This is a genomic window from Streptomyces sp. NPDC096324 (assembly GCF_044763015.1).
Lineage (GTDB): Bacteria > Actinomycetota > Actinomycetes > Streptomycetales > Streptomycetaceae > Streptomyces.
The window spans coordinates 737579-844719 of the sequence record NZ_JBIWFK010000002.1 but is presented as its reverse complement, the minus strand read 5'-3'; the positions used below and the strand labels follow the sequence as shown (position 1 = coordinate 844719).

The 107141-nt window shown below is 69.6% G+C and carries 143 protein-coding genes, 2 pseudogenes and 1 riboswitch (1 of these 146 cut by a window edge); of the genes and pseudogenes, 118 read left to right on the top strand and 27 right to left on the bottom strand.

All coding sequences use genetic code 11. The features are described from left to right. The first annotated feature begins 112 nt into the window (after window positions 1–112). From ACIQ7M_RS07480 to ACIQ7M_RS07435, 10 genes are all read left to right on the top strand, one after another. The gene (locus tag ACIQ7M_RS07480; RefSeq protein WP_403640855.1) at window positions 113–721 is read left to right on the top strand and encodes a CDP-alcohol phosphatidyltransferase family protein; all 609 of its coding nucleotides are present in this window, start codon (window positions 113–115) and stop codon (window positions 719–721) included. A gap of 116 nt (window positions 722–837) precedes the next feature. After that, window positions 838–3333: a mannose-1-phosphate guanyltransferase gene (locus tag ACIQ7M_RS07475; RefSeq protein WP_355774932.1), complete on the top strand. Its 2496-nt coding sequence runs from the start codon at window positions 838–840 to the stop codon at window positions 3331–3333. 119 nt (window positions 3334–3452) lie between these two features. Continuing rightward, a complete protein-coding gene (locus ACIQ7M_RS07470; protein ID WP_355774929.1) occupies window positions 3453–4358 on the top strand; it encodes a DUF881 domain-containing protein in 906 nt (301 codons plus the stop codon). Beyond that, entirely contained in the window at window positions 4355–4687 is a 333-nt protein-coding gene (locus ACIQ7M_RS07465) for a small basic family protein (protein WP_003988855.1), read from the top strand. The genes ACIQ7M_RS07470 and ACIQ7M_RS07465 overlap by 4 nt, the downstream gene beginning before the upstream one ends. A gap of 5 nt (window positions 4688–4692) precedes the next feature. Continuing rightward, a complete protein-coding gene (locus ACIQ7M_RS07460) occupies window positions 4693–5538 on the top strand; it encodes a DUF881 domain-containing protein (protein ID WP_403640851.1) in 846 nt (281 codons plus the stop codon). Between the two features lie 61 nt (window positions 5539–5599). Then, window positions 5600–6556, top strand: a complete 957-nt coding sequence (locus ACIQ7M_RS07455) for an FHA domain-containing protein (protein ID WP_355774923.1) — start codon at window positions 5600–5602, stop codon at window positions 6554–6556. Window positions 6557–6598: 42 nt separating this feature from the next. Continuing rightward, entirely contained in the window at window positions 6599–7354 is a 756-nt protein-coding gene (locus tag ACIQ7M_RS07450; protein WP_403640848.1) for a MerR family transcriptional regulator, read from the top strand. An 86-nt stretch (window positions 7355–7440) separates the two neighbouring features. Beyond that, window positions 7441–7914 (top strand): bifunctional nuclease family protein, encoded by a 474-nt coding sequence (locus ACIQ7M_RS07445; protein ID WP_006123076.1) that lies wholly within the window; start codon window positions 7441–7443, stop codon window positions 7912–7914. Between the two features lie 218 nt (window positions 7915–8132). After that, a complete protein-coding gene (locus tag ACIQ7M_RS07440) occupies window positions 8133–8807 on the top strand; it encodes a MerR family transcriptional regulator (RefSeq protein WP_355769690.1) in 675 nt (224 codons plus the stop codon). Between the two features lie 69 nt (window positions 8808–8876). Then, on the top strand, window positions 8877–10385 hold the full coding sequence (locus ACIQ7M_RS07435) for a DNA polymerase IV (protein ID WP_403640845.1): 1509 nt from the start codon (window positions 8877–8879) through the stop codon (window positions 10383–10385). On the opposite strand, the gene ACIQ7M_RS07430 is transcribed toward ACIQ7M_RS07435, so the two are convergent. Then, the gene (locus ACIQ7M_RS07430) at window positions 10310–10678 is read right to left on the bottom strand and encodes a PRC-barrel domain-containing protein (RefSeq protein WP_351866066.1); all 369 of its coding nucleotides are present in this window, start codon (window positions 10676–10678) and stop codon (window positions 10310–10312) included. The two genes, ACIQ7M_RS07435 and ACIQ7M_RS07430, sit on opposite strands and share 76 nt — an antisense overlap. A gap of 114 nt (window positions 10679–10792) precedes the next feature. Beyond that, window positions 10793–10888, top strand: a riboswitch (glycine riboswitch). Window positions 10889–11066: 178 nt separating this feature from the next. Between ACIQ7M_RS07430 and gcvP the strand changes: the two genes are divergently transcribed. Then, window positions 11067–13952: an aminomethyl-transferring glycine dehydrogenase gene (gene gcvP, locus ACIQ7M_RS07425; RefSeq protein WP_403640842.1), complete on the top strand. Its 2886-nt coding sequence runs from the start codon at window positions 11067–11069 to the stop codon at window positions 13950–13952. A gap of 136 nt (window positions 13953–14088) precedes the next feature. Here gcvP and ACIQ7M_RS07420 read toward each other — a convergent pair whose 3' ends face one another. Both ACIQ7M_RS07420 and ACIQ7M_RS07415 read right to left on the bottom strand, forming a co-directional pair. Continuing rightward, a complete protein-coding gene (locus ACIQ7M_RS07420) occupies window positions 14089–14295 on the bottom strand; it encodes a DUF5999 family protein (protein ID WP_355769682.1) in 207 nt (68 codons plus the stop codon). A 396-nt stretch (window positions 14296–14691) separates the two neighbouring features. Continuing rightward, window positions 14692–15276, bottom strand: coding sequence for a hypothetical protein (locus ACIQ7M_RS07415; RefSeq protein WP_355769680.1), 585 nt, complete (start codon window positions 15274–15276; stop codon window positions 14692–14694). Between the two features lie 539 nt (window positions 15277–15815). On the opposite strand from ACIQ7M_RS07415, the gene ACIQ7M_RS07410 reads away from it, so the two are divergent. Continuing rightward, entirely contained in the window at window positions 15816–17333 is a 1518-nt protein-coding gene (locus ACIQ7M_RS07410; RefSeq protein WP_355769677.1) for a glutamate--cysteine ligase, read from the top strand. Between the two features lie 19 nt (window positions 17334–17352). Here the strand turns inward: ACIQ7M_RS07410 and ACIQ7M_RS07405 are convergent, their stop codons facing one another. Then, window positions 17353–19122, bottom strand: coding sequence for a substrate-binding domain-containing protein (locus tag ACIQ7M_RS07405; protein ID WP_403640838.1), 1770 nt, complete (start codon window positions 19120–19122; stop codon window positions 17353–17355). 184 nt (window positions 19123–19306) lie between these two features. On the opposite strand from ACIQ7M_RS07405, the gene ACIQ7M_RS07400 reads away from it, so the two are divergent. Further along, the gene (locus ACIQ7M_RS07400; RefSeq protein ID WP_403640835.1) at window positions 19307–20107 is read left to right on the top strand and encodes a CPBP family intramembrane glutamic endopeptidase; all 801 of its coding nucleotides are present in this window, start codon (window positions 19307–19309) and stop codon (window positions 20105–20107) included. 20 nt (window positions 20108–20127) lie between these two features. Here the strand turns inward: ACIQ7M_RS07400 and ACIQ7M_RS07395 are convergent, their stop codons facing one another. Further along, window positions 20128–20937, bottom strand: a complete 810-nt coding sequence (locus tag ACIQ7M_RS07395; protein WP_403640832.1) for a PhzF family phenazine biosynthesis protein — start codon at window positions 20935–20937, stop codon at window positions 20128–20130. 162 nt (window positions 20938–21099) lie between these two features. Here ACIQ7M_RS07395 and ACIQ7M_RS07390 point away from each other — a divergent pair, with 162 nt between their 5' ends. Then, the gene (locus ACIQ7M_RS07390; protein WP_403640941.1) at window positions 21100–21762 is read left to right on the top strand and encodes a PadR family transcriptional regulator; all 663 of its coding nucleotides are present in this window, start codon (window positions 21100–21102) and stop codon (window positions 21760–21762) included. Window positions 21763–21870: 108 nt separating this feature from the next. Here the strand turns inward: ACIQ7M_RS07390 and ACIQ7M_RS07385 are convergent, their stop codons facing one another. Next, complete coding sequence (locus ACIQ7M_RS07385) at window positions 21871–22299, bottom strand: SRPBCC family protein (protein ID WP_384795722.1); 429 nt, start codon at window positions 22297–22299, stop codon at window positions 21871–21873. A gap of 280 nt (window positions 22300–22579) precedes the next feature. Here ACIQ7M_RS07385 and ACIQ7M_RS07380 point away from each other — a divergent pair, with 280 nt between their 5' ends. The 3 genes from ACIQ7M_RS07380 to ACIQ7M_RS07370 all read left to right on the top strand — a co-directional run bounded on the left by ACIQ7M_RS07380 (window position 22580) and on the right by ACIQ7M_RS07370 (window position 25626). Next, on the top strand, window positions 22580–23161 hold the full coding sequence (locus ACIQ7M_RS07380) for a Clp protease N-terminal domain-containing protein (RefSeq protein WP_403640829.1): 582 nt from the start codon (window positions 22580–22582) through the stop codon (window positions 23159–23161). 253 nt (window positions 23162–23414) lie between these two features. Next, window positions 23415–24425: a DMT family transporter gene (locus tag ACIQ7M_RS07375; RefSeq protein ID WP_386985210.1), complete on the top strand. Its 1011-nt coding sequence runs from the start codon at window positions 23415–23417 to the stop codon at window positions 24423–24425. Between the two features lie 202 nt (window positions 24426–24627). After that, the gene (locus tag ACIQ7M_RS07370; protein WP_403640824.1) at window positions 24628–25626 is read left to right on the top strand and encodes a DMT family transporter; all 999 of its coding nucleotides are present in this window, start codon (window positions 24628–24630) and stop codon (window positions 25624–25626) included. 132 nt (window positions 25627–25758) lie between these two features. Here ACIQ7M_RS07370 and ACIQ7M_RS07365 read toward each other — a convergent pair whose 3' ends face one another. Next, the gene (locus ACIQ7M_RS07365) at window positions 25759–26451 is read right to left on the bottom strand and encodes a pyridoxamine 5'-phosphate oxidase family protein (RefSeq protein WP_403640821.1); all 693 of its coding nucleotides are present in this window, start codon (window positions 26449–26451) and stop codon (window positions 25759–25761) included. 35 nt (window positions 26452–26486) lie between these two features. On the opposite strand from ACIQ7M_RS07365, the gene ACIQ7M_RS07360 reads away from it, so the two are divergent. Continuing rightward, entirely contained in the window at window positions 26487–27818 is a 1332-nt protein-coding gene (locus ACIQ7M_RS07360) for an aminotransferase class I/II-fold pyridoxal phosphate-dependent enzyme (RefSeq protein WP_403640818.1), read from the top strand. A gap of 49 nt (window positions 27819–27867) precedes the next feature. Here ACIQ7M_RS07360 and ACIQ7M_RS07355 read toward each other — a convergent pair whose 3' ends face one another. After that, window positions 27868–28803 (bottom strand): DMT family transporter, encoded by a 936-nt coding sequence (locus tag ACIQ7M_RS07355; RefSeq protein ID WP_355773762.1) that lies wholly within the window; start codon window positions 28801–28803, stop codon window positions 27868–27870. A gap of 75 nt (window positions 28804–28878) precedes the next feature. On the opposite strand from ACIQ7M_RS07355, the gene ACIQ7M_RS07350 reads away from it, so the two are divergent. After that, window positions 28879–29781: a LysR family transcriptional regulator gene (locus ACIQ7M_RS07350; RefSeq protein WP_355773759.1), complete on the top strand. Its 903-nt coding sequence runs from the start codon at window positions 28879–28881 to the stop codon at window positions 29779–29781. A 131-nt stretch (window positions 29782–29912) separates the two neighbouring features. On the opposite strand, the gene ACIQ7M_RS07345 is transcribed toward ACIQ7M_RS07350, so the two are convergent. Then, a complete protein-coding gene (locus ACIQ7M_RS07345) occupies window positions 29913–30380 on the bottom strand; it encodes a pyridoxamine 5'-phosphate oxidase family protein (protein WP_386985219.1) in 468 nt (155 codons plus the stop codon). Between the two features lie 134 nt (window positions 30381–30514). Between ACIQ7M_RS07345 and ACIQ7M_RS07340 the strand changes: the two genes are divergently transcribed. Continuing rightward, entirely contained in the window at window positions 30515–31153 is a 639-nt protein-coding gene (locus ACIQ7M_RS07340; RefSeq protein WP_403640813.1) for a cysteine hydrolase, read from the top strand. Between the two features lie 73 nt (window positions 31154–31226). Here the strand turns inward: ACIQ7M_RS07340 and ACIQ7M_RS07335 are convergent, their stop codons facing one another. After that, window positions 31227–31664, bottom strand: coding sequence for a Rieske (2Fe-2S) protein (locus tag ACIQ7M_RS07335; protein ID WP_355773751.1), 438 nt, complete (start codon window positions 31662–31664; stop codon window positions 31227–31229). A 221-nt stretch (window positions 31665–31885) separates the two neighbouring features. On the opposite strand from ACIQ7M_RS07335, the gene ACIQ7M_RS07330 reads away from it, so the two are divergent. The 7 genes from ACIQ7M_RS07330 (at window position 31886) to ACIQ7M_RS07300 (ending at window position 38146) form a co-directional block, all read left to right on the top strand. Further along, window positions 31886–32659 carry a HipA family kinase gene (locus ACIQ7M_RS07330; protein ID WP_403640810.1) on the top strand — a complete coding sequence of 258 codons (774 nt, stop codon included), beginning with the start codon at window positions 31886–31888 and terminating at the stop codon, window positions 32657–32659. Then, complete coding sequence (locus ACIQ7M_RS07325; RefSeq protein ID WP_355773745.1) at window positions 32656–33039, top strand: DUF3037 domain-containing protein; 384 nt, start codon at window positions 32656–32658, stop codon at window positions 33037–33039. The genes ACIQ7M_RS07330 and ACIQ7M_RS07325 overlap by 4 nt, the downstream gene beginning before the upstream one ends. Before the next feature lie 203 nt (window positions 33040–33242). Beyond that, window positions 33243–34004 (top strand): 3-oxoacyl-ACP reductase FabG, encoded by a 762-nt coding sequence (fabG, locus tag ACIQ7M_RS07320; RefSeq protein WP_151470604.1) that lies wholly within the window; start codon window positions 33243–33245, stop codon window positions 34002–34004. A 17-nt stretch (window positions 34005–34021) separates the two neighbouring features. Continuing rightward, a complete protein-coding gene (locus ACIQ7M_RS07315; protein ID WP_389837457.1) occupies window positions 34022–34783 on the top strand; it encodes an SDR family oxidoreductase in 762 nt (253 codons plus the stop codon). 252 nt (window positions 34784–35035) lie between these two features. Continuing rightward, window positions 35036–36616, top strand: coding sequence for an ABC transporter substrate-binding protein (locus tag ACIQ7M_RS07310; protein ID WP_403640805.1), 1581 nt, complete (start codon window positions 35036–35038; stop codon window positions 36614–36616). A gap of 167 nt (window positions 36617–36783) precedes the next feature. Next, window positions 36784–37467 (top strand): uracil-DNA glycosylase, encoded by a 684-nt coding sequence (locus ACIQ7M_RS07305; protein ID WP_355768582.1) that lies wholly within the window; start codon window positions 36784–36786, stop codon window positions 37465–37467. A 121-nt stretch (window positions 37468–37588) separates the two neighbouring features. Next, the gene (locus tag ACIQ7M_RS07300) at window positions 37589–38146 is read left to right on the top strand and encodes a hypothetical protein (protein ID WP_355768585.1); all 558 of its coding nucleotides are present in this window, start codon (window positions 37589–37591) and stop codon (window positions 38144–38146) included. A 27-nt stretch (window positions 38147–38173) separates the two neighbouring features. Here ACIQ7M_RS07300 and ACIQ7M_RS07295 read toward each other — a convergent pair whose 3' ends face one another. Further along, window positions 38174–38635, bottom strand: a complete 462-nt coding sequence (locus ACIQ7M_RS07295) for a hypothetical protein (RefSeq protein ID WP_403640802.1) — start codon at window positions 38633–38635, stop codon at window positions 38174–38176. A gap of 243 nt (window positions 38636–38878) precedes the next feature. Here ACIQ7M_RS07295 and ACIQ7M_RS07290 point away from each other — a divergent pair, with 243 nt between their 5' ends. Continuing rightward, window positions 38879–39790 carry a Gfo/Idh/MocA family protein gene (locus tag ACIQ7M_RS07290; RefSeq protein WP_403640799.1) on the top strand — a complete coding sequence of 304 codons (912 nt, stop codon included), beginning with the start codon at window positions 38879–38881 and terminating at the stop codon, window positions 39788–39790. Here the strand turns inward: ACIQ7M_RS07290 and lnt are convergent. Together lnt and ACIQ7M_RS07280 are read right to left on the bottom strand one after the other, a co-directional pair. Then, window positions 39708–41294, bottom strand: a complete 1587-nt coding sequence (lnt, locus tag ACIQ7M_RS07285; RefSeq protein WP_403640796.1) for an apolipoprotein N-acyltransferase — start codon at window positions 41292–41294, stop codon at window positions 39708–39710. The genes ACIQ7M_RS07290 and lnt overlap by 83 nt on opposite strands. Window positions 41295–41494: 200 nt before the next feature. Continuing rightward, window positions 41495–41980, bottom strand: coding sequence for a nuclear transport factor 2 family protein (locus tag ACIQ7M_RS07280; protein ID WP_403640793.1), 486 nt, complete (start codon window positions 41978–41980; stop codon window positions 41495–41497). Between the two features lie 183 nt (window positions 41981–42163). Between ACIQ7M_RS07280 and ACIQ7M_RS07275 the strand changes: the two genes are divergently transcribed. Continuing rightward, window positions 42164–42904 (top strand): SDR family oxidoreductase, encoded by a 741-nt coding sequence (locus ACIQ7M_RS07275; RefSeq protein ID WP_355768596.1) that lies wholly within the window; start codon window positions 42164–42166, stop codon window positions 42902–42904. A 28-nt stretch (window positions 42905–42932) separates the two neighbouring features. On the opposite strand, the gene ACIQ7M_RS07270 is transcribed toward ACIQ7M_RS07275, so the two are convergent. The 5 genes and pseudogenes from ACIQ7M_RS07270 to ACIQ7M_RS07250 form a co-directional block, all read right to left on the bottom strand. Beyond that, window positions 42933–43112 (bottom strand): hypothetical protein, encoded by a 180-nt coding sequence (locus ACIQ7M_RS07270; protein WP_078943018.1) that lies wholly within the window; start codon window positions 43110–43112, stop codon window positions 42933–42935. A gap of 168 nt (window positions 43113–43280) precedes the next feature. Further along, entirely contained in the window at window positions 43281–43454 is a 174-nt protein-coding gene (locus tag ACIQ7M_RS07265) for a hypothetical protein (RefSeq protein WP_355768599.1), read from the bottom strand. Window positions 43455–43580: 126 nt separating this feature from the next. Continuing rightward, window positions 43581–43712 (bottom strand): annotated as a pseudogene (locus ACIQ7M_RS07260) (undecaprenyl-diphosphatase); the annotation flags it as partial. Continuing rightward, complete coding sequence (locus ACIQ7M_RS07255; RefSeq protein WP_403640788.1) at window positions 43703–45112, bottom strand: integrase; 1410 nt, start codon at window positions 45110–45112, stop codon at window positions 43703–43705. The pseudogene ACIQ7M_RS07260 and the gene ACIQ7M_RS07255, both read right to left, overlap by 10 nt. Before the next feature lie 416 nt (window positions 45113–45528). Beyond that, window positions 45529–45972 (bottom strand): hypothetical protein, encoded by a 444-nt coding sequence (locus tag ACIQ7M_RS07250; RefSeq protein WP_403640785.1) that lies wholly within the window; start codon window positions 45970–45972, stop codon window positions 45529–45531. Between the two features lie 176 nt (window positions 45973–46148). Here ACIQ7M_RS07250 and ACIQ7M_RS07245 point away from each other — a divergent pair, with 176 nt between their 5' ends. The 21 genes from ACIQ7M_RS07245 to ACIQ7M_RS07145 all read left to right on the top strand — a co-directional run bounded on the left by ACIQ7M_RS07245 (window position 46149) and on the right by ACIQ7M_RS07145 (window position 55486). Beyond that, window positions 46149–46382, top strand: coding sequence for a helix-turn-helix domain-containing protein (locus ACIQ7M_RS07245; protein WP_403640782.1), 234 nt, complete (start codon window positions 46149–46151; stop codon window positions 46380–46382). A gap of 14 nt (window positions 46383–46396) precedes the next feature. After that, window positions 46397–46684: a hypothetical protein gene (locus ACIQ7M_RS07240; protein WP_403640779.1), complete on the top strand. Its 288-nt coding sequence runs from the start codon at window positions 46397–46399 to the stop codon at window positions 46682–46684. Window positions 46685–46834: 150 nt separating this feature from the next. Continuing rightward, window positions 46835–47131 carry a hypothetical protein gene (locus ACIQ7M_RS07235; RefSeq protein WP_403640776.1) on the top strand — a complete coding sequence of 99 codons (297 nt, stop codon included), beginning with the start codon at window positions 46835–46837 and terminating at the stop codon, window positions 47129–47131. Then, a complete protein-coding gene (locus tag ACIQ7M_RS07230) occupies window positions 47128–47322 on the top strand; it encodes a hypothetical protein (RefSeq protein WP_403640773.1) in 195 nt (64 codons plus the stop codon). Before ACIQ7M_RS07235 ends, ACIQ7M_RS07230 begins: the two co-directional genes overlap by 4 nt. Continuing rightward, window positions 47319–47594: a hypothetical protein gene (locus tag ACIQ7M_RS07225; RefSeq protein WP_403640770.1), complete on the top strand. Its 276-nt coding sequence runs from the start codon at window positions 47319–47321 to the stop codon at window positions 47592–47594. Before ACIQ7M_RS07230 ends, ACIQ7M_RS07225 begins: the two co-directional genes overlap by 4 nt. Beyond that, window positions 47591–47809 carry a hypothetical protein gene (locus tag ACIQ7M_RS07220; RefSeq protein WP_403640767.1) on the top strand — a complete coding sequence of 73 codons (219 nt, stop codon included), beginning with the start codon at window positions 47591–47593 and terminating at the stop codon, window positions 47807–47809. Before ACIQ7M_RS07225 ends, ACIQ7M_RS07220 begins: the two co-directional genes overlap by 4 nt. Next, window positions 47809–48054 (top strand): phiSA1p31-related protein, encoded by a 246-nt coding sequence (locus ACIQ7M_RS07215; RefSeq protein ID WP_403640765.1) that lies wholly within the window; start codon window positions 47809–47811, stop codon window positions 48052–48054. Before ACIQ7M_RS07220 ends, ACIQ7M_RS07215 begins: the two co-directional genes overlap by 1 nt. Next, window positions 48051–48215 carry a hypothetical protein gene (locus ACIQ7M_RS07210; RefSeq protein ID WP_403640763.1) on the top strand — a complete coding sequence of 55 codons (165 nt, stop codon included), beginning with the start codon at window positions 48051–48053 and terminating at the stop codon, window positions 48213–48215. Before ACIQ7M_RS07215 ends, ACIQ7M_RS07210 begins: the two co-directional genes overlap by 4 nt. After that, complete coding sequence (locus ACIQ7M_RS07205; RefSeq protein WP_403640760.1) at window positions 48212–48739, top strand: hypothetical protein; 528 nt, start codon at window positions 48212–48214, stop codon at window positions 48737–48739. Before ACIQ7M_RS07210 ends, ACIQ7M_RS07205 begins: the two co-directional genes overlap by 4 nt. After that, the gene (locus ACIQ7M_RS07200; protein WP_403640757.1) at window positions 48740–49384 is read left to right on the top strand and encodes a hypothetical protein; all 645 of its coding nucleotides are present in this window, start codon (window positions 48740–48742) and stop codon (window positions 49382–49384) included. A gap of 109 nt (window positions 49385–49493) precedes the next feature. Beyond that, window positions 49494–50036, top strand: a complete 543-nt coding sequence (locus ACIQ7M_RS07195; protein ID WP_403640754.1) for a hypothetical protein — start codon at window positions 49494–49496, stop codon at window positions 50034–50036. Next, a complete protein-coding gene (locus tag ACIQ7M_RS07190) occupies window positions 50036–50188 on the top strand; it encodes a hypothetical protein (RefSeq protein WP_403640751.1) in 153 nt (50 codons plus the stop codon). Before ACIQ7M_RS07195 ends, ACIQ7M_RS07190 begins: the two co-directional genes overlap by 1 nt. Window positions 50189–50319: 131 nt before the next feature. Continuing rightward, window positions 50320–50574 (top strand): hypothetical protein, encoded by a 255-nt coding sequence (locus ACIQ7M_RS07185; RefSeq protein WP_403640748.1) that lies wholly within the window; start codon window positions 50320–50322, stop codon window positions 50572–50574. Next, a complete protein-coding gene (locus tag ACIQ7M_RS07180) occupies window positions 50571–51548 on the top strand; it encodes a YqaJ viral recombinase family protein (RefSeq protein ID WP_403640745.1) in 978 nt (325 codons plus the stop codon). Before ACIQ7M_RS07185 ends, ACIQ7M_RS07180 begins: the two co-directional genes overlap by 4 nt. After that, entirely contained in the window at window positions 51545–52348 is an 804-nt protein-coding gene (locus tag ACIQ7M_RS07175) for a recombinase RecT (RefSeq protein WP_403640742.1), read from the top strand. The genes ACIQ7M_RS07180 and ACIQ7M_RS07175 overlap by 4 nt, the downstream gene beginning before the upstream one ends. 64 nt (window positions 52349–52412) lie before the next feature. Continuing rightward, on the top strand, window positions 52413–52661 hold the full coding sequence (locus tag ACIQ7M_RS07170; RefSeq protein WP_403640739.1) for a hypothetical protein: 249 nt from the start codon (window positions 52413–52415) through the stop codon (window positions 52659–52661). Then, window positions 52658–53050, top strand: coding sequence for a hypothetical protein (locus ACIQ7M_RS07165; RefSeq protein WP_403640736.1), 393 nt, complete (start codon window positions 52658–52660; stop codon window positions 53048–53050). The genes ACIQ7M_RS07170 and ACIQ7M_RS07165 overlap by 4 nt, the downstream gene beginning before the upstream one ends. Next, complete coding sequence (locus tag ACIQ7M_RS07160) at window positions 53050–53178, top strand: hypothetical protein (protein WP_403640733.1); 129 nt, start codon at window positions 53050–53052, stop codon at window positions 53176–53178. Before ACIQ7M_RS07165 ends, ACIQ7M_RS07160 begins: the two co-directional genes overlap by 1 nt. Next, complete coding sequence (locus ACIQ7M_RS07155; RefSeq protein WP_403640730.1) at window positions 53175–53351, top strand: hypothetical protein; 177 nt, start codon at window positions 53175–53177, stop codon at window positions 53349–53351. Before ACIQ7M_RS07160 ends, ACIQ7M_RS07155 begins: the two co-directional genes overlap by 4 nt. Beyond that, window positions 53348–54247, top strand: coding sequence for a hypothetical protein (locus ACIQ7M_RS07150; protein ID WP_403640727.1), 900 nt, complete (start codon window positions 53348–53350; stop codon window positions 54245–54247). The genes ACIQ7M_RS07155 and ACIQ7M_RS07150 overlap by 4 nt, the downstream gene beginning before the upstream one ends. A gap of 57 nt (window positions 54248–54304) precedes the next feature. Continuing rightward, window positions 54305–55486 carry a hypothetical protein gene (locus ACIQ7M_RS07145; RefSeq protein ID WP_403640724.1) on the top strand — a complete coding sequence of 394 codons (1182 nt, stop codon included), beginning with the start codon at window positions 54305–54307 and terminating at the stop codon, window positions 55484–55486. A 51-nt stretch (window positions 55487–55537) separates the two neighbouring features. On the opposite strand, the gene ACIQ7M_RS07140 is transcribed toward ACIQ7M_RS07145, so the two are convergent. Then, window positions 55538–55741, bottom strand: coding sequence for a type II toxin-antitoxin system prevent-host-death family antitoxin (locus ACIQ7M_RS07140; RefSeq protein WP_403640721.1), 204 nt, complete (start codon window positions 55739–55741; stop codon window positions 55538–55540). Between the two features lie 141 nt (window positions 55742–55882). On the opposite strand from ACIQ7M_RS07140, the gene ACIQ7M_RS07135 reads away from it, so the two are divergent. From ACIQ7M_RS07135 to ACIQ7M_RS07065, 15 genes and pseudogenes are all read left to right on the top strand, one after another. Then, on the top strand, window positions 55883–56956 hold the full coding sequence (locus ACIQ7M_RS07135) for a hypothetical protein (RefSeq protein ID WP_403640718.1): 1074 nt from the start codon (window positions 55883–55885) through the stop codon (window positions 56954–56956). Continuing rightward, window positions 56953–57399: pseudogene (locus tag ACIQ7M_RS07130) on the top strand (hypothetical protein); the annotation flags it as partial. The gene ACIQ7M_RS07135 and the pseudogene ACIQ7M_RS07130, both read left to right, overlap by 4 nt. Beyond that, the gene (gene dnaB, locus ACIQ7M_RS07125; RefSeq protein WP_403640937.1) at window positions 57342–58892 is read left to right on the top strand and encodes a replicative DNA helicase; all 1551 of its coding nucleotides are present in this window, start codon (window positions 57342–57344) and stop codon (window positions 58890–58892) included. The pseudogene ACIQ7M_RS07130 and the gene dnaB, both read left to right, overlap by 58 nt. After that, the gene (locus ACIQ7M_RS07120; RefSeq protein WP_403640715.1) at window positions 58889–59074 is read left to right on the top strand and encodes a hypothetical protein; all 186 of its coding nucleotides are present in this window, start codon (window positions 58889–58891) and stop codon (window positions 59072–59074) included. Before dnaB ends, ACIQ7M_RS07120 begins: the two co-directional genes overlap by 4 nt. 65 nt (window positions 59075–59139) lie before the next feature. Beyond that, window positions 59140–59535 (top strand): hypothetical protein, encoded by a 396-nt coding sequence (locus tag ACIQ7M_RS07115; protein ID WP_403640713.1) that lies wholly within the window; start codon window positions 59140–59142, stop codon window positions 59533–59535. A gap of 57 nt (window positions 59536–59592) precedes the next feature. After that, a complete protein-coding gene (locus ACIQ7M_RS07110; RefSeq protein WP_403640710.1) occupies window positions 59593–60033 on the top strand; it encodes a hypothetical protein in 441 nt (146 codons plus the stop codon). A gap of 59 nt (window positions 60034–60092) precedes the next feature. Further along, window positions 60093–60365, top strand: coding sequence for a hypothetical protein (locus tag ACIQ7M_RS07105; protein WP_403640706.1), 273 nt, complete (start codon window positions 60093–60095; stop codon window positions 60363–60365). Window positions 60366–60436: 71 nt separating this feature from the next. Next, window positions 60437–61237, top strand: coding sequence for a DNA methyltransferase (locus ACIQ7M_RS07100; protein ID WP_403640703.1), 801 nt, complete (start codon window positions 60437–60439; stop codon window positions 61235–61237). A 61-nt stretch (window positions 61238–61298) separates the two neighbouring features. Beyond that, on the top strand, window positions 61299–62384 hold the full coding sequence (locus ACIQ7M_RS07095; protein WP_403640700.1) for a hypothetical protein: 1086 nt from the start codon (window positions 61299–61301) through the stop codon (window positions 62382–62384). Further along, window positions 62381–62659, top strand: coding sequence for a hypothetical protein (locus tag ACIQ7M_RS07090; protein WP_403640697.1), 279 nt, complete (start codon window positions 62381–62383; stop codon window positions 62657–62659). The genes ACIQ7M_RS07095 and ACIQ7M_RS07090 overlap by 4 nt, the downstream gene beginning before the upstream one ends. A gap of 88 nt (window positions 62660–62747) precedes the next feature. Continuing rightward, window positions 62748–62930: a hypothetical protein gene (locus ACIQ7M_RS07085; RefSeq protein WP_403640694.1), complete on the top strand. Its 183-nt coding sequence runs from the start codon at window positions 62748–62750 to the stop codon at window positions 62928–62930. After that, entirely contained in the window at window positions 62927–63334 is a 408-nt protein-coding gene (locus ACIQ7M_RS07080; protein WP_403640692.1) for an SLOG family protein, read from the top strand. The genes ACIQ7M_RS07085 and ACIQ7M_RS07080 overlap by 4 nt, the downstream gene beginning before the upstream one ends. Before the next feature lie 60 nt (window positions 63335–63394). Beyond that, window positions 63395–63742 carry a response regulator transcription factor gene (locus tag ACIQ7M_RS07075; protein ID WP_403640689.1) on the top strand — a complete coding sequence of 116 codons (348 nt, stop codon included), beginning with the start codon at window positions 63395–63397 and terminating at the stop codon, window positions 63740–63742. Beyond that, a complete protein-coding gene (locus ACIQ7M_RS07070; RefSeq protein ID WP_403640686.1) occupies window positions 63739–64167 on the top strand; it encodes a hypothetical protein in 429 nt (142 codons plus the stop codon). Before ACIQ7M_RS07075 ends, ACIQ7M_RS07070 begins: the two co-directional genes overlap by 4 nt. Before the next feature lie 30 nt (window positions 64168–64197). Further along, window positions 64198–64812: a hypothetical protein gene (locus tag ACIQ7M_RS07065; protein WP_403640683.1), complete on the top strand. Its 615-nt coding sequence runs from the start codon at window positions 64198–64200 to the stop codon at window positions 64810–64812. Window positions 64813–64863: 51 nt separating this feature from the next. Here ACIQ7M_RS07065 and ACIQ7M_RS07060 read toward each other — a convergent pair whose 3' ends face one another. The 4 genes from ACIQ7M_RS07060 to ACIQ7M_RS07045 all read right to left on the bottom strand — a co-directional run bounded on the left by ACIQ7M_RS07060 (window position 64864) and on the right by ACIQ7M_RS07045 (window position 66776). After that, window positions 64864–65166: a hypothetical protein gene (locus ACIQ7M_RS07060; protein WP_403640680.1), complete on the bottom strand. Its 303-nt coding sequence runs from the start codon at window positions 65164–65166 to the stop codon at window positions 64864–64866. 135 nt (window positions 65167–65301) lie between these two features. Continuing rightward, window positions 65302–65736 carry an NUDIX hydrolase gene (locus ACIQ7M_RS07055; protein WP_403640677.1) on the bottom strand — a complete coding sequence of 145 codons (435 nt, stop codon included), beginning with the start codon at window positions 65734–65736 and terminating at the stop codon, window positions 65302–65304. Then, window positions 65733–66317 carry an NUDIX domain-containing protein gene (locus tag ACIQ7M_RS07050; protein WP_403640675.1) on the bottom strand — a complete coding sequence of 195 codons (585 nt, stop codon included), beginning with the start codon at window positions 66315–66317 and terminating at the stop codon, window positions 65733–65735. Before ACIQ7M_RS07050 ends, ACIQ7M_RS07055 begins: the two co-directional genes overlap by 4 nt. 126 nt (window positions 66318–66443) lie before the next feature. Next, window positions 66444–66776 carry a hypothetical protein gene (locus tag ACIQ7M_RS07045; protein WP_403640672.1) on the bottom strand — a complete coding sequence of 111 codons (333 nt, stop codon included), beginning with the start codon at window positions 66774–66776 and terminating at the stop codon, window positions 66444–66446. Window positions 66777–67006: 230 nt separating this feature from the next. On the opposite strand from ACIQ7M_RS07045, the gene ACIQ7M_RS07040 reads away from it, so the two are divergent. The 50 genes from ACIQ7M_RS07040 to ACIQ7M_RS06795 all read left to right on the top strand — a co-directional run bounded on the left by ACIQ7M_RS07040 (window position 67007) and on the right by ACIQ7M_RS06795 (window position 103789). Continuing rightward, on the top strand, window positions 67007–67270 hold the full coding sequence (locus ACIQ7M_RS07040) for a hypothetical protein (RefSeq protein ID WP_403640669.1): 264 nt from the start codon (window positions 67007–67009) through the stop codon (window positions 67268–67270). Then, window positions 67270–67428, top strand: coding sequence for a hypothetical protein (locus ACIQ7M_RS07035; RefSeq protein WP_403640666.1), 159 nt, complete (start codon window positions 67270–67272; stop codon window positions 67426–67428). Before ACIQ7M_RS07040 ends, ACIQ7M_RS07035 begins: the two co-directional genes overlap by 1 nt. Further along, window positions 67425–67556: a hypothetical protein gene (locus tag ACIQ7M_RS07030; protein WP_403640663.1), complete on the top strand. Its 132-nt coding sequence runs from the start codon at window positions 67425–67427 to the stop codon at window positions 67554–67556. The genes ACIQ7M_RS07035 and ACIQ7M_RS07030 overlap by 4 nt, the downstream gene beginning before the upstream one ends. Before the next feature lie 110 nt (window positions 67557–67666). Then, entirely contained in the window at window positions 67667–67864 is a 198-nt protein-coding gene (locus ACIQ7M_RS07025; protein ID WP_403640660.1) for a hypothetical protein, read from the top strand. Window positions 67865–68105: 241 nt separating this feature from the next. Then, on the top strand, window positions 68106–69443 hold the full coding sequence (locus tag ACIQ7M_RS07020) for a hypothetical protein (protein ID WP_403640657.1): 1338 nt from the start codon (window positions 68106–68108) through the stop codon (window positions 69441–69443). Window positions 69444–69470: 27 nt separating this feature from the next. Further along, complete coding sequence (locus ACIQ7M_RS07015) at window positions 69471–70070, top strand: hypothetical protein (RefSeq protein ID WP_403640654.1); 600 nt, start codon at window positions 69471–69473, stop codon at window positions 70068–70070. 62 nt (window positions 70071–70132) lie between these two features. After that, the gene (locus tag ACIQ7M_RS07010; RefSeq protein WP_403640651.1) at window positions 70133–72298 is read left to right on the top strand and encodes a hypothetical protein; all 2166 of its coding nucleotides are present in this window, start codon (window positions 70133–70135) and stop codon (window positions 72296–72298) included. 209 nt (window positions 72299–72507) lie between these two features. Next, a complete protein-coding gene (locus ACIQ7M_RS07005; RefSeq protein ID WP_403640648.1) occupies window positions 72508–72693 on the top strand; it encodes a hypothetical protein in 186 nt (61 codons plus the stop codon). A 20-nt stretch (window positions 72694–72713) separates the two neighbouring features. Further along, window positions 72714–73103 carry a hypothetical protein gene (locus ACIQ7M_RS07000; protein WP_403640645.1) on the top strand — a complete coding sequence of 130 codons (390 nt, stop codon included), beginning with the start codon at window positions 72714–72716 and terminating at the stop codon, window positions 73101–73103. An 88-nt stretch (window positions 73104–73191) separates the two neighbouring features. Continuing rightward, window positions 73192–73704, top strand: coding sequence for a hypothetical protein (locus ACIQ7M_RS06995; RefSeq protein WP_403640643.1), 513 nt, complete (start codon window positions 73192–73194; stop codon window positions 73702–73704). A 112-nt stretch (window positions 73705–73816) separates the two neighbouring features. Continuing rightward, window positions 73817–74149 carry a hypothetical protein gene (locus ACIQ7M_RS06990; RefSeq protein ID WP_403640640.1) on the top strand — a complete coding sequence of 111 codons (333 nt, stop codon included), beginning with the start codon at window positions 73817–73819 and terminating at the stop codon, window positions 74147–74149. Between the two features lie 127 nt (window positions 74150–74276). Continuing rightward, a complete protein-coding gene (locus ACIQ7M_RS06985) occupies window positions 74277–74909 on the top strand; it encodes a GIY-YIG nuclease family protein (protein WP_403640637.1) in 633 nt (210 codons plus the stop codon). Window positions 74910–75012: 103 nt separating this feature from the next. Then, a complete protein-coding gene (locus tag ACIQ7M_RS06980) occupies window positions 75013–75240 on the top strand; it encodes a helix-turn-helix domain-containing protein (protein ID WP_403640634.1) in 228 nt (75 codons plus the stop codon). A gap of 83 nt (window positions 75241–75323) precedes the next feature. After that, the gene (locus tag ACIQ7M_RS06975; RefSeq protein WP_403640631.1) at window positions 75324–75782 is read left to right on the top strand and encodes a helix-turn-helix domain-containing protein; all 459 of its coding nucleotides are present in this window, start codon (window positions 75324–75326) and stop codon (window positions 75780–75782) included. Between the two features lie 192 nt (window positions 75783–75974). Continuing rightward, complete coding sequence (locus tag ACIQ7M_RS06970) at window positions 75975–76382, top strand: hypothetical protein (protein WP_403640628.1); 408 nt, start codon at window positions 75975–75977, stop codon at window positions 76380–76382. A 20-nt stretch (window positions 76383–76402) separates the two neighbouring features. Continuing rightward, window positions 76403–77785: a hypothetical protein gene (locus ACIQ7M_RS06965; RefSeq protein ID WP_403640625.1), complete on the top strand. Its 1383-nt coding sequence runs from the start codon at window positions 76403–76405 to the stop codon at window positions 77783–77785. Continuing rightward, window positions 77779–78066, top strand: a complete 288-nt coding sequence (locus ACIQ7M_RS06960; protein WP_403640622.1) for a hypothetical protein — start codon at window positions 77779–77781, stop codon at window positions 78064–78066. The genes ACIQ7M_RS06965 and ACIQ7M_RS06960 overlap by 7 nt, the downstream gene beginning before the upstream one ends. An 82-nt stretch (window positions 78067–78148) precedes the next feature. Next, complete coding sequence (locus ACIQ7M_RS06955; protein WP_403640619.1) at window positions 78149–78529, top strand: hypothetical protein; 381 nt, start codon at window positions 78149–78151, stop codon at window positions 78527–78529. Between the two features lie 70 nt (window positions 78530–78599). After that, the gene (locus ACIQ7M_RS06950) at window positions 78600–78857 is read left to right on the top strand and encodes a hypothetical protein (protein ID WP_403640616.1); all 258 of its coding nucleotides are present in this window, start codon (window positions 78600–78602) and stop codon (window positions 78855–78857) included. Beyond that, complete coding sequence (locus ACIQ7M_RS06945; protein ID WP_403640613.1) at window positions 78854–79162, top strand: HNH endonuclease; 309 nt, start codon at window positions 78854–78856, stop codon at window positions 79160–79162. Before ACIQ7M_RS06950 ends, ACIQ7M_RS06945 begins: the two co-directional genes overlap by 4 nt. A gap of 306 nt (window positions 79163–79468) precedes the next feature. Continuing rightward, the gene (locus ACIQ7M_RS06940) at window positions 79469–80053 is read left to right on the top strand and encodes a DNA primase (protein WP_403640610.1); all 585 of its coding nucleotides are present in this window, start codon (window positions 79469–79471) and stop codon (window positions 80051–80053) included. Window positions 80054–80106: 53 nt separating this feature from the next. After that, the gene (locus ACIQ7M_RS06935) at window positions 80107–80805 is read left to right on the top strand and encodes a hypothetical protein (protein ID WP_403640607.1); all 699 of its coding nucleotides are present in this window, start codon (window positions 80107–80109) and stop codon (window positions 80803–80805) included. Then, a complete protein-coding gene (locus tag ACIQ7M_RS06930; protein ID WP_403640604.1) occupies window positions 80805–81299 on the top strand; it encodes a hypothetical protein in 495 nt (164 codons plus the stop codon). The genes ACIQ7M_RS06935 and ACIQ7M_RS06930 overlap by 1 nt, the downstream gene beginning before the upstream one ends. Next, the gene (locus tag ACIQ7M_RS06925; protein WP_403640601.1) at window positions 81299–82960 is read left to right on the top strand and encodes a terminase; all 1662 of its coding nucleotides are present in this window, start codon (window positions 81299–81301) and stop codon (window positions 82958–82960) included. Before ACIQ7M_RS06930 ends, ACIQ7M_RS06925 begins: the two co-directional genes overlap by 1 nt. A 16-nt stretch (window positions 82961–82976) precedes the next feature. Next, the gene (locus ACIQ7M_RS06920; RefSeq protein WP_403640598.1) at window positions 82977–84392 is read left to right on the top strand and encodes a phage portal protein; all 1416 of its coding nucleotides are present in this window, start codon (window positions 82977–82979) and stop codon (window positions 84390–84392) included. Then, window positions 84389–85195: a hypothetical protein gene (locus ACIQ7M_RS06915; protein WP_403640596.1), complete on the top strand. Its 807-nt coding sequence runs from the start codon at window positions 84389–84391 to the stop codon at window positions 85193–85195. Before ACIQ7M_RS06920 ends, ACIQ7M_RS06915 begins: the two co-directional genes overlap by 4 nt. Window positions 85196–85255: 60 nt before the next feature. After that, the gene (locus ACIQ7M_RS06910; RefSeq protein WP_403640592.1) at window positions 85256–85972 is read left to right on the top strand and encodes a hypothetical protein; all 717 of its coding nucleotides are present in this window, start codon (window positions 85256–85258) and stop codon (window positions 85970–85972) included. Between the two features lie 16 nt (window positions 85973–85988). Next, a complete protein-coding gene (locus ACIQ7M_RS06905) occupies window positions 85989–86378 on the top strand; it encodes a head decoration protein (RefSeq protein ID WP_403640589.1) in 390 nt (129 codons plus the stop codon). Window positions 86379–86394: 16 nt separating this feature from the next. Continuing rightward, window positions 86395–87441, top strand: coding sequence for a major capsid protein (locus ACIQ7M_RS06900; RefSeq protein WP_403640586.1), 1047 nt, complete (start codon window positions 86395–86397; stop codon window positions 87439–87441). Continuing rightward, window positions 87438–87752: a hypothetical protein gene (locus tag ACIQ7M_RS06895; protein ID WP_403640583.1), complete on the top strand. Its 315-nt coding sequence runs from the start codon at window positions 87438–87440 to the stop codon at window positions 87750–87752. The genes ACIQ7M_RS06900 and ACIQ7M_RS06895 overlap by 4 nt, the downstream gene beginning before the upstream one ends. A gap of 3 nt (window positions 87753–87755) precedes the next feature. After that, window positions 87756–88160, top strand: a complete 405-nt coding sequence (locus ACIQ7M_RS06890) for a hypothetical protein (RefSeq protein ID WP_403640580.1) — start codon at window positions 87756–87758, stop codon at window positions 88158–88160. A gap of 10 nt (window positions 88161–88170) precedes the next feature. Beyond that, a complete protein-coding gene (locus ACIQ7M_RS06885) occupies window positions 88171–88515 on the top strand; it encodes a hypothetical protein (RefSeq protein WP_403640577.1) in 345 nt (114 codons plus the stop codon). A gap of 12 nt (window positions 88516–88527) precedes the next feature. Further along, window positions 88528–88809: a hypothetical protein gene (locus ACIQ7M_RS06880; protein WP_403640574.1), complete on the top strand. Its 282-nt coding sequence runs from the start codon at window positions 88528–88530 to the stop codon at window positions 88807–88809. Next, window positions 88797–89231: a hypothetical protein gene (locus ACIQ7M_RS06875; protein WP_403640571.1), complete on the top strand. Its 435-nt coding sequence runs from the start codon at window positions 88797–88799 to the stop codon at window positions 89229–89231. Before ACIQ7M_RS06880 ends, ACIQ7M_RS06875 begins: the two co-directional genes overlap by 13 nt. Before the next feature lie 52 nt (window positions 89232–89283). After that, the gene (locus tag ACIQ7M_RS06870; protein ID WP_403640568.1) at window positions 89284–90051 is read left to right on the top strand and encodes an Ig-like domain-containing protein; all 768 of its coding nucleotides are present in this window, start codon (window positions 89284–89286) and stop codon (window positions 90049–90051) included. An 82-nt stretch (window positions 90052–90133) separates the two neighbouring features. Then, a complete protein-coding gene (locus ACIQ7M_RS06865) occupies window positions 90134–90478 on the top strand; it encodes a hypothetical protein (protein WP_403640565.1) in 345 nt (114 codons plus the stop codon). After that, window positions 90475–90825 (top strand): hypothetical protein, encoded by a 351-nt coding sequence (locus tag ACIQ7M_RS06860; protein ID WP_403640563.1) that lies wholly within the window; start codon window positions 90475–90477, stop codon window positions 90823–90825. The genes ACIQ7M_RS06865 and ACIQ7M_RS06860 overlap by 4 nt, the downstream gene beginning before the upstream one ends. A gap of 47 nt (window positions 90826–90872) precedes the next feature. Continuing rightward, on the top strand, window positions 90873–91256 hold the full coding sequence (locus ACIQ7M_RS06855; protein WP_403640560.1) for a hypothetical protein: 384 nt from the start codon (window positions 90873–90875) through the stop codon (window positions 91254–91256). Window positions 91257–91275: 19 nt separating this feature from the next. After that, window positions 91276–95601, top strand: a complete 4326-nt coding sequence (locus tag ACIQ7M_RS06850; RefSeq protein WP_403640557.1) for a phage tail tape measure protein — start codon at window positions 91276–91278, stop codon at window positions 95599–95601. A 10-nt stretch (window positions 95602–95611) separates the two neighbouring features. After that, window positions 95612–97834: a hypothetical protein gene (locus ACIQ7M_RS06845; RefSeq protein WP_403640554.1), complete on the top strand. Its 2223-nt coding sequence runs from the start codon at window positions 95612–95614 to the stop codon at window positions 97832–97834. Window positions 97835–97838: 4 nt separating this feature from the next. Then, window positions 97839–98930 (top strand): DUF5047 domain-containing protein, encoded by a 1092-nt coding sequence (locus ACIQ7M_RS06840; RefSeq protein WP_403640551.1) that lies wholly within the window; start codon window positions 97839–97841, stop codon window positions 98928–98930. After that, on the top strand, window positions 98927–99592 hold the full coding sequence (locus tag ACIQ7M_RS06835) for a hypothetical protein (RefSeq protein WP_403640548.1): 666 nt from the start codon (window positions 98927–98929) through the stop codon (window positions 99590–99592). Before ACIQ7M_RS06840 ends, ACIQ7M_RS06835 begins: the two co-directional genes overlap by 4 nt. A gap of 8 nt (window positions 99593–99600) precedes the next feature. Continuing rightward, complete coding sequence (locus tag ACIQ7M_RS06830; RefSeq protein WP_403640545.1) at window positions 99601–100236, top strand: hypothetical protein; 636 nt, start codon at window positions 99601–99603, stop codon at window positions 100234–100236. A gap of 2 nt (window positions 100237–100238) precedes the next feature. Next, the gene (locus ACIQ7M_RS06825; RefSeq protein ID WP_403640542.1) at window positions 100239–100724 is read left to right on the top strand and encodes a hypothetical protein; all 486 of its coding nucleotides are present in this window, start codon (window positions 100239–100241) and stop codon (window positions 100722–100724) included. A gap of 65 nt (window positions 100725–100789) precedes the next feature. Further along, the gene (locus ACIQ7M_RS06820) at window positions 100790–101617 is read left to right on the top strand and encodes a hypothetical protein (protein ID WP_403640539.1); all 828 of its coding nucleotides are present in this window, start codon (window positions 100790–100792) and stop codon (window positions 101615–101617) included. Between the two features lie 2 nt (window positions 101618–101619). Beyond that, entirely contained in the window at window positions 101620–102459 is an 840-nt protein-coding gene (locus ACIQ7M_RS06815) for an N-acetylmuramoyl-L-alanine amidase (RefSeq protein WP_403640536.1), read from the top strand. 19 nt (window positions 102460–102478) lie between these two features. Beyond that, entirely contained in the window at window positions 102479–102850 is a 372-nt protein-coding gene (locus tag ACIQ7M_RS06810; protein WP_403640533.1) for a hypothetical protein, read from the top strand. Then, the gene (locus tag ACIQ7M_RS06805) at window positions 102851–103285 is read left to right on the top strand and encodes a hypothetical protein (protein ID WP_403640530.1); all 435 of its coding nucleotides are present in this window, start codon (window positions 102851–102853) and stop codon (window positions 103283–103285) included. It begins immediately after the preceding gene. 1 nt (window position 103286) lies between these two features. Beyond that, window positions 103287–103613, top strand: coding sequence for a hypothetical protein (locus ACIQ7M_RS06800; RefSeq protein ID WP_403640527.1), 327 nt, complete (start codon window positions 103287–103289; stop codon window positions 103611–103613). A gap of 14 nt (window positions 103614–103627) precedes the next feature. After that, window positions 103628–103789, top strand: coding sequence for a hypothetical protein (locus ACIQ7M_RS06795; RefSeq protein WP_403640524.1), 162 nt, complete (start codon window positions 103628–103630; stop codon window positions 103787–103789). A 53-nt stretch (window positions 103790–103842) separates the two neighbouring features. Here the strand turns inward: ACIQ7M_RS06795 and ACIQ7M_RS06790 are convergent, their stop codons facing one another. Both ACIQ7M_RS06790 and ACIQ7M_RS06785 read right to left on the bottom strand, forming a co-directional pair. Further along, window positions 103843–104205 carry a hypothetical protein gene (locus tag ACIQ7M_RS06790; protein ID WP_403640521.1) on the bottom strand — a complete coding sequence of 121 codons (363 nt, stop codon included), beginning with the start codon at window positions 104203–104205 and terminating at the stop codon, window positions 103843–103845. Window positions 104206–104207: 2 nt separating this feature from the next. After that, a complete protein-coding gene (locus ACIQ7M_RS06785; RefSeq protein WP_403640518.1) occupies window positions 104208–104537 on the bottom strand; it encodes a GNAT family N-acetyltransferase in 330 nt (109 codons plus the stop codon). 328 nt (window positions 104538–104865) lie between these two features. Here ACIQ7M_RS06785 and ACIQ7M_RS06780 point away from each other — a divergent pair, with 328 nt between their 5' ends. Further along, a complete protein-coding gene (locus ACIQ7M_RS06780; RefSeq protein WP_403640515.1) occupies window positions 104866–105441 on the top strand; it encodes a recombinase family protein in 576 nt (191 codons plus the stop codon). Between the two features lie 2 nt (window positions 105442–105443). Continuing rightward, complete coding sequence (locus ACIQ7M_RS06775; RefSeq protein WP_403640512.1) at window positions 105444–105635, top strand: hypothetical protein; 192 nt, start codon at window positions 105444–105446, stop codon at window positions 105633–105635. A 74-nt stretch (window positions 105636–105709) separates the two neighbouring features. Here ACIQ7M_RS06775 and ACIQ7M_RS06770 read toward each other — a convergent pair whose 3' ends face one another. Then, window positions 105710–105916, bottom strand: coding sequence for a hypothetical protein (locus ACIQ7M_RS06770; protein ID WP_403640509.1), 207 nt, complete (start codon window positions 105914–105916; stop codon window positions 105710–105712). A 70-nt stretch (window positions 105917–105986) separates the two neighbouring features. Further along, window positions 105987–106172: a hypothetical protein gene (locus ACIQ7M_RS06765; protein WP_403640506.1), complete on the bottom strand. Its 186-nt coding sequence runs from the start codon at window positions 106170–106172 to the stop codon at window positions 105987–105989. Between the two features lie 98 nt (window positions 106173–106270). Between ACIQ7M_RS06765 and ACIQ7M_RS06760 the strand changes: the two genes are divergently transcribed. Further along, on the top strand, window positions 106271–107141 hold the 5' portion of the coding sequence (locus ACIQ7M_RS06760; RefSeq protein WP_403640503.1) for a Ku protein. The gene runs 50 nt beyond the window's last position; only the first 871 of its 921 coding nucleotides appear in the window; it begins with the start codon at window positions 106271–106273; its stop codon lies beyond the right edge, outside the window.

Below are 107141 nucleotides of genomic sequence, written 5' to 3'. Positions count from 1 at the left end.
CAGAGTCACCGGAAGACGTTCTCGCTTCTGCCTCCCCCTCTGCGCTGGGGCGCCGGGGCTGCGGGTAAGGTCAGGGGGCATCGTTGGCTCGTTTCCCACAGGAGGCCCCCGGGTGGAGGTCCAGGAGACCCGCGTTCAGACGGACCGGGTCCTCACCATCCCGAACATCCTCAGCATGGCGCGCCTCGCCGGCGTGCCCCTCTTCCTGTGGTTGATCCTCAGGCCGGAGTTCGGTGGCCCCAACAGCGACGGTTGGGCTCTGCTCGTTCTCATGCTGAGCGGTATCAGCGACTATCTGGACGGCAAGCTCGCCCGGCGCTGGAACCAGATCAGCAACCTCGGCCGGCTGCTGGATCCCGCGGCCGACCGGCTCTACATTCTGTCGACGCTCGTCGGACTCACCTGGCGCGAGATTCTTCCGATCTGGCTCACGGCCGCTCTCGTCGCACGCGAGCTGGTTCTGCTGGTGATGGTGTGGATCCTTCGGCGCCACGGCTATCCGCCTCCGCAGGTGAACTTCCTCGGGAAGGCGGCCACCTTCAACCTGATGTACGCCTTCCCGTTGTTGCTGCTCAGTGACGCCAGCGGCTGGATCGCGACAATCGGCGCTATTTTCGGATGGGCGTTCGCCGGATGGGGTACAACCCTCTACTGGTGGGCAGGAGTCCTCTACGTGGTGCAGGTCCGCCGGTTGATCCGGGCGGACACGATGACCGATTGAGCTCGGCCCGATTGGGCGGGAGTGGTGCCCCGATGGCCCCCGCCCGAAATCTGCGGGACAATCAGGACGGGTGAAGTCGGCTGTACCGTCGTCTCTTCAAGGAGGACGCTTCCGACATGAAGGCCGTCGTGATGGCCGGAGGCGAAGGCACACGCCTTCGCCCGATGACCTCGAGCATGCCCAAGCCGCTCCTGCCGGTGGTGAACCGCCCGATCATGGAGCATGTGCTCAGGCTGCTGAAAAGGCATGGGCTCAACGAAACAGTCGTCACTGTCCAGTTCCTGGCCTCCATGGTCAAGAACTACTTCGGTGACGGTGAAGAGCTCGGCATGGAGCTCACCTATGCCAATGAGGAGAAGCCACTCGGTACTGCCGGCAGCGTCAAGAATGCCGAGGAGGCGTTGAAGGACGACGCTTTCCTCGTCATCTCCGGTGATGCCCTCACCGACTTCGACCTCACGGAACTCATCAACTTCCACAAGGAGAAGGGCGCGCTCGTCACTGTCTGTCTGACGCGCGTCCCCAATCCGCTGGAATTCGGCATCACCATCGTGGACGAGGAAGGCAAGGTCGAACGCTTCCTGGAGAAGCCGACCTGGGGCCAGGTCTTCTCGGACACCGTGAACACGGGCATCTACGTCATGGAGCCCGAAGTCTTCGACTATGTCGAGGCAGACACTTCCGTTGACTGGTCCGGCGACGTCTTCCCCCAGCTCATGAAGGAAGGCAAGCCCGTCTACGGCTACATCGCCGAGGGCTACTGGGAGGACGTCGGCACGCACGAGAGTTATGTGAAGGCCCAGGCGGACGTCCTGGAGGGCAAGGTCGACGTCGAACTCGACGGGTTCGAGATCTCCCCGGGCGTCTGGGTGGCAGAGGGCGCCGAGGTGCACCCCGACGCCGTGCTGCGCGGGCCGCTCTACATCGGTGACTACGCCAAGGTCGAGGCGAACGCCGAGATCCGCGAGCACACCGTCGTGGGCTCCAACGTCGTCGTCAAGAATGGCGCGTTCCTGCACCGGGCCGTCGTGCACGACAACGTGTACATCGGTCAGCACAGCAATCTGCGCGGCTGCGTGGTGGGAAAGAACACCGACATCATGCGCGCCGCTCGCATCGAGGACGGCGCCGTGATCGGCGACGAATGCCTCGTCGGTGAAGAATCGATCATTCAGGGCAACGTCCGCGTCTATCCCTTCAAGACCATCGAGGCCGGCGCCTTCGTCAACACCTCGGTGATCTGGGAGTCGCGCGGTCAGGCCCATCTCTTCGGCGCCCGCGGCGTCTCCGGGATCCTGAACGTCGAGATCACCCCTGAACTGGTAGTGCGCCTGGCGGGGGCCTACGCGACGACCCTCAAGAAGGGCTCCACCGTCACCACGGCCCGCGACCACTCCCGAGGTGCCCGCGCACTGAAGCGAGCGGTGATCTCTGCGTTGCAGACCAGCGCCATCGACGTACGCGACCTGGAGAACGTACCGCTGCCCGTGGCGCGGCAGCAGACGGCCCGGGGCAGTGCCGGTGGAATCATGATCCGGACGACTCCGGGAGTGCCCGACTCCGTCGACATCATGTTCTTCGACGGGCAGGGCGCCGACCTGTCGCAGGGCGGGCAGCGGAAGCTGGACCGGGTGTTCGCGCGACAGGAGTACCGGCGCGCCTTCCCCGGCGAGATCGGCGATCTGCACTTCCCCGGCAGTGTCTTCGACTCGTACACGGGATCGCTGCTTCGGAATGTCGACACCACCGGTATCGCGGATTCCGGTCTGAAGGTGGTCGTCGACGCCTCCAACGGCAGTGCCGGACTGGTGCTGCCCAGCCTGCTGGGCAAGCTCGGTGTGGACTCCCTGACCATCAATCCCGGCCTCGACGAGTCCAGGCCGACCGAGACGGCCGAGACACGGCGGGCCGGCCTGGTGCGGCTGGGCGAGATCGTCGCGTCCGCGCGGGCCGCGTTCGGAGTGCGCTTCGACCCGGTGGGCGAGCGGCTCTCCCTCGTCGACGAGAAGGGACGGATCGTCGAGGACGACCGGGCCCTGCTCGTGATGCTCGACCTGGTGGCCGCGGAGCGGCGCAGCGGGCGGGTGGCGCTGCCGGTCACGACCACACGGATCGCCGAACAGGTGGCGGCGTACCACGGCACGCAGGTGGAGTGGACGACCACGTCACCGGACGACCTGACCAGGGTCGGCCGCGAGGAGTCGACGATCTTCGGTGGCGACGCGCGCGGCGGCTTCATCATTCCCGAGTTCAGCGGCGTCTTCGACGGCGCCGCGGCCTTCGTACGGCTCATCGGTCTGGTCGCGCGGACACAGCTCACGCTCAGCCAGATCGACGCCCGGATTCCGCGGGCGCACGTCCTCAAGCGGGATCTCGCGACTCCGTGGGCCGTGAAGGGTCTGGTCATGCGCCGGGTCGTGGAGGAGGCGGGTGACCGCTTCGTGGACACGACGGACGGCGTCCGTGTCGTGGAGACGGACGGGCGCTGGGTGATGGTGCTGCCGGACCCCGCCGAGGCCGTCACCCATCTGTGGGCGGAAGGACCGGACGACGCCTCCGCGGAGGCTCTGCTCGACGAGTGGGCGGCCGTCGTGGACAGCGCGGGCCGCTGAACCCTTCTTCACGGCCGCTGAAACCTTCTTCACCCGTACGTGTCGGACAAGTGCCCCCAAGGGGGCCTGTCCGGCACGTTGGTGGGGCCATTCGGAGGTAGCACCCGCGACGTGCGACGATGTGCGGCATGCCGCAGCAGCCCCCCGTTCGGAGCAGCGCTCCGCGCCCCTCGCGCCCGGACGCCTCCATGTCGCTGCTCACCAATGTCATGGACCACAGCCTCGACGAGGGGTACGCCGAAGCGGCCGCCCGCAAGGAAGCCGAGGGCGCCGGCGGTCTGCCGAAGACGCTCAGGGCCAAGGCGGGTCTCGCCGCGGGTCTGGTGCTCGCCGCGCTCGTGGTCACCCTGGGAGCGGCGAACGCCCGGCTCGCCGCCCCCGTCGTGGCCAAGGAGCGCCAGGAGCTCATCGACCGCATCGAGCGCGAGACGACGGCCGCGGACAAGCTGGAGAGCGGTGTCGACACGCTGCGGGCCGATGTCGGCGCCCGCCAGCGAGCGGCGCTGAAGAAGGACGGCGATGAGCAGGCCGACCTGGTGAGCGTCCTGTCCGGTGCCACGGATGTGCACGGACCGGGCGTGAAACTTGTCGTCAACGACGCCAAGGAAGCCAGCACGGGCGGTGACGGCACGAATCCGCGGGAGACCTCGGGCTTCTCCGACACCGGACGGGTGCGGGACCGTGACATGCAGCGCGTGGTCAACGGACTGTGGGAGTCGGGCGCCGAGGCCATCTCCGTCAATGGGCAGCGGCTGACAGCTCTGTCGGCCATCAGGGCCGCGGGTGACGCGATACTGGTCGACAACAAGCCGCTGGTGCCGCCGTACACGGTGCTCGCGGTGGGGGACGGCCAACGGCTCAGCACCAGGTTCCAGAACAGCGCCGACGGGCTGTATCTGCATGCCCTGCAGGAGAACTACGGCATCAGGACCGGCATCTCCGTCGAGGGGGACGTCCGCTTGTCCGCCGCACCGAGTGTGATCGTACGTACAGCAGAGCCGAGAACAGAGAAGGGCACACCGTGATCGCCGTACTGGGCCTCGTCGTGGGAGTCGTGGCTGGACTGTTGGTCCGGCCCGAGGTTCCGGCGGTCGTCGAGCCTTATCTTCCGATCGCCGTCGTGGCGGCGCTCGACGCCGTGTTCGGCGGTCTGCGCGCGATGCTGGACGGCATCTTCGACGACAAGGTCTTCGTGGTCTCGTTCCTGTCGAACGTGGTCGTCGCCGCGCTGATCGTTTTCCTGGGCGACAAGTTGGGTGTGGGTGCCCAGCTCTCCACGGGTGTCGTGGTCGTCCTCGGCATCCGGATCTTCTCCAATGCCGCGGCCATCCGCCGGCACGTGTTCCGGGCGTGAGGCCGATGAGCGACGAGAACGAATCCCGGACCCCCGAGAACCCACTGCGCAGGGAGCTGCCGGAAGAGGTCCCGGCGGCCGCGGAGGAGCCTGAGCCGCAGGCGGCCGAGGAGAGTGGCGTGCCGTCGCTGTCCGGCCGTCAGCGGCTGGTCAAGGGGTTGTGGCCGCCGCGGGTGTCGCGCGCCCAACTCATCGTCGCGGTGCTGCTGTTCGGGCTGGGATTCGGCCTGGCCGTCCAGGTGGCGTCCAACAGCGACGGCGACAGCGCGCTGCGCGGTGCGCGCCAGGAAGATCTCGTGCGCATTCTCGATGAACTCGACAGCCGGACTCAGCGTCTTGAGGACGAGAAGCAGGGTCTCGAGGATCAGCGCACCGAGCTGGAGAACAGCTCGGACCAGGCCGAGGAGGCCCGCAAGCAGACGGTCGAGAAGGAGAAGCAACTCGGCATTCTGGCGGGCACCGTGGCCGCTCAGGGGCCCGGCATCACGTTGACCATCGACGACCCGAAGGGGACGGTCAAGGCGGACATGCTGCTCGACGCGATCCAGGAACTGCGCGCCGCCGGTGCGGAGGCGATCCAGGTGAACGGGGTGCGCGTGGTCGCCGGTACCTATCTGTCCGACTCCGGGAGCGGAGTGAAGGTCGACGGGAACAAGATCACCCAGCCCTATCGTTTCAAGGTCATCGGCAAGCCGCAGGACCTTGAGCCGGCGCTGAACATCCCGGGAGGCGTGGTGCAGACACTGGAGAAGGAGCAGGCCACCGTCACGGTGGACCGCTCGACGAAGATCGTCGTAGATGCCTTGCGAGCGGCGGAGCGGCCTGACTACGCTCGGTCGTCCTCCCGGTGAACGGCGGTCGGATGCCGGCCGTCGGGCGAGGGCAGGAGGTTGCGGGGGGTCGGCGCACCGAATGGGTGGTGCGTGGTGGAAACTGTCTGGTGGATACGGACGTTGTGAGGATGTCCGGGTCGACCGGTGTGTTCAATCAGGGTTCGTCCTGCCCCACGGGCGGGTCTGTTTCGGTCAAGGGGAATCGCCCGTGAAGTTGTTTGCGAAGTTGTTCGGCAAGAGCTCGCGAGAGGACAGCGGCGACAACGCGGCTGCCCGCCATCGCGCACCGCGCCAAGGGGACGCGGAGTCCCAGAGCGGCGACCGTCCGCTGTTCCGGGACCAGGTCGGCGGTCCCGCTGGTCAGGGCGCGTCGTCTGTTGACCCTGGCCAGCCCGGCCGCATAGGTTTCGGAGAACCGTCAGCCTCGAGCGCGGGCGGAGGGTACGCCTCCGACCCGTATGCGTCCCATGCCCCAGGTGGGCAGCCGCGGCAGGAGGATCCGTCCATGTCGGCCCAGGTGTGTACGAGGTGCGGGAACCGCAACGCGGAGAACAGCCGGTTCTGTTCCAACTGCGGTGCGCCGCTGCGGGGCGGACCGGAGCGTCCGTCGGAGACGACGTCCACGATCTCCATCTCCGGCATCGAGGCCTACGACGCCGAGGTGACGGGCCAGACGCCCTCGCCGATGCTCTCCCCGGAGGCACAGGCGGCCGTGGACGCGCTGCCGGTCGGTTCGGCGCTCCTGGTGGTGCGCCGTGGCCCCAACTCGGGCAGCCGCTTCCTGCTGGACGGTGAGCTGACCACGGCGGGGCGTCATCCGCAGAGCGACATCTTCCTCGACGACGTGACGGTGTCGCGCCGCCACGTGGAGTTCCGTCGCGTCGCGGACGGTTCGTTCACGGTCGCCGATGTCGGCAGCCTGAACGGCACGTACGTCAACCGGGAGCGGATCGACCAGGTCCCTCTGTCGAACGGTGACGAGGTGCAGATCGGCAAGTACCGGCTGGTCTTCTACGCGAGCCAGCGGGGCATCTGACCCTCCCCCAACTCCGTCCGGGGGGCCACCGAGGGAATGTCCATGCTTCAAACACCGAGCGGCGGTGCCGGCAGCGGCACCGCCGCCGCGGACAGTGGGCTGATGAGCATCGGCGCGGTGCTGAGTCTGCTGCGCGACGAGTTCCCCGAAGTCACCATCTCCAAGATCAGGTTCCTGGAGTCGGAGGGGCTCGTCGAGCCGCAGCGGACCCCGTCGGGGTATCGCAAGTTCAGCCCGGACGATGTCGAGCGCCTCGGCCATGTGCTGAGGATGCAGCGCGACCACTACCTCCCGCTGAAGGTGATCCGCGAGCATCTGGACGCGATGGCGCGCGGTGAGCAGGTGCGTCTGCCCTCCGTCGGCCGCCAGCGTGACGCGGGGGAGCAGGAACCCGTCAAGGAGCTCTACGGCGAGCCCGAGGGCCCCACAGTGGCCCGGGTGGGCCGTGAGGAGCTGCTGGCCGCCGCGGAGATCGGTGAGCAGCAGCTCCAGGAGTGGGAGTCCTACGGACTGATCGGCCCCCTGCCCGACGGTGTCTACGACGCGGAGGCGGTGACCGTCGCCGCGCTCGTCGTCGAGCTGGGACGCTTCGGGATCGAGCCGCGCCATCTCAGGGCGATGAAGGCCGCGGCGGAACGGGACGCGGGACTGGTGGACCAGGTGGTCGCCCCTCTGCGGCGCCATCGCAATCCGCAGACCCGGGCGCACGCGGAGGCCCGTACGAAGGAACTGGCGGGCCTGACGGTGAAGCTGCACGCGGCGCTCGTGCAGACCGCGCTGGGCGTGCGTCTGCGCTGATGCGCGCCACCGGCGCGGGCTGTGGATCGTCCACCCGTTCTGTGCCCGACTACCCAAACGTCCCGGGCACGGCCTAGGGTTGCTGTGTGAACGAGCTCGATGTCGTAGGTGTCCGGGTCGAAATGCCCTCCAACCAACCGATCGTGCTTCTGCGTGAAGTGGGAGGCGACCGCTACCTCCCCATCTGGATCGGACCGGGGGAGGCGACGGCGATCGCCTTCGCTCAGCAGGGCATGGCCCCCGCCCGACCGCTGACCCACGACCTGTTCAAGGACGTGCTGGAGGCCGTCGGCCAGGAACTCACCGAAGTACGCATCACCGACCTGCGTGAGGGCGTCTTCTACGCCGAGCTCGTCTTCGCCAGCGGGGTCGAGGTGAGTGCCAGACCGTCCGACGCCATAGCGCTGGCGCTGCGTACCGGAACGCCCATCTACGGCAGCGACGGCGTCCTCGACGACGCGGGAATCGCGATCCCGGACGAGCAGGAGGACGAGGTGGAGAAGTTCCGCGAGTTCCTCGACCAGATCTCGCCCGAGGACTTCGGCACCAACAGCCAGTGAGCCGGTCGGGCGGAGACCTGCTTCGGGCGGCATTTGCCCGCGGCGAGTGTGGTGTGCCGCGGCCCGCGCCGAGAGCATTCGGCTAGCCTTTCCCCGCGGTAGGGCACGGGAAACCACTCTTAGGGTGATAATCACTCGGCGTGCCGAGTGTGGCGATCGTTGACGCGCCCCTGGTGACTGCCTACCGTCGAGAAGGCAGGTCAAGGACGGAGGTCGGCGTGAGAAGCAGCGGCGACGGTACGGCTGGGGGTGCTCCCGGACACGGTCCGGGAGAGAGCGGCCCGTACCCTCCCCCAAGCTCTCGGCTCGGCTCGAGCAGGGGGCGCCCCCATCACGGCAGCGCGGCCGAACATGTTCCGCTGCGGTCGGCAGCAGTGCCCGACGAGGGAGGGACGGTTCCCGAGGAGGTCGGTTACCGGGGACCCACGGCGTGTGCAGCCGCGGGCATCACCTACCGGCAGCTCGACTACTGGGCGCGGACCGGACTGGTCGAGCCCAGCGTGCGTCCCGCCTACGGGTCGGGGACGCAGCGTCTCTACAGCTTCCGGGACGTGGTGGTCCTGAAGATCGTCAAGCGGTTCCTCGACACCGGGGTGTCGCTGCAGAACATCCGCACCACGGTCCAGCACCTCAGGGAGCGCGGCTTCCAGGATCTGGAGCGCATGACGCTCATGAGCGACGGCGCGACGGTCTACGAGTGCACCTCCCCGGACGAGGTCCACGCGCTGCTCCAGGGCGGCCAGGGCATCTTCGGCATCGCCGTGGGCGTGGTGTGGCGGGATGTCGAGGGCGCCCTGTCCCAGTTGCACGGAGAACGCGTGGACACCGGTGAGACACTCCTCGCGCACAATCCGGCGGACGAACTGGCGCGCAGGCGCAACCGTGCGGTGTGAGCCCCGTCCGATGACGCGATGCCCCGGTGACCCGGGGCATTGTCAGTGGCGTAGGGCAGCATCGGAGATGTGAGAACCGCGCCCACGATCCTGCATCTCGACATGGACGCCTTCTTCGCCTCCGCGGAGCAGGCGTCCAAGCCGAGCCTGCGCGGGAAGGCCGTCGTCGTGGGCGGACTCGGACCCCGTGGAGTCGTCGCCACGGCGTCCTACGAGGCACGCGTCTTCGGGGTGAACTCCGCGATGCCCATGGCCCAGGCCCGTAGGCGCGCACCGAACGCCGCCTATCTCGTGCCGCGCTTCGGGCTGTACCGCGAGGTCAGCGAGCAGGTGATGGGGCTGCTGCGGGCCCTGTCGCCGCTGGTGGAGCCGCTGAGCCTGGACGAGGCGTTCGTGGACCTGGAGGCGGGCGGGGCGGCGTGGGACGAGGCGTCGGCGCGGCTGGCCGGCGTCAAGCTGCGCGCGGACATCCGGGCCGTCACCGGACTCACGGGATCGGTGGGTCTGGCGGCCTCCAAGATGGTGGCGAAGATCGCCTCGGAGCAGGCCAAGCCCGACGGTCTCGTCCTGATCGAGCCGGGCACCGAGCGGGCGCTGCTGGGGCCGATGTCGGTGCGGACGCTGCCGGGTGTGGGGCCGGCCACCGGCGACCATCTGCGCAGGGCCGGCATCACCAGCGTCGAGGAGCTCGCCGAGGCGGGCGAGGACGAGCTCGTACGGCTCGTGGGGAAGGCTCACGGGCACGCGCTGTTCGCGATGGCGCTGGCCCACGACGAGCGGCCCGTGGTGGCCGAGCGGGAGACCAAGTCCGTGTCGGTCGAGGACACGTACGACGTGGACATCCACGAACGGGTCCGGGTGGAGCTCGAGGTGCAGCGACTCGCGGACCGGTGCGTGCGGCGGCTGCGCCGGGCCGGCCTGTCGGGGCGGACCATCGTGCTGAAGGTCCGCCGCTACGACTTCTCGACGCTGACGCGGTCCGAGACGCTGCGGGGGCCCACGGACGACCCCGGCGTCGTCCGGGAGGCCGCCGCCCGGCTGCTGGAGGGCGTGGACACGACCGGCGGCGTCCGGCTGCTGGGGGTCGGCGTGTCCGGGCTCGCCGACTACACGCAGGAGGACCTGTTCGCGCAGGCGCAGGCCGCGGCCGTGGGGGAGCCGGTGGCCGAGGAGCATGCCGGGGACGAGTCGGCCGAGGTGACCGCCGCGGCCGATGTGGCGGCGCCCGCCGAGCGGAGATGGCCCTCCGGTCACGACGTGTGTCACGCCGAGTACGGGCACGGCTGGGTGCAGGGGAGCGGGCTGGGGCGGGTCACGGTGCGGTTCGAGACGCCGTACTCCGAGCCCGGCCGGGTGCGGACCTTCCGGACGGACGATCCGCGGCTCGAACCGGCCGACCCGTTGCCGCTGGTGGAGCGAAGACCCGAGGGCGCCGACGGGCCGTCGGCCGGCCCCGGGGCTTCCCTGTCAGCGGCCGGGACGCGCGGTCCCGGTGCGGGGGCTCAGGTGTCCTCCGAGCCCGCGAGCCGGCCGAAGTCGCGGTCCGGTGGGGGCGGGGACGCCACGTCGAGGCCGTAGTGGTGGTAGAGCTGGAGCTCCTGTTCGGGGGAGAGATGGCGCCCGACGCCGAAGTCGGGGGCGTCCTTGATCAGGGCCCGGTCGAAGGGGATGCGCAGGGTCCCCTCGACGATCTCGCTGGGCTCCAGGGGCACGAATGCGTCCCTGCTGAACAGCCCGGTGCGTATGGCCGCCCACTCCGGGACGCCGGTCGCGTCGTCGAGGTACACCTCGTCGATCGTGCCGATCTTGGTGCCGTTGCTGTCGAACGCCTTGCGGCCGATCAGGTTGCGCGGATCGATGTCGGTCTGCACGGTCCCTCCAGTGGTCGCAAACTCATCCGTAAGTACTACAAAAGAGCACATTTGTGAAGGCGGCCACTCGAAGGCTGTCGCCTTGTCCTCGCTGGTAGGCTGGCAAGCGGCTGCTGATCCCGTGCGGGAGAGTTCTCCGGGTTTCACCGGAGGCGCCGAAGGAGCAACTCCTCCCCGGAATCTCTCAGGCTCACGTACCGCACGGACGAGGTCACTCTGGAAAGCAGAGCGGGTGTCGATGGCCTCCGCTCTCACCGACGGTGAAAGCCGGATCGTCCACGGGACCATCCGGTGAAACTCTCAGGTTGAGATGACAGAGGGGGAGGCCGTCGGGGTACCCGTGCCGGGGTGCCCCTCGAAGGTCGCGTCAGACCAGGAGGCCTCCGCCATGACCGCCCCTCGCATTCCGCTCTCCGAGCTCGAACAGGGAATTCCCTTCGAGCAGCGCCACATCGGACCCGACTCCGAAGCACGGGCCAAGATGCTCGCGCAGGTCGGATACGGCTCGCTCGACGAGCTGACGGCCGCCGCGGTGCCGGACGTGATCAAGAACGTCGAGGCCCTGAACCTGCCGGCCGCGCGCACCGAGGCCGAGGTACTGGCCGAACTCCGCTCCCTCGCGGACCGCAACCAGGTGCTCGGCTCCATGATCGGCCTCGGTTACTACGGCACGTTCACGCCGCCGGTGATCCTGCGCAACGTCATGGAGAACCCGTCCTGGTACACCGCGTACACGCCGTACCAGCCGGAGATCTCGCAGGGCCGTCTCGAGGCGCTGCTGAACTTCCAGACCGTCGTCGCCGAGCTGTCCGGGCTGCCGACCTCCGGCGCCTCCCTCCTGGACGAGGGCACCGCCGCCGCCGAGGCCATGGCGCTGTCCCGCCGCATGGGCAAGAACAAGAAGGGCCTCTTCCTGGTCGACGCGGACGCGCTGCCGCAGACCATCGCCGTCATAGAGACCCGTGCGGAGCCGACCGGTGTCGAGATCGTCGTCGCCGACCTCGCCGACGGCATCCCGGCCGACCTCGCCGGGCGTGAGATCAACGGCGTGCTGATCCAGTACCCCGGCGCCTCCGGTGCCGTACGCGACATCAAGCCGATCGTCGAGCAGGCGCACGAGCTGGGCGCGGTCGTCACCGTCGCCGCCGACCTGCTCGCCCTGACCCTGCTGACCTCGCCCGGCGAGCTCGGCGCGGACATCGCGGTCGGTACGACGCAGCGCTTCGGCGTGCCGATGGGCTTCGGCGGTCCGCACGCCGGTTACATGGCGGTCCGCGAGCAGTTCGCGCGCAGCCTTCCCGGCCGCCTGGTCGGCGTGTCCGTGGACGCCGACGGGCACAAGGCGTACCGCCTCGCCCTGCAGACGCGTGAGCAGCACATCCGCCGGGAGAAGGCGACCAGCAACATCTGCACCGCTCAGGTGCTGCTCGCCGTGATGGCCGGCATGTACGCCGTCTACCACGGCCCCGAGGGCCTGCGGACCATCGCACGGCGTACCCACCGCTACGCCACGGTGCTGGCCGCCGGGCTCACCGCCGGCGGTGTCGAGGTCGTCCACGCTGGCTACTTCGACACGCTCACCGTGCGGGTCCCGGGCCGTGCCGACGCGATCGTGGCCGCCGCCCGCGCCAACGGCGTCAACCTCCACCCCGTCGACGCCGACCAGGTGTCGATCTCGTGCGACGAGACGACCACGCGCGAGCACCTCGCCGCCGTGTGGAGCGCGTTCGGTGTCGAGGGCGACATCGAGGCGCTGGACGCGAGCACCGAGGACACCCTGCCGGCCGCGCTCCTGCGCACCGACGCGTACCTCACGCACCCCGTGTTCCACGACCACCGCTCCGAGACGGCGATGCTGCGCTACCTGCGCAAACTCTCCGACCGCGACTACGCGCTCGACCGCGGCATGATCCCGCTGGGCTCCTGCACCATGAAGCTCAACGCGACCACCGAGATGGAGTCGGTCACCTGGCCCGAGTTCGGGCAGCTCCACCCCTTCGTGCCCGCGGAGCAGGCGCAGGGCTACCTGACGCTGATCCACGAGCTGGAGGACCAGCTCGCCGAGGTCACCGGCTATGACAAGGTGTCGCTCCAGCCCAACGCCGGTTCGCAGGGCGAGCTGGCCGGTCTGCTGGCCGTCCGCGGCTACCACCGTGCCAACGGCGACGACCAGCGCACCGTCTGCCTCATCCCGTCCTCCGCGCACGGCACCAACGCCGCCAGCGCCGTGATGGCCGGTATGAAGGTCGTCGTCGTGAAGACCGCGGACGACGGCGAGATCGACGTCCAGGACCTGCGCGCCAAGATCGAGCAGTACCGCGACGAACTGTCGGTGCTGATGATCACGTACCCCTCGACGCACGGTGTGTTCGAGGAGCACGTCGCCGACATCTGCGCCCAGGTGCACGAGGCCGGCGGTCAGGTCTACGTCGACGGTGCCAACCTCAACGCCCTGGTGGGTCTCGCCAAGCCGGGTCACTTCGGCGGCGACGTCTCGCACCTGAACCTGCACAAGACCTTCTGCATCCCGCACGGCGGCGGCGGCCCCGGCGTCGGCCCGGTCGGTGTGCGCGCGCACCTGGCGCCGTACCTCCCGAACCACCCGCTCCAGCCCGAGGCCGGTCCCGAGACCGGCGTCGGCCCGATCTCGGCCGCTCCCTGGGGCTCCGCGGGCATCCTGCCCATCTCCTGGTCGTACGTCCGGCTGATGGGCGGCGAGGGCCTCAAGCGCGCCACGCAGGTGGCCGTGCTCTCCGCCAACTACATCGCCAAGCGCCTGGAGCCGCACTACCCGGTGCTGTACACGGGCCCCGGCGGTCTGGTCGCGCACGAGTGCATCATCGACCTGCGTCCGCTCACCAAGGCGACCGGCGTCAGCGTCGACGACATCGCCAAGCGTCTGATCGACTACGGCTTCCACGCGCCGACGATGTCGTTCCCGGTGGCCGGCACGCTGATGATCGAGCCGACCGAGTCCGAGGACCTGGGCGAGGTCGACCGGTTCTGCGACGCGATGATCGCGATCCGCGCGGAGATCGAGAAGGTCGGCGGCGGCGAGTGGCCCGTGGACGACAACCCGCTGCGCGGGGCGCCGCACACGGCCGCCGCACTCGGCGGCGACTGGGAGCACCCGTACAGCCGCGAGGTGGCCGTTTTCCCGGCCGGTGTCTCGGCCGCCGACAAGTACTGGCCGCCGGTGCGCCGCATCGACCAGGCGTACGGCGACCGGAACCTCGTCTGCTCCTGCCCGCCGCTGGACGCCTACGAGGACTGATCAGCGCTCGGCACGTGGACGCCTACGGGGAGTGATCGTCCTCGGACATGCGTCGGGGCCGGTTCGGAGAGTACGTCTCCGGGCCGGCCCCTCGTGTGTCCGGGCGGCCTGTCACGGCCGCCCCGGGTCGTGCGGCTCAGGCGGCCGTCATCACCTGCGCGCCGCCCAGCGGGCGGTGCGGGGCGATGATCTGACCGTCCGGCAGGAGCTCACCGGTGTCCTCGAAGAGCAGAACGCCGTTGCACAGCAGGCTCCATCCCTGCTCCGGGTGATGCGCCACAAGGCGGGCGGACTCCCGGTCGGCTGATTCGGCTGCGGGACACAGTGGCTGGTGCTGGCACATGGATGGGATCTTTCGCTGGGTCGAGCTGTGAGTGATGGCTGTGGTGTCAGTCTTGCGGCTCGAGGTACTCATCGCCGCCCCCCGTTTGATGTGTGGTCTGGAACCCAGTGTTGCCCCACGGGCGCCGATCCGCAGGGATTTGAGGGCACCGCTTCTCACAGGTTGATGACGCATCACCCGTGCGGAGGGTTCACCCCAACTGCGCTGTCCTTTCGGGTGGTTCGAGGTAGCCGGATCGGGCTAGTCCGGTTGGGCGTGGAGCGCGTTTCTCCTCGTACGAGCGGTCTTCAGCGCTAACGAGCGAGCCGCCCTCCGGGTTCGTGACAGCGCCGTGCCCCGCGGCAGGTTTACCCGTGTGGGGCACGGCTGCGGGGCACGGACGCGTGGATCGGAGGTTCAGGCGGGCGAGCTGAGGAGCGGTGCCGGGGTGACCCGGTGGGTGAGGACCGGCAGCAGTTCGGCGACGAGGTGCGGCCGGTGCGCGGCGATGCCGGGCGGGGCGGGTGCGAGCGGGACCAGGAGATCGGTGGCGGCCGGATGGCCGGTGGCACCGTCCGCGGCGCAGTCGCCGTGCAGCCAGAGCGTCAGCATGTACAGCTCCGGCACGGACAGCAGCCGTGCCTGGTAGGGCTGTTGCATGGTCTCGGCCTGCCGCAGGGCGCGTTCGGTCGCCGCGATGTACGGGCCCTCGAAGAAGCGTGAGAAGGCCCAGCCGTCCGGGGTCAGCATGGTGTCGGCGGCGGCCACCGCGCGGTCGCCGCAACGGATCAGGAAACGCCAGCCGGCGAGCCGGGTGGCGGAGGCGCCCTCGGGAGTGATGCGGTCCAGGACGTGGACGGGCAGCGGGAGTTCGGGGGTGACGGGTCCCTGTGCCAGGCGCAGGGACGGGGTACGGGCTTCGCGGACAGCGGTGGGGGAACCGAGTGCCGTGAGTACGGTGCGCAGGGCGGGCGCGGGAGCCGGGGGTAGGTGCAGCGGCATGGTGGGTCGCCTCTCATTCGACAGGCACAGTGGCGCGAGGGCGGGGGCGGACGGCGCTGTCAGCTCTCGGGTCAGAGGGGCGAGGGGTCTGGATCTGCCGACAGGGTGTCGCCTGCCGTCGTCACCGCGACGACAGGACCTAGGACCGCGAGCGCCAACTCTCTGCCTCGGTAGCGGAGTTTATACGACGCGTGTTCAGGCGGTGTTTCGTCTAGTCGCCCCGAATTCGAAGAACAAGTCGATATCCGGTCGGCGAAATGCGGGATTCATCCCGGTTCTGCGCGGTCGAATCGCGGTGACCTCGGAATGCTTCGCCCGAGCGGTCGGCCGATTCTCGTCGGCGTTTTTCACGAGATCGTTCCGGCCGGTAAACGTGCTGAATGCTCCATGCCCGGTGAATGTGCCCGGGGCCGATGTCCAGACTAGCGGTCGAAGAGCTCGCGCGGGACGTTATGGATCGTGTTGCCTGGGCATCATCCCCCGTGACCCGGGACGCCAGGGCCGGAAGCCGGCCTGCCCATCCGAGGAGGGACACTTCGATGGGGGAGAAGGTCGTGGCAGGGACGTTCGGCCTGTCCGATCGGCAGCGCCACCGCGACAAGCTCCGACAGTGTCTGACGGGGCTGGAGCGACTGCTGGAGGAGAAGAGGTTCGACCGCCCGAAGAACCTGATGGGCCTGGAGATCGAATTGAATCTCGCGGGGCCCGACGGCATGCCCAGAATGATGAACGGGCAAGTGCTCGAAAGGATTGCGAGCCGCGATTTCCAAACAGAACTCGCCATGTTCAACCTGGAAGTCAACATAGCCCCACACCGGCTGGGTGGTCGCGTATTCGACCGGCTCGCCGAGGAGATCCGCACCTCGCTCGCCTATGCCCACCGGAAAGCCAGTGAGGTCGACGCCGGAATCGTCATGATCGGTATTCTGCCGACGCTCGGGCAGGACGATCTGGTGTCTTCCAACCTGTCGGAGGCCGACCGCTACACGCTGCTCAACGACCAGATCGTGGCCGCGCGCGGAGAGGATTTCGCGCTCGACATCGACGGAGTGGAGCGGCTGGTCTGCAGGTCGGCGTCCATCGCGCCCGAAGCCGCCTGCACCTCCGTGCAGTTGCACCTCCAGGTCACACCGGGCCGGTTCGCGGACGTGTGGAACGCGGCGCAGGCGGTCGCGGCCGCGCAGGTCGCCATCGGCGCCAACTCGCCCTTCCTGTTCGGGCGCGAGCTGTGGCGGGAGTCGAGGCCCCCGCTCTTCCAGCAGTCCACCGACACCCGGCCGCCGGAGCTCCAGGCGCAGGGGGTCAGGCCGCGCACCTGGTTCGGCGAACGGTGGGTCACCTCGGCGTACGACCTCTTCGAGGAGAACCTGCGGTTCTTCCCGCCCCTGCTGCCCTTCTGCGACGAGGAGGACCCGCTCGGCGTCCTCGATGCCGGGGGCGTGCCCAAGCTGGCCGAACTGGTGCTGCACAACGGCACGGTGTACCGCTGGAACCGGCCCGTGTACGGGATCGCCGACGGCGTCCCGCATCTGCGCGTCGAGAACCGGGTGCTGCCCGCGGGACCGACCGTCACCGACGTCATCGCCAACGCGGCCTTCTACTACGGCCTGGTCCGCGCGCTCGCCGAGGAGCAGCGTCCGGTGTGGACGCGGATGTCCTTCGAGGCGGCCGCGGCCAACTTCGACGCGGCCTGCCGGTACGGCATCGACGCGCGCCTGGAGTGGCCGCGGCGTGGCCGCTACGGCGGGACCACGCAGGTGGACGCGGCGAACCTGGTGCGCGACGAGCTGCTGCCGCTGGCCGCCGCGGGCCTGGACGCGTGGGGCATCGAGCCCGCCGACCGTGACCTCTACCTGGGCGTGATCGAGGACCGGTGCCGGCTGCGCGTCAACGGCGCGACCTGGCAGGCGGCCACCTTCCACCGGGCCCTGGAGAAGGGGCTCGGCCGGGAGGCCGCGCTGGCCGCGACGACGCGGCGCTACGGCGAGCTGATGCATCTCGGTGAGCCCGTGCACACATGGCCGGTCGGACTGCCGGAGCCGGTTCCGCTGGGGTGAGACTCCGGGTGGGCCGTGGTCAGTCCGGACTGCCCGCGCCCGCCGCCGTGATCGCCTTGAGCATCGCCGCGTGGATCTGCGACGGCTCGTTCACCCGCTGGCCGGAGCCGCCGGTCGCCCTGGCGATCTCGTCGACCTCCCGTCGGTCGCTGTCGGGGCCCACCGCGATGGCGATGAGCGGCACCGGGCGCTCCGGGTCGGCCAGCTTCTGCAGTTCGGTGATGAGTTCGGACCGGGAGATGCTGCCGGGATCCCGGTTGACCCCGTCCGTGAGGACGACCAGCGCGTTGAACCGGCCCTTCGTATAGGAGGCGACGGCCGCCTTGTACGCGGCGAGCGTGGTGTCGTACAGACCGGTCTCTCCGTGCGGGACCGGCTTGAGGGACTTGAAGGCGGCGGCCAGTTTCGCGCGCTGGCCGCCCTTCTTCACGCTCTCGCCGAGCCGCTCGGTCGGTACGAGGACGCGGTAGTCCTTGTCGCCGTCGAGCTTGGTGGAGAACGTCCACAGCCCGATCTCGTCCTCGGCGGTGAAGGTGGCGAGGGCCTGGAGCAGGGACTCCTTGGTGACGTCCATACGGGACCGGCCGTCGTCCGGCAGCGTCACGCCCATGGAGGAGGAGGCGTCGACGACCGTGGTGATCCGGGCGCTCTCCACGGTGATCGTCCACATGCCGAGGGCCTCCTGGAGCGCGCCCTTCGACGTGGAGTCGGCCAGAACGCGCGCGTACGGCTGCGGCGGCCTGCCGCCGGCCTGGGCGACGAGTGTGGCCGCGGGGCTCTCCGCGTCGGTGCGGAACCCGAACACCCGCAGGAACTGCCGGGGTGCCGCCTCGCCGAGCAGCGTCATGAACCGCAGCGCCGCACGGCCCTCGTCCGTGCTCAGCGCCGGCTCGTCGACCAGCGTGTAGGGGTAGTCGAGCAGCGGCGAGCCGTCCTTGGGGTAGAACATGTCGAGGTCCTGAGCGCCGTCCTGAGCGCTGTTGTGCGCGAACGCGGCCTGCTCCGAGAGGATCAGGGCCTGATTGCCGTCGGCGCTGCTCCGCCCGTTGTCCGAGCCGTCGTGGGGCAGGGTCTCCAGGAGCTCGGTGTCGCTGTCGGACGTGCGCCGTGAGAGCGTCTTGGCCAGGGTCGCCGCCCGGACGTCGCCGTCCTTGAGGCCCGCGGTGGCCGCGCTGATCCTCGCCAGCGCGAGCAGTCCCGTCGAGCTGCGGGCGGGATCCACCGCGCCCAGCCTGAGCTTCTCGGCCCGCGGCGTGTCCCCGGCCAGCTCGCTCCAGGTGTACGTCTTGTCGGGCCAGCCCAGTGCCTTGGCGGCCGAGGGGACGACGGCGACGCCGACGGGCGAGGAGGCGACGTTGCCCAGGCTGGTGACCTGCGTGGCGGAGCTGGTGCCGGTGACCCGCTCCACCCACGCGTCGGAGTCCGGCACCCACACCTGCACGCCGGACTTCTCGCCCGCGCCGAGGGAGGCGGCGACCTCGGAGGACTCGCGCGCGGTCACGCCGACGTCGAGACAGCGGCCGTCGGAGGTGACGTTCTTCTCGCGGGCGTCCTCGGCGACGGCCCTGAGCGCGGGCGCGATGTCCGGGGAGGCGGCCACCTCGATGTGCACCACGTCGTCCTCGCAGGAGCTCGCGAGGGAGAACAGGCCCCCGTGGATCGCGGCGGCCGTACCTCCGACGACTGTGAGGACGAGTGCCGTCGCGAGGGCCGTGTTGCGGCGGCGTGCGCGGATCCGGGGGTCGGCGGAGCCCGCCCGTCGAACATCGGGCAAGCTGTGTCGTCCCATGACGGTGAGGTCCTCCCGGGTGAGCCTGAGCCGTGAGACAGCCGCGGAACAGGGGAAGGGGGACGTGGGCCCCGTACGGTGCCCGCCCCCCGACGGCCTGTCGCGCACGATCTTCGTAACTTCTTTCGAGACCCTAGCGGGGCGCGGACGGGGATGCGGCGGGAATACCCAACTGGAGGCGGGAGTGCAGGTGGAGGCGGGACCGATGGCCGATTCTTTTCCGGCCGAGAGGCTGACCCGACGGATTCTGCGGGACGAGACGCTGCTCGTCCTGGCGCTGTCGCTCGGCGCGAGCGGAGTGTCCGCGCTGATCAGTTTCGTCGGATCGGTCACGAAACCCGGCGGGCTCAAGGACCAGGCGGCCACCCTCAACGCCTCGGCGGCGCCGGGCCGTCCCTGGCTCGACCTGGCCTGGCAGCTCTTCGGCATCGCGTCCGCCCTGGTGCCGGTCGCGCTCGTCGCGCATCTGCTGATCCGCGAGGGCCAGGGGCTGCGCGTGATCGGCTTCGACCGTACGCGTCCCTGGCCGGACCTCGGACGCGGTGCCATGGTCGCGGCGGTGATCGGCAGCGCGGGCATCGCCTTCTATCTGGCGGCGCGCGCGTTCGGCGCCAACCTCACGGTGGTGCCCGAGGCGTTGCCCGACGTCTGGTGGAAGTTCCCGGTGCTGATCCTCTCGGCCGTGCAGAACGCCGTGCTCGAGGAGGTCATCGTCGTCGGGTATCTGCTGCGCCGGCTGGGGCAGTTGGGCTGGACGCCGGGGACGGCGCTGATGGCGAGTGCGGTGCTGCGCGGTTCGTACCACCTCTACCAGGGCATCGGCGGGTTCGTCGGCAACATGGTGATGGGTGTGGTCTTCGTCCTTCTGTACCGGCGTTGGGGCCGGGTCGGGCCGCTCGTGGTCGCCCACTCGCTGCTCGACATCGGCGCTTTCGTGGGGTACGCGCTGCTCGCGGGCAAGGTGGGATGGCTCCCGACGGCGTGATCGTCGGGCGAGCGGGTCCGTCAGACGAGCAGGTCGCCCTCGATGACCGTGACCGCGTGGCCCGAGAGCAGGGTGCGCTCGCCGCGCACCTCGGTGCGGACCAGGCCGGAGCGCGGGGAGGCCTGCAGGCCGGTGAGGACGGGGCGGCCGAGGCGTTGTGACCAGAACGGGGCCAGGGCCGTGTGGGCGCTGCCGGTGACCGGGTCCTCGTCGATGCCGACGTTCGGGAAGAAGCCGCGGGAGACGAAGTCGTAGCCCCGTGAGGGGTCTTCGGCGCGGGCCGTCGCGATGATGCCGCGCTCGGAGTGGCGGGCGAGCGCCTTGTGGTCCGGGGCGAGGGCGCGGACCGTCTTCTCGTCGGCGACCTCGACCAGCAGGTCACCGGTGTTCGGGCCGGTGTCGAAGGTGCGCAGCGGTTCGGCGCCGAGCGCCCCGGCGACACCGTCGGGAATCTCGACCGGGGTGAGGGGCGCGGTCGGGAAGTCGAGGGTGATCGAGCCGTCGGCTTCGGGGGTGGCGATCAGGACACCGCTGCGCGTGGCGAAGCGCACCGGGCCCCGGTGGGCGCCGGTGGTGACGAGGACGTGCGCCGCGGCGAGGGTCGCGTGTCCGCACAGGGCCACCTCGGTGGCGGGGGTGAACCAGCGCAGCGCCCAGTCGGCCTCGCCGCCCTCCGGGAGACGGTGCGTGAACGCCGTCTCCGCGTGATTGACCTCCATCGCCACGTTCTGGAGCCGGGCGTCGTCGGGGAAGGCGTCGAGGAGGAGGACCCCGGCCGGGTTGCCGGCGAAGGGGCGGTCGGTGAAGGCGTCGACGATACGAATCCGCATGTCCCGAAGCTAGTGGTCCTGGTCGGCCACCGGCCAAGGCCAATCGGGGGTGTCTGGCCCCTGCCGACACGGTGGGGTTTTCGGCAAGGGGTTGTCACGTCCACCCTTCCGATATATCGTTGACGCATCGCGACCGATCAACGATGGAGTGGAGTGATGGCGATGCGTTCCCGTGGAGAAGACTTCGGATACGAGCACGAACACGGACAGGGGCACCATGGCGGACCCGGCCGTCGGGGCCGGGGCGGCTTCGAGGGGCTGCGGGGGGCTTTCGGGCCCTTCGGTCCGGGTGGTCCCGGCGGCGGTCCCGGCTTCGGCTTCGGCGGACCCGGCTTCGGCCCGGGCCCCTGGGGCGGGCGCGGCGGCCGGGGCGGACCGCGGGGGAGGGCACGGCGTGGCGACGTCCGCGCGTCGATCCTCGCCCTGCTCAAGGACCGGCCCATGCACGGTTACGAGATGATCCAGGAGATCGCCGAGCGCAGCGGCGGGGCGTGGAAGCCCAGCCCGGGTTCGGTGTACCCGACCCTTCAGATGCTGGAGGACGAGGGCCTGATCGTCAGTGAGGCCGAGGGCGGCAAGAAGTTGTTCTCGCTCACCGAGCCGGGCCGCAGCGCGGCCGACGAGGGCCCCGAGGCGCCCTGGGAGGACGCCGGGCGCGGGGTCGACTGGGAGACGCTGCACGAGATCCGGCAGGCCGGCTTCGGCCTCATGGAAGCCTTCGGCCAGGTCTGGAAGACCGGCAGCAAGGGCCAGCGCGAGAAGGCGCTGGCGGTCATCAACGAGGCCCGCAAGAAGCTGTACCTGATCCTCGCCGACGAGGACTGACGGCGTGCTGTGGTACCTGCCGGCGCCCCGTGGAAGTGTTTCCGCGGGGCGCCTGTCCGTGTACGGGGAGCCGGGCGCCGCTTCGGGCCGCGCGAGGGCGCGCGAGGCTCAGGCCACCAGTCCGGCCAGTTTGCGCAGCGACTCGTCGAGGGCGGCGGTCGCCGAGTCCTTGAGCTTGCCGGCCATCAACGAGACGGCCGCGCCCGTGAACTCCCCGTCGATCCGCACCGAGGTGGCGTCGCCGTCGGGGGCGAGCGTGTAGCGCGTGGAGACGTTCACCGACATCGGGCCCTTGCCGCGGATGGCCAGGGCGCGGCCGGGCTCCAGTTCCTCGATCGTCCAGGTCACCTCGGCCGGGAAGCCCATGAGCTTCATGTTCTCCGCGAAGGTGCCGCCCACCTCGAACTTCTCCGGGCCGCCCTGCGGAAAGTTCGTGTGCGTCGCGTTCCATTCGCCGTAGGCGGACCAGTCCGTGAGCTGGGCCCAGATCTTCTCGGCGGGCGCCTCGATCCGTGCCTCCGCGCTGACTTCGGCCATGCGACCACCCCTTCGTGTCGGGCGCTGCGCCCGGCGCAGCTACGGTGTCGCGGAACGTAGCTCCAGGCCCCGGAACATTCAATACTGATGAACCGTCAGGAATTGTGGAGGCGGCGGACCGGCACCGCCCGATGGCGGCCAGGCGAGTGCCGGCCGCGGGAAGGTGAGGCAAGGCGGCGCGCGCCGACGGGGGGAAATCGGCGGGAAGTCATCCGCGAGGAGGAGGAACCGTACAGGGATGCCCACCCTGCGTCGGATCCGAAGATGCTGCCCGCCGCCGATGACCCCGGGCCGCGAGGCTGATGAGGTGGAGGTTGTGCCGCCCCGTATTCCCGAGCAGTCCGCCGCCGCGAGCGGACCGAAGCATGCCGGCATCGAGGCCGGACTCGGCGCGGAGCTGGCCCCGGTGGTCTCCGGCGCGCGCAGGAGAGCGCTGCGCGACGGAGACCGGCGGATCGACACGGCTCATCTGCTGCACTCCCTGCTGGAGTGCGATCCCGAGGTGCGGGCCGTCTTCGAGGGCGGTCCGCAGCTCGCCCGGCTGCTCGGCTATCTCGTGCAGCGCAGCATCGGCTACGGACTCCGCTGGCGGAGCGCCGACGAGAACTCCGGCGCGGTACCCGCCCCGGCCAGGGGGAGCTGGTCCCCCGTGGCGGCCGACGCGATGGGGGAGGCGTACGAGCGTGCCGTGCTGCGCGGCGACGAGCGCGCCCGCGGTCTCGATCTGCTCGCGGCCGTCGTCGCCGACCCCCGCTCGCGGGCCGTCGAGGTCCTCGGACGGGCCGGTGTCGACCTCCCGCGGCTGCGGGAGCGCGTCGAGAACGGACACGAGGAGTGCGTCGCCGGGGGCGACGCGGGCTGACGGATCAGGCCGGCGGGCGAGGCGGGTCGACGGGCGGCGCGGGCCGACGGGGCGACGCGGGCCCACAGTGGAGGCGGGCCGTCAGGTGACTCGGGCCGGCGGCGGAGGCGGGCCGGCAGGGGACGCGGGCTGACGAGGGTTCGGAGGGCGCCGGTCTGCCGCCCTGCGTCCCGCCGGGAGCGGGCCGGTCCGCGGTCCAGACGTTGAGACAGGTGTCTTCGGGGGTGACGGTCATGTCGTCGCCTGTCATCATGTGGCCGTGCATACGTCTCAGGGCAGTCAGGACAACCAGGGGAGAGGCGTCGGTCTGGGCCTGGCGCTCGTGTCGGCGGTCGCTTTCGGCGGGTCCGGTGTCGCGGCCAAGCCGCTGATCGAGGCCGGGCTCGACCCGCTCCACGTGGTGTGGCTGCGTGTCGCCGGAGCTGCCCTCGTCATGCTGCCGCTCGCCGTGCGGCACCGGGCGCTGGTCAAGCGACGCCCCGCGCTGCTCGCCGGATTCGGTCTCCTCGGCGTGGCCGGTGTCCAGGCCTGCTACTTCGCCGCGATCTCCCGTGTCCCCGTCGGGGTCGCCCTCCTCGTCGAGTACCTCGCCCCCGCGCTGGTCCTCGGCTGGGTGCGCTTCGTGCAGCGTCGGCCCGTCACACGCGCCGCAGCGCTCGGAGTCGTCCTCGCGGTCGGCGGACTCGCCTGCGTGGTGGAGGTGTGGTCGGGGCTCGGCTTCGATGCCGTCGGACTCCTGCTCGCGCTGGGCGCCGCCTGCTGCCAGGTCGGCTACTTCGTCCTGTCCGACCAGGGCAGCGACGCGGGCGACGAGGCACCCGACCCGCTGGGCGTGATCGCGTACGGACTTCTCGTCGGCACCCTCGTCCTGACCGTGGTCGCGCGCCCCTGGACCATGCACTGGTCCGTTCTCGGGGGCGGCGCGGACATGAACGGGACGTCCGTGCCCGCCTGGCTGCTCCTCGGCTGGATCGTCCTCATCGCCACCGTCGTCGCCTACGCCACCGGAGTCCTCTCCGTGCGCAGGCTCTCCCCGCAGGTCGCGGGCGTGGTGGCGTGTCTCGAAGCGGTGATCGCCACGGTCCTGGCGTGGGTGCTGCTGGGCGAACACCTCTCTGCGCCCCAGATCGCGGGCGGTGCCGTGGTGCTGCTCGGCGCCTTCATCGCGCAGTCGTCGGCCCCGGCGAAACCCTCGCGGGAGCCGGTCGCGAGCGGTCCGGGCGACTCCGAGCGGGAGTTGTCGGCCCACGGAACGGCCGTCTAAGGTGCTGATCATGCCTGCGACGCTCGTTCTTCCGCCTCCGGCCGCCTGAGGCGGGAGCACCGGAACACCGCCCGGCCCCGTGCCGGGCAGAACGGCGCTGCCCGCAGAAGAAGTCCTAGGACCTTCCGTACGCCCCTGCCCCCGCGGCACGGGCTGCGACGCGGTCCCTTCCCGACCTTCTGCGGAACTGCGGAGAGAACACGTGTCGAACACCGCTGTCGGCCTGCCCGTCGGGCGAGGCCTGCTCTATCTGATCGTCGCCGGTGCCGCCTGGGGCACCGCGGGCGCCGCCGCCTCCCTGGTCTACCGGGCCAGTGACATGGGGCCGGTCGCCCTCTCCTTCTGGCGCTGCGCGGGCGGACTCGCCCTGCTGCTCGCCGTACGCCTGCGCGGCGGCCTGCGCCTTCGCCCGCGCCTTCCTTCCGAACGGCAAGGAGAGCGCCGCGCCCTGCGGGAGCCCCTCGGCCGCAAGGCGCTCCGGATCGGTCTGACCGGCCTGGGGCTGGCGCTCTTCCAGACCGCCTACTTCGCCGCCGTCGAGGCGACCGGCCTCGCCGTGGCGACGGTCGTGACCCTGGGCGCGGGGCCCGTCCTCATCGCGCTCGGCGCCCGGCTGACCATGGGGGAGCGGCTCGGCCGGGGCGGCAGTGCCGCCGTCGCCGGGGCGCTGACCGGACTCGGCGTGCTGGTCCTCGGCGGCGGGGACGCCACCGTGCGCCCCTGGGGCGTCCTGCTCGCGGTGCTCTCCGCGGCCGGATACTCCGCGATGACGCTGCTCACCCGGTGGTGGGGGCGCGACGGCCGTGTCGACGGGTCGAGCACGACCGTGTGGGCGTTCGCCGTCACCACCGTGTGCCTGCTGCCGCTCGGGCTCGCCGAGGGGCTGTTCCCGCACGCCACCCGGCCCGCGCATCTGCTGGCCCTGCTGGCGTACATCGCCGCCGTCCCCACCGCGCTGGCCTACGCGCTCTTCTTCGCCGGTGCCGCCGTGGTCCGCTCAGCCACCGTGTCCGTGATCATGCTCCTGGAGCCGGTCTGCGCGTCCGTGCTGGCCGTCGGCCTGCTCGGCGAGCGGCTCACCGCGCCGACCCTCGTCGGCACCCTGCTGATGCTCGGCTCGGTCGCCGGTCTCGCGGTGGCGGAGGCGCGTGCCGCGGGCGCGGAACGGCTCGCCGCGCCCGAGGAGGCGCTTCTCGTGTGACCCCCGCGGGGCGGGCCGCGCCCGGGCGGCCGGGGACCAGCACCGGTTCCGTCGGGGGCGGGTGCTGGTTCCCGGTACAGGGCGGGCCGGGGCCTGGTCGTTCGAGACGGGTGTCGTGACCGGCCGCGGGGTCTACAGGGCCTTCAGGTAGTCGGGCAGTCCGATGCCCGGTGCCAGGGTGTCCGCCGGGACCGGGACGCCGTGGCCCTTGGTCAACGGGACCACGCCGGTCCAGTGGGGGAGGGAGAGGTCCTCGGGGTCGTCGCTCGGGCCGCCGGTGCGCAGCTTGGCGGAGACCTCGTCGAGGTCCAGGCTGATCACGGCCGTGGCGGCGAGTTCCTTGGCGTTGGCGGGGCGGGAGTCGGCCGAGCGGCCCGGGACGGCGTGGTCGACCAGCGCGTCCAGGGCCAGCCGCTTCTCCTCGGGGTCCGTCACCTGATGGGCGACGCCGTGCACGACCACGGAGCGGTAGTTGATCGAGTGGTGGAAGGCCGAGCGGGCCAGCACGAGTCCGTCGACGTGGCTCACGGTGAGACAGACGGCCAGGCCGGGATCGGTCCCGCCCGTCATGCGCAGGGGGCGCGAACCCGTGGATCCGTGCACGTAGAGCCGCTCGCCGACCCGTGCGTACAGCGTGGGCAGGACGACGGGCGCGCCGTCGCGGACGAATCCGAGGTGGCAGATGTATCCCTCGTCGAGTATCGAGTGCACCATCTCCCGGTCGTACGCGGCGCGTTCCTTGGAACGGGTGGGGACAGTGCGGTCGGTCGGGGTGTAGGCAGCGGACGCCGTCGTCCTCGGCTGCTGGGTGCTCGTCTCCGACATTGCCATCTCCATTGCACTAGTGCATAATCTCTTTTGTGCTAGGAGAGTATCGGATCGAAGGGCGTCGCGCAGCCGAGATCGCCGCCGACGTCGAGCGGGCGGTGGGTGCGGGGGAGCTGGAGCCCGGCCGACTCCTGCCGCCCATGCGTGAGCTGGCCGAGGAGCTCGGGGTCAACCCGAACACGGTCGCGGCGGCCTACCGCACGCTGCGCGAGCGCGGGGTCATCGAGACCGCCGGGCGTCGGGGCAGCCGCGTACGCCCCAAGCCGGCCACCACGGGACGGGAACACCTGCGTGTCGAGGTGCCCGAGGGGGTGCGGGACCTGGGCGAGGGCAATCCCGATCCGGCCCTGCTGCCGGCGCTCGCCGAGGCCTTCGCGGTGGCGGCCGCGGAGTCGGACCGGCATCCCGTGCAGTACGGGCAGGACCCCGTCGAGCCGGAGCTGGAGCGGCTGGCCCGCGCCGGGCTCGACGCGGACGGCGTGCCCGAGGGGCCCGTCGTCGTCACCTCGGGATCGCTCGACGCGATCGAGCGCGTCCTGATGGCCCACCTCAGGCCCGGCGACACCGTGGCCGTCGAGGACCCCGGCTGGGGCAGCCTGTTCGACCTGCTTCCGGCGCTCGGGCTGCGTACGGCCGGGGTCGGCGTCGACGACGAGGGCCCGCTTCCCTCCGACGTACGGCGGGCGCTGGCGGCCGGGGCGCGGGCCCTGATCGTCACCGACCGGGCACAGAATCCCACCGGGGCCGCGGTCACCGCCGAGCGCGCGCGTGACCTGCGCTCCGTGCTCCGCGAGTACCCCCGGACCCTGCTCGTCGAGGACGACCACGGCCATCAGATCGTCGACCTGCCCCTGCACCCCCTGGCCGGAGTCACGCAGAGCTGGGCCTTCGTGCGTTCCGTCGCCAAGGCGTACGGGCCCGATCTGCGGCTCGCCGTGCTCACCGGGGACCCCGTCACCGTCGACCGTGTGCACGGGCGGCAGCGGGTCGGCCCCGGCTGGGTGAGCCGCCTGCTCCAGAAGGCCGTGGTCCACCTGTGGACCTCCGGCGCGCTCGACGTGCCGGCCGTGGCGGCGGAGTACGGGGCGCGCCGCGACATGCTGATCGAGGCCCTGCGGGAGCGCGGCGTCGAGGCGCGCGGACGCAGTGGGATGAACGTCTGGATCGCCGTCCCGGACGAGACCGGGGCCGTCTCCCGGCTGTTGCAGCGCGGCTGGGCGGTCGCGCCCGGCGCCCGCTTCAGGATGAGTTCGCCGCCCGGCGTCCGGATCACCGTCTCGACGCTTAAGCCCGAGGACGCCGGGCCGCTCGCGGACGCCGTCGCGTCCGCCGTGGGACCGGCCCCCGCGCGCCGTTACGTCTGAGCCGCGCCGCCCGGGTCGCCGGGCCGCGGCTCCGGGCGGGCCGCGGGTGTCACCGGCGCGGCTTCGCCTGGGTGAGGAACGCGCCCGCGAGGACGATCACCGCGCCCACCGGTGTCGACCAGGCAAGCGACTCGCCGAGGATCGCGACACCGGCGGCGGTGGCGATGACCGGGATGAAGTATGTGACCATCTGGGCCGTCGTCGGGCCGACCTCGGCGACGATGCCGTACTGGAGGAGCATGGCCAGTCCGGTGCCCAGGGCTCCGAGGGCCGCGATCGCGAGCAGCGGGACCCACGCGACATGGCTCGGGAACGTGGTGAACAGCGGTGTGACGAAGGCGAGCTGCGCGGTGGCCAGGAGCAGCTGGGCGCCGGTCATCGACAGATGGGAGTCGCCGGTGCCCGCCAGGGTCCGGCGGACGTATATCCAGCCGACCGGATAGCTCAGCGACGCCAGCAGGGCCATGGCCGTGCCCGTGGCATCCAGGCCGTGGAAGCCCTGCCAGACACCGAGCACCGTCAGGACGCCCAGGAAGCCGATGCCGAGACCGGCCACTCTGCGCCGGGTCGGCCGGTCCTCGGAGAGGGCGACCAGGGACAGGGCCATGCCCCACAGCGGCGATGTCGCGTTGCAGATGCCGGCGAGAGTCGAGGGGATCGTCAGCTCGGAGTAGGCGAAGAGGGAGAACGGCAGCGCGTTCAGCAGGAAGGCCGCGACCGTGAGGTGCCCCCATGTGCGCGCCCCGCGCGGCAGCCGCTCGCGCTTCACCGCCATGGCCGCCACGAGCACCGCGCTTCCGAACAGCAGCCGGCCGAACGTGACCTGGAACGGCGCGTAGCCGTGCGTGCCGACCTTGATGAGCAGAAAGCTGAAGCCCCAGATCAGGGACAGGACGCCGAAGCGGATCCGCCAGTCGAGGGCGGCGCGGCGGCGGGGTGCGACGCCGTTCGGGGTGACGGGGCGGGGAGAGGCGACGGTGCTCATGGGAGCAAGAATGCGGCACGACAATCTCGTAGCACAAGCGAGAATACTCAAGCGATATCTCGTAGTATTGCTTACATGTTGAATCTGGAGCGCCTGCGCACCCTCGACGCCCTCGCCCGGCACGGCTCGGTGAGCGGTGCGGCCGAGGGACTGCACGTGACCACGTCGGCCGTCTCCCAGCAGATGTCGAAGCTGGAGCGCGAGGTGGGACAGCAACTGCTCGCCAAGAACGGCCGGGGCGTGCGGCTGACGGACGCCGGACGGCTCCTCGCCGAGCACGCGGCCCGCATCCTGTCCCAGGTCGAGCTCGCGCAGTCCGACCTGGAGGCCCAGCGCGGGCAGGTGGCGGGCGAGCTCAGGCTGTCCGCGTTCCCGACCGCCGCACGCGGACTGTTCCCGGCGGCGCTCGCGGAGCTGCGTGCCGAGCACCCCGGACTGCGGGTGCGCTCCAGCGAGCTGGAGCCGGAGGCGGGGGTCGCGGGCGTGGTGCGCGGGGACCTGGACCTCGCGGTCGTGCTCGACTGGTACAACAAGCCGATGCCCCTGCCCGAGGGACTGGTGAAGGCGTCGATCCTGGACGACCCCGCCGATGTGGCGATGCCGGCCGGCCATCGGCTCGCGGGCCGCGCCGAGGTCGACCTCGGGGACTTCGCGGACGACGAGTGGATCACCTGGGCCGAGGGCGAGTTCTGCCACGAATGGCTGATGTTCACGCTGCGCTCCCAGGGCGTCGAGCCGCGCATCGGGCACCGCGCCGGGGAGACGCACACCCAGCTCGGACTCGTCGCAGCGGGACTCGGCGTGTGCGTGGCCCCGCTCCTCGGCCGCCGTCCGATGCCCGAGGGGGTCGTCACGGTGCCGGTCCGGCAGCGGGTGCGCCGCCATGTCTACGTCGTGTGGCGGGCCGACGCCGACCGCCGGCCCTCGATCAGGGCGGCGGTGGACGCCTTGCGCAGGGCCGGAGCGGCCGTCGAGTGACGGGCGGCGAAGGGCGGTTCGGCTCCGGCGGCATCGACGGAAGACGCACCTCCGGCCGCACCGATGGAAGGCCCGGCGCCGGCCGCGTCGACGGAAGGATCGGCTCCGGCTGCATCAAGGATCGGCTCCGGCTACATCGGGGGGAGCTTGCGGAAGTCCCACGAGGCGATCGCGGACGGTGTCAACCGCATCCACGCGTGCCGGCCGTCGTGCGGCATCTCCTCCAGGCCGAAGTTCTTGCGGGCGAACAGGATCTCGGGGACGTCGAGTTCGGCGCACAGCTCCCCGGTGCGGGGGAACTCGCCGACGAACTCCACCGTGCCGGACAGCTCGACGCCCCGCAGCTCCCCGTACTCCTCGCCGGAGTCGATCACCACCGCGACCCGGGGGTCGTTCCGCAGTTGCACCCACCGCTTGCTGCGCACCACGGAGTACAACCACAGCGAGGTGCCGTCCCAGGCGAACCACAGGGCGCTCACATGCGGGACTCCGTCCTTCGACACGGAGGCGACGCGGCAGGTGCGCTGGGTGGTGAGGAACTCGTCCAGTTCACCGGGGGTCATCATGATCTTCCGGCCCCTGCGCTGAGTGGCGGTCATACGGTCCCCTCGTGTTCTGCGTATCGGTATGTATCGAGATTCTGACGTTCCGTCAGAAAATAATGAGCCGTCTTCCGTCCTCGCGCAACGGTCGCTACGCTCCGCCGTCCCGACCCGGGACGACAAGGAGAGCCATGCCCTCGTTCGAGCACCTCAGCGAACTCCTCGACCCCGTCGGCACGGTACTGCTCACCGTGGAGTGCCAACAGGGCGTCGTGGGCCCGGACAGCGCGCTGCCCGAACTCGCCCAGGAGGCACGGTCGTCCGGAGCGCTCGACCGGATCGCCCGGCTGGTGGCCGCCGCGCACGAGAGCGGGGTGCAGGTGATCCACGCGGTCGCCGAGCGCCGCCCGGACGGCCGCGGCGCCAACCACAACGCCCGGCTGTTCCGGGCCGCCGAGCGACTGCCCGTACGGCAGACGACCGGCACGGCGGCGGTGCGGATCGCACCGCCCGTCGAGGTCGCCGACGAGGATCTCGTCGTGCGGCGGCTGCACGGTCTGTCGCCGATCTCGGGCACCGACGTCGACCCGCTGCTGCGCAACCTGGGCTGCCGCACCCTCGTCGTGACGGGCGTCTCTGCCAACATCGCCGTTCCCAACGCCGTGTTCGACGCGGTGAACCGCGGTTACACCGTGGTCGTTCCCGCGGACGCCGTCGCGGGGGTGCCCTCCGAGTACACCCCCGCGATGGTCCGGAACACGCTCGCGCTGGTCGCCACCATCACCACCACCGAGGACGTGCTGGCCTGCTTCGCACGCAAGCGGCCCTGACGTCGGCGTCGCGAGGAGACCGGCCACCGCGAGGAGACCGGCGGCGCGAGGGGGCGGCGACCGGTGCCGGCGGTCAGGCGAGCTTGATGGCGTCCCCTTCGACGGTGATGTTCGCGGTGGCGAGGCCGGTCGTCGCGGGCCCTTTCTTCACACTGCCGTCGGTTGCGGAGAACTGGCTGTTGTGACAGGGGCAGGTGATGACGTTGTTCGCGATGCCCTTGACCGCACAACCCTGGTGGGTGCACTTCGAGGAGAAGGCCTTGAACGTGCCCGCCGTCGGCTGGGTCACCACGACCCCCTGATCGGCGAAGACCTTGCCGCCGCCCTCCGGGATGTCGCTCGTCTTGGCGAGCTCCGTGCCGGCCGCGCCGTTGCCCGAGCCCACACTGTCCGAGGCCTTGTCGTCCGCCCCGCACGCGGTCAGCGCGACGGCGAGTCCAGCCGCGCCGACCGCCGCCACGACGGTGCGCCGGGCCGGTGCCTGTGCGGAGTGAAGTGATTCGCTGGTCATGCTGGCTTTCCCTTCAGCGGACATGATCTGCATCTGTCGAGAGGTACGGTCCACCAGCACGCGCTGTTCAGGCAATGGCGACTTCTTGACCTGATCCACAGCGTGCCGACAGCCGGGTGTGCGGCGGCCCGGGTCCCTCCGGCCCCGGACACAGGGCACCGCTTCCGGCGCCGTCACCGGGTCGCGTCCCCTGGGCGGGACCACCCCAGTAACCTGGGGCGATGCTCAAGGAAGTGAACGCCTCCCGCTACATCACGCCGTTGCGCGAGGGCGGCTCGCTGCCGGGACTCGTCGAGGCCGACGACCTCGGGACGTACGTCATGAAGTTCACCGGCGCCGGACAGGGACGCAAGACGCTCGTCGCGGAGGTCGTCTGCGGTGAACTCGCCCGCCGGCTCGGCCTGCGGGTGCCCGGCCTGGTCACGATCGGCCTCGACCCGGTCCTCGGGCTCGGCGAACCGGACCAGGAGGTCCAGGAGCTGCTGAAGTCTAGCGGCGGCCCGAATCTCGGGATGGACTTCCTTCCCCGTGCCATCGGCTTCGACCCGCTCGCCTTCGAGGTGAGCGCGGAGGACGCCGGCCGGATCGTCTGGTTCGACGCGCTCGTCAACAACGTCGACCGCTCCTGGCGCAACCCCAACCTGCTGATGTGGCACGGCGATCTGTGGCTCATCGACCACGGCGCCACGATGATCTGGCACCACCACTGGCCCGGAGCCGAGACCTCCGCCGCCAAGCCTTACGACATCTCCGACCACGCGCTCGCCCCCTTCCGACCCGACATCGCCTCGGCCGCCGCCGAACTGGCCCCGCTGGTCACCGAGGAACTGCTCGCCGAGGTCGCGGCAGAGATCCCCGAGGCCTGGCTGGCCGGCGAACCGGGCTTCGACACGGTCGACGCGCTCCGGCGCGCCTACGCACGGCCGCTGCTGGCACGCGCCGCGGTCATCCACGAGCGGATCAAGGGCCTCGACGGCACCGAGGGGGACAAGTGAACGGGCGGGACGTCTTCGAGTACGCGCTGCTGCGCGTGGTGCCGCGGGTCGAGCGCGGCGAGTGCTTCAACGCGGGCGTGCTGGTGTACTGCCGCGCCCACTCCTTCGTCGCGGCCCGTACCCATCTGGACGAGACCAAGCTGTTCGCGCTCGACCCGGACGCCGACGTGCAGGGCGTACGGGCCGCGCTGCGCGCCGTCGAGGGAGTCTGCGCCGGTGGACAAGCCGCTGGTCAGGCGGCGGGCGACGATGCCGGGCGGCGTTTTCGCTGGCTGATCGCGCCGCGTTCGACGGTGGTCCAGCCGGGGCCCGTGCACACGGGTCTGACGGCCGATCCCGCGGCCGAGACCGAGCGGTTGCTCCAGCTCCTGGTCAGGTAATGGATCACATGCGCGCGGTGCGCCGTTGACACCGGGTGCCAGGGCTTCTAGCGTCACGTCTGCTGAAGGTACTAAGCGGTCGCTCACCTGACGGGCGTACCGTGTGAGCCGCGGGTCCTCGGAGACCCCGAAGACTCCGCAAGGTTGTCGAGACAGCTTGGCCGGGCTTGAGCCGGCTTTTCCAAGGGCGAGGAGAACCAGCAATGTCCACCACTGAGCAGCGCGTCGCCGTAGTCACCGGTGCCGCGCGCGGCATCGGTGCCGCGACCGCCGTACGACTGGCCGCGGAGGGCCGCGCCGTCGCGGTGATCGACCTCGACGAGGCCGCGTGCAAGGACACCGTCGAGAAGATCACGGCCGCCGGCGGCAAGGCTCTCGCGGTCGGCTGCGACGTCTCCGACGAGGCCCAGGTGGAGGCCGCCGTCGCGCGGATCGCCGAGGAGCTCGGCGCGCCTACCATCCTCGTGAACAACGCGGGTGTCCTCCGTGACAACCTGCTGTTCAAGATGAGCGCGTCCGACTGGGACACCGTCATGAACGTGCACCTGCGCGGCGCCTTCCTGATGGCGAAGGCCGTCCAGAAGTACATGGTCGAGGCCAAGTTCGGCCGCATCGTCAACCTGTCGTCCTCGTCGGCGCTGGGCAACCGCGGCCAGGCCAACTACTCCACCGCCAAGGCCGGTCTCCAGGGCCTCACCAAGACCCTGGCCATCGAGCTCGGCAAGTTCGGCGTGACCGCGAACGCCGTGGCGCCCGGCTTCATCGTCACCGACATGACCGCCGCCACCGCCGCCCGCGTCGGGATGGACTTCGACGACTTCCAGGCCGCCGCCGCGACCCAGATCCCCGTGCAGCGCGTCGGCAACCCCGACGACATCGCCAACTCCATCGCCTTCTTCACCGGCGAGGCCGCCGGATTCGTCTCGGGCCAGGTGCTGTACGTGGCCGGCGGACCGCTCAACTAGACGCAGGGGAGACGCACATGACCACGCTTCCCGAACTCTCGGGCAACGTCGCGCTCATCACGGGCGCGAGCCGCGGCATCGGCTACGGCGTCGCGGAGGCCCTGATCGCCCGCGGCGACCGGGTCTGCATCACGGGCCGCAACGAGGACGCCCTCAAGGAGGCCGTCGAGACGCTCGGCGCCGACCGCGTCATCGCCGTGGCCGGCAAGGCCCACGACGAGGCCCACCAGGCCGTCGCCGTCGAGCGCACCATGGAGGCGTTCGGCCGCGTCGACTTCCTGGTCAACAACGCCGGTACGAACCCGGTGTTCGGGCCGATCGCCGAACTGGACCTCAACGTGGCGCGGAAGGTCTTCGAGACCAACGTCGTCTCGGCGCTCGGCTTCGCCCAGCAGACCTGGAAGGCCTGGCAGGGCGAGAACGGCGGCGCGATCGTCAACATCGCCTCGGTCGCCGGCCTCGCGCCCTCGCCGTTCATCGGCGCGTACGGCATCAGCAAGGCCGCGATGATCAACCTGACCGTGCAGCTCGCGCACGAGTTCGCGCCCAAGGTCCGGGTCAACGCCATCGCGCCCGCGGTGGTGAAGACGAAATTTGCGGCCGCACTCTACGAGGGCCGCGAGGCGGAGGCCGCCGCGGCCTACCCGCTCGGCCGGCTCGGCGTGCCCTCCGACATCGGAGGCGCCGCCGCTTTCCTGACCTCGCAGCAGTCGGACTGGGTCACCGGTCAGACGCTCGTGGTCGACGGCGGGATGTTCCTCAACGCCGGAGTCGAGTGACACGAGGACCGGTGGGACGTTCCCCGCGCGCGGGGAACGTCCCACCGGTCTTTTGTTGAAAGTTGACAAACAGTCTGCCCGCCCCGGGTCGCCCGGAGTTCGCTGTACGGAGTGTCGACGCGTTCACAACATGCTGACAACGTAGTCACATACATGCTGATCAAGTGCCCTGCCGGGGAAACACCGTTCCCCCGGCAGGGCACTGCGATATGGTCTGCCGACCCTTGGCACGGCAGATCCAGGAGCGTGTGCGTGTTCAACTGGAACCGATACCTGCGACAGCTCGCGGCGATCACGTCCATATCCCTGGTGGCCGCGTGCGGCGCCGTCTCCAAGGGATCACCGGCCGACGAGGGGCCGATCGTCGTGGGCACCACCAGCGCCCCCAGCACCCTGGACCCGGCGGCCTCCTGGGACGGATCGTGGGAGTTGTTCCGCAACATCTACCAGACGCTGCTGAGCTATCCGACCGGCGCGGTGTCCCCGCAGCCCGACGCCGCCGGGAAGTGCGGGTTCACGGATGGAACCAACACGGTCTACCGCTGCGAACTGCGCCCGGACATGAAGTTCTCCGACGGCGACCCGCTCGACGCCTCGGCCGTCAAGTACTCCATCGACCGGATCAGGAAGATCGGTGTGCGCGGCGGCCCCGCCGGTCTGCTCGGCAGTCTCGACCGGGTGCAGGCCCTGGGCGAGCGTGACGTCGTCTTCCACCTCAACAAGCCGGACGCCATCTTCCCGTTGGTGCTGGCCACGCCGGCGATGTCGATCGTCGACCCCGACCACTACCCGGCCGACGCCCTGCGGAAGGACGGCAAGGTCTTCGGCTCCGGGCCCTACACACTGCGCTCCTACACGGAGGACAGGCAGGCCGAACTCGTCGGGAACGAGCACTACGAGGGCTTCGCCAAGCGCAAGAACAGCGCGGTGACGATCCGCTACTTCCCGGACTCGGCCCAGATGGTCGGAGCTCTGAAGGCCGGGAAGATCGACGTCACCTACCGCGGCCTCGCCTCCTCGGACATCGTCGCCCTCCAGGGGCAGGGCGACCGGAAGGGCATCCAGCTCGTCGACGGAGCGGGCACCGAGATCAGCTATCTGGTCTTCAACCCCGAGGACCCGTGGGCCGGGAAGCCCGCCGTCCGCCACGCGATCGCCCAGATCGTCGACCGCTCGGCCATCGCCCACAAGGTCTACCAGGGCACCGTCGACCCGCTCTACTCGATGGTCCCCGCGGGACTGGCCGGCCACACCACCGGCTACTTCGACGAGTACGGCAGCCCCAGCCCTGCCAAGGCACGCAAGATCCTGCGCGACGCGCGCATCGACCAGCGCGTCCCGCTCACCCTCTGGTACACCACCGACCGCTACGGCTCCGAGACCGCCCCGGAGTTCGCCGAGATCAAGCGCCAGCTCGACGCTTCCGGCCTGTTCAGCGTCACGCTCAGGAGCCGCCCCTGGAAGACGTACGAGGAGGGCTACCGCAACGGCGAGTACCCGGTGTTCGGCCGCGGCTGGTTCCCCGACTTCCCCGACGCCGAGAACTTCATCGCGCCGTTCGTGGGGGAGCGGAACGCCCTCGGGACGCCCTATCCGACTCCGCGGATCACCGACGTCCTGCTGCCCGAGTCGCGCGGCGTGCGCGATCGCGGGGCGGTGGCCAAGCAGTTCGAGGAGGCCCAGAAGATCCTCCTCGACGACGCCCGGCTGCTGCCCCTGTGGCAGGGCAGGCAGTATGTGGCCGCGAACGAGGAGATCTCGGGCGGGGAACGGGCCCTGGACCCCTCGACGATCATGATGATGTGGGAGTTCGACCGCAAGACGAGCTGGTAGCGGGCCCGCCGGACCGGGTGGCGGAGGGGTCGGCCGTGTGCCTCCGCGGTGCGTCGCGGGGGCACACCGTACCCGTCCTTCGGCCGCGACGAGGGCCAGGAACCGATTGTCAGTGGGCGACGGTAGGTTCTTGTTCCGGAAGTCACCGCACATCGAAGGAAGTTGACGTGACCGATATCGCCATGTTGCCCGAGTCCTGGCGCGGCGTCCTGGGCGACGAGCTTCAGCAGCCCTACTTCAAGGAACTCACCGAGTTCGTCGAGGAGGAGCGCGCGAAGGGTCCCGTCTACCCGCCCCGGGAGGAGGTCTTCGCCGCGCTCGACGCCACCCCGTACGAGCGCGTGAAGGTCCTGATCCTCGGCCAGGACCCGTACCACGGCGAGGGCCAGGGGCACGGCCTGTGCTTCTCGGTCCGTCCTGGAGTCAAGACCCCGCCGTCGCTGCGGAACATCTACAAGGAGATGAAGGAGGAGCTGGGCACCCCGATCCCGGACAACGGCTATCTGATGCCGTGGGCCGAGCAGGGTGTGCTGCTGCTCAACGCGGTGCTCACCGTCCGCTCCGGCGAGGCGAACTCGCACAAGGGCAAGGGCTGGGAGAAGTTCACCGACGCGGTCATCCGCGCGGTGGCCGACCGCCCCGACCCGGCCGTCTTCGTCCTGTGGGGCAACTACGCGCAGAAGAAGCTCCCGCTGATCGACGAGGAGCGGCACGTGGTGGTGAAGGGGGCGCACCCGTCCCCGCTGTCCGCCAAGAAGTTCTTCGGCTCGCACCCGTTCACGCAGATCAATGAAGCCGTGGCCGCCCAGGGCCATGAGCCGATCGACTGGAGCGTCCCGGACCTCGGCTGACGGCCGGCCGCCGGCCAGGCCCGTCACCGGCCTGGCCCAGCGGCCCACGGGGGCGCCTGAGCGCGATTGTCACCGGCTCCGGTTAGCTTCGTGAGGGACAGTGACGAGCCTGGAGGACGCGGTGGCGGAGCAACAGGAGCAGGCGGCGCCGGACGCCATGACGACCCGGATCGGACAGGCCGTCATGCTGCACCACGCCGGGGACCGCGAGGAGGCCCGGGGCCGCTTCCTGGATCTGTGGCGAGAGATCGGGGACGGCGGCGACGCGCTGCACCGCTGCACGCTGGCGCACTACATGGCCGACACCCAGGACGACCCCGCCGACGAACTCGCCTGGGACCTGCGGGCTCTCGCGGCGGCCGAGGAACTGAGCGACGGCCGCGTCGCCGAGCCCCACCAGTCGCTCGCCGTCCGCGCGTTCTACCCCTCGCTGCACCTGAACCTCGCCGCCGACTACGCGAAGCTCGGTCGCTCCGAGGCCGCCCGGACCCATCTGCGCCGGGCTCGCGGCGCGGCCGGCGCCCTCGCCGACGACCGGTACGGCGACGGTGTCCGCGCGGCGATCGGCCGCCTGGAACTGAGGCTCCGGGACACCGGCGCCCCGGCGGAGGCCGGTGGATCCGACCGCTTCGAGGGACCCGGGGGCGAGACCCTGGGCCCGCCGAGACAGCGCCCCTGACGCCCGCGCCCCGTGGCGGGGCCGCTGTCAGTTTCCGTACGTCTTCGCGCAGAGGACCGCCTCCGGGCTGTTCGCGTTCCAGCCCCCGTACTTCCGGCCGAGGGCGCACACGTCCGGATGCTTCGGCACGACCGGGGCGGCGGGCGGAACGGCCGTACGGTGCCCCGGGCGCCGTGGCTCGGGACGCGGGGCCGGGGGGAGGTGGCGCGGAGGGGCCGGGGGTGCCACCGCCTGCGGCGGGGGAGTCACGCGGTGTCGGGCCGCCGTGTCGGGTGAGGGCTCCGGCGAGGGGCCGACGCGCTCCAGCGCCTCCCGGGCCGGTGCCTGCGCGATCCGGGACCCCTGCTTGTCGTCCGCATGCGGCGCGGTGCGCCCCGCCGGGGCGGCGGGCGGGGCGGAGGCGGACGGCCGCTGGACGGTCACACAGCCGGAGAGGGCGGTGACTGCCACGGCGACCAGGAGCGTTGCGGTCGTCGTCGTTCGATGCACCCGCGCAACTCTGCTGGTTCCAGAGGACTTCCGGGAAGCGGAGAAGCCCGGGATGCCCCACACGGGTGATCCTTCCGCTCCTCTGGTGGGCACGGGCATCGGCGAGCTGACAGGCTGCCGGGGCGTACGCCGCTCGGAAACCGGCACCACCCGCCGACCGTCGCCCCCGGGGGCCGACCGCCCAGGGACGGCGCGGCCGTATGCTTCCGACGGAACCCGCGTCGGCGAGTGAAGGAGACCCCTGTGAAGGTCGGCTGCATCGGACTCGGCGACATCGCGCAGAAGGCGTATCTGCCGGTGCTCGGCGTGCAGCCAGGGATCGAACTGCATCTGCAGACGCGGACACCCGCCACGCTCGACCGGGTCGCGGACAGTCTTCACCTGCCGCCGGGCCGGCGGCACGGCGATCTGGACGCCCTGCTTTCCCAGGACCTCGACGCGGCGTTCGTGCACGCGCCCACCGGGGCCCACCCGGAGATCGTCACCCGGCTCCTGGAGGCGGGCGTACCGACGTACGTCGACAAGCCGCTCGCGTACGAGCTGGGGGAGTCGGAGCGGCTGGTGCGGCTCGCGGAGGAGCGGAACGTCAGCCTCGCGGTCGGTTTCAACCGGCGCCACGCACCCGCGTACGCGCAGTGCGTCGAACACCCCCGCGAGCTGATCCTGATGCAGAAGAACCGCACGGGGCTGCCCGAGGAGCCGCGCACCATGGTTCTCGACGACTTCATCCACGTCGTCGACACCCTGCGCTTCCTGGTGCCGGGTCCGGTCGACGACGTGACGGTGCGGGCCCGGGCCGAGGACGGGCTGCTGCACCATGTCGTCCTCCAGCTCGCCGGGCACGGGTTCACGGCACTCGGGGTGATGAACCGGCTGAGCGGTTCGAGCGAGGAGATCCTCGAGGTCTCGGGCCAGGACACCAAGCGCCAGGTGGTCAATCTCGCCGAGGTGATCGACCACAAGGGCCAGCCGACCGTGCGCCGGCGCGGCGACTGGGTCCCCGTGGCCCGGCAGCGCGGCATCGAGCAGGCCGTCCTCGCGTTCCTCGACGCCGTGCGCACCGGAAAGGTGCTCAGCGCCCGGGACGCGCTGGCGACTCACGAGTTGTGCGAGCGGGTGGTACGAGCGGTTCAGGAGCGGTCCGCCGCAGTCTGAACGTGCGCGCGCCCTCCGCCACGCACAGCGCCGCCATCACCAGCAGCGCGCCGTGCACCGGCCAGTCGCCGAACCGGACGTACGGGGTGACGCCCCGGGCCAGCGGCACGTCGTACATCATCGCGTCGCTCGTGTCCGTGCCGAGCCAGGAGCCGATGCGCGCGCCGTCCGGGCCGTAGACGGCGGAGACTCCCGTGAGCGTCGCGTGCACCATGGGCCGGCCGGTCTCGGCGGCGCGCAGCGCGGCGAGCGAGGCATGCTGCTCGGGGGCCCAGCTCCGCTGGAACGACGACGTCGAGGACTGGGCCACCAGCACCTCGGCGCCGTCCTTGACGAGGTGGCGGCTCATGTCGGGGAACGCCGTCTCGAAGCAGATCATGGGGCCCACGCGCAGCCCGTGCCCGACGTTCATCACCACCTGTTCGGTGCCCCGCATACGGTCCTCGCCCGCGGCCTTGCCGACGGAGGTGGCCCAGCCGAGCAGGGAGCGCGCGGGCACGTACTCGCCGAACGGGACCAGCCGCATCTTGTCGTAGCGGTCGCCGGTCGGACCGTGCGGTCCCACCAGGACGGAACTCTTGTAGATGCCCGGCCGGTCCGAGCGGCGCGCGTCGACGTTCACCAGGATGTCGGCGCCGACCTCGCGGGACAACGCCGCGACGCGCAGCGCCAGATCGGGCCGGTCGGCCAGGTCGAAGCCGACGCTGCTCTCGCCCCAGACGACCAGGTCGGCGCCCTGGCCCACGAGTTGACGGGTCAGCGCCTCCTCGCGCGCGAAGCGCCGGTCACCGCTCGTGCTCCCGTCCACGACACCGGGCTGCACGACCGCGATCCGCACCCGGCCGTCGACGTCCGGGCGCGGCGACCACACCCAGGCCGCCGAGGTCGCGGCGGCCGTGGCGACCAGTCCGGCCACCGCGGGCATACGGGACTCCCGCACCGAGACCAGCACGGCGACCGCGATGTTGACCGCGACGACCAGGAAGCTGAGCAGCCACACCCCGCCGACCGAGGCCAGCCTCAGCGCTGGCTCCACCTGCCACTGACTCGACCCGAGCAGACCCCAGGGACCGCCCAGGCCCTGCCAGGACCGGGCGAGTTCGACCATCAGCCACCCGGACGGAAGGACGAGGAGGGCGGCACCGACCCGGCCCGGTGACGGCAGCCCGGCCAGGAACCGCCGGACGAGCCAGCCCCACGGAGCCCACAGCGCGCCGAGCAGCGCCGCTATGACCACCGTGAACACGTGCAGGCTCGGCAGCAGCCAGTGGTGCACGGCGAGCATGAACCCGAACCCGCCGAACCAGCCGTCGTACGCGGCACGCCTGGCCGTGGGGGCCGAGCGCGCGAGGAGGATCCAGGGCACCAGGGCCACGTACGCGAACCACCACCACGACAGGGCGGGGAACGCGAGCATCGGCAGCGCGCCCGCCAGCGCGGCGACGACATCGCGCCGCCAGGGGGAGACCAGCCATGGGCCGAACGCTCGGTCGGGCCTGTTCATCCTTCGCCTCCCTGCCCCGGGGTGTCTCCAGTGTGCGCGTCGGCGGCGATCTACGACAGGGGGCGTGGTGATCAGAAGGGGGCGCGTCGGCGGGTGGGCGCTCCCGGGCCGCCGGGGCCGATGGACCCCGGGGCGCGAGAGCTGGGCGGAAGGGCGGAGGGGGCGGAAGGGGGGGGCAGGCCGGCGCGGGTGCCGGTGGCTCAGGTCCGGGCGGGTGTCTGGCGGGGCTGCGGCATGCGGCGCCATTTCTCCTGGACGGTCACCTGGCGCAGCCGCCAGCCGTCCCCGGTGCGCAGCAGGCCGAACGCGTACCGGCCGCCGCACACGAGGTCGGGCGCGGTCGAGTCGCCGTCCTGCCCCGCGAACCGCATCGGATTGATGTAGTCCGCCCGCACCTCGGCCGTGTCGCCGGTGTCCTGGTCCAGGACGCCGAACCGCACGCGCCGGTTGACGATCAGATGCTGGCGCATCGCGAACAGGTCGAGGCTCCGCGCGAGCCACTCGGCGACCTCGGCGGCGTCGCCCTCGATGCCCCCGGCCGAGCGGTAGTCGGCGCGGCCCTTCGGTGCGTACAGCCCCCGGTATCCCTCCCAGTCGCCGTCGTCCACGGCCACCGCGTACGCGGTGACGATCTCGTCCACGGAGAACCGGTCCAGCACGGTCGCGAGCTCCACACGCTGCGTCATCGGCTCAGTGTTGGCCACTCCGCCTGCCACGCCAAGGGGCCAGGCGGGGATATTCGGTGTCCGGAAGGGGCGGGGACCCCGTACCGGGGTCCGTGCGGGTCTGCGATCGTGGGTGATTCATGATCGATCCGTGTTCCCCGACCCCGGGGATCGCAGTGGGCTCGTCTCGTCCAGGAGGCTCGTATGGTACGTCCGGTCACGATCGTCACGGGGGGCAGCCGAGGCATCGGCGCCGCGACCTGTACACGGCTTGCCGCGGACGGGCACGACGTGGTCGTCGGCTACGTGAGCGACGGCGCGGCCGCCGAGCGCACCGCGGCCGCCGTCCGTGAGGCCGGGGCGAACTGTGTCACCGTACGCGTGGACACCTCCGACGAGGCCGCCGTCGAGCGGCTCTTCGACACGGCCGAGGACCGGCTGGGTCCGGTGACGGGGCTGGTGAACAGTGCCGGGGTGACCGGACCGCTCGGGCGGCTCGTGGACGCGGACGCCGCGGATCTGCGCCGCGTGGTCGAGGTCAACCTGCTCGGCACGCTGCTCTGTTCGCGCCGTGCCGCCCGGTCCATGACCGTACGGGGAGGGGGCGCCATCGTGAACGTGTCCTCGGCGGCCGCCACACTGGGCAGTCCGGGCGAGTTCGTGCACTACGCGGCGAGCAAGGCGGGCGTGGACGCGCTGACCGTGGGGCTCGCCAAGGAACTCGGTCCCGACGGCATCCGTGTCAACGCGGTCGCGCCCGGCATGATCGACACCGAGATGCACGCGACCATGGGTGATCCGGGCCGCGCCGAACGGGCCGCCTCGGCGATTCCCCTGCGTCGCGTCGGTGCCGCGGCGGAGATCGCCGCGGCCGTCGCGTGGTTGCTGTCGCCCGAGGCGTCGTACACGACGGGGGCGGTGCTTCGGGTGTCGGGCGGGCGGTGAGTCCGTGTGCGGCGGAGTGTGAACGCTGCTACGCCGCCTCGATGATCTCGCCGCGGATCGCCTCGGCCCACTTCACGATCAACAGCTCGTACTCCGCCCGCTCCTGTGCGGACAGGGAGCCGCCCGTCCGCGTCCACAGGGCGCGGATCTGTTCGTTCAACGCGGCGGCAGACCGCACGGAACCAGGCGGAGTGACTTCGGGGGACATGCGGACCAGCCTAGGCGCAAGGACTGACACTGCGCTACCGGGCGGCTACTCAGGTCGTATGTGCTGCGTCACGGTACTCACGAGAAAGGCCCCTCTGGTGGCCGAACTCCGCTTTCAGTGGCTGGAGTTGGTCCTGTGGTGGTCGGAACGGCGGCGGCGCGCGAGCGGTCAGCCGTTGGGCACGCCCGTCTCCGCCCGTTCCGCCCAGACCCGCGCCGCGAGCGTCTCCGCCTCCTCCTGAGGGATACCCGCCCGCACGAGGATGACCCCGCGGCTGCCATCCGGGAACTTCACACTGCGCGCTTCGGTACCCAACCTGCCCTGCGCGGGATCGTTCGGCATGCTCCACCTCCAGTCGGAGAGACCACGCTAAGGCTCCGCAACCCGGTCCGCAGAACGGTTCGGCCAGACGGCCCACAGCGCCCACCTGCGAGAACGTCAGCCGTCGGGGTGGGCGTCGCCCATGGCTCAGCCGGAGGACTCGGCCGCGTGCGGGCTGAGGACGTCGGTGCCGACCAGGCCGATGATGACGAATCCGAGGGCGATCCGGTACCAGACGAACGGCATGAAGCTCTTGTGGGAGATGAACTTCATGAACCAGAGACTCGGTCGACCCCTTCGGCCGCTTTGACCTGCCGGTTCCACCACTCGGCCAGGCCATCTGGGAGAGAACTGGGAGAAGTTGTCGCCCTCTCCCACCCCGTCTGCCGCGCGAAGCCCACGAAGCGCTCCTGTAGCGAATCCATCATCCGCTTCTCCATCACCGTTGTCACGTTCGAGTAGAGGCCCTCAACGCCCGCGACCTCGTGCCCCATCCGCGTCTCCACGGCGATCCGCGAGTGCACTCCGCCCGCCTCGTCGATCCACTCCTTGTGGCCATGCCGCAGCAGGTACAACCGCTTGCCCGAGTAGACCGTCTCCGGCAGCTCGGCAACCGGCCGGTGCGGCGCCACCGTCTGCCGCTGCCCGAGCCGCACCCGCTCGAACGCCTCGGAGGCCTTCCGGCCGTCGGCGATCGGCCGCCAGTAGTGGTAGGTGAAGTTCGCGTTCGCCAGCAGCCCGCCCCGGATCGACCGGAACACGAACTCACCGTCGTGACTGGCCAGCAGAAGCTCCAGCAGCTCGGCGAGGAACGGCGGCACGACGAGCGTCCGGCGGGACTCGTACTTCGGCGGGAACAGCTTCAGCTCCCCGCCCTCGCGCTGATGCTGCCACTGCACCCGCACCGCGGGCATCAGGTGGGGGCCGTAGCGCTCGACGTCTTCCACGTGCCGCTCGACGCGATCCTCGTCGTCGGGATCGTCGAGAGGGTCGGACGCCGGCCAGGCCGGGTGGGAGTAGACGCGGCGGAGCGCGTACAGCTCGGCGGGCCGCATGCCCGTCGTGGTCATCGTCCACACGAAGACGAAGCCGTCGAGGCCCCAGAAGCCGAGCGCGTTGCACGCCAGCTGGTGGACGTCCTCGATGTGCATCTCCCGCTTCCGCTCGCGCGGCTTCTTCTTGTACCGGCCGCGGCGCCCCTTGCCTCCCTTGGGGACGGGGGAGGACTTGCGGAGCTCGTCGTCGACGACGTCGTCCATCAGCATGGAGAACACGGTGAGGATCTCCTCGCCGTACTTCTCGCCGATGTTGGGCAGTGCCTTGAGCTGCTTCTTCCAGGCCCGGTAGAGGGTGGGCGTCACGTCCGCGACAGCGGTGTCTTCCCATCGGGGCAGGATGTACAGCCGCAGCATGGAGCGGATCGCCTTGTCCCGCAGGTGTCCGACGTCGAGAGTGTCCACCCAGGTCTTGGCGTACTCGCCAACGGTGACGGCGCCGTCGCGGCGGGAGTAGTAGGCGTCGTTGCGGATCTCGGCTTCGCGGTCCAGGCCGTACCTCTTGGCCGTCGCCTCGTCGGCGAACCCGCCCTGCTGATCGTAGATCCACTTGCCGCGTTCGTCCTTCTTCCGGGTGTTCCAGACGACCCGGCAGGTCTTCCCGCGCCACTCGACATAGGCCATGATCCGCCCCCTGCGGTGGTGGTTGCGGGTGGCCGGCTGGCACCCCTACCTGCCGGCCCCTCCGCTGCGGCTACTCGTGCGTGCCGATGATGCAGTTCCGGCAGGCCGAGCAGTCGCCTCCTTGACGCTTGATCAGGTCTCGCACGGCGCGGCGTGCTTGTGCGTCGTACTCGACCCGAGGCGTCGCGACACACACGATTCTCCCAGCTACCAGGCCGTGGAATCCGGAGAAGGCAGGGCCAAGGTCGACAGTGAGCAGTTCGTGCATGGGCTCCCCCTTTCGGGTGAGAGGGAACCTCCCAAGTACTCGTAGATGCTGCCACGATCACGAACTGTTGTGACCATGCTTGCCCCAAGTGACCACGGTTGAACATGTAACAAAAAGGTAACCGCAAAAGGTTGTGCTCAAGAAGCGATCAATCTCGATCAGTCGGTGGAATTTTGCCCCGTTTGATGAGCTCTTCGACTACAAGACGCTTCATCTCGCGGATCTCGCCGGAGGTGAGGGAGTCGCTGACAACGATGGCAGCGTTCTGCACGGCCGCAGCGACGTCTGCTGCGAGGTCCCCGCTCTGTACGGGTGAGATGACGGCGCCAGGGGCGGCGCCCTCGATCAGGGTTGCGGCGACTGCTCCGCCGAGGACGTCCAGGCAGCTGCCGGGGGCCCAGCCAAGGACTTCCTCAATCTTCCCGTAGGTCACGGATCGCACGGGCTTGCCGTCTTCGACCTTGCTGTACGTGTTGATCTGGATTTCCGCAGCACGCGCCACGTCGATCTTGTGCATCTTGAGGTCGACGCGCCGTTGCGCGACCTGAGTGGCGAGCCTCTGAAGTGCGGATTCGTCATGTGGGGGTGCCATGCGGCACATCATCGCAGGAGCTCTCAGGAACAGCTAGGAACAGCCAGGTTTCTGGCCGGATCCGTGACCTTAACTCAGCCTTAAACGGCTTTCGCCCCGACGCGATCTTGCGAGTATGTGCATGTTACTGCGTGGTATTGGTAGCGCAGGCTCGTAGAAACGCGTAGATTCTCTGCATGGCAAGAACCCCAGCCACCTACACGGTGCATGGGCCATCGCTCCGCGAAGAGCGCATGCGCCAAGGCCTCTCCATACAGGGCGTAGCCGCAGCCGCACGCATCAGCCGCAGCTACCTCCAGCGCCTGGAGACCGGCACCAGGGAGCGCATGGGAGCACCCCGCTACATACGGCTCCGCACAGCCCTGAAGTCCACAAACACCAAACTCCTCGCCCCATCCGAGGACCCCTGAGAAGAGAGGTGGTCATGTCCACCCCCAGCACCCCCACCCCCGCCGAAGACGCCGAGACGATGATGCGGCGCGACGGCTACCTGCCCCCCAGGGAAGCGGCCGTGGACCTCGGTTGCGGCCACCGATGGCTCCTCGACGGACTGAACCAGCACGGCTTCCCCCACACCCGAATGGGCCGGGCGAAGTGGCTCAGCCCCGAAGACCGCGCCGAGATCCGCAAGCTCTGCCGCGTGCCGGCCGAACCGGCCAAGATCTCGCGCCTCCGCCGCTCGACGCGCAAGCCGGCCCGCGCCGCCGCCTGACGGCGAAAGGCCCCTTCGCCGGATCGCACTCCAGCAGCCGGGGCCCCGCGACCCACGGGTCGCCACGTTCCACCCCTCACGAACCTCACGAAACGAAAGGGGCTTCACGTGCCTCAATCCTCTCAGACCACCGGGACTTTGACAGTCCGCGTGTGTGACCGGGGCGCCGGCCGCGAGTACGTGGGCGTCCGGATCCAGAAGGTCACGATCTCGGACCGCTGCCCGACGTGCGGCGGCCCCCGCGGCGTGACGGACGACGGCGAGAGCACCGTCCGCAACCACAACTTCCACGAGGACGGCGACTGGCTGTCCGTGGACACCTGGAAGAACCCCTGCGGCCACGTCGACATGTACTCCGCCGTGCTTCGCGAGGACCGCGACAGGGCTGCCGCCGAGCGCGACGCCGCCGACATCCGCGACATGGTCGAGGGTGGCGAACACCCGTGACCGACTACCCCGGGACCGTTGCCCGGTTCGCCCGCGAGACCGCCTGCGGCTGGAACCCGGCCGAGGCCACAACGGACTGCGACTGGGACCGCGACTGCCCGATCCACGGCGCAGAGCCGGACCTGGACGCCACGGTCGCAGCAGTCGGGGCCCTGCCCATGCCGGTCGGTGACGAGGAGCCGGTCCGGTGACCCGCCGAATCGCCGACCTGGACGTAACGCTGCCGACCCTCCGCGAGCGGATGGCAGCCCTGGTCGAGAAGCAGCGGCAGGCCGCGGCAGACGAGCGGCGCCGGCAGAAGCGGGATGAGTCGGTCGCCCGCCTGCGACTCATCCTCGCCGAGCAGCCCCACGTGAAGGCCACGCCCGGCGAGGCGGCCGAACTGCGGCACCTGCTGCACGACGCCGACCCCGACGCCACCGTCCCTGCCTTCCCCTACCCGACCTCGCTGGAGGCGTCGTGAGCAACACCCGCGTATCGCAGGCGATCGTGTTCGTGGGCGACAACACCGACGACATCGTCCTCGACGCCACGAACGGTGCACTCACCGTCGGCCTCGGTCTCGCGGTCGCCCTCAACCTCGATGGTGCCGACCAGAACACCCTGGACAAGCTGGCCGTCGTCTTCGCCCATGCCGCAGCCGTCAGCCGCAACCGCAGCCTCCGGCAGGTGGCGTAATGACCATCCTCCTCGACGGCACGGAGATCGACCTCGACCGGGTTCAGATCGCCTTGGACGGCACGCGCTGGCTGTGGACGTGCGAGCACACCGAGTCCGGCGACCCGCTGATGCTCCGCACCGGCAAAGCCAGCGCCGGGATCCTGCCGCTGCCCGACGTGTACGCCGCCCACGGCCCGCTCGTACCCGTACCGCAGCCGACGACCGCCGCCCTGTACCGGCAAGCCCTGGAAGCCGCGCCGTGACCGCCCCGCTGCCGTCGTCGCGCCTGTCGCCGACCGCTGGCTTCACCAACGCGCTCTACCGCCTCTACATCCGCCGGGCAGCCGCCCGCATCACCGCACAGCGGGCCGAACTCGCCGCCCTCACCGCCCAGCAGGAACGCCTGAAAGGAGCCCGGTCGTGACCGCCGTCGACACCGTCCGCAGCGTCGTCTCCCACCGCGGCCTGTCCTGCCTCGACCTGCACCGCCTCCTTGGCGAGGCCGAGCGGCAGGTGCAGGAGCTGGCCCCGCGCGCCGAGCAGGCGACCGCTCTGGCGGCCCGCTTCGACGGGCAGGCCCGCACGATCCGCAGCCTCCGCGAGCAGCTGGCGAAGGCGAGGGAGATCCGTGCCGAGGTGAATGCCAAGGCCGGACGCTGCGACGAAGCCGAAGCGCGGGCCGAAGGCTTGGAGCGGCAGCTCGCCCGGCAGGCGGCCGAGCTGGTGGCGTTGCGCGCCTTCAAGGCGAACGTCAACTCCGTCATCCCGCTGGCCTACCAGGCGCCCGCCGCCCCGCCGGCTGGCCGCTTCGAGAGCGGCAGCCCGGTCCGGCTCGGCGCCTCTCCGCTGGCCGTCACCGACCCGGGCCACGTACCGGACGGCTCCAACGCCGACACCCAGCAGATCCCCACCCTAACCGCCGATGAGCCCGCTAAGGAGGTGGCATAGATGCTCGACCTCGCAACCGTCACAGACCCGGACGCCGCCGCGTTCTTCGCAGACGCCAAAGCCGCCCTGACGAGCAACCAGCCCGACACCACGACCGCACCCAAGCCTGTAGCCCTCATCCTTGCCGACCTGCAGGGCATGCCCAACGGTCCCCTGCCGGACCGGGACTCGATCAATGACTGGTCCATGAAGTCGTTCGACGACTACTTCACCGCCACCGCCCGGCACAGCGCCCGCACGTTCGCCCAGCGGGCAGCCGAATGCGAAGCGACCGGGCGCTGGGCGAAGGACTGGCACAGGCACCGGGGAGCCTCGGTGCTCTCCCTGCTGGCCGCGGCCGAGACCTCGGCGCCGGTCGAGGATCGGTCATGGCATGCGGCCCGCCTCGACGCCTACGTCGAACTCCACGGACTGCGCGGCTGGCACCGCTACACCGATCGGCACGGCAAGCACTGCATCCAGATCAACCTGATTCGCAAGCGTGAGGACGGCGAACACGGCCGGCACTACGTGCACGCCGCTGACCACATGCACGGGCCGTGCCGCTTCTGGGTCGTCGACCGGGACACCCATCGCACCGTCTACCGGTCCTTTGCGAGCCGCATCGCACAGCAGTGGATCGACGAGCGGGAGGCCGCCACCTGATCGTCCGGCTGGCCGGTGCCGCGTCTCCCGGCCAGCCGGCGCCCAAGAAGAACCCCCGAGCGCTAGAGACGCCCGGGGATCCGACACCAGCATCGCATGGAGGAATCCCATGATCGGTGAGACCACCGACTACACGATGATCGTGCACGGTCAGCAGAAGCACACCGTTCCCGGAGCCGTTCAGGCTGCGCCCGGACTGGTCGTCTTCCGAATGCCCGCCAACCAGACCCTGAACGACCCGGCCCGCTGGCGGATCGGCCACCACGAAGGCCTCGCCATCGCCGAAGCCATGCGCCGCGAAGACGCGTTCAAAGGCGTCGCCATCCTCGTCGACTCCGGCATCGACTGGACACAGGACACGGCCGCCATCAAGGAAGCAGTCAGCGACCAGGCCGCCCGCGACCTCTACGCCAAGCTCAGCTTCGCCTGGTGCGACGAGCCCGGCAGCAACTACATGCCTGGCGACGTCAGCAGCAACGGCACCTACAGCGACGCCGACATCGAAGCCGCAGCAGCCGAGGCCAAGGCGGAGGGCTTCAACGCCCTCGACGTCCTCGTCGCCATGACGGACGCCGTGCCGTGGATGGGCCTCGACACCGAGGACTTCAACGAAGCCCACAACCGGATCGCCGAAGCGGCGGGTGCCAACTGATGGCCCGCTTCCTCCTCGGCCTGATCGTCGGCGTCGCCTCATCCGGCATCGCATGGGCTCTCACGCACAGCCTGCACTGGACCGCGATCGTCGGCCTGGTCGTCCTGGCCCTGGCCTGGTTCGGCGAGTTCATCCTCGACGACCTCCTCTGATCCACAACTCCACCAGCCGGCGCGTCGAGTCTTCCCCCTAGCTCCGCGCCTCCCAGGGCGTCTCGCCCCGCACCACCCCCCCCCGGTCGGGGCGAGACGCCCGCCCAACCGCACGCCCGAAAGGGAATCCCATGAGCACCCCAAACAGCATCGTTCCCTCCGAAACCGCGCGTCACGTCCTGTGGATGTTCGGACGCGAAGGCGGCTACAGGCCCGGAAGCTTCACGCAGCGCCTGCTCGAGCTGCTCGCCCACGCCGACAACGTCAACATGGCCAAGCTCGCCCTGAGCTACCCGGCCGAAGCCGAAGCCGTCCGCATGGCGCAGTACGACGAGGACGGCGTCGCCAGGCTGTACGCGATCGCCAGCGGCGAGGTGGCCGCGTGAGCACCCTCACCTATCCCTCCGGGGCCACCGTCGTCCTCGGCCCGGACCCCGACCCTTCGGAGTGGCACGCCGTCCGCGCCACCGGCATCGGCGGATCCGACATCGCCGCGATCTGCGGCCTCAACCCGTACACCAGCCCGCTGGAAATCTGGTTCAAGAAGATCGGCCAGGCCATCCCCCGCCGCAACGACGAAGTCCTCTCGGAGGCCGCCGAGATGGGGCACGAACTCGAGCCCGTCGTCGCCCGCCGCTTCACCAAGGCGACCGGACTGCCAGCCCTCAGCAACCCGGGCACCCTGCGCCTGCCGGACATCCCCTGGGCTCTGGTCAACCTCGACAGGGCGACCGTCGAGGACAGCCAGATGGGCGCCCTCGAGCTCAAGACCCGCAGCTCCTACGCCCTCAACGAGTGGCTGGAGGAGACCCCGGTCGACGTGCAAGTGCAAGTCCAGTGGCAGCTGATGGTCACCGGCTGGAGCTTCGGCTACACCGCGGCCCTGATCGGCGGACAACGCACCATCGTCCACCGCATCGAGCGCGACGAGAAGCTCATCGACGACCTCCTCGCCATCGCCGCCGAGTTCTGGGGCCAGGTCGAGACCGGCACCCAGCCAGCCCTCGACGGCAGCGTCGCCACCGGCCAGCTCCTCGACCGCCTGCACGCCAACCCGACCCGCAAGGACGTCATCGCAGACGCCGCCGAGGTCGAGAAGTGGCTGAACATCCGGCGCACCGCCAAAGAGCAGCTCGAGGCCGCCGAGATCGCTGCGACCGAGGCAGACAACCACCTCAAGGCGATAGCAGGCGACGGCACCGACGTCTACATCCGCGGCGAACTCGCCTACACCTGGCGTCCCCGTAAGGGCCAGATCAGCTGGAAGACCGCCGCCCTCGACCTCGAGCCCGACCTGGATCCCGAGCCGTACCGCGGCGAAGACACGCGCGCTCTCAACATCGTGATGGAGAACCTGTGACCGACAACGCCCGCAACGCTGTGGCCCGCCGCGCCGAGAACGTCGGCCAGCTCGAGCAGAACGGTCAGCAGCAGAAGCCGACCATGGCGCAGCAGATCGAGCGAATGAAGCCGGAGCTCGCCCGCGCTCTCCCGAAGCACATGGACGCGGACCGCATGGCCCGTATCGCCCTGACGCTGATCCGTAAGAACCCCGACCTGGCCGACTGCACCACGGAGTCCTTCCTCGGCGCGCTGATGACCTGCAGCCAGCTCGGCTTCGAGCCGGGCTCTCCGACCGGGGAGGCGTACATCATTCCCCGCAAGGGAGAGGCCGAGTTCCAGCTCGGCTACCAGGGCATGGTGACGCTCTTCTACCAGCACCCGATGGCGTCCTCGGTGAAGGTCGAGACCGTCCGGGAGAACGACTACTTCGAGCACGAGGAAGGCCTCGAGGAGAAGCTCGTTCACCGGCCCTGCAAGACCGGACCGCGCGGCAAGGCAGTGGCCTACTACTCCGTCGCCCGCCTGATCAACGGCGGACGGACGTTCAAGGTCATGTACCCGGCGGAGATCGAAGAGCGGCGCCAGAAGATGCAGTCCGGCAACAGCCCGGCCTGGCGCAACCACTACGACGAGCAGGCCAAGAAGACCGTCCTGCGGAACCACTTCAAGGCCCTGCCGAAGAGCGCGTCACTCGCCCGCGCCATGGCCCACGACGGCACCGTGCGCACCGATCTTGCGCCGGACGCCATCGACGTACCTCCCGAGTACCTCAGCGAGCCGCAGCGCCCCGAACTCGGCGCCAGCAGCGGCAACTAGCCCGCACACGCCAAGGACCGGCCGCGGGCAATGCGGCCGGTCCCTGAACCCAGGAGACCACGACGTGACTGACAACTCGACCACCACCCCCGCCGACGACTTGATCGGCACCGCCCGCCGCTCCCCGAACGGGACCCGCCTCGCCATCCTCTGGCCGTCCCCGCCGCACCCCGCCCGCTGGATGGTCACCGACCGCTGGGGCTCCACCGGCTACGAGACCGACGACGTCGTCGCCGACTGGCCCGTCGTCGGCTCCGTCCCCTACAGCCCGGCCGCAGGCATGGAACTCACCGAGATCGAGGTGGCCCGATGACCCGCCGCCTGTCTCTCGCCGAGCGCCTCGCCGCCGACGGCAAGGACCTGCTCCTCGACGAGATCGTGAAGCAGTCCGAGTGGTCCCTGTTCCTGGTCGAGCAGGCTGTCCTTCACTTCGGCAGCCAGCAGGACGAGTTCTCCTGCAACGACCTCCGCGACCTTCTGCCGGACCTCGGGCACGGCTTCCTCGGCGCCGCTATCAACGCGATGCGTGCCGGCGGACTCATCGCCCACACCGGCCGGATGGTGCCGTCCACGCAGGCCAACACCCACGCCCACCGCATCGCCGTCTGGCAGCTCACCGCCAAGGGCCGCGGTATCGCCGCCGCCCGCAAGACCGCCGCCCGCATCAAGGCCGGCATCGAGCAGCGGACGGAGGCTGCCTGATGGACCGTCTCCAGCACCTCAACCTCGGCTGGCTGTACGTCGCCCTCATCGCCGCCGGAGCCATCGGCGGCGCACTGGGTGCCGCCCTGTCCCTCCTCGCCGACCGCAAGCCCGGGAGGCGGACGTGAGCCCCATCGCCGACTGGCTCCTCAACGAGGCGATCGTCTTCGTCCCCGGCGTCCTGCTCGTCCTCGTCTGCCGGCAGGTGTGGCGGGCCCTCGCAGCCGCCGGGCGGCTGATCGACAACATCCTCGCCGAACAGGCAGCCCGCGACACCAGCACCGGAGAGGAGACGCCGTGACCACCGCCGCCATCCCCGCCGAAGCCCTCGAACACGGAGACCCGCGCCGCTACCGCCGCGGCTGCAAGTGCGCGAAGTGCAAGGCCGGCGCCAACGCGCAGAACATCCGCAACCGCTACCTGCGCCAGACCGGCCGCGGCATCCAGCGCCGACCCGAACGGGCCGCCAACCACGTCCTGCTCCTGCGGGCTGCAGGCCTCGACGACAAGACCATCCGCAAGCAGTCAGGCGTCTGCCCCGACGTCCTCTACCGGATCATGCGGCGCGAAGGCACCGTCCACGTCGCCACCGAGAAGCGCATCCTCTCCGTGCCGATCCCGCGAGGGAAGACCGGCCCGACCGAATCCCGCGCCTACATCCCCGGCCTCGGCACCCAGCGCCGCCTGCGCGCCCTCGTCGCGGCCGGCTGGTACTCCGCCGAACTCGCCCGCCGCCTGGGCAAAGACCGCGAGAACATCAACCAACTGATCAAGGGCCGATCGGGCGGCCGGGTCGCCATGTTCCAGGCCGACCAGATCCGCGACCTCTACGCGGAACTCTGCGACCAGAAGCCCGAAGAGCACGGCCTGCCCAGTTACTACGCCGAACGCGCCCGGAAGATGGCCGCCGACCGCGGCTGGGCGCCGCCGCCCTACTGGGACGAAGACGACTTCGACAACCCGGACTTCACGCCGGCCCTCCGCGACGACCAGCTCGGCATGCACCAGCTGGGCGCCCTCCGCCGCGCCGAGATCGCCCACCTCATCACGTTCAACCTCTCCCACGCCGACATCGCCGCGCGCCTCGGCATGGCCGAGGGCTACGTCCGCGACATCGCCCGCGAGATCAACACCGGCCAGCGGCGCATCCGGCCCGCCGAAGGCCCCGCGGCCAGCCCGTACCTCAAGGCCGCCTAGCCCGCACACGACAAAGCCCCGCCGAAAGGCGGGGCCCGGAGGAAGGGACCGGAGAGCGTGCTGAACAACCAGATCGTCATCACAGACGGTGCCGTCTGTCCCCGCGCCGTGCGGAATGACAAGGGCGTTGTCGACGCGAACGAGCTGACCGCTGATGAGTGGACGCAGCTGCGCGCCCGGAACGTGAACTCGCCGAAGGCCAAGCTCGTGCAGTGCGCGAAGTGCTGGGAGCTGTACCGCGAGGTGCAGTGGATGAGGACGTACAGCACAGGCCGTGGCACCCGAGTCGTCAGCCACCAGCCGGGCGAGTCACGGCCCGACCACGACTACGAGCCGGTCGAGTCGGAAGAACACCGCGCATTCAACGATCGCGCATTCATGATCGGTGACGCCGAGGGCTACAACCCGAGGCGAGAAGCGTGGGCGCCGAACATGAAGACCCGCGCCGACGTTCTCCTGACCGGCACGCTCACGATCGCCTACGAGCACCAGCACTCCCCGTTCAGCGCCACCGGCCGCTACAGCGCACCCGAGCGGACACGCCTCGCCGCGACCGTCGGCCGCACCGCTATGTGGCACTCGACCAGCGACAAGGTGCGGGGCCAGGTTCCCATCCTGCGTACCGATGGCGGTCTCCCAGCAAAGGTGATCGCGAATCCGAACTATCGGCACGAGTTCCGCGGCGGTATCTACCGCATAGAGGTCTACACCTGCACCGTCCGTAACGGCTACGAGTGCCCGAACGGCAAGTTCAGCGGCTGCGGCAAGCCGCACGCCCGCGGGCAGGTCACGGCCGGCCAGCTGGATGACGTGCTCCGCGGCGCGCCCGTCGGCGCGTACATGCCGGTTATGGATGCCCAGGTGCTTCGGGCGCCGCGGTTCTTCTGGACCGACATGGCGTCCTACGGCCAGTACCTCGCTTACATAGCCAGCCCGGCTGTTTCACAGTCCGGCGGTTCACCGGCGCCGGGGGAGCGGACTCGGAAGGGCGGGCGCGCGGGGCACTCCCGCGCCAAGGAAGCCCAGCTCGAAGCGATGCGCCTCCAGGCCGTCGACCTGTCGACGTCGCCGCGGGAAGCCGGCCCGGCTTCGCATCTGGTCGCGCCTGCCATTCCGAGCCCGGTGCCCGGGGTGTGCGACACCGGCCGGCCGAAGTGCGGCGGCCCGGCGCGCTTCTACCCGGCCGGATGGCGCTGCGACGACCACCGGCCCACGACGCCCTGGCGCTCGGCCAGCTGACACGACGAAGGCCCCGTCGTCGCGGGGCCATGGAGAGGAGGAGGGATGCGATCAGTCGGATTCGGCAGCGTCAGATGCTGCTTCCCTCTGCGCCTCGATGGCTTCGGCGTCGGGCACCGGAACGATCGCAGCAACGCGCCGTCCGCGGCTGGTCACGTAGGTGATCCGGCTGTACACGGCGGTCTCGTTGACGACATCGGACAGCGACGCCCGCAGTTCGCGGATGCCGATCTCGGCGCTTGTGTTCGCAGGCATGCACCCATGGTAGCTGATGTACGCTCGCGTACCCAAGTGTACACTTATGGCTGCAAGGTGATCGCAAGAAAGCCGCCCTAGAGGGCCTGGTTCCGCGCGCCCAAAGCCCCCAACCAGCACTCTCCGAAAGAAGACCTACTCATGGCCCGTGGCCACGGCCGGATCCTCACCAGCGTCTGGGAGGACACCGACTTCCTGGATCTCGATGAGCGAGAGCAGCGCCTCTACCTGTTCCTGATCTCCCAGCCGAACCTGAACCACGCCGGCCTGCTCGACCTCACCCTGCGACGGTGGTCCCGCAAGGCCCGCGGCCTCACCTCGGCGGACCTGGAGAAACTCCTCCAGAGCCTGGAGACCTCCCACTTCATCGTCATGGACGACGACACCGAGGAGCTCCTCATCCGCTCCTTCGTCCGCAACGACGGCGTGTGGCGCATGCCCAAGGTCATGGGCGCCATGGTGTCCGGCGCCATGGAGATCTCCTCGCCCCGTCTTCAGGCAGCGCTGCTCGCCGAGATGGACCGCATCCCGCTCGACGAACTCAGCGACGAACCGACCAAGTTGAAGGGGCAGGACGGCCCCTCCATCCGCCAGCAGATCGCCAATCACATCGAGACCCTTCGGAAGGCGTTCGGCACCCCCGACCCCGACCCCTCCCGAATGGGTTCACGAACCCCCTCCACACCCCCTTCGGGAACCCCCTCCGATACCCCTGCCGAAGGGGATAGCGAGGGGGGTCCGAAAGGCTCTACGCGCGGGCGCGCGGGCGCATCACGCGCGCATTCCCCTGCCCCTGCCCCTGCCCCTACCCCTGCCCCTGCCCCAAACCCCGTGGTGGTTGAGGTGGGGGAGAAGACCTCAGGTAGTAGCGCGCCGGGCGCTGAACGGCCTGACGGCCTCCCCCTCGCCCCGATCGATGTTGACGGCTTCGTCGTCACCGACGTGATGCGCGCCTGGGCTCTGCGCACCTACGGCACGGCCGTCGACATCGAGTACTCCACCGCCCAATTCGTCAGCCACTACCGCTCCACTGGCGCCCGCCGATCCTCGTGGCCCGACGCCTGGCAGAAGTGGATCCGGGACGACGCCAAGCGGGCCGCCGAGCGTCGCAGCAACCGGCCCCTGCACTCCGTCGGGGGCACCGGGTCCCGCGCCGACACGCACACCGCCGACGACTACACGAACTCGAAAGTCGAGGACCTGTTCGCATCATGACTCTCACCGACCACGAAGCCTGGCTGGCCGAGGCCCAGGCCGAAGCCGTTGCCAACCGCCTCCAAGCCTTCCTCGACCGTCGCCCCGCCGCCTTCAACGAGCCGGGCGACCTCAGGGCTGACGTTCGCTCCTGGGTGGACGGCTACCTCGCCGGCCGCCACGGATCGCTGATCCTCACCGGCGAGATCGGCACCACCAAGACGTGGCACCTGTGGAAGCTCAACGAAACTCTCATCCGCCGCGGCTGGCAGGGCCTGTTCCGTATCGCCACCACCTACGACGTCAAGGTCGCCACCGACCGGCCCGTCGACCACGAGGCCCTCACCCGATGGCGCGAGGCCGACCTGTACGCCATCGACGACCTCGGCGCCCGCGCCGTCAACGACTGGACCGCCGACGCCATCAGCGAGCTCATCGACAGCCGCTGGCAGAACCGTCGCCCGACAGTCATCGCCACGAACCTGACCACCGGCGAACTCCGCAACGTCCTCGGCGACCGTGCCGCCTCCCGCATCGGAGACGGCGCCACCGTCGCCCGCTTCACCGGCGACGACCTCAGGAAAGGCAACACCCAGTGAGCCGCGACGACTACGAGCCCGAGCCGCAGCGCGAGACCCTGCCCCCGCACGACTTGGCCGCCGAAATGGCCACCCTCTCCTCGATGCTCCTGTCGCGCGACGCGATCGCTGACGTCACCGAGATCATCAAGAACCCGGCCGACTTCTACCGGCCCGCCCACCAGACGATCTTCGCTGCGATCGTTGCGCGCTACCTCGACGGCGCACCCGTCGACCCGATCGTCCTCGCCGACGACCTGGCCAAGACCGGCGACATCAGCCGCATCGGCGGCGCCAACTACCTCCACCACTTGGTCCAGCAGGCGCCAAGCGCCACTAGCGGCGAGTACTACGCCGGCATCGTCCGCGAGAAGGCCGTACTGCGGAACCTTCAATCCGCCTGCACCCGCACCCTGCACGTCATCGCCGACGGCACGGGCGAGACCGGCGAACTCCTCGACGACCTGCGAGCCGAAGTCGACAGCATCGTGGACGACACCAGCCGCGGCGACGAAGACACCCTCATCGGCTCCGACGGCGAAGACTTCCTGGAGCAACTGGAAGAACTGCAGAAGAACGGCCCGGCCCGCGGCGTGAAGACCGGGTTCACCGACTTCGACTCGCTGACCAACGGCCTCCAGCCCGGACAGCTGATCGTCATCGCAGCCCGGCCCGCCATCGGCAAGTCCACCCTCGGCACCGACATCGTCCGCCACGCCACGATCGTCGAAGGCCTCCCTGCCGTGTTCTTCAGCCTGGAGATGTCCCGGACCGAGCTGAAGATGAAGATCGCGTCCGCTCAGGCGCGGGTCGCTCTGCATCACCTGCAGAGCCAGAACGGCATGACGGACGACGACTGGACCCGCCTTGCCAGGGCCTGGCCGGTGATCAACGCTGCCCCGCTCGACATCGTCGACGACGCCGGGCTGACGCTGATGAAAATTCGCTCTCACTGCCGGCGCATCAAGCGCAAGCGGGACCTGCGGCTCGTCGTCATCGACTACCTCCAGCTGATGGAGGGGGAGATGTCAGGGCGCAGCGAGAACCGGCAGCAGGAAGTGGCGAAGATCAGCCGCGGTCTGAAGAAGCTTGCCGCTGAACTCCATGTCCCTGTGATCGCGATGTCGCAGCTCAATCGGGGTGCGGAACAGCGCACCGACAAGAAGCCCCTGCTGTCCGACCTCCGCGAGTCCGGGGCCATCGAGCAGGACGCCAACATGGTGATCCTCCTCCACCGCGAGGACGCCTACGACCGCGAGAGCCCCCGGGCCGGTGAAGCCGACTTCATCGTCGCGAAGAACCGAGGCGGGCCGACCGCGACGATCACGACAGCGTTCCAGGGGCACTACAGCCGCTTCGTCGACATGGCGCAGACATGACGGACTCCTGCCCCAACTGCTGCAAGCGCGGCATAACCCCGGCCGCAGAGAAGCGCCGCGGCGACTCGATCGTCCACGGCTACCAGTGCCCCGAGTGCGGCCACCGCTGGGCGACCAGCCGGATGCTCTCCGCCTACTCCGAGATCCATCGCCGCAAGCAGCATCACCGGCGCGCCGCCTGACCCCGCCGCCGCCACGCAGACGCCACCCACCACCCCACCAGCAGCGATACCGAAGGACGGACCACATGACCAGCCCGGCCGCCATCCCCGAACCGACCATCCAGCCCACCCGCTACGTCATCAGCTGCCTCCCCGAAGACCACGACGAACGCTTCCTGTTCACCGTCCAAGTCGACTACCGGGGCGACGGCAAGTGGGCGGTCGCCAGCCGCAGTCGTCTCCTCGGCTACGACGGCCAGTGGTCCTTCGGCTTCGACTGGCGCGACGGCGCCGAACCCTCCACCGAAGCCGAGTGCGACGAGTTCGAGAAGCAGCACGGCGAATGGATCGCCGCCCACCGCTTCGACGAAGCCACCGCACTGGAGCTGGCGAAGCAGGCCGCGAAGTCCCTGTCGTACCGCGGCCACACCGTCGCCGACGCCCTCGCGTGGCCTGACGCGACGACCGCCGCCTCTGCCTGATTCCGCCGCGAACAACACCCACACCACACCAACTACCTGACCCGGGAGTAAGCAACCATGACCAGCCGCCGCCACCTCAACCTCATGGCCCTCATGCGCGAGATCGAGGAGCCCTCCAAGGTCTACAACCGCAGCGTCCGCCAGGCCTCCGCAGCCTTCACCGACAGCCCCGAGTGGGACCGCGCCGTCGGCCGGGGCAACGCCGCCCTCGACGAGGTCGAGAAGGCCGTCCGCGCCTGGGTCGCCAAACACCCCGAGTCCAGCACCATGCCCGACGGGTTCGAGCAGAAGGCGTGCGTCACCGTCGGCTGCGCCGTCTGCGGCTACCGGTACGACGAGGCCGAGTTCGTCATGCACTTCCCGTCCATCGCCGAAGCCAGCGGCCACACGGTCGGAGACGGCTGGGACGAGCTGAAGGACAGCCGGGTCCTGTGCATGCGCGGCGACGAGAAGCACGACGAACTGCGCGCCTCGATCGGCGTCGTCGACCCCGTCTGACCCCGCGCCCCGCAGCCCAGCACACCACCCGACCCGAACACCGAACGACAGGAACCCCGATGACCCACCTCGACCCGACGCTCGCCGAGTCCGTGCACTACGCCACCGACCCCCGCATCCGGCACTTGGCTGAGGCCGCCTGGCGGATGCGCACCGGAGGCAGCCGCAGCGACTGGCTGTGGCTCGGCAAGAACAACCCCGACGCGCTGATCGCCGAGGCCCGCGAGTGGGTGCGCGCTGCCGTCGCCGCGGGACTGCTCCCGGCACCCAGCGACGACCCGCAGTGGAAGACGGCCGCCCATCGTGCTGCCGAAGCCGACGACTCCGTCTGACCGCAGGCCGCCCCGCTGCGGATATCAGCGGGGCGGCCGTGTCACCGATCCTCTCAAACCCAGGAGCCACCATGACCGACCGCCTCGCCCTCGACCTCGCCCCACCCCCCGGCGGGCAGATCCTCCACCACACCGACCGCGCCACGATCATCTGGGGCGACTGCCGCGACCCGCAGATCATCGCCTCCGTGCCCGACGGATACGGCCTCCTGTGCACCGACCCGCCTTACGGGGTGCGCTACAACTCCGGGCGCAGCGACCGCTTCCAGGAGATCCCCGGCGACGACGGGTCGGTGGACTGGCCGGGCGTGCTCGCCCAATGGGTCGGTACCACCGGCACCACCCGCGGCCTCGCCCCGTCCCGGCACGTGTACGTGTTCGGCTACATGCCTGACCAGCTCACCGGACCGCTGCGGCTCGGCAGTGCTGCGGAACTGGTGTGGGACAAGCTCGACATCGGCAGCGGCGATCTCACCCTGCCATGGGGGCCGGGACATGAGCTGTTCACGTTCGGCGTTCACGTGAAGCGGGCCAGCGACCGGGCCAAGAGCGCCGGGGCCCTGTCGGCCCGGCTGCGCCGCGGATCGGTACTCCGCTACCCGAGGCCGGGCCGGGGTCGCGCCCGGCATTCCAACGAAAAACCGATCCCTCTGATGCGGGACTTGATCGAGTCGTCGACGTCCCGTGCTCACCGGATCGAGGACTCGGACCTGGTTGTCGACCCATGTGCCGGGTCCGGCAGCACCGGTGTTGCCGCGGTCCTGTCCGGCCGGCGTTGCTTCCTCGTCGAAATCACCCGCACGGACGCCGAGCTCGCCGTGCAGCGCGTGCAAGCCGCGGAGCGCATCGCCGACCTGATGACCGCCGCCTGACCGCCCGTCTGTTGGGGCCGTCTGCCGGGCGGCCCCACCCCAACCCCCAGGAGCAGCAACCGTGACCGAGACCACCGAGACCGCAGCCGAGGCCGACGCAGACACCGTTGTCAACCGAGCCGCCCAAGTGATCAGCAGCATGGGCGCTGAGATCCGAGCCCTGACCCACCAGCGCGACCGGTACCGCTCGGCGTGGTGCAGCGCTCGGGAACGGGCTCAGGCCTACGGCGAGGGGATCCTCCGCGTCGTCAAGGACCGCGAGGCCTACCAGGAGTGGCTGCGACAGGCGGAGGCGCGCACCGCCGTCGTGTCCCCGCCTGCCGCCGACCAGGCCGACCTCCGCGCCGCCGTTGTGGCCGCGATCAAGCGCGCCCCGTTCAGGGAGCTGAGCAACGACGGCGTCCCGAACGGGCCGCTGCTGATCACCGCGTTCGTTGACGACCTCGCCCGCTGGATCCTGCCGGTGTTGCCCGACCCGGCCACCACCCGCGCCGCCGCACTCCGCAGCGCAGCCGACGCCTACGACGCCCTCATCGACAAAGCCACCGGCAAGGAGGCCGACCCCCGCTACTGGCAAGGCGTCCACGACGTCGCTGTCGGACTACGCGCCATGGCCGACGAGGCGCAGCAGCCCGAGACCCGACGCTGCGTCTGCCCGCACCCGGCCGACGAGCACAGCATCTACGGCTGCGCGGACGGCTGCCCCTGCGAGTGGATGCCGAAGCGGCGTGCCACCCGCCCCCGCTGCCCGCACTGCCGGATGCCGCACGACCTCGACCCGGCCAGCGGCATCCCCGCCATCTGCGCATCGATCAGGGCCAGCCTCCAGGCCGACGAGCCAGCCGCCGAAGCGGAGGACGTTGAGCGCTGCGTCCGATGCGGGCACACGCCGGCCGCGCACAACATCAGCGGCTGCCTCGAATGCCCTGGCGGCTGGCCTGCGGATCACCAGTACGCGCCCGCCGCCGTGTCTGGTGCTGCTGCCACACCCGACACGGAGGCCGAGCCGGTCGTCACAGTGCACGCCATCCCGCTGCCGGGCTCCAACGGCATCAGCTCCTGCTGTGGTCGCCCGCCCTGCGAGTTCGTCGGCGAGCGCCTGACCCGCGACCCGAGCGACGTCACGTGCCCCGGACTCGCCTCGTGACTGCGGTGCTCCTCGTCGACGTGATCGACACCGCCGCAGTGCTGGCCGACGCGATCCTCGCCTGGATCGTGGCCGCCGCCGTGGTCGTCACGATCGTGCTGGTTGCGCTCGCGGTCGCCGGGGTGGGGGCGTGGCGGGCCATCAGGCGGGGCCTCAGCGCCCGCCTCCCGGCCCCTGACGCCCCGGAGGCCCCTCGCTCACTCCCGACCCCGGAGAGGCGTCCTACGCCCCGCTGGGCGCAGCCGCCCGACGAGAAGCCACAGAAAGCCGCCTGACGCGACGGCAGGGGATCCGACCGACAGATCCCCGCCGACGCCACCACAACCCGCCAGACGACCGCACAGACCCCAAGGAGGCACCGTCATGACCAACCGCCCCGAGCGCCCGCACCAGCACGACAGCACCGAAACCCTCAAGTCCGCACTCGCCCGCGCAAGCACCGACGCCCAGAGCTACGCCCAAACCGGCCCGAAGCAGCATGAAGACATCTGCCACACCCTCGCCGATGAATACCTCGACGAACTCCGGATCCGAGGCGAACTGTGACCGCCCACCCCTACCGAATCCTCGTCACCGGCAGCCGCGACTGGCAGGCCATCGGCATCGTGCGCCACGCCCTCACCGAAGTCCTCGCCGTCCGCCCACACGATCAACCGATCGTCGTCGTCCACGGCGACTGCCCCACCGGCGCCGACATCATGGCCAAAGCCTGGGCCCTGACCACGTTCACCCCCGCGTGCACCGACGACTACGAGCGGATCACCGAGGAAGCCCACCCCGCGAACTGGCGCCTCAACGGCAAGGCTGCCGGGCCGATCCGCAACAAGGCCATGGTCGACAAGGGCGCGGACGTCTGCCTCGCCTTCATCCGCAACGGCAGCCGGGGCGCCTCCCACACCGCAGCCCTCGCCGAGCAGGCCGGGATCCCGGTCCGCCGTTTCACCGCCTGACCCCGCCCCGTTGCCGTCCGGTTCCCGGCCGGACGGCACCCAACCACCAGGAGCAACACCGTGAGGCCCAGCCGCAGAGGCGAGCCGCTCACCGCCCGCGAACTCCAGATCCTCAAAGCCATCGCCGACGGCAGCCGCTACGCCCAGATCGCCGCCCAACTCCAACTCGCCTTCTCCTCCGTCAAGAACTACGCCCAAAGCGCGATCACAAAGCTGGGCGCCAAGAGCCTGCCCCACGCCGTGAACCTGGCCTGGGAGCAAGGACTGATCCGCCGCGAACGCCACGGCGACCACGCCGGCTACGCCGCCCACCTCTACCGAGACGAACCCGCCTGCGACCTGTGCAAAGCCGGGGAACGCGCCTACCGCAACGCACGCCGCAACCAGCAGCAGGAGAACGCCGCATGACCGACCTCCCCGCATCCACCGCCCCCGCCGCCGCAGCGCACCCCATCGTCCGAGGCCGCTGCCCCGCCTGCGGATGGGCCTCACTGTTCCTCGGCTCCGGCGGCCACGTCACCTGCGCCCGACTCGACTGCCCCGACCCCTGCCTCGCCGACAAGCAGCTCCACGGCGAGCAGACCGCGCCGATCTGCGAACCGCCGCACCGGACGATCGCCGAGGAGGACGAGTGCGAGCGGCAGCGCCTCACCACCGTGCCCACCGCCAGCCCGTGTCCCGCGTGCCGGCGCGCCGACCAAGCCGGACTCGCACCCGGCGAGATGCACGACGACTGCGTGCCGGCCGAGCCCGCCCACGACAGCGGCCCCGACGTCGCCGAATGCGCCGCAGCCGATCGCGCCCACTGGAACGACAAGTACGACCGCATCTGACCCGCCCGCACCGCCGCAAGGAGCACCGCCGTGACCTGCACCGTCTGCCACCGCGACCTCTACGCCGACGAACTCGGCCACCAGGCCTGCCGCCCCTGCACCGACCGCGTCGACCTCAACCTCCGCGCCCTCGCCGGAGCCGACGGCCTGTACGCCCGCCTCAGCGACTCCCTGCACCCCGGCAGCAGCAGCGGCGGCCCCGCCGTGTCAGGAAGCCGCACCGCCCCGCTCCCGCTCCGCCTTGCTCCACTTTCCCTCGCGGCCCGCGGAGGCATCGTCACCATCCTGCAGACCTGGCTAGTCGATTGGCACGACCTGCTCGGCTACCGGCACCCCCGCTGGGACGGCGACCTCCAGCAGCAGTGCGACCAGGCGGTGAAGCGGCTGCGGGTCCTGCTGCCCTGGGCGGCCGAACGGCACGGAGCGTTCGACGAATTCGCGGGCGAAGTCTCCAGCTTGAGGCGCCAAGCCGAATCGGCGACAGGCGGGGAGCGAGGACCGCGCTGGTTCGGAGTGACCTGCACATGCAGTGCCACCCTGAAAATCACCATTGAGAGTCCCGGCAAACACTGCGACGCCTGCGGGGCGCAGTACGACCGGCAGGCACTCTTCGACCTGCACCTCGCTGAACGACGAGCCGCATGACGAACGCCCCCGCCCGGATCAACTCCGGTGCGGGGGCGTCATGCTGTTCGCCTACGCGCCAGCCAGGGGAGTCAACTGATACGGCGCCGGCAACTCCGGCAACGGCACACCGAGTACATCACCAAGCAGAGCGCGGGCCACACAGTCCCGCTCGAAGGCGGGCTGTCCGCGCCGCATCGCCAGCAGTAGCCGGCCACCCTCCTGGTGTGCGTAGCCGGTGAAGCCGTGCTCTGTGATCGACGACTCGACCAGGGTCGCGCCGGCGTCGGCGAGCAGCTGAGGGAGTGGTGCAGTCAACAGGCGCTCGGTCGTGATTGCGCTTCGTGCGGGCACGCGTGTGGCGGTACTCTGCATGGCAGGTCCCCTTTGACGAGACGGACTGATGATCGGCGAGTTAGCGCTCGCCGGTTCGAAGCGGCCCGGTGTTAGCGCACCGGGCCGTTCGCTGTTTCTTCCCTCAGGTGTCCAACGGTGACCACCTGAAAAATGTCACGCGAGCTGGTGCGGCAGCGCGCCGTCGAGGTACTCCTGTACCGGCCCGAACAGCCCGTAGGGCACGTAGTCGGCGATCTCCGCGTGCGTGATCCATGCGACCGCGTCGAGCTCCTCGTCGTCAGCGACCCGAGCCTCACCGCCGACTAGCTGGACGGCGACGTAGTGCATCGGCACGCCGGACTTCGGGTGCACGCGGTCGCCGAGCACCTTGACCGCCTCCACCTTCAGACCGGTCTCCTCATCGACTTCGCGGACCGCGGCCTGCTCCGGGGATTCGCCGGCCTCGATCGCGCCGCCTGGGAACACCCAGGAGATCTCGCCCTCGCTCGCCCTGCGGCGCGCCATCAGGACGCGGCCCTGGTCGACGATGATGGCGACCGACACCGGCGGCTTCTCGGTCTTCTGCTCGGTAGTCGTCTCGGTCGTCATGCAGCTACCTCCAGGGCGTCCAGGATGGGCGGGTAGATCTGGTCCTGCGGGATGAAGCGAGTGAGCGCCGCGCGCGGCACCCAGGTGACGTCGACGTTTTCCAGCGGGTCGAGGTTCGCGGCCTCGCCCGCCAGGTGATCGGCCAGGTAGTAGGAGGCCACCACGCCGGTCACCGGGTGGATGCGCTCGCCGAGCGGTTCCCGGATCGTGCAGTGAACGCCGGTCTCGCCGTGCGTCTCCTGCACCGCCACCGACTCCGGGGCGGCACCCGGTTTGACCATGCCGGCCGGGAACTGCCAGCGCAGTGCACCGTCCCCGCGCCGGCACACGAGCAGAATGTCGTCACCCCGCAGCACGACGGCTATCGCCACCCGCAGCGCCTGCGCTTCCAAGCGCGGCTCGGGCGGGCGCATCAGGAGCGCGAACCGCCGCTGCACCGCATCACCCGCCCTCTCGTATGCCAGATCGAGGATCTGCTGAACCTCGGTGCGATGCGTCATCTCCGGACTGGCGTGCCATCGCGAGATGGTCCGCGCGGAGATGCCGAGGCGTTCCGCGAACGCCTCGTTGGTCATCCGCATGGCCTCCTGGAGGAGGCAGGCCGTGCGGCCGGTCCACGTACCGACGAGGTCCACTGTGAGGCTCCCGTGCTCGCTGCGCTCGGGTCTGGCGGGGCGACGGCTAGGTGATGTCGCCGCCGTGTCTACCTACGGCTGTTCTGGCGTGCTCGTGTCCGGGGCGTGTCCTTCTGCCGCGCCTGCGCGAGGCGTTGACTCGGCGGCATGACGAAGTGGCCCTCGCCCCTTGGCGATCTGCTCGGCGCGAGAGCCGGAGACTCCCAGGAGCTCCCCGACCTCGCGCCATGGTCGACCTTCCTTGAGCTCACTGACGACGGCCTGCTCCAACTCCTTGCCGCTGCGGTCGCCGCGCGCCAGTTTCTGCCGGAACTCGCGGACCGCGTGGAAGCGCTCGACGGGGTCGGTGATTCCTGCGAGCCGACCCGCCTCGGACTCGATGGCGGAGGTGAGCGCTTCTGTCATGGACGTAGCGTATGGGCCATTTGCCGACACTTCAAGAGACCCCTTGACAGTCGTCGTCGCGTCACTGCAAGCTATCTCTCAGCGGCTCCAAGGACCCCCTTGAAGGCGCTAGTCGTCCACTCCTACCGGACCCAGTCCGCGGACGGCACACAAAAGAAGACGGGCCGGACACCGCGACTCCTACATCGCAGGCCGGCCCTCACCACGAGGAATCTCTGAAGGGTCCCCTCATGGCTACGCAGATCGTACCGGCGCTCACGAGCGCCGATCGCCAGGCCCCGATGTCGGTGGCCGACCGCGCCGCTCACGACGCCGCGTCCTACGTTCGCGCTCCGGCCGACGCCACGACCCGCTACGACTCCGTCGCCGCCCACTACCAGGAGCTCGCCGCGGCCGGCGACTACGAAGGCTGCCTGGACGCCGCGGACGAGATGGCGATGCGACTCCGTCAGCAGGCCATGGCCGACCGCGCCGACCTGATCCGAGTCGCGTGATGGCCCGCGACATCCTCGCCGCCACCCCGGCCGGCCACCCGCGCGGCTCCTGGCCCGCGGAGGAGCAGGCGCAGGAGTTCCGCGACCAGGGCATCCCGGTCACCGTCGTACAGGACATCGACTCCGACCGCTTCCTCGTCGTCCGGGGCGAGCGGTGAGCCCCGCCGAGCAGGGCGCGCAGGCGAAGGCGCTTGCGGAGCAGACCCGGCAGCACATGGAAGCCGCGAAGGCCGCAGCCGCTGCCGCCGAAGCCGCTCGACTGGCCGCCGCGCAGCAGCAGCGCTAACCCCCTGACCGACCGTGGCGCGGTCCGACACCCCCGTCCCGCGCCACGGTCTCCCACCCCGCACGACCACTGTCCATTCCGTTGATCCACGTGAAAGGCACGGCACCCCCATGTCTCTGCGCCTCATTTCGTCCGCCCCTTCCTCGGACGCGGCCTATCGGACCGGCCTCATCGCGAGCTACCTGAACGCCCGTAGCAGCCAGGAGCGACTGGCGATCCGTAACGAGGCCCTGATCTACGACAAGACCAACCCGGGCGCGTCCCTGATGGACGAGCTGCTCGATGCCCGCCTCGGTGACGTCGCCTGATGGCCGCTGTCGACTACGAGCGGTCCTTCGCTCGCTGCTCGCAGCGCTGGGCCACCGGAACCAGCTGGCGCCGCTACGCCAACGGCTGGGATCCCCGGCCCGCCTTCCGGCCGCGATTCGTAGATCGCCTCCGCCGCACCCGCTGACCCCGTGGGTGGCGGGCGTCGCGGCTCCCCTCCGTGCCGCCACCCACGGCCCTCTGTCCCTGTACCGCCCCAACCGAGTCCTGGAAGGACACCTGATGAGCAGCGGATACCGTTCCTGGGAGGAGCGTGAAGCTGACGTAGCGAAGACGAAGGCCGAGACGGCCCGGGCCGCCGCCGAGGCACAGGTCGCCGCACAAGCCGTGGAGTCCGGCGCTGCAGTCACGCAGACAGCGAAGCTTGCCGAGCAGGTCAAGCAGGCCAAGCTCCTCAAGCAGCTCGGCGACGTCAAGGACACCGCCAAGGACGATCAGGCGGCCCGTAAGGCGAAGCGGCGCGAGCAGCGAGATGAGAACGGCGCCACGTTCAAGGCGCTCGTCAACGTCGTTATGGCGCTCGGCCTGCTCGCCGCCCTCCCTGCACAGATCAGCTACTTCCTCGGCCTGCACCGCAAGGACGACAAGGACCCCGGCCCGGCGTGGACGCTGGCCCCGATCCCGTTCTTCCTCGAACTTCTCGCCTGGGTTGGGGTCATGGGCACGCGGTGGGCGCACCGCAAGGGCCTGCCCCGCTGGCCGTTCTGGCTGATGACCGCGGCGCTCGCCTCGGTCGCCGGCTACATCAACCTGGCACACGGCATGACCGAGTACGGCACGGTCGCCGGTATCGCCCTGGCCGCGACGTCAGTGATCGGCCCGCTGCTTGCCGAAGTCCGTCAGTTCCTGGAGACGAAGGCTGCCGAGGACGGGCGCGATCTGAAGCAGCGCGCCCAGGACCGCCGCGCCGCCCGCGAGGCGGCCAAGGTGGAGCAGGCTCGGCAGCTGGTCGAGAAGGCCGAGGACGAGCGTCGCCGGAAGCTGTTCAAGGACGAGTTCGCCGAGTTCGAGCGGATCATCGCCGCGCACCCGACGGGCGCCATCGACCGCGAGACGGCGTGGGCTCAGGCGTGGGACACGATGCACGGCCTCCCGCTGTCCGTGACGGCCGAATCGCTCGCCTCCAAGGAGGCGGCCCGCGAGGCCATCGAGTCCGTGATGAACGACTACGGGCGCACTCCCGAGAGCGTTGCCGTCGACCTCTGGCTGGCCGAGGTATTCGGTTCGAACCGCGGCGACGACGGACCCGCCGGAACGCCCACAGGGGGGCCCTCCGACGGCCCCGTGGGGGGAGGGTCACGGGCCCGCTCCGAGAGGCGCACCGAGACCCGTACACCCCTTGGGGGTAAAGGGAAGCAGCCCTCTCGGCGCCCCGTCGATTCGGACACGGAACGGCCCCTCGAAGAAGCCGACTTGACCGCCGTCCGCAAGCTCGCCGAAGCCCTCGGCGGCAAGGACCGACTCTCCGCGCGCAACGTCCGCGAAGCCGTCGGCTGCCGCACCAAATACGCCATCCGCCTCCGCGACGCGGTAACGGCGGAACCCGAGAACACCGACTGATCCACAACCCGAATCAGGAGCATCGAAATGAACGCCACCATCCGCCGGATCGCCGTCTCGGGCAGCGCGGCCGTCGCCCTCCTCGGAGGCGCCGCCGCCATCACCGCCGCAACAGCGAACACCGCATCCGCGGCCGAGATTCAGGTCCACGTCGACCGTGCCACCGGAGCCCCGGTGAAGCTGCCCGACGGCCGCGTCGTCCACATCCGCGGCCTCGACACCGCCGGCTACAAGGCCACCCCCGAGCACACGTCCACGATCGTGCTCGCCGCCGCCAAGACCGACGGCACCGACCCGGCCGGCATCAGCAACGGGCTCACCGCCGACGGCGGCCAGGGCGCCGCTCTCACCAACCCCAACAGCCCGGCCACCGTGCAGACCGGCTACAACCAGCAGGTCACCACCCAGGCCGGTGGCGGCACCATCGCCGTTGGGATCGTCGCCATCCTCGTCCTCGGCCTCATCGTCTTCTTCCGGGTTAAGCACAACCACTTGAAGGTCGGGGACGCGGTCGTCGTCACCCTCCTTGGCGTCGCCCTGTCCGGCACCGTCATCGGCGCCATGGCCACTCAGATGACCAACTCGGGTGTCGGTTCCCTCGGTGGCATCCTCGGCGGCCTCGGCTAGTCGCTCGCCCACGGGGCCCGCATGCCGCGGGCCCCGCCCCTACCCGCGAAAGGAACCCGGCAGTGGCCACCGAAGTACAGCCCGACGTCGAGCAGCAGCCCACCGACATCGTCACCCCGCCTAGCCGCACCGATCGAGCGAAGGCCGCCTTCGCCGTACAGCGGAGCCACGCCGGCGCCCGCATCAAGGACTGGCTGGCCACCGCCGACCTCGACGACGCCGAGACCTTCCAGCTGGCCGACAGGCGCAAGCAGGCCAAGCACGACGAGAAGGTCACCCAGCAGCAGCGCAGCGTCGCCGAAGCCTACGGCCGGTTCACCCATGCCAAAGTCAGCGGAGCCAGCGGCGGCGGCCTGGCCGCACTCGGTGGCCGCGTCGCCGCCGAAGAGTCCAAGCTCGCCGCCCTGCAGAACACAGTCATTCCGCCGGCGACCGAGCGGGAAGCGAACAGCGTCCGCCACGGAAAGAAGGCAGGCCGGGCCGCGATCCTCGCAGCGGGCGGCCTCGCCACGCTGCCCGCGACCGGCGCTGCTATCGAGCAGGCCGCGAACGGACAGCCCATCCTCCTTGCCGTCCTCGGTACCGCCGCGGGCTACGGCTGGTACCTCGTGTCGCGCCCTTTCGTCGCCGGCCAGCCTGCGCCTGCCCCGCTCATCCCGGAGCAGCTGGCCACCCGCGTCGACATGACCAAGCCGGAACTCCAGCCTGGACAGCGTGAGTTCAACGCCCCACCCCCGCCCGCGCTGACCGTCGAGGAGCTCGACCAGGCGCTGCGCAACATCGGCGAGGTCAAGAAGGGCGAGCAGATCCAGATCCTGGCCGTTCCGCAGCGCGACAAGGACGGCAACACGACCGTCGTGTTCGACCTGCCGCCGCGCACCACGGTCGCCAACCTGAAGAAGAAGATCGCCGAACTCGCAGGGGCGCTCGGCCGCGATGCCGCGATGGTCGACATCGAGAAGGTCGGCAGCGAGGTCCGCACCTCGCTGTGGCTCACCGACACCGATGCCTTCGAAACGACCAGGCCCTCCCCGCTGATCAAGAACCCGAGCCAGATCGACGCCTGGAAAGACGGAGTGCCCGTCGCCTGGAACAAGCGGGGCATCGCCATCCGGCTCGCGATTAACAACCAGTCGTTCCTGATCGCAGGCATGACCCGCTCCGGCAAGGGTGTTGGAGCCTCCAACTTGGTCGTCGGTGCGGCCTTCGATCCCCGGATCAACCTGCGGATCGTCGCCGGGAAGAACAACGGCGAGTGGGATCCCTACGCCAAGACCGGGGTCGCCAGCACCTACTTCAAGCCCAGCCCGGAACGCCTCCTCGCCCTGCTCAAGGGCCTGCTGGCGGACAAGGACCGGCGTGAAGCCGACCTCGGGAAGCTCGGGAAGAGCAAGATGGTCGGGCCCGTCATCGAGCAGGTCGGCGGCCTGGAGGTTGTCGTCATTGACGAGCTCGCCACTTACACCCGGCCTGGCAAGCGGCTGCGCGAAGAGATCCTTGAGGCGCTGATCGAGCTGTCCGCCGTGGCCGCAGGCGCGGGCATCCTCCTCGTCCTGATCACCCAGTACCCGGAGGCGGACGTCATCCCCGGCGCGCTCGCTTTGAACTGTGGCGCTCGCTGGGCGATGCGCGTCGAGAACGGCCAGCAGTCGAACGCCATTCTCGGCGGCGGTCAGGCGGGCGCAGGCCGCGACGCGAGCAAGTTCGATCCGCCGCGGCCCGGCTTCGGCTGGCTCGTGAACCCGTTCGCCGGGGTCACCGACCTGGCCCGATCCTTCGACCTGGACGAGGACGAGCGCGGCGAGATCACCACGCTGCTGGAGAAGGCGGCGAAGATCCGCAAAGGCGCAGGCCGGCTGGCCGGGCAGTGGGACGACCCGATCGAGAAGCACCTCCTCAACGCCACTGGTCTGTCCTCCGCTGCAGGCGGCCCCAAGCGTGACGGCATCCCGGGCCGGAACGTGCTGAACCACACGGCGGAGCAGAAGCATCAACTCGCCTGCTGCGGTGAGGCCCTGGCGGCCATGGAACAGCTCGGCCGGGACGTGGCGCAGCTGGAGGAGATGGCGCAGATCATCGGCGGCATCACAGGAGACGAGCTCGGCAAGGCGCTGCGCGCGGCCGGTGCGGGCGGTGTCGTGAAGATCGTCATCGAGGGCCGCGGGCGCGTGAACGGCTACCAGAAGGCCGACATCGCGGAGGCTCTGGCCCTCCTCGAAGGCAACTGAACGGCTAGCAATATGCGGCGTTTGCCCCGGACTGGCACCCGGACATCACCCAATATGCCCCGGACTGTCCTCCTGGGCAGCGTGGACGGCACCCGGACACCGTCCGGACGGTGTCCGGGTGCCGTCCAGCCTCACGAGGGGTGCAGTCCAGGGCAAAACGTGCCATGTCCACCCGAACAAACCGCTATAAACCGGATCGGAACCCGCCTGTGCCTCAGAACCTGAACGACCAGATCATCAGCGAGTACCAGACCCTCGTCGAGCCCTACGCCGCCCGCGGTCGACGCGACATCGCCAACAACGGCCTCGCCCACCTGATCGCCACCTACGGCGCCCAGAACGTCCGCAACGCCCTCGCCGGCCACGTCGCCAGCTACGAAGCCCTCGGCCACTGACCCCCGAAAGGATCCCGACCATGCCCAGGACCTGGAAGAACAACCGCCGCGACATCGCCGACCTGAAGCGCCGCCTCCGCAAGGGTGACGTCGTCTACACCGTCCGCAAGATCTCCCCGCACGTCGCCCCTTACGATGATTCGCGGCTCTACGCCGCCCACGAGTTCACGTGGAGCAGCCCCGTCACCGGCAACTTGATGACCGGCCACCTCTCGATCGAGGGCCTCCTCGCCCAGGAGGGCGAGATCCACGAACAGCCGCCCCGCGGCATGCGCAACATCGCCGACCCCTCACCCCAGGTCGGCGCCCCGCTCGGCCGCGACTACTCCGCCGAACTGGACGACGCCGAACTCCGCGGCCTGCGCAAGCGCATCCGCGACGCCAGCCACCCCAACACCCGCCGCCGCTAACTACGCCGGGGCGCCCCTCCCAGCCTGGCAGCAGTCAGGGGCGCCCCATCCACCCACCACGCGTGAACGCGCAGACAGGTACCAGGAGATGACCACGCCCACCCTCACCCCCGCAAGTTCGCCCACCGCAGCGCCCGAACTCGACCTGGAAGCCCGCCTGGCGATCACACTCGCCGAGATGGACGGCCGCTGCCGTACCGCGGTCCTCGCCGTCGACGTCAACAGCGCCCACATCGCCGTCGACGTCCCCGAGTTCACGGCGCCGCTCCCGCTCACCCCCACCCTGGCGCCCGCCCCGGCCGCTACCCCGATCGCCGACCTCCTCGGCCGGGCCCGGCAGCGGATCATCACCGACGGCTGGTGCCGCGACGCGATCTTCGACGACCAGGGCGCCGTCTGCCCGATCCGTGCCATCCGCCTCGAAGCCCCGGGTAACCGGCGCCTCGCCGACGATGCCTGCGTGCTACTCCTCGAATCCATCCTGCAGGCCTTCCCTCAGGCGGAGACGATCCCGTCATGGAATGCGGGACAGTCCAGTGCCCTGCCCGTCCTGCTCCAGTTCGACCGGGCTGCCGAACTCGCCCACGCCCGCGGCATCTGAGGCCCGTCTAGATCCGGTGAACCTGGAGCAGACCCGCCCGTAACCAGCGCACCCGCCGATAGCATCCCGACTCCGTACCGTCCTTGGGGGGACCATGACCAACCTGCCGCCAATGCCCACAGCGCCGCCCACCGTGAAGCCGGCCAGCAGACGCACCGGCTGGATCATCGTTGCCGGAATCGCCGCAGTGCTCCTCATCGTCACCGCCGTCGTGTGGATGAACGGAGACTCGTACCAAGACACCGTCGCCGCCTGCAAGAAGGCGCTCAACTCGACGTCGACGAAGACCAACCGGCCCGACGCCTGCGAAGACGTGAAAGCGGACGACTACGACGCGCTCCTCATCTCCTACTCACTGCAGCACGCCTTCGACGACATGCCACAGTCCGACCAAGACCTGCTCGACTACTACGACGACGGGTCGATCAACGGCAGCCTCGGCTGAGGGCTGGCGTGCAGCGGCCCCGCTCCAGCTTCGGCTGAGGCGGGGTTTTCGCACGTCAACTGCCATGCACAGTGAGATAATTGAAGTCATGCCAGACCCCGGCGAGTGCGGCGAACACTCCCGGGGCGTGGCCGATCCCAAGGAGATCGACATGGCGCAGCCTCGCAGAATCCGTTCGAGCAAGCGAGATCCGTACTCCACCAAGCACTCGGCGAACATCGGGGACCGCATTCCCCACGCGGACAAGGTGGCCTCGGACGATCCCGACCGAAGCGGGATCCTCATCACCCTCCACCGGTTCGAGCTCGCCGGGGTCGAGATAGACGACCGCGCGGTCGAGATCGCAACCAAGCTCACGCGCTGGCACGTCGCCAACGCTGATGAACGTGAACGGGTCAGTGCCGAGGAAAGGGATCTCCGGCTCGCGGAGGCGCAGGCTCGTGACTGCTGGGTCTACTACATCCGGTGCGGACACCTGATCAAGATCGGCATGACGACCAACCTGCCGGGTCGGTTCGCGTCACTCCGCCCCAACGAGGTTCTCGCGATCGAACCGGGCGGCCTGGAACGCGAAGGCCAACTGCACCGACAGTTCGAGGAACTGCGGGCAGGGGGCGAATACTTCCATCCCGGGCCGCTGCTTCAGCAGCACATCGTCCAACTGCGCGAGCTGGCAGGCTCGCCGAAGTGGACCGCCTCCGTGGTCCCCGACGGGCAGGACTGGTTCCCGGCAGACACAGAACCCTCAGGCGCACCTTGACAAGCTGACCAGGACCGAAGGAAACTGCGATCAATGTAGTACACCTGTCTTCAGGGCCATCGCGCGCGCGATGGCCCTTTGTCGTTCCCGGGGGAGGTGCACGATGCCCCCAGGGCTCGTAACAGCCGCCGACGCCGCCTACTACGCCGGAGTCCCCGTCGGAACGATCTGGCGCTGGGCATCCGAAGGACGGATCGGCCGGCACGGACACGGCAAAGCCACCCGCTACAGCGTGTTCGACCTCAACAAAGCCCATCGTGACGAGTGGACACGCGAACTCATCGAGCCCGGAAGCGCGCCTGCGCTGCCCGAGGGCGCCAAGGCCGCGTAACCCATCAACGCCCGCAGTTGATCCCTGCGGGAAGGAAGCCCCGAGTCTCCTGGCTCGGGGCTTCCGCACATCCAGGAGACGAAATGACTGAATCGACTGAGCAGAGGCACGGACGTCGCGCTGTGGAGTTCGGCCCGACTGGCGGGACTGTGGCTATGAACATCGCCCGGCTCCGGAAAACCCGCGGGTTTACTACGCGCGGACTGTCGGCTGAACTCCGCAAGTACGGCCGCGTCATCCCGCCGTCCGCAATCTCCCGGATGGAGTCCGAGCGGCGACACGTCACGGTCGACGACCTGACTGCCCTCGCTTCGATCTTCGACGTGTCACCCTCTGCGCTTCTGCTTCCTCCCACGGACGATCCGGCTAACGCAGTGGAGATCACCGGAGTCGGCCCCGTCGCCGCCAACGAAGCATGGGACTGGATGGACGGACGTCGCCGACTCGACCAGCCGTGCGCAGATCCCGCTACGGCCGCACTGGAGTACGCGCTGTACTCCCGGCCGCCGATCCGCCGCAGCCGCGAACTCGGCGCCGCCTGAACTCGGGACCTGCCGCTCATCAGGCCCCGACCCCGCCGCCCGGCCGCCCCTGGACGGGCGGCGGGACCCCGATCAACCCGCGGAGGCATCCATGCCCGACGAGTACGTGCTGCGGCTGGAGGCCTCCGGCGAGGTCACCCCGGCCCCGACCGCCGACGACACCACCCAGCCCGAGGCCGAGGAGGCTGAGCAGTGACCGCAGGACTCGCACCCAGCCTCGTCTCCGGCTGGCTCAACACCCTCAGGACCACAGGCAACGGCGGCGCCGCCTACAGCGCGGTCGCTGGCACCTTCGTGCAACTGCACACCGGAGACCCGGGCGCGGCTGGCACCAGCAACGTGTCCGTCGGCTCCACCACGCGGAATTCCTTCATCTTCTCCAGCTCGTCGTCGGGGTCGGCGCTGTCGCTGGGCACCCCGCCATCGGCGTGGACGAACGGCGGCACGTCGGAGACGCTGACGCACATCTCCGTTTGGACAGCGTCAACATCCGGGACGTTCCTGGGTTCGGTGGCACTGACGGTGTCGCGCGCCTGGGCGTCGACTGACACCTTCACGCTCGCCACGCTGACGGCCGCCCTTACTCCGCAAGCGGCGTGACGCCCTGACGGGGAGGGCTCATGACGACCTTCACCGACGACTTCAACAGGTCGGACAACACGAGCCTCGGCGCGTCGTGGGTCGAGGTAAGCGGCGACTGGTCGATCATTTCCAACCGGCTCTCATCGGGCAACGCGGGCGGGACCGTCATCCTGCGCGCAGCGGGCGCCATGGCCAGCAACGATCACAGCGTTCAGGTCACGATCGCCGCCACCGCAGCCGTCAGCCACGGCATCTGGGCCAGAGGCAACTCGAACATTTCGCAGGGCTACCTTTTCAGAAATGACGGGTCGTCCTGGAACGTCTTCTCTGTCGTGGGCGGCAGCTTCACCTCGATCGGAAGCTATGCCGCGGCAGCTGTCGCGGGTGACGTCGCGAAACTCGAAGTCGTCGGGTCGGCGATCAAGGGCTACGTCAACGGCACCCTCCGCGTATCCGTCACCGACACCGCCGTCACCACCGGCCTCAACGTCGGCCTCCGAGCGGAATCCACTTCGTCGCTCCGCTTCGACGATTTCAGCGCGGCGGACGTCACCAGCGGTGTCACGGGTGATGCGGCGCTCTCAGGCGCTGCCACACTGTCCGCTACTGGCCTGCGGGCGACGGCGGGATCCTCCACCCTGGCAGCGACGGCCGCCCTGTCTGCGTCCGGTCTCCGCGGTGCGGCAGGCAATGCGGCGGTGGCCGCCACAGCCAGTCTCACCGCCGGCGGACTACGGGCCACCAGCAGCAGCGCAAGCCTGGCCGTGACGGCCGGACTCACTGCCGATGGCACCCGCACCACAGCCGGATCCGCCAGCCTCGCCGCATCGGCTGCACTCACCGCCGACGGCGTCGTATCCGGTGCACGAGACGCCACGATCACGGCAACCGCGACCCTGACCGCAGACGGCCAGCGGGCAACAACAGGGAACGCAGCGCTCGCCGCTGCCGCAGCCCTTACGGCCGACGGCCAACGGTCCACCACCGCCAGCTCGGACCTCGCCGCCACCGCAGACCTGACCGCGCAAGGCCAGATCGCCCACAGCGCCGACGCAGCCCTGGCAGTCACCGCCGCGCTGACAGCCGACGGAGTCACGGGCACGCCACCCGTACTCGGCAACGCCAACCTGAGTGCGGCCATCAGTCTGACCGCAGCCGGCCAGCGCTCGACGACCGCAGCATCCGATCTCGCTGTCACGGCGGCCCTCTCGGCTGCAGGGGCGAAGGCAACCGCCAGCGCAGGCATGCTCACCGTCGCTGCTGTGCTCACAGCCAGCGGAACCGTGCTCGGCACCCACGACGACGTCGACGTCACCGTCGGCGTCCCGTACACGCCATGGTCCGTAGGCCCGCCCCACGCTCCCGCTTGGACCGTACAGACGCCCCAGGCCGTCGACTGGGAGGTGGGAGCGCCTTGCTGATCCCGTCCACCAGCACGGAATACCTGCACATCCCCGCTACCGCCCCGACCGGAGTCGACCTCACCGGAGCACCGGTCAGGATCGCCGTTGTCGCGCACCGCGACAACCCGGACGACACCGAATGGCGCACCGCGGACTGGAACGACGGCAACGCGCGAATCCTCATTGGGCCAGACGGAGACCTCGAACTTGCCGCGGGCGACTACAACGTGTGGATCAACATCGACCCGCCCGGCAGCGAGAACATCGTCCGCAGAGCGGGAACGCTCGGTATCTCCTAGCCAGGCAACGAAATCGTCACAGCCCTGACAGTCGCAACCAAGTTGGACACGATGATCCGATCCGCGACGACAGGGAGCCGCCATGTTCGGAAGCAAGAAGAGCGACGAGGAAAAGGCCGCGGCGAAGCGGCAGCGGCAGATCACAGCAGCTGCCGCATCGGCCGGACTCACCGTCATGGGCGGCAAGTTCCGGGCGCCCAACCAAGAACCGATCCCGTTTGACGGCGCACGCGTCACCATCGAGCGTGGCGAGGACGCAGGCAAGCGAGTCACGGCAACGCGCGTGCTGCTGGCCGGCCCCTTCGCCCTGCTGATGAAGAAGGATCAGAACCAGCTCTTCATCACCATCGAGAACGACAGCCAGGTCATGCTCTGCCCGGTGCCGGTCAAGAAGGAAGGCGCCGCACGGATCCTCGCCACCATGGTCAACGGTGCGGCCACAGGCGTCGACAAGGCCGAGTAGCGTGCCAGCCCCGTCCTGACCGACCCCACCCCCGGGTCAGGGCGGCCCACTCCGGCGGATGGAGGCGCCCATGCGCATCCGTATCACCGACGGAACAAACCAAGTAGAGATCAAAGCCAAGGGCTACAGCAGACGCCGACTCGACGACGCCGAGCATGCGGCACTGCGCATGCTCGACGCACTGCGCGACAACGCGACGCCAGCCGATACGACAACCCGCTTCGGGTTCAATCCCGATCACACACTCGACGGCGTCGGCCTCGACAGCGTTACCGAACGGGCCGAACCGTTCGACGACCGTCGAGACGACGAGGGCGACGACGCATGAGCGGCGGATGGGTCGGCAGCAACAGGCGGTCTGAGCTGCCGGCCGACTGGTACACGCGAGTGCGCCCGTTCGTCCTCGCGCGCGACGAGTACCGCTGCCGGAACCGGATCAACGGAGCTCTCTGCGGGCGTCCCGCGAACCAGGTTGACCACGTCGGCGACAAGGGCGACCATCGGCCCGAAATGCTGCAGGCGCTGTGCGAGTGGTGCCATGGCCGCAAGAGCAGCGCGCAGGGAAACCAGTCGCCGAACCGGGCGAAGAGCACGGAAGCCCGGCCGGGCGAGCAGCATCCCGGATTGATCTGATCAGGGAACTTCTGAACCGCCCAGATCTTTTGATCTTGAATCCCTGGCCATCCCTCCCTCCCCCCCACCCCCTGGGAGCCCGGGGAGGTGCTGCGGCTGAGGCTGGCTACGGGTCTGGCCGATCCGGGGCCGGCATGCCGCCTGGGCTGGCCCGTGAGGCTCCGGGCGGGGCGGCCTGGGGTGAATCGATGACTGGCGCCGACGCCGCTCTGACGGCCGTCTGAGCTCTCCGGCCTATGGTCGCTGTTTGGTATCAGTGCAGGTCAGAGCATAGATTGCCGTTACATCGCCCTCTATGATGGGGGTATGAACACTCGGCGATGCGAGAACGGGCGGTGCAGGCAGCACCTCGGTGCGCGGCATGCGCACAACGCCCGCTTCTGCTCGACGCGTTGCCGGGTTGCTGCTCACCGGGCCCGTCGCATCACCCCGGCAGAGCTGACGAGCCGGCCGCGGTGGATCCGCCGTACTGGGTCGAAGGTGCCGGTCACTGTCGGCGGTGGGGCTGCGAGCAGCACCGACCCGATGACGTGGTCTCGGCATCGTGACGCCGTAGCGAGCAGGGCGGGCGCCGGTCTCGGCTTCGTCCTGAACGGGGATGGCGTCGCCTGCGTCGACCTGGACCACTGCCTGGTTGGCGGGGAGCTGGCGCCGTGGGCGCGCCGGATTGTGGATTTGGCGCCGGGCTGCTGGATTGAGCGCTCGGTGTCGGGGGACGGCCTGCACGTCTGGGGCTTTGGCCGTCTGGAGCGGGGCCGCCGGCTGTCCGTGGAGGGCGGCTCGGTGGAGTTGTACGCGGATGGCCGTTACATCGCGGTCACTGGGGACACGTGGGGCGACACGCCTCGGCGCCTGGGTGACCTTTCCGTTTTGATCGACACCTTGCTGTAGCTGCTGCCCGACACGGGTGCGCTGCGGCGTACCCGACACGGGAGGTACAGCACATGGCACGCTTGCAGATTCTCGAACTGCCCGACGGTCCGGACGACACCCGGCCACCGTTCGCCCTCGTCGTCGACGAGTGCGAGCCCGAGCGCGTCATCCTCGGCATGGATCACACCGCCGTCTACAGCGACCGATGGACCATGCTCGGCGCACAGATCGGCGCGCGCGGCGTAGTGGTCACGCCCGAGACGGTCGCGATCCCGGCGAACGAGCTGCTGCTGCCCGAGGCGATTGAGATGCGCGCCGACGGCGACGGCGAGACCGAGTGGCAGGTGCGGCAGGCCGAGGGCAAGTTGAAGGAGTTCGCCGCGGCGCAGCGCGAGCGCGACTTGCACCTCATGGACCAGATGACAGAGGCGCTCGGCCTTGACCGGCTGCGTGACTGGGACGAGATCGTCCGGGCCGCCAGGACGGTGCGGGGCGCGGCCGATGAGGGAGGCCACCGGTTCGGCGGCCCCGGCGCCAACGACCCTGTCGTCTGCTCGGTCTGCAGGCTTGACAAGACGGCGTGGCTCAACGGCGACGTCCGAACCTGCGAGACCGTGCGGATCGACACGGCGGCTGGCCACAGGTTCAACAGGACGGGGCTCGGCGGTCAACTCCGGTGCTACCTGTGCGGTGCCGACCGGATTGCTTGGGCGGCCAGCAGGGATGCGCAACCGTGTGAGGCTGTTCGGTCACAGAAGGGGGAGGGCTGATGGCTGGCGTTGGTCCCCCGCCGAAGGACCCGAAGCGCAGGGCGCGGGCGAACAAGGACCCGGTGGCGCAGACGATTCTGCGGTTCGAGCAGGCTGAGGCGCCGGAGCTGCCGGACTTCCGGATCGATTCCGGTGGCGAGGACGGCATCGTCGAGTTCGTCTGGCCGGAGCGCACCCGCGAGTGGTGGGCGACCTGGGTGGCTTCACCGCAGGCTGAGCACTTCTCGTCCACGGACTGGGAGTTCCTCCTGGACACAGCGCTGATCCACGCGAAGGTGTGGGCCGGAGATCTGTCGGCGGCGCCGGAACTCCGTCTGCGGGTCGCGAAGTTCGGGGCCACGATGGAGGACAGGGCCAGGCTTCGCATGCAGTTCGCTGCGGCTGACGAGGCGGACGCGAAGAGGCCCGAGCCCGGGTCGAGCGCGCGGGCACGATATGGCACGCTGCACGCCCTGCCGACACCTGAGGACAAGAAGGCGTCCGGGGATTCCTGATGCCGTGGCGCGGTCCGCAGTTCGAGAATGAGCTGCCGACGCTGGGCTACGCGGTCCTGGACTGGATCCTGGAGATGCTCGCCGCGCCGGACCGCCCGGACTATGAGCCGTTCGTCCCTACCCGCGAGCAGGGTGAGTTCATCCTCCGCTTCTACGAGCTGCACCCCGGTACGGGAAAGCGGCGGATCCGTCGCGGCGTACTGTCTCGCCCGCGCGGCTGGGGCAAGTCGCCGCTGCTGGCGGCGCTGGCGTGCGCGGAGGCGCTGGGGCCGGTGGTCCCGGCAGGCTGGGATGCGAACGGTGAGCCGGTCGGCATGCCGTGGTCGGAGATCCGCACTCCGCTGGTGCAGGTGGCCGCGGTCAGCGAGGACCAGACGAAGAACACCTGGGACCCGCTGCTGGAGATGCTCCGCCTCGGTCCGGTGATCGACGAGTATCCGGGCCTGGAGCCGCTGGACACTTTCGTCAACCTGCCGCGAGGGAAGATCGACCAGGTGACGAGCTCGGCCACGTCCCGCAAGGGAAACAAGGCCGTGTTCGCAGTGCTGGACCAGACCGAGGAGTGGACGGCCAGCAACGGCGGGAAGCGTCTGGCGCAGGTCATGCGCTCGAACGCCGCGAAGATCAACGGCACGACGCTGGAGTCCCCGAACGCCTACATCCCCGGCATGGGGTCGGTAGCGGAGGACACCGCCGCTTTCGCCAAGGCCATCTCTGAGGGCCGCACGCGCGAGGACGGCCTGCTGTGGGATCACCGTGAAGCGCCGCCGGAGACTGATCCGACCGAGCGTGAGTCGCTGGTGGCCGGACTGCGGTACGCCTACGGCGACAGCTCGGACCACGAGGACGGGTGCCTGCTGCACACGCCGCCGTGCCCGCCCGGCTGGTCGCCGATCGACCGGCTGGTGGGGGACTTCTGGGATACGTCGAACGATCCGCAGGTGATGCGGTCGGACTTCCTGAACCAGATCACCCACGCGACCGACTCGTGGCTGTCGCAGCCGGAATGGGCGGGGTGTGCGGACGCGGCCCGGGTGGTCGCGGACGGCGACACGGTCGTCCTCGGATTCGACGGCTCCCGAGCCAGGGCCCGTGGCGTCACGGACGCCACGGCTCTGGTGGGCTGCCGCGTCTCGGACGGTCACGTGTTCCTGCTGGGCTGCTGGGAGCAGCCGGAGGGCCCGGCGGGAGAGGGCTGGCGGGTGCCGGTCCTGGAAGTGTTGGCCACGGTCGACGAGGCGTTCTCTCGCTACCGGGTGGTCGGCATGTATGCCGACCCGGCGAAGTGGGAGGGGCACGTCGCCGACTGGGAGGCCCGGTGGGGTGCCGGCCTGGCGGTGAAGGCGACCCGTGATCATCCGATCGAATGGTGGATGACGGGTGGCCGATCGAATCTGATCGTCCGCGCGCTGGAGAAATTCCACTCCGCGGTGCTCGACAAGGAGCTGTCGCACGACGGGGCGAGCGCACTGGCCCGGCACGTTCTCAATGCCCGCCGCCGCAAGGGACGTTCCGGCATCCAGATCATGAAGGAGCATCCGGACTCCGCCCGAAAGATCGACGCAGCGGTGGCGAGCGTGCTGGCCTGGCAGGCCCGCCTCGATGCGGTCGCCAAGGGGCTGGCTGAAGAGGAAGAGCCGATGGCCGGCTTCACATTCTGAGAGACGGGGTGATGCCGTGCTGGACGACACCCCTCGGACGCCGGACTGGTGGCTGCTGCGCCTGGGACGGCGCAAGCGGGACCGGCGCAAGGAGCTTGACCGCTGGTGGGACTACTACCGCGGCCACCACCCGCTGCCGTCGCTCCCGAAGAACGCAGCCGCGGCGTTCGCGGATTTCCAGCGAAAGTCCCGGACGAACTTCTGCCGGCCGGTGGCGGACGCTCCGGTGCACCGGTTGCAGGTGCTGGGTGTCACGGACGCGGACGGCCGGGCGGACGATGACGCTTTGCGGTGGTGGCAGGCGAACCGGCTGGATTCCCGGCAGAAGCAGCTGTACCGCACGGTGATGGCGCAGGCGCAGGGCTATGTGATCGTGGGCCCGCATCCGGTTCGAGTGGAGCCGGACGGTGGTGCGCCTTCCCCTCTGATCACGGCGGAGCATCCGCGGCAGGTGATTGTCGAGCACGATCCGGCGACCGGGGAGCGGGCTGCCGCGCTGAAGGCGTGGTGGGACGACACCGAGCGGGTCGGCCGGGCCACGGTCTACCTTCCGGACGGGCTGCAGCGCTACGTCACGCCGCGCCGGGCGGGCGGGGTGCTGCCGTGGGGGCGTGAGTCTTGGGAGCCGGACGGGGAGTTCGAGGAGCATGACCTGGGCGCTGTCCCGGTGGTGCCCTTCGAGTGCCGGCCGGATCTGATGGAGGATCCGCAGCCCGAGTTCGCGGGCGTGCTGGACATCCAGGACCGCATCAATCTGGGCGTTCTGAACCGGATGACAGCGGCCCGCTACTCGGCGTTCCGGCAGAAGTTCATCACCGGGCACAAGTTCCGTAAGCGCACCGATCCGGCAACGGGCCTTGAGGTGGTGGAGCAGCCGTTCGTTCCGTCGCCGTCGGCGATCTGGGCGTCGGAAGGCGAGAACGCCCGCTTCGGCCAGCTGGACGCCACCGATCTTTCGGGTTTCCTCAAGGAGCACGAGTCGGATGTGCGGGACATGCTCGTACTCAGCCATACCCCGGCCTACTACTTCGCCTCCGACCTGGTGAACATCAGTGCGGACACGGTGAACGCCCTGGACGTCAACCACCTGGCCAAGGTGGGAGAGCACCAGGCGACGTTCGGCGAATCATGGGAGGACGTCCTCTCTCTGTGTGCTGCGCAGGCGGGGATCGACCGGGACTACTCGCAGTCCGAGGTCCGGTGGGCCGACCCGCGGCGCCTCAACCCAAGCGTCATCGCGGACGCGGCGACGAAGAAGTCTTCGATCGGATATCCGCTCGCGATCCTCGCCGAGGACATGGGCGAGTCCCCGCAGCGGGTGCGCCGCATCACCTCCGAGGCGGCCGGGGCGGCGCTGCTCGCCAGCACCGGCCTCACGCCGGCAGCCGGCACGGCACCGGCCGCGGCTGCACCTGACCGGACCGGGCTGTGAGCGAAGCAACCCAGGCGGCACTGGATGCCCGCTACACGTCGGTGTCTGTCGCCCTACGGCAGCGCCTCATCGAGGTGGTGCTGCAGGCGTTCGGCAGCCGGGGCGCGTACCGGGGCGCGGATGCGGACGCTTTCGTCGAGCAGGTTCTGCCCATTGTGCTCGGAGCGCAGCAGCAGATGGGCGCGCTGACGGACGCCTACCTGTCGGGCATGGTCGGTGACATGTTCGGCGGAACGGCTGCTGCTCGCGGGGTGCAGATCCCGCAGAGTATCCGGGGCGTGCCGCCGGAAGAGGTCTACCGCCGCCCTTTCGTCACGGTCTGGACGTCCCTGTCGCAGGGCAAGTCGCTGACCGAGGCGGTACGGCAGGGCGAGAGCAGACTGGTGTCCGTCACCGGCACCGACCTGCAGCTGGTCAGGACCGAGGCGACACGCCAAGTCCTGGGCGGAGACAGCCGGGTGCAGTTCTACCGGCGGGTCCTGCGCGGCTCCTACAACTGCGCGATGTGCGTGATCGCGTCGACGCAGCGGTACCGCAAAGAGAAGCTGATGCCCATCCACCCGGGCTGCGACTGCGGCACCCGCCCCCTTCCTGCCGGGCAGGACCCCGGGCAGGTCATCGAACCGGATCTGCTGGAGGCCGCGCACGAGGCGGTCGCCAAAGGCACCGGACAGACAGACCGCGGCGGCCGGCTGCCCGACTACCGGGACATCATCATCGACCGCCAGCACGGCGAACTCGGGCCGCTCATGGCCCTGCGCCGCGACAACTTCACCGGACCGTCGGACATTCCGGGCCGGTGACCAGCGGAGCCGACACGGCTGCGCCCTTTCACACATCACCCCGACACGGGAGCACTACTCATGCGCGCACGCACCTTCGCACCTCTTCCGGCGATCCATTCCGCGACTGCCTGGGCCCACCCCTACGGGCATGCCCCGTTCTCCCCGTTCCTGTACGCGGACGGCGGAGACGGAGATGCCGCCGGGGGCGCCAGCACGGCAGCCGACAGCGCCAAGCCCGACACGGGCGACACCGCGGCGGACAAGGACACGGCCGCCCAGGAGGACACGACCGACTGGAAGGCCGAGGCCGAGAAGTACAAGGCCCTCAGCCGCAAGCACGAGGCCCGCGCGAAGGACAACGCCACCGCGGCCAAGGAACGCGACGACCTCAAGCGGCAGTCCATGTCCGACCAGGAACGGGCTGTCGAGGAGGCATCCGCGAAGGCTCGCGCCGAAGAGCGCGTCCGCCTGGCCGGCAAGCTCGCCCGCCAGGGCTTCCTCGCCGCGGCAGCCGGCCGCCTGGCCAACGCCGCCTCTGTCGCCGACGACCTGAACCTCTCCAAGTACGTGGGCGAGGACGGCGACATCGACGAGAAGGGCCTCGGAGAGCTCGTCGACCGCCTCGCCCCGGCCAAGCCGCAGGCGAAGGCCGATGCGGAGCCCGATCCGGGACCGAAGAAGACCGGCCGCGGCTTCGACCAGGGGCCGCGCGGAACCGGCGGCGGAGACAAGGCCACCACGGTCTCGGCAGGCCGCGATCTGTACGCGTCGCGCAAGAAGACCACCACCATCTGACTCCCAAGGACGGGATATGAACCTCAATCCTGTAACCGAGTCGTTCGGGCAGGACGACCAGTCATGGCTGGCGTCCGCGCAGGGAACTGACACGGCACGCAGCATCACGCTCGACACGTCCGCGTTCACCAGCGGAACCCACTACCCCAACGGCTACTTCCCCTCCGGCCTGCCGCTCGGCGTCATCACCGCCACCGGCAAGTACGGGCCGTACAACAACTCCGCATCCGACGGCACCGAGGTTCTCGCCGGCCTGCTCTTCACGGCCATCGATGCCCCCTCGGTGAACACCATCGACCCGCAGGGCGCCCTGTTCTGGAACGGTGCCGTCCTCGCCGCCAAGCTCCCGATCGCCGTCGACTCGGCCGGCAAGACCGACGTCGCCGGCTACATCAAGTTCTTCTAGGAAGGGGTGACCCATCATGCTGATCAACACCGACTACGTCGCCCCGGCCGAACTGACCGGCTACGTCCGCGCAGCCCTGGCGGACATGCAGCAGAACCGGTTCCGGCTCGCCGCGTGGCTGCCGAACAGCACCATCGACGACCTGCAGTACCGGTTCGACCGCGGCGGAGCCGAGGGCCTGACCGAGGCGGCCACGTTCCGCAGCTACGACACCGAGTCCCCGATCGGCTCGCGGCCCGGTATCACCAGGGTGACCGGTGAACTGCCGCCGGTCTCGCGGAAGATCCGGCTCGGCGAGTACGACCGGCTGCGCCAGCGCCGTCTGAACAACCGGGTTCGCAGCCAGATCCTGACCGACGCCGAGCGCATGGCGCGCGCGGTCGCGGCCCGGATCGAGATGGCCCGGGGCGAGGCCCTGTACAAGGGCAAGATCGACCTCGCCGAGAACGGCGTCATCGCGTCCGTCGACTTCGGCCGCTCTGCCGGTCACACCGTCAACGCGGCCGTGGCCTGGACGGACATCGCCAACGCGGTGCCGCTCACGGACCTGATCGCCTGGAGCGAGACCTACCGGGCGTCCAACGGCGTGGCCCCTGGCGTCGTGCTGATGTCCTCGGCCGCGCTGGGCCTGCTGATCCGCAACGCGGAGATCCGGGCCCTGGCCGCCACCGTCGTCGGTACCCCGAACGTGGTGCCGCAGGCGACGCTGCAGGGCATCTTCCAGGCGCACGGTCTGCCCCCGTTCGAGGTGTACGACGCGCAGGTCCGCGTTTCTGGGGCCAGCCAGTACGTCATCCCGCGGGACAAGGTGCTGCTCCTGCCTGCGGCCGGAGACCCGAACGATCCCGGATCCTCGGAGATGGGCGCCACGCTGTGGGGCACCACCGCCGAGAGCCTGGAGCCGGAGTTTGGTATGGAGGACGGTGAGGAGCCCGGGATCGTGGCGGGCGCCTACTCGACGAAGGACCCGGTCGCGGTGTGGACGAAGGCGGCGGCCGTCTCGCTGCCGATCCTCGCCAACCCCGACATGTCGTTCGCCGCCGACATCGGGACGATCGCGTGACGGCCCGATCCGCCGTACACGCCTACGTCAGCAGCAAGGACGGCACGCAGCGGAAGTGGCTGCAGCCGGGCGACGAGGTCCCCTCCTGGGCCCGCCTGGACGACCGGAACCTGCTGGCATCCGGCGGCACGTCGGACCAGACCGGATCGGACGGCGACGTGGCAGAGCCGGCCCGGTCCGGGAAGGGCTCCGGCGCCGAGGCCTGGAGGTCCTTCGCCGAGGCCAAGGGTGTCGGTGTCGACTCGGGCATGACCCGGGACGACATCATCGCCGCCTGCGAACAGGCCGGCGTTCTCGCCGCGGAGGGCTGATCGATGGCGGCCTACGCGACGGTCGCCGACTACGAGGCCCGCGCCGCCGTCACGCTGACAGAACCCCAGCTGAGCCAGGTCAAGGCACTGCTGGAGGACATTGCCGCCCTGATCCGCACCAGCATTCCGGCCGGAACGGTGCCGGATGGCGATGTGGCCAGAGCGGTCAGCGTGGCGGTCGCCCGCCGCACCATGGCCAACCCGGGCGGCTACCGGCAGCGCACGGTTGGCGCGTACTCGGAAACCCTCGGTGAGACCGGCGGCATGTACCTCACCGACGCCGAACTGGAAGCCCTCACCGCCAACAGTGACGCCAGCAGCGGTGACGCCGCCTACTCGGTGGGGCTGCGCGACGAGGGGCCGGTGTGGGTTGCGGACTGCGGCCCGTGGCCGATGCGTCCCTGGTGAAGGGCGGCCCATGTTCCATCAGACCATCGTCCGTGTCAGGGCGGGAACGAAGCTGGACCGGGGCGGCAACAGCGTCCCCGACTGGTCACCCGACCAGGTGCTTCGCCTTTCTGTGAGCAGTGTCAGCGTGCAGCCCGCCACGCAGACCGAACAGACCGACGACACCAGGTCGGCGGTCGTCACCGGCTGGCAGGTCATCTCGGCCCCCGGCGTCGATGCGGACATCCTGTCGGGAGACCGCATCGAGTGGGGCGGGATGACGCTGGACGTCATCGGCGAGGTGGGCCGCTATCTGGAGTTCGGTGACGGCTCGACGCATCACATCGAGTTCGTGATGCGACGGGCCACCGGATAGGAGGAGGCGCCGATGCCACAGGTCAGTTTCCGGCTCGACCGTGCCGGAGTGCGGGAGATTCTCAAAAGCCAGGACGTTCGCGAGGTCATCGACCAGTACGCGGGCGTAATCGCCGCCAGCGTCGGCTCGCTCGTCCCGGGGACGTCGATCCAGGTGTACAGCTACACCACCGACCGGGCTTCGGCGTCGGTCGTGGTCGAGGATGTCCGCGCCATGGGCTGGCAGGCCCGCGACGGCATCCTCACCCGGGCCGCAGCGTCCGCCGGCCTCGAAGTGAAGGCGTGGCAGCGGTGAAGCCGCTGATCGTGTTCGGGGATGTCCAGTCGGCGGGCGCGGAGGTTCTGCGAACGGCGCTGTCCGGGCGACCGGAGCCGTTCGCGACGGGTGCCACGGTGGGAACGCGCGTGCCTGTGATCCGCTCGCCGGAGGACGACCGGCTGCCGTTCGTCCTGGTCCGCAAGGACTCCGACAGCCCCCACTCCTCGATGGCCAACTCCCGCTGCACGCTGCGCTGCACGGTGTGGCACCAGGACGCCGACCAGGCCCACGATCTGGCAATGCTGTGCCAGGGCCTGTGGATCGTGCACTCGGGTGCGGTCATCCGCGGCTTCCGTCCCGGCACGGGGCCGCTGCCGGCAACCGATCCCGACTCCGGTGTCGACCTGTGCACCTTCACCTCGATCGCCAACGTCAAGCCGCAGCCCATCACGGCGTGACCTCTCTGCCGAACCGCGACACCACCCCCTGAACTGATATGAGGAGGACGCCGTGGCCGGCGACCCGCTGAAGGCAAATCTGTGGACGGACGCGGACGTCTACGTCTCCACCAATCTCTCCGCGACCCTGCCCGCCAACGCCGACACGCCGTTCGGCGTGGACTGGGACCTGGTCGGGCTCCTGGACGGCGACGAGGGCTTCCCCGAGTCCCGCGACGAGGACACCGACGACAAGTTCGCGTGGGGCGGCATCCTCGTCCGCACCTCGCGCAACCACTTCAAGCTGACCAAGGGGTTCACAGCCCTGGAGGACAACGAGACGACCTACGGCCTGCTGTGGCCAGGCTCGTCCGCCTCGCAGATCGTCGTTCCCCGGCCCGCGAAGGTACTCGTCGCCTTCGAGACCCGCGAGGGCGACAAGGTGCGCCGCCTGATCTCCGCGAACTACGCGGAGATCAGCCTGGACGGGGACCACGGCGAGAACGAGACCGACCTGGAGTCGATGACGTTCGTCGCCACGATCTACCCGACCGGCGGCGGCGTTCTGTTCAACCGGCAGACCACCCCGATCCTGGCGTCCCTGGACGTCTCTCCGGCGACCAAGAGCCTGACGGTCGGGCAGATCGGCGCGCTCACCGCGACCGCCACCTACGACGACGCCTCCACGGCGGATGTGACCGCTTCGGCGGCATGGTCGTCCAGTGCCACTTCCAAGGCCACCGTCGCGTCCGGCTACGTGACCGGTGTCGCCGCCGGATCGGCAACGGTGACGGCGTCCTACCAGGGCCAGACCGACACCTGCGCGGTCACCGTCTCGTAACCCCTGACCGCCGGGGTGCGGCAGTTCGTCGCGGTTCGGCCGCGCCCCGGTGCATCTCCTGACCCGCGAAGGGAACCGCGACATGGCCATCCAATGCACGGATGAAGAGATCACCGCGAAGGCGGCACAGCTCGGCCTGATCACCGAAGGCGAGGATCTGCCGCGCCACCTGCGTAGCCGGGTTGTCGCAGCCCTGATGGGCGAGCAGGCGGGCCAGCAGGCGTCCAAGCAGCCCCAGTTGGCGCGCGAGGTGGTCGTCCAGCCGGGCGGCACCATCCTCGTCGACGGGGAGCCGTTCCCCTGGCTGGTCGCTCAGCAGCCAATGGAGATCAGCCTCAACCCCGACGGCATTAGCGCAGTCCGCCTGACCTTGCTCGCCAAAGCCGTCCAGATCATCAAGTCCGAACCGAAAGAGGAACCGCGATGACCACCCGAACCGCGACCAGCAAGGCGCCCGACGACAAGCCGTTCGACTTCAACCTCGACGCCGTCCAGGCGGAGGTCGACCTGACCCCGTGGCGCGTTCACTGGGACGGGCGCCGCTGGGAGTTCGCCCACCTGCAGGACCTCGACGTGTGGGGACTGATGGAGGCCGCCGAGGGCGGCGAGGTCAAGGCAATGACCGGGGTGTTCCGGGCGGCGCTGGGCGACAAGGACTGGGACGCGTTCCGCAAGGTCCGCCTTCCGCAATACAAGCTCGAAGCTCTCTTCAAGGCCTACCAGAAGCACTGCGGCGTGGGTCAGGGGGAATCGGAGGCCTCGTCCGACTCCTGAGGGAGCACGGCGAGGCCGTCCAAGCCGACCTGCAGGAGCACTACGGAGTGCGGCTCTCCGACCTGTTCGCCCGTGACGCCACAGGCCGCCCACTCCTGACGTGGCGCGAGCTGGGCGGCTACATCCGCCAGCTCCCCCCGCACGCCCGCACCCGGATCGTCATGGGCGACGAGGACAGCATCTGGGGTCTACAGGAGCACTTGACGGCGATCCTCATCGACGAGACCCGGGCGGCGAACTGGCAGCGCGCCAACGAGGGCGCCGCCAAGGGTAAGCAGTCCCCCCGCCCCAAGCCGTTCCCCCGACCCGGTGCGGGTGGGAAACGCAATGCGCAGGACAAGACCAGCCCGCAGCGGCAAGAGGCCCGCCAACGGGCACTGAAGCGCGCCGCGGACCGCAGGCAGGCCATGGCGGCAGGCAACATCACGTAGACCCGACAGGGGGTGTTCGGTGCCCTCTGTCGGATACGCAACTCTGCAGGTCATTCCCAGCGTCCGCGGCATCTCTGACGAGATCCGCCGCCAGCTCGTGGGACCTGCCGGTGACGCGGGCGGTCAGGCCGGGCAGGCGGCAGGCAGCGGCCTGCTGGACAAGCTGAAGGTCGGAGCTGCCGCAGCCGGTGTTGCCGCAGGCGCCCTGCTCGTCAAGGGCCTCACCGACGCGGTCGACCAGGCCAACGTGACCTCCAGGCTGCAGGCCCAGCTGGGAACGTCGAACAAGGTCGCCGCGCAGCAGGGCAAGCTCGCCGGCAAGCTGTACAGCTCCGGCGTCACCGACTCCTTCGAGTCGGCAGCCGACGCCATCAAGTCCGTGATGCAGTCCGGTCTCGCCCCTCCCGGCGCGACCACGAAACAGCTGCAGTCGCTGGCCACCAAGGCCTCCGACGTGGCGAATGTCTTCGACCAGGACCTGGGCGGCGTCACCAGCGCGATCGCCCAGATGATGCGGACCGGACTGGCGAAGAACTCGACGGAGGCGTTCGACCTCATCACGAAGGGGTTCCAGTCCGGCGCCGACAAGGCGGGGGACCTCCTCGACACCGTCAACGAGTACGGCACCCAGTTCCGCAAGGCCGGACTCGACGGCGCCACCTCGATCGGCCTGATCAACCAGGGGTTGAAGGCAGGTGCCCGCGACGGCGACCTGGTCGCCGACTCCATCAAGGAATTCTCGATCCGGGCGATCGACGGCTCCAAGTCGACGTCTGCCGGATTCAAAACGCTCGGCCTCAACGCGGAGAGCATGGCCGCCAAGTTCGGCAAGGGCGGGCAGAGCGCGTCGGCTGCCCTGGACACGACGCTGGACAGGCTCCGGAACATCAAAGACCCGGTGAAGCAGTCGCAGACTGCCGTCGCCCTGTTCGGAACCCAGGCCGAAGACCTCGGCAAAGCCCTGTTCGCACTGGACCCGTCCAAGGCGGCTCAGGGGCTAGGGCAGGTCGGGGGAGCGGCACAGAAGGTCGGCGACACGATCCGCTCCGGCCCCAGCCACGAGATCCAGGTCTTCACCCGCACCTTGCAGCAGGGATTCGTCGAGTTCCTGGGCGGCAAAGTCCTTCCGATCGTCTCGCAGGTCGCGCACGGCTTCAACGCCACGCTGCTGCCCCCGCTCCGCACCGCGGGGACGGTGGTCGCGGCGACGCTCATCCCTGCCCTGAAGGCGCTGTGGGAGGGCGGCGCCGCAGTCATCAAATGGCTGCAGGACATGGGCACTTGGCTGATCCCGATCGGCATCGCCGTTGTCGGTTTCACTGCCGCGATCCTCGCCCAGCAGATCGCCACCGCGGCGACTACGGCGGTGTTCTCCATCTACCGTGGGGCGATTCTCGCCTGGACTGCCGTCCAGCGCGTCGCGACGATCGCACAGGCCGCGTTCAACGCGGTCATGGAAGCGAACCCCGTGATCCTAGTGATCACGGCGATCCTCGCCCTGGCGGCGGCCTTCTACGTGGCCTACCAGCGCAGCGAGACCTTCCGGTCGATCGTGCAGGCGGCCTGGGCGGGCATCCAGACCGCGGCCATGTTCGTCTGGACCTCGGTCCTCAAGCCCATGTTCGCCGCCCTGATGGCCGGCCTGTCGGCCGTAGGCGCCGCATTCACGTGGCTCTGGTCGGCGGTCAAGGCGGCGTTCAACTTCATCATGGTGGCCGGCAAGGTGCTGGCCGTCGCCCTGGCGCTCACGGTGTTCCTGCCGATCACGCTCGGCGTGATCGCCCTGTCCTACATCTTCCCCTGGCTGTGGACGCACGCGATCAAGCCCGCGTTCTCGGCGATCGCGGCCGGCGCGATGTCGCTCTGGTCCGGCGTGCAGGTGGCCTTCGGGTACATCATGGCCGGGCTGCGTGCTGTCGGCCGGGGAGCGACCTGGCTGTGGACGAACGCGATCTCGCCCGCGATCCATCTGATCGTTGCTGGACTGGGCGTGCTCTGGTCCGGGGCGAAGGTGATCTTCGGGTTCTTCATCTCCGGCCTGAAGGCCGTGGGTGGGGCGGCCAAGCTGCTGTGGACCGGAGCCGTCTCTCCGGCGCTGCACGGCATCCAGTCGGTGATCTCCACTGTCTACAACTCGGGGATCAAGCCCGTCCTCAGCACACTGAAGACAGCGATCGGCCAGGTCGCCAAGGCGTTCGGTACAGCGAAGGACGCCATCAAGATCGCCTGGGACAAGGTCTCCGGCATCGCTCGAAAGCCCGTCGCCTTCATCGTGAACACGGTGTACGGCAAGGGAATTCGCCCCGTCTGGAACAAGGTGGCTTCGGCCTTCGGCGCCCCGGAACTCCCTGCGTTCAAGTTCGCCGCAGGCGGCATCATGCCTGGCTACACGCCCGGCCGCGACGTTCACTTGGCGGCGCTGTCCGGCGGTGAGGCCATCATGCGCCCGGAGTGGACCCGCGCTATGGGCCCCGGCTACGTCAGCGCCATGAACGGGCTCGCCCGGCGCGGCGGCATCGGTGCCATCCGAAGCGCCATGGGCGGGGGACTACCCGCGTACAAGGATGGCGGCATCTTCGGCTGGATCGGCTCCGGCGCGTCCAAAGTGGCCGGCTGGGGATCGGCCGCCTGGGACAAGGCCAAGGCCGGCGCCGCGTGGCTCAAGGACACGCTGGCCGCGTCCGCCCGGGCGGGCGTGAACCACGTCGTCGAGCCGCTGCTGAAGCTGATCCCGGGCCTGGACACAGGCTTCGGGAAGATGATCGCGGAGATCCCCCGTCACGCCGTGGACGCCCTGTTCGGGTACGCCGACAAGGCCGACAAGAAGGGAGCCAGCGACAGCTTCGGCGGCGGGAAGATTCCGTCCGGGCAGCACGCCGCGATCATCAAGCGTGCCCTGTCGGCCGCAGGCGTGCCGCCACCTGGCACACTTGCTCAGTGGCTCTCTGGCCTCAACACCCTGATCACGCGCGAGTCCGGCTGGAACTCCAAGGCCATCAACAGGACGGACTCCAACGCGAAGGCGGGCACGCCGTCGCAGGGGCTGGCGCAGACGATCCCCGGCACGTTCAACGCCTACGTCCCGTCGTCGCTCAAGGGCCGCGGCATCCTGGACCCGGTCGCGAACGTCGCTGCGGCAATCCGCTACATCGTCTCCCGGTACGGCAGCATCACGAAGGTCCAGCAGGCCAACGCCTCGAAGTCGCCCAAGGGCTACGCGAACGGCGGTAGCCCGCGTGCGGGCGAGATCTTCTGGGTCGGCGAGAACGGCCCCGAGCTGATGCGGCTCGGGCCGGGCGGGGCCACGGTGTGGGATTCGGCGACGTCGATGGGCATGGCCTCGGGCCTGGGCACGCTGCGCGGGTTCGCGAAGGGCACCAGCAGCGCCAAATCCCGTGCGGCAGCCCGCAAGCAAGTACCGGGCGATCTGACGTCGGCTCACAAGGCGTTGACCGGGAGCGCGTCGGACATCAAGAAGGCGTTCGACGAGCTCACCAAGGACCTGAAAGCGGCGGGAGGTTCAGCGAAGGGGCTGGCGGACTCCAGCAAGAAGGCGTCCTCGAAACTGCAGACCCTGGCCAAGCAGCGGGACTCCACCGCCTCCCGCCTTGCCTCAGCCAGGCAAGCGGCGACTGACCAGAAGGGAACCGCCTCCGACTACCTGAGCCTGTCGAACGTGTCCGACTCGGCCTCGGTGAAGGACGTCATTGCCGGGCTGACTCAACGCCAGTCGGGCTTGAAGTCGTTCCAGGCCACGATCAAGACGCTGTCTCAGCGGGGATTGTCCCAGTCCATGATTCAGCAGCTTGTCGCCATGGGCCCGGACAGTCAGCTCGCCGGACTCATCGCGCAGGGCGGATCGGGTTCGATCAAGCAGCTGAACGCGCTGGCCAAGTCGGGCGCCACTCTGTCGACCAGCTACGGCCGGACGATGGCAGACGCCATGTACGACGCGGGCGCGAATGCGTCGAAGGGGTTCCTGGCCGGCCTGCAGTCGCAGGACAAGCAGCTCCAGGCGGCGATGAACCGGCTGGGCTCCGGACTGGTCAACACGATCAAGAAGAAGCTCAAGATTCACTCGCCCTCGCGGGTGACACAGCCACTCGGCGCGTACACGGGCGAGGGATTCGCCATCGGACTGGACTCCGCCGCATCCCAGGTCGCTGCCGCAGCGTCCCGGGTCTCCGCAGCGGCAATACCCCAGCCGACAGCCCGCGCCCGCCCGCAAGGCTTCGCCGGCATGAGTGTTGCCGTGTACGTCGGCAACGAGAAGATCACGGACATCGCCCGCGCCGAGGTACGCAACGCGCACGGCGAACTGATCCAGGTACTGAACGCCAGCTGAGGAGGTCATTTTGCCGATCCCCGGGAACTTTCTCAGCTCGACCACCGAGACCGTCGACCCCAACACCTCCGGGTGGACCGTCAAGCTGAATTGCACGATCAGCAAGGGGACGGGCGGCCGAAGCGGGGACGGCTGCCTGGCCGTCAAGTCGGTGGCAGCAGGCGACATGCAGGCCCGCACCGTCTCCTCGTACCCGATCACCGCAGGCACCGTCTACTACGCGTTCTCGGATACGTCAGGCGTCTCGTCGGAGCGGATCGGCATCCGCTGGCTGAACAGCAGCTCGGCGGAACTCTCCATCACCTGGTCCGTCACCACCACCGGCAACTCGGCGTCCTGGCACCGGGTCAGCGTGGCGGGTGCGGCGCCGGCCGGAGCCACGCAGGCGCAGGTGCTGCTGTCGTCGACGGAAGCCGGGGCGAACGTCACCCACTACTGGGAGAACGTCTACCTCGGCCTGCCGCTCCGCACGACCGGCAACTTGCTGCCGTTCAGCACTGAGTCCTCCGAGATCGACGTCGCCGCCTGGACGACGCTCACCAACGCCACGGTCTCCCGTCTGGTGCCAGTGGTGGCGTGGGCTGTCGACAACTACACGGCCGGCGGCCACACCGCGGCGATGACTGTCACCGCAAACGGCAATGCCTCGATGCTGGCCGCGGACCGTGCGACGGTGACGCCGGGCACCGAATATCTGGCCTACGCCTACTTGCAGCCGCCCACCAGCGGTTCAACCGCATGGATTGAACTGCGGTTCTACAACGGCGCCGGCACTCAGGTCGGCGCCCAGAAGTCCACGCTCGCGGCTCCGGGCACGGGCATGTACCGGCAGCGCGCCTCCATGGTCGCTCCGGCGACGGCAGCGACGTGTTCGGTGGCGGTCGGTCTGGACTCGGCTACGGCCGCTCAGGTGCTGCGCGTGGAGACGATCGTCGTCACCGTGGCGCCCGAGCTGCAGGCGGGCAGCATCCTGCCGTATGCGGACTCCAGCATCGAGCAGGGGATCGCCGGGTGGACGGTACCGACCGGTGTGGCCACGCTGGCGCGCACGACACCGTGGGGAACCTCGTCCTTCGACGGCTCCTATGCGCTATCGATCACCTCGTCCACGGCCACCGCATCCACGGTCCGATCCGCGCGCTTCGCCGGGGTGGTGGCCGGCCAGAATCACCGGGCGCAGATCATCGCGCATCCGGCGGCCGGATCGTGGAGCAGCATCAACGTCAAGATCCGCTGGTACGACGCCTCCAACGTCGACCTCGGGGCTTCGACTGGGACGTCGTACAGCCTTCCCGGATCATCGTGGTACGCGATGCCGACCGATGCCGTGGCCCCGGCCGGGGCCACACAGGCCGCGGTCGAGTACGTGGCCACAGCCTCGGCAACAAGCAGCGTGGTGCATGTCGACGCCATGGTGCTGTGGCAGGTTCTTCCCCAGACCGCGGTGGAGGCAGTTGACGACGACGGGTACATCAGGCTGACGCTGCGGGATCTGTACGTAGGCTACGAGCTGACGGTGTACCGAGAGGACGAATCAGGTGCGCGCAGCCTGGTGCGCGGAGCATCAGGCCTGATCGACCACCAGGTCATCATCTCCGACCTGATGATCATCGAGGATCATGAGGCGCCATTCGCGACACCGATCCGCTACCACATCGAACAGAACATCGTCGGCGACCTCACCGCGGGCACCCGAGACAGCGAATACGTCACCCTCACCCTCGCCGATATCAACGAGGCTTGGCTGAAGGATCCCGGCAATCCACAGAGGAACGTCCGGGTGCTGATGGAGACCGCACCGGACTGGCAGCGACCCATCGAACAGGCCATCTCAGTGGTCCGAGGCCGGCGCAACAAGGTCATACTCTCCGATGTGCGGCAGGGCCTCGAAGGCGAACTGTCCATCTGGACGCGCACCGACGCCGAACGTCAAGCACTGCACCTCCTCCTGGACGACGGCAACACTTTGCTCTGGCAGGCCACGCCGGGACTCGGCGTCGACGACATGTACATCAGCGTCGGCCAGATCACCGAGGGCAGGATCGGCGGACCCGCCGACGAGCCATGGCGGGCATGGACGCTGCCGCTCGTCCAGACGGACATGCCGGTCACAACCGGCGTGAACGGAGCCTCCGGCCGCACCTGGCAGGACATCCTTTCGGAGTTCGACACCTGGGCAGAGGTCCGCAACACCTTCGCCACCTGGGAAGACGTGTTCCTGGATCGGAGGTGATGGGGTGTATCCCGTCTCCGACCGGCTCCTCTCGCGGCTCGCCGAGTCGCATCAGGTAGCCACCCGTGTGCAGCTGTTCCTCACGACGGGCGAGGTCGTCGACCTGCCGCACACGGGAGGGTCGGTGACGGTAGACCGCGCGCAGGCAATCCGCCGCACCTGCACTGTCACGTGCCCCGACCCGTCGCTGATCCCGAGGACGGCGACAGACCAGCTCGCCACCTACGGGGCAAAGCTACGCATCAGCCGGGGCGTCTACTACGGCGACGGCAGCAGCGAGCTGGTGCCGCTCGGCCTCTTCCGGCTCGACGAGGTGAGCGGCGACGTCAACGACGGCCCCGTCACCCTCAACGGCAAAGACCTCTCGGCGGTCATCGCCGACGACAAGTTCACCGCCCCCTACACAGCGACCGGCACCGTCGTGACCGCGCTGACCGCACTGATCGTCCGATCCATCCCCGACGCTCAGATCATCTCCACCATCAGCGACATGGCTGTCGGCACACGATCCTGGGACATCGAGGGTGACGCGTGGGCTGCCTGCCAGGAGATCGCCGCAGCGGCCGGAGCCGAGGTGTATCCCACCGCAGACGGCACGTTCGCCGTCTCCACCCTGCCTGACCTGCTCACCGCCACCCCCGTGTGGGAAATCGCCTCGGGCGAGGGCGGCGTCTACATCCGGGCGAGCCGGGGCATGACCAGCGACCGCGTCTACAACGGAGTCCTGGCAAGGGGCGAGAACACCACAGACAACGTGGCCCCCATATCGGCACTGGTCGTCGACAGCGACCCGAACTCGCCGACGTACTGGAGCGGACCGTTCGGAAGGCGCCCCACCTTCTACACGTCGCCGACGCTGACCACGGTCGGCGCATGCCAGGCCGCGGCCACACTCCAGCTGGCGAACACGCGAACCCCGAACGCCTCCGGCGACATCGCCAGCCTGCCCAACCCGGCACTGGAACCGGGCGACGTACTGCGTATCGCGCACCCGGACGGCACCCGCGAACTCCAGCAGGTCGCCAGCTTCTCCGTCCCGCTCGACCTCGGCGGCGACTTCCCGATCAGCACGATCGCGGCGAAGGAGGACGCGTGACCGTCCACCGCGACCTCGCCTGGGCACTCAAGCGGCAGGCGCAACGGGCCGGCGAGCAGGCACCCTCCGTGCGCGGCGCGGACTGGCGGCTCGCCACCGTCACCGCCGTCAACAGCAACGGCACAGTCGATGCCGATGGTATTCCCGGGATTCGCCGCGCCGAGTTCTACCGCAACGCCCTGGTCGGCGACGTCATCGCACTCACGCAGGCATCCTCAGGGAACCTGCTAGCCCTGGGCAGGATGCTGTCCGTCGCCGACCCTCCCTGGGTGCCGTACAACGTGGCATGGACGGCAGCCACCACCAACCCGAGCGTCGTCAACGGCACGATCACGGGCCGCTATTCGCTGTTCGGGAAGACCTGTCACGTATCGATTCGCCTCGTCACCGGCTCGTCGACGACCTACGGCACCGGAAACTACCTGTTTAGCGTGCCCTTCACCTCGGCCAACGACATCGTCGAGTACCAGGGCAGCGCCCGCCTCACCGCGGGCAGCACCTACATCGGTCAGGTTCTGCTTTCCGCCAACTCGTCGTCGATGAATGCGACGTTCCCCACCTCCGCCACCCCGGCGACCGCGGCAAACATGAGCCCGACGGCGCCGGCGACGCTGGCTTCCGGGCACATCCTGCGGCTCGGCCTCACCTACCAGATCGCCTAGGAGCCCGTATGGCCACCACGGACGACTACGGGCAAGGCGTCAGCATCTCTGCCCTGACGGACGCACCCGACGCAGCCACCCTCGCAAAGAACATCGCCAACGGCATCGCCCCACGATCGGTGATGCGGTTCGCTTCCTCGTCGGCTCGCGCCGGAGCCCTCACCGGGGCGACCGCCCCCGTCGAAGGCATGGTGTCCTACCTGCAGGACGTCGACCGCCTGTACGTATACACCGGAACAGCCTGGGTGGAGATCGGCACCAAAGCTGAGGCATCCGCAGTTCTCCTGACCAACACGGCCCAGACCAGCAGCGAAATCCTGACCGGCCTGTCCGTGACTCTCGCCACCAAGGCGTCCACCACCTACCGACTCCAGGCCACAGGCCTGGTCCGGTCGTCCGCGTCCAGCGACCGCGTCGACCTGCTGATCCGCCGCGGCACCACCACGTCCGGAACCCAAGTGGGTGGCGGCGTGCTCTTCTCCACCGTGGGAGCCACAGGCGAGTCGTGTACGGCGGCTGGCTGGGACACCCCTGGAGCCGGCTCAACCACCTGGGTGGTGACCGTCAAGAGCGTCGGCACCGGGCTCGCCGACCTCACCGCCAGCTCCACCTACCCGGCCACACTCCACGTCAAGGAGACCTGATCGTGTCTACCGCCGCGCTCATCCTCGCCGGCCTGCACGCCACCACGGAGGTGCCGGCCAAGACCCTGCCGATCGGCCTGGGCCCCGGCCTCGGGTACCGGACGCTGCTGCGGGTCGTAGTTCCGGTGTCCGCGGGCGACGTCCTGGACGTGTCTGCCAGGGCCCGCGTCACGAACGACACGGCCCCCAGCTACACGGTCGGGGTCGGCTACCACCTGTGGCAGTACGACGTGGATGACCCGCCGGTGACAGCCGACGACTGGACGCAGATCTCCAGCCTGTGCGGCGACAACGTCTCCCACGACCGCCATCACATGCCGCTACTCACCGACACCGTGTACACGGTCCCCGCGGACTGGCCGACCGGGCATCGGATGACGATCGCGCTCCGCGGCGACGCTATGTCCACGGCCGCCGACGGCCAGTCCATCACCGTCGACCAGGCCTACGGGCAGCTCACCGTCCGCCGGTACACAGCGGCCACCTGACCGTCCACGCATCCAGCCAGCGCTCCGGACTTCCTGAGCGCCCATTGGCATGCCCGGGAGGGCTCTTGAGTACGCACGTTTACGAGCCGACAGACCCCCGGCTCGGTCGCCACGTCCAGCACGACCGGCGATCCCTCGACTACGCCCACGGCGTCCTGCCGAAGAGCGCGATCAAATCCGTCGACTGGACCCGCCGCACCCCGATCTTCGACCAAGGCCAGCTCGGCTCCTGCACCGGAAACGCAGCCGCCGGGCTCGTCGGAACCGACTTCCTCGGCCGCACTGGTCTTACCTCGGTCGTGATCGACGGCCATGTCCTGCCGGTCGACGAGGACTTCGCTGTCGAGGTCTACTCACTGGCCACCCAGCTCGACGAGTTCACCGGCCAGTACCTGCCCACCGACACCGGAAGCAGCGGACTCGGCGCCGCGAAAGCCCTGAAGAAGCTGGGCCTGGCGAGCAGCTACACCCACACCTTCTCGCTGGCAGCCCTCAAGTCGGCGCTACAGAGCGGCCCGGTCATGGTCGGCACCGTGTGGCTGAACTCAATGTTCACTCCCACCACGGTCGGCACCCTCACCGTCGACCGGGACTCCGACGTCGCCGGCGGCCACGAGTACGTCATCTCCGCCTACGACGCGGGCTCGGGCCAGTTCCGCATCGACAACTCGTGGGGCGAGAGCTGGGGTGTACGCGGCTCCGCGTGGATCGATGCCGCCGACTTGCAGTGGCTGCTCTCCCAGCACGGCGACGTCACCGTTCCCGCCTGGGCCACGGCGCCCACCCCTCCTCCCGCGCCCACTCCTGCTCCGGATCCTCGCCTGGTTGAGGCGCTGGATCTGATGCAGGCGTGGGGACGCGACAACAACGTCATTGCCGCGAACGGAGCCTGACCATGAAGCTCGTTACCCGCGCTCAGCTCGGTTGGCCAGCCTCGGCCGCACCGACGCAGACGTCCACGAAGGGCGTGAAGGTCCACTACGAGGGGACCGCGGTGAGCACGAAGCTGCTCGCGGATCACGCCGCATGCCTCGCCGAGTGGCAGGCCATCCGCAAGAGCCACCTGGCGAACAAGGTCGAGAACTACTCCGACATCGCCTACAACTACGGCGGCTGCCCGCACGGCTATCTCCTCGAAGGCCGCGGTATCGACAAGCGGACCGGCGCCAACGGCAACCAGCCGCTGAACATCGCGCACTACGCGATCGTCGGCCTCGTCGGCAGCGAGGGCCTGACCGAGCCGAACGACCTGATGCTCGGCGCGATCCGCGACGGCATCGAGCTGCTCCGCCAACACGGCGCCGGAAGCGAGATCAAGGGGCACAAGGACGGCTACGCCACCGCCTGCCCCGGCGGGCCGCTGTACGCCTGGGTACAGAAGGGCGCACCCCGGCCGGCCGGAACGGCAACTGATCCCGGCACGCCCGCGCCGGCCAAGCCGAAGGTGTCCCTCGCCCACGTCATCTACGCGGCGAAGCACGACCCGGCCGCAGCCCAGGGCCACACCACGCACAAGGCGGACGTCCTCATCGTCGAGAAGGCGCTGAAGGCGGAAGGTTTCCTCTCCGCCCAGTACGTCGACGGCTCCTTCGGATCCCTGACCGTCGGCGCCTACGCCCGCTGGCAGCGCTCGGCGGCCGGCGGCAACTACATCGGCGACGCGGCCGACGGCATCCCGGGCGCCGCATCCCTCAAGCGCCTCGGCGCCAAGCACGGCTTCACCGTCACCGACTGACCAGAAGAATCGAGTCCCAATGAAGATCATCGGACGCGAACCGGCCGCCTGGGCGGCCCTCGCTAGCATCCTCCTCCAGGTGATCGGCGCGTTCGTCGCCGACTTCGACGCCACCAAGCAGGCCTGGGTGAACGCCGTCGTCATCGCAGCGCTCGGCCTCATCGTCGCCGTCATGGTCCACGACGGCGTCATCGCCGCCATCACCGGCTTCGCGCAGGCGGTCATCGTTCTCGCCGCAGGCCTCGGCCTGGACTGGTCCGCGGAGAAGCAGGCGCTCGTCCTGTCGCTGATCACCGCCGTCGCCCAGTTCGCGGTCCGGCAGGTCGTGACAGCGCCGGTGCCCCCGCTGCCTGCACCCGCCGCGGCGAAGTCCAGCCCGCAGGCGGTCTGAATGCGCTGCCGTGCGGCCCGGCGGGTCATGCGGCTGCTCGGCCGCCGCGGCGCGTTCCTCCTGGCGTTCGGCGCAGTGTGGGGCCTGATCGGCTACGGGCAGATCACCTCCCCTCCGCCGGATCAGCGCGGCTTGCATCTGCTGCTGGACCGGGTGCCGCTGGAGGTGTGGGGCTGGCTGTGGATCACAGCCGGGCTGGTCGCGATCGTGTCCGCGTTCCTGCCGCAAGGCAGCGACCGGTTCGCGTTCCTGGCCCTTCCGCTGATCGTCCTGCCGTGGGTCATCTCGTACTTCGTGGCCTGGTGGCAGGGGCAGTACCCCAGAGGGTGGATCGCGAGCGCGCTGTACGGCGGCCTGGCGATCGGAATCATGGTCGTGGCCGGCTGGGGGGAGCCGCCACGTCCCAAGAGAGAAGAGCCGCGGTATGACGCCTGACGTGAACGGGATTGCGTCGGTCCTGGGGACGATCGCGACAGGAGGCCTCGCCGCGTGGGCCGCACGGTCGGCAAAGCGCACCAAGTCGCAGGAGCGGCGCGACGACTTCACCACGGTCACGACCCGCATGGACAAAGAGATCAAGCGGCTCGAACTCCGGCAGGTCGAGCAGCAGGAGCAGATCACCGGCCAGGGCGCGGCCATCGCGTGGCTCGTCACCGACCGCGGGCGTCTCGTCGGATACATCCGTAGGGCGGGTGGGGAGCCTCCGGCGCCGCGGCCGATACCGCCGAGGGCCCGCCCTTACCTGGATTCCATCGACGTGTGAGACCTGGAGTACGAATGCCTGAACCGCCCCAGGAGCGGCGACCGCGCCTCGACGATTCCGCCGCGGATGTGGCAAGCCTCGTCCAGCTCGGCCGAGGAGACCCGCCGCCCATCCCTGCGCCGGCCACCAAGCCGTTCCTCGAACCCGACTGGCCACCCGACGACGAGATCGAGTAGCAGCGCCCTCGCTCCTCTGCCAACCGGCAGGGGAGCGAGGGCGCTTCGTCGTGTCAGCGCTTTCCAGTCCACTTCCGCACAGACATGCGGTCGACTCCAGCTACCCGGGCGAACCCGGCCTCGCTCAGCTTGTCGTGGGCGATGACGGTGCGTGCGGCCTGCTGGAGTGCGGCGGAGGTGGCGGACAAGGCGGCGCGGGCGGCGGCGCGCTGCTGGCCGTAGTCGGCGAGGACGTCCTCGGTGGGCTCGGTCATGAGCCGGTAGGCGACGGTGAGGGCGGCGTCGCGCTCGGGCTGGTCGTCGGCGTCCGGGTAGCGGGCTTCGATGTCTTCTGCCTGGTTGAGGAGTTCGGCGAGCTCGTCAGCGTCGAGGCCGTGTCCGTCGCCGAGCCACGCTTCGAGTTCGTGCTGCTGCATGGTCAGTTCTCCTCGTTGTCGCAGGCGTGGCAGTCGCAGGGGTAGGAGATCGTGTCGCCGCCGACGGCCTCGGCGAAGGCGTCGCCCTCGGGGGTGCAGTGGGCGGCGGGGGCGTGGAAGATCTCGGCCTGCTCGGTGGCGGTCTCGTAGAGGCGGCGGGCGTGGCCTTCGCCGCGGTGGTCTTCGTCGACCCAGATGTTCATGATCTCGTGGCGGTCGGTGGAGACGTAGAGCTCGGCGATGAGGATGTCGGCGCTGTCGCGGGTTTCCCAGATGAGGTTGCTGCTGCCGTCGCCGTAGTAGTCGCCGGTGCGGTGGGTGATCGTCAGCATGATGGTCCCCTCTGGAGCGCCCCTCGCTCCATCTGTAGACCACTCTACATGTCGTCTGTAGCCCTGTCTGCAGGTTCGCACCGCTCGCCAAACGGTCCTCCGGTGAACAGAGTTGCGCTGTAGAGCTCTCGATAACATGCGATACCCGGGCCCCGCTCCTTCGTTGGAGCGGGGCCCGTCGTCGTCTTCGGGAGCGTCGAGCCTGTGTCGAGAAACGAACGAATGTTGGGCAGTGCGGCTTCAACTTCGTTGCCGCAGCACGAGAATGACGAAAACTCGTGTCCTGAGCTATGTCGCACAAACGGTTCGCAAGCGCTACGCTCGGTCCATGAGAATCGGATACGGCCGGGTCTCGACCCGCGACCAGAACCCAGACGCACAGGAGGACGCCCTCAAGGCCGCCGACTGCGACCGCGTCTTCGTCGACAAGGCCTCCGGCAAGCTCGCCTCACGGCCGGAGCTCGACAAAGCACTCATCGCCGCCCGAGAGGGCGACCAGTTCGTCATCACCAAGCTCGACAGGCTTGGCCGCTCCTTGAAGAACCTCATCGACCTGTCGGACCGCCTGCGTGACCAGCACGTCGACCTCGTCGTCATCGACCAGGGCATCAATACGAGCACGCACACGGGCCGGATGTTCTTCCAGATCCTCGGCGCCATTGCCGAGTTCGAGCACGCCATGATGGTCGAGCGCACCCATGACGGTCTCTCCGCGGCACGCGCCCGCGGTCGGGTCGGCGGCAGGAAGCAGGCCCTCAAGCCGCGCCAGGTCCAACTCGCCCAGGAGATGTACGACGAGCTCGGCGACGACGGCAAGCGCAAGCACACCGTGCAGGGCATCGCCGACGAACTCGGCGTCGCCCGCACCACCATCTACCGGTACCTCGACAGGAAGGAAGCCTGATCATGGACCTGCACAGTCAGATGCAGCTCACCGTCTTGGCCTCAGTAGCGGCGGGCCTGGCCACGCTCGCTGCCATCGTCCTCCCGGGGAACGACCTCGGGTGGCCGCGCTTGGTGCTCGGCCTCGTGGTCTGCATCCTCGCGAGCGTAGGTTCGGCTTGGGTCCTGACTCGCCACTTCAAAAAAGAGAACTGACGCCGCTCGAAGGGAAGCCGCTCCAAATGCGACGCCCCCGCCAGGGAAAGTGGCGGGGGCGTCGCCGCGCCAGCCTACTGGTCCTCGATCGAGAAACCGTCGTGCCCGTTGCAGAGCACGTCAGGGCAGTACCAGAGGACGGAGACGTCGGGGTCAGGCTCGCCAGACTCGTCGCGTTGGAGCTGACGGTCGATTCGGCTCATCGTGCCGCAGTCGATGCAGGGCTGGTCGCGGAGACGGTGAGCCTCGGATCGTGAGTAGATCGTCTTCGGTTTGCTCATGGCAGCAAGGTAAGGCCGATCTGCCCGAGCGTTCCCTCCGCTCCATCCCGTCGCGCTTGCCCACCGGCTGTCAGCCCTTCGGCTGGAGCCGCTCCCCAGGCTCCGTCTCGACGATCTCCACGTCCGTGGCCCCGCCGGCTTCCAGCCGCGCCTTCCGGTCGTCGGCGCTGGCCTGGTCGTAGCTGACGACGGAGGCGCGGGGCGTGCCGTCGGGGTCGGTCCAGGTGAGGCCATAGTTCGTGATCGTGATCGCCATGGGCTCATCATCGCTGGTGGGACTGACAGCGGCCCGTGTGCGGTCGCCGGGCCGCCGTCGTAGCGTGGCGGGGTGGGGGCTCGTCGCGGAGGTCTGCCATGCCCCGAACCATCTGGTCAGGCGCTATCTCGTTCGGTCTCGTCACCGTCCCCATCCACGTCGTTTCGGCGACGGAGGATCACAGCATCCACTTCCACCGGGTGCACCTCTCGGACATGGGCCGGGTACGGAACCGGAAGTACTGCGAGATCGAGGACCGCGAGGTCTCCACGGCCGAGATCGGCAAGGGCTACGAGTACGCCAAGGACACCATCGTCCCGGTCCTCGACGAGGAGCTGCGGGAGATGCCGCTGCCCACGGCGAAGGCGATCGAGCTGGTGGCGTTCATGCCGGCCGAGAGCATCGACCCGATCCGGGTGGGTGACGGCTACTACCTGGAGCCGGACGGGCAGGTGGCGGCGAAGCCGTACATGCTGCTGGTGAAAGCCTTGCAGCGGTCGTCGAAGGTGGCCGTGGCGAAGTACGCCTGGTCTGGCCGTGAGCGGCTGGGGCTGCTGCGGGTCCGCGACGACGTGATCGTCCTGCATGCGATGCGCTGGGAGGACGAGGTTCGCAGCCCGGCCGAGCTGGCGCCCGAGGCGGTGGAGCTGACCGAGCAGGAGCTCGTCGAGGCGGAGCACCTGATCGACCGGCTGACCCGCGACGACCTCGAAGGCGAGGAGTTCACGGACCGGTACACGAAGGCCGTGGAGGAGCTCATCGACGCCAAGCGCGAGCACCGGGACCCGCCGACGGCAGGGGAAGAGCCAAAGGAGCCGGGGCAGATCGTCGACCTGATGGCCGCGCTGAAGGAGTCCGTCGCGAAGGCCCGTGAGTCCCGCGGCGAGGATGCCACCGTCCACGACATGCCGAAGAAGAAGACCGCGAAGAAGGCGTCGGCGAAGAAGCAGCCGGCCAAGAAGACCGCGG

Excerpts from the sequence above, each read along its gene's own strand:
- ACIQ7M_RS07475 (WP_355774932.1), top strand. The coding sequence starts at position 838 with ATGAAGGCCGTCGTGATGGCCGGAGGCGAAGGCACACGCCTTCGCCCG.
- ACIQ7M_RS07470 (WP_355774929.1), top strand. The coding sequence starts at position 3,453 with ATGTGCGGCATGCCGCAGCAGCCCCCCGTTCGGAGCAGCGCTCCGCGC.
- ACIQ7M_RS07460 (WP_403640851.1), top strand. The coding sequence starts at position 4,693 with ATGAGCGACGAGAACGAATCCCGGACCCCCGAGAACCCACTGCGCAGG.
- ACIQ7M_RS07455 (WP_355774923.1), top strand. The coding sequence starts at position 5,600 with ATGGGTGGTGCGTGGTGGAAACTGTCTGGTGGATACGGACGTTGTGAG.
- ACIQ7M_RS07450 (WP_403640848.1), top strand. The coding sequence starts at position 6,599 with ATGCTTCAAACACCGAGCGGCGGTGCCGGCAGCGGCACCGCCGCCGCG.
- gcvP (WP_403640842.1), top strand. The coding sequence starts at position 11,067 with ATGACCGCCCCTCGCATTCCGCTCTCCGAGCTCGAACAGGGAATTCCC.
- ACIQ7M_RS07420 (WP_355769682.1), bottom strand. The coding sequence starts at position 14,295 with ATGTGCCAGCACCAGCCACTGTGTCCCGCAGCCGAATCAGCCGACCGG.
- ACIQ7M_RS07415 (WP_355769680.1), bottom strand. The coding sequence starts at position 15,276 with ATGCCGCTGCACCTACCCCCGGCTCCCGCGCCCGCCCTGCGCACCGTA.
- ACIQ7M_RS07410 (WP_355769677.1), top strand. The coding sequence starts at position 15,816 with ATGGGGGAGAAGGTCGTGGCAGGGACGTTCGGCCTGTCCGATCGGCAG.
- ACIQ7M_RS07405 (WP_403640838.1), bottom strand. The coding sequence starts at position 19,122 with ATGGGACGACACAGCTTGCCCGATGTTCGACGGGCGGGCTCCGCCGAC.
- ACIQ7M_RS07395 (WP_403640832.1), bottom strand. The coding sequence starts at position 20,937 with ATGCGGATTCGTATCGTCGACGCCTTCACCGACCGCCCCTTCGCCGGC.
- ACIQ7M_RS07390 (WP_403640941.1), top strand. The coding sequence starts at position 21,100 with ATGCGTTCCCGTGGAGAAGACTTCGGATACGAGCACGAACACGGACAG.
- ACIQ7M_RS07385 (WP_384795722.1), bottom strand. The coding sequence starts at position 22,299 with ATGGCCGAAGTCAGCGCGGAGGCACGGATCGAGGCGCCCGCCGAGAAG.
- ACIQ7M_RS07380 (WP_403640829.1), top strand. The coding sequence starts at position 22,580 with ATGACCCCGGGCCGCGAGGCTGATGAGGTGGAGGTTGTGCCGCCCCGT.
- ACIQ7M_RS07365 (WP_403640821.1), bottom strand. The coding sequence starts at position 26,451 with ATGTCGGAGACGAGCACCCAGCAGCCGAGGACGACGGCGTCCGCTGCC.
- ACIQ7M_RS07355 (WP_355773762.1), bottom strand. The coding sequence starts at position 28,803 with ATGAGCACCGTCGCCTCTCCCCGCCCCGTCACCCCGAACGGCGTCGCA.
- ACIQ7M_RS07350 (WP_355773759.1), top strand. The coding sequence starts at position 28,879 with ATGTTGAATCTGGAGCGCCTGCGCACCCTCGACGCCCTCGCCCGGCAC.
- ACIQ7M_RS07345 (WP_386985219.1), bottom strand. The coding sequence starts at position 30,380 with ATGACCGCCACTCAGCGCAGGGGCCGGAAGATCATGATGACCCCCGGT.
- ACIQ7M_RS07340 (WP_403640813.1), top strand. The coding sequence starts at position 30,515 with ATGCCCTCGTTCGAGCACCTCAGCGAACTCCTCGACCCCGTCGGCACG.
- ACIQ7M_RS07335 (WP_355773751.1), bottom strand. The coding sequence starts at position 31,664 with ATGACCAGCGAATCACTTCACTCCGCACAGGCACCGGCCCGGCGCACC.
- ACIQ7M_RS07330 (WP_403640810.1), top strand. The coding sequence starts at position 31,886 with ATGCTCAAGGAAGTGAACGCCTCCCGCTACATCACGCCGTTGCGCGAG.
- fabG (WP_151470604.1), top strand. The coding sequence starts at position 33,243 with ATGTCCACCACTGAGCAGCGCGTCGCCGTAGTCACCGGTGCCGCGCGC.
- ACIQ7M_RS07315 (WP_389837457.1), top strand. The coding sequence starts at position 34,022 with ATGACCACGCTTCCCGAACTCTCGGGCAACGTCGCGCTCATCACGGGC.
- lnt (WP_403640796.1), bottom strand. The coding sequence starts at position 41,294 with ATGAACAGGCCCGACCGAGCGTTCGGCCCATGGCTGGTCTCCCCCTGG.
- ACIQ7M_RS07280 (WP_403640793.1), bottom strand. The coding sequence starts at position 41,980 with ATGACGCAGCGTGTGGAGCTCGCGACCGTGCTGGACCGGTTCTCCGTG.
- ACIQ7M_RS07275 (WP_355768596.1), top strand. The coding sequence starts at position 42,164 with ATGGTACGTCCGGTCACGATCGTCACGGGGGGCAGCCGAGGCATCGGC.
- ACIQ7M_RS07270 (WP_078943018.1), bottom strand. The coding sequence starts at position 43,112 with ATGTCCCCCGAAGTCACTCCGCCTGGTTCCGTGCGGTCTGCCGCCGCG.
- ACIQ7M_RS07265 (WP_355768599.1), bottom strand. The coding sequence starts at position 43,454 with ATGCCGAACGATCCCGCGCAGGGCAGGTTGGGTACCGAAGCGCGCAGT.
- ACIQ7M_RS07255 (WP_403640788.1), bottom strand. The coding sequence starts at position 45,112 with ATGGCCTATGTCGAGTGGCGCGGGAAGACCTGCCGGGTCGTCTGGAAC.
- ACIQ7M_RS07250 (WP_403640785.1), bottom strand. The coding sequence starts at position 45,972 with ATGGCACCCCCACATGACGAATCCGCACTTCAGAGGCTCGCCACTCAG.
- ACIQ7M_RS07245 (WP_403640782.1), top strand. The coding sequence starts at position 46,149 with ATGGCAAGAACCCCAGCCACCTACACGGTGCATGGGCCATCGCTCCGC.
- ACIQ7M_RS07240 (WP_403640779.1), top strand. The coding sequence starts at position 46,397 with ATGTCCACCCCCAGCACCCCCACCCCCGCCGAAGACGCCGAGACGATG.
- ACIQ7M_RS07215 (WP_403640765.1), top strand. The coding sequence starts at position 47,809 with ATGACCATCCTCCTCGACGGCACGGAGATCGACCTCGACCGGGTTCAG.
- ACIQ7M_RS07200 (WP_403640757.1), top strand. The coding sequence starts at position 48,740 with ATGCTCGACCTCGCAACCGTCACAGACCCGGACGCCGCCGCGTTCTTC.
- ACIQ7M_RS07195 (WP_403640754.1), top strand. The coding sequence starts at position 49,494 with ATGATCGGTGAGACCACCGACTACACGATGATCGTGCACGGTCAGCAG.
- ACIQ7M_RS07190 (WP_403640751.1), top strand. The coding sequence starts at position 50,036 with ATGGCCCGCTTCCTCCTCGGCCTGATCGTCGGCGTCGCCTCATCCGGC.
- ACIQ7M_RS07185 (WP_403640748.1), top strand. The coding sequence starts at position 50,320 with ATGAGCACCCCAAACAGCATCGTTCCCTCCGAAACCGCGCGTCACGTC.
- ACIQ7M_RS07165 (WP_403640736.1), top strand. The coding sequence starts at position 52,658 with ATGACCCGCCGCCTGTCTCTCGCCGAGCGCCTCGCCGCCGACGGCAAG.
- ACIQ7M_RS07160 (WP_403640733.1), top strand. The coding sequence starts at position 53,050 with ATGGACCGTCTCCAGCACCTCAACCTCGGCTGGCTGTACGTCGCCCTC.
- ACIQ7M_RS07140 (WP_403640721.1), bottom strand. The coding sequence starts at position 55,741 with ATGCCTGCGAACACAAGCGCCGAGATCGGCATCCGCGAACTGCGGGCG.
- ACIQ7M_RS07135 (WP_403640718.1), top strand. The coding sequence starts at position 55,883 with ATGGCCCGTGGCCACGGCCGGATCCTCACCAGCGTCTGGGAGGACACC.
- ACIQ7M_RS07120 (WP_403640715.1), top strand. The coding sequence starts at position 58,889 with ATGACGGACTCCTGCCCCAACTGCTGCAAGCGCGGCATAACCCCGGCC.
- ACIQ7M_RS07115 (WP_403640713.1), top strand. The coding sequence starts at position 59,140 with ATGACCAGCCCGGCCGCCATCCCCGAACCGACCATCCAGCCCACCCGC.
- ACIQ7M_RS07110 (WP_403640710.1), top strand. The coding sequence starts at position 59,593 with ATGACCAGCCGCCGCCACCTCAACCTCATGGCCCTCATGCGCGAGATC.
- ACIQ7M_RS07105 (WP_403640706.1), top strand. The coding sequence starts at position 60,093 with ATGACCCACCTCGACCCGACGCTCGCCGAGTCCGTGCACTACGCCACC.
- ACIQ7M_RS07100 (WP_403640703.1), top strand. The coding sequence starts at position 60,437 with ATGACCGACCGCCTCGCCCTCGACCTCGCCCCACCCCCCGGCGGGCAG.
- ACIQ7M_RS07085 (WP_403640694.1), top strand. The coding sequence starts at position 62,748 with ATGACCAACCGCCCCGAGCGCCCGCACCAGCACGACAGCACCGAAACC.
- ACIQ7M_RS07070 (WP_403640686.1), top strand. The coding sequence starts at position 63,739 with ATGACCGACCTCCCCGCATCCACCGCCCCCGCCGCCGCAGCGCACCCC.
- ACIQ7M_RS07060 (WP_403640680.1), bottom strand. The coding sequence starts at position 65,166 with ATGCAGAGTACCGCCACACGCGTGCCCGCACGAAGCGCAATCACGACC.
- ACIQ7M_RS07055 (WP_403640677.1), bottom strand. The coding sequence starts at position 65,736 with ATGACGACCGAGACGACTACCGAGCAGAAGACCGAGAAGCCGCCGGTG.
- ACIQ7M_RS07050 (WP_403640675.1), bottom strand. The coding sequence starts at position 66,317 with ATGCGGATGACCAACGAGGCGTTCGCGGAACGCCTCGGCATCTCCGCG.
- ACIQ7M_RS07045 (WP_403640672.1), bottom strand. The coding sequence starts at position 66,776 with ATGACAGAAGCGCTCACCTCCGCCATCGAGTCCGAGGCGGGTCGGCTC.
- ACIQ7M_RS07040 (WP_403640669.1), top strand. The coding sequence starts at position 67,007 with ATGGCTACGCAGATCGTACCGGCGCTCACGAGCGCCGATCGCCAGGCC.
- ACIQ7M_RS07035 (WP_403640666.1), top strand. The coding sequence starts at position 67,270 with ATGGCCCGCGACATCCTCGCCGCCACCCCGGCCGGCCACCCGCGCGGC.
- ACIQ7M_RS07025 (WP_403640660.1), top strand. The coding sequence starts at position 67,667 with ATGTCTCTGCGCCTCATTTCGTCCGCCCCTTCCTCGGACGCGGCCTAT.
- ACIQ7M_RS07020 (WP_403640657.1), top strand. The coding sequence starts at position 68,106 with ATGAGCAGCGGATACCGTTCCTGGGAGGAGCGTGAAGCTGACGTAGCG.
- ACIQ7M_RS07015 (WP_403640654.1), top strand. The coding sequence starts at position 69,471 with ATGAACGCCACCATCCGCCGGATCGCCGTCTCGGGCAGCGCGGCCGTC.
- ACIQ7M_RS07000 (WP_403640645.1), top strand. The coding sequence starts at position 72,714 with ATGCCCAGGACCTGGAAGAACAACCGCCGCGACATCGCCGACCTGAAG.
- ACIQ7M_RS06995 (WP_403640643.1), top strand. The coding sequence starts at position 73,192 with ATGACCACGCCCACCCTCACCCCCGCAAGTTCGCCCACCGCAGCGCCC.
- ACIQ7M_RS06990 (WP_403640640.1), top strand. The coding sequence starts at position 73,817 with ATGCCCACAGCGCCGCCCACCGTGAAGCCGGCCAGCAGACGCACCGGC.
- ACIQ7M_RS06980 (WP_403640634.1), top strand. The coding sequence starts at position 75,013 with ATGCCCCCAGGGCTCGTAACAGCCGCCGACGCCGCCTACTACGCCGGA.
- ACIQ7M_RS06975 (WP_403640631.1), top strand. The coding sequence starts at position 75,324 with ATGACTGAATCGACTGAGCAGAGGCACGGACGTCGCGCTGTGGAGTTC.
- ACIQ7M_RS06965 (WP_403640625.1), top strand. The coding sequence starts at position 76,403 with ATGACGACCTTCACCGACGACTTCAACAGGTCGGACAACACGAGCCTC.
- ACIQ7M_RS06955 (WP_403640619.1), top strand. The coding sequence starts at position 78,149 with ATGTTCGGAAGCAAGAAGAGCGACGAGGAAAAGGCCGCGGCGAAGCGG.
- ACIQ7M_RS06950 (WP_403640616.1), top strand. The coding sequence starts at position 78,600 with ATGCGCATCCGTATCACCGACGGAACAAACCAAGTAGAGATCAAAGCC.
- ACIQ7M_RS06945 (WP_403640613.1), top strand. The coding sequence starts at position 78,854 with ATGAGCGGCGGATGGGTCGGCAGCAACAGGCGGTCTGAGCTGCCGGCC.
- ACIQ7M_RS06940 (WP_403640610.1), top strand. The coding sequence starts at position 79,469 with ATGAACACTCGGCGATGCGAGAACGGGCGGTGCAGGCAGCACCTCGGT.
- ACIQ7M_RS06935 (WP_403640607.1), top strand. The coding sequence starts at position 80,107 with ATGGCACGCTTGCAGATTCTCGAACTGCCCGACGGTCCGGACGACACC.
- ACIQ7M_RS06930 (WP_403640604.1), top strand. The coding sequence starts at position 80,805 with ATGGCTGGCGTTGGTCCCCCGCCGAAGGACCCGAAGCGCAGGGCGCGG.
- ACIQ7M_RS06925 (WP_403640601.1), top strand. The coding sequence starts at position 81,299 with ATGCCGTGGCGCGGTCCGCAGTTCGAGAATGAGCTGCCGACGCTGGGC.
- ACIQ7M_RS06910 (WP_403640592.1), top strand. The coding sequence starts at position 85,256 with ATGCGCGCACGCACCTTCGCACCTCTTCCGGCGATCCATTCCGCGACT.
- ACIQ7M_RS06905 (WP_403640589.1), top strand. The coding sequence starts at position 85,989 with ATGAACCTCAATCCTGTAACCGAGTCGTTCGGGCAGGACGACCAGTCA.
- ACIQ7M_RS06900 (WP_403640586.1), top strand. The coding sequence starts at position 86,395 with ATGCTGATCAACACCGACTACGTCGCCCCGGCCGAACTGACCGGCTAC.
- ACIQ7M_RS06890 (WP_403640580.1), top strand. The coding sequence starts at position 87,756 with ATGGCGGCCTACGCGACGGTCGCCGACTACGAGGCCCGCGCCGCCGTC.
- ACIQ7M_RS06885 (WP_403640577.1), top strand. The coding sequence starts at position 88,171 with ATGTTCCATCAGACCATCGTCCGTGTCAGGGCGGGAACGAAGCTGGAC.
- ACIQ7M_RS06880 (WP_403640574.1), top strand. The coding sequence starts at position 88,528 with ATGCCACAGGTCAGTTTCCGGCTCGACCGTGCCGGAGTGCGGGAGATT.
- ACIQ7M_RS06865 (WP_403640565.1), top strand. The coding sequence starts at position 90,134 with ATGGCCATCCAATGCACGGATGAAGAGATCACCGCGAAGGCGGCACAG.
- ACIQ7M_RS06860 (WP_403640563.1), top strand. The coding sequence starts at position 90,475 with ATGACCACCCGAACCGCGACCAGCAAGGCGCCCGACGACAAGCCGTTC.
- ACIQ7M_RS06830 (WP_403640545.1), top strand. The coding sequence starts at position 99,601 with ATGGCCACCACGGACGACTACGGGCAAGGCGTCAGCATCTCTGCCCTG.
- ACIQ7M_RS06815 (WP_403640536.1), top strand. The coding sequence starts at position 101,620 with ATGAAGCTCGTTACCCGCGCTCAGCTCGGTTGGCCAGCCTCGGCCGCA.
- ACIQ7M_RS06810 (WP_403640533.1), top strand. The coding sequence starts at position 102,479 with ATGAAGATCATCGGACGCGAACCGGCCGCCTGGGCGGCCCTCGCTAGC.
- ACIQ7M_RS06805 (WP_403640530.1), top strand. The coding sequence starts at position 102,851 with ATGCGCTGCCGTGCGGCCCGGCGGGTCATGCGGCTGCTCGGCCGCCGC.
- ACIQ7M_RS06795 (WP_403640524.1), top strand. The coding sequence starts at position 103,628 with ATGCCTGAACCGCCCCAGGAGCGGCGACCGCGCCTCGACGATTCCGCC.
- ACIQ7M_RS06790 (WP_403640521.1), bottom strand. The coding sequence starts at position 104,205 with ATGCAGCAGCACGAACTCGAAGCGTGGCTCGGCGACGGACACGGCCTC.
- ACIQ7M_RS06785 (WP_403640518.1), bottom strand. The coding sequence starts at position 104,537 with ATGCTGACGATCACCCACCGCACCGGCGACTACTACGGCGACGGCAGC.
- ACIQ7M_RS06780 (WP_403640515.1), top strand. The coding sequence starts at position 104,866 with ATGAGAATCGGATACGGCCGGGTCTCGACCCGCGACCAGAACCCAGAC.
- ACIQ7M_RS06775 (WP_403640512.1), top strand. The coding sequence starts at position 105,444 with ATGGACCTGCACAGTCAGATGCAGCTCACCGTCTTGGCCTCAGTAGCG.
- ACIQ7M_RS06770 (WP_403640509.1), bottom strand. The coding sequence starts at position 105,916 with ATGAGCAAACCGAAGACGATCTACTCACGATCCGAGGCTCACCGTCTC.
- ACIQ7M_RS06765 (WP_403640506.1), bottom strand. The coding sequence starts at position 106,172 with ATGGCGATCACGATCACGAACTATGGCCTCACCTGGACCGACCCCGAC.